Source organism: Microbulbifer variabilis (genome assembly GCF_052467165.1).
The window spans coordinates 579,216-694,558 of sequence record NZ_CP174301.1 but is presented as its reverse complement, the minus strand read 5'-3'; the positions used below and the strand labels follow the sequence as shown (position 1 = coordinate 694,558).

90 protein-coding genes, 4 tRNA genes, 1 other RNA gene and 1 pseudogene (1 of these 96 only partly in view) are annotated in these 115,343 nt (G+C 50.1%); 41 read left to right on the top strand and 55 right to left on the bottom strand.

Annotated features, from left to right (window positions below; all coding sequences use genetic code 11):
• From ACJJIP_RS03000 to ubiM, 14 genes are all read right to left on the bottom strand, one after another.
• On the bottom strand, positions 1 to 63 hold the 5' portion of the coding sequence (locus tag ACJJIP_RS03000; RefSeq protein WP_444946191.1) for a GFA family protein. The gene continues 348 nt to the left of window position 1, outside the view; only the first 63 of its 411 coding nucleotides appear in the window; it begins with the start codon at positions 61 to 63; the stop codon falls past the left edge of the window.
• Positions 56 to 706: a hypothetical protein gene (locus ACJJIP_RS02995; RefSeq protein ID WP_444946190.1), complete on the bottom strand. Its 651-nt coding sequence runs from the start codon at positions 704 to 706 to the stop codon at positions 56 to 58. The genes ACJJIP_RS03000 and ACJJIP_RS02995 overlap by 8 nt, the downstream gene beginning before the upstream one ends.
• Positions 707 to 836: 130 nt before the next feature.
• The gene (pnp, locus tag ACJJIP_RS02990; protein WP_020412407.1) at positions 837 to 2,960 is read right to left on the bottom strand and encodes a polyribonucleotide nucleotidyltransferase; all 2,124 of its coding nucleotides are present in this window, start codon (positions 2,958 to 2,960) and stop codon (positions 837 to 839) included.
• A 258-nt stretch (positions 2,961 to 3,218) separates the two neighbouring features.
• Complete coding sequence (gene rpsO, locus ACJJIP_RS02985) at positions 3,219 to 3,488, bottom strand: 30S ribosomal protein S15 (protein WP_444946189.1); 270 nt, start codon at positions 3,486 to 3,488, stop codon at positions 3,219 to 3,221.
• 146 nt (positions 3,489 to 3,634) lie between these two features.
• A complete protein-coding gene (gene truB / locus ACJJIP_RS02980) occupies positions 3,635 to 4,576 on the bottom strand; it encodes a tRNA pseudouridine(55) synthase TruB (RefSeq protein WP_020412405.1) in 942 nt (313 codons plus the stop codon).
• Between the two features lie 3 nt (positions 4,577 to 4,579).
• Positions 4,580 to 4,978 (bottom strand): 30S ribosome-binding factor RbfA, encoded by a 399-nt coding sequence (rbfA, locus tag ACJJIP_RS02975; protein ID WP_020412404.1) that lies wholly within the window; start codon positions 4,976 to 4,978, stop codon positions 4,580 to 4,582.
• 89 nt (positions 4,979 to 5,067) lie between these two features.
• On the bottom strand, positions 5,068 to 7,902 hold the full coding sequence (infB, locus tag ACJJIP_RS02970) for a translation initiation factor IF-2 (RefSeq protein ID WP_282952522.1): 2,835 nt from the start codon (positions 7,900 to 7,902) through the stop codon (positions 5,068 to 5,070).
• A 64-nt stretch (positions 7,903 to 7,966) separates the two neighbouring features.
• Positions 7,967 to 9,469 (bottom strand): transcription termination factor NusA, encoded by a 1,503-nt coding sequence (nusA, locus tag ACJJIP_RS02965; RefSeq protein ID WP_020412402.1) that lies wholly within the window; start codon positions 9,467 to 9,469, stop codon positions 7,967 to 7,969.
• Positions 9,470 to 9,511: 42 nt separating this feature from the next.
• Positions 9,512 to 9,976, bottom strand: a complete 465-nt coding sequence (gene rimP / locus ACJJIP_RS02960; protein WP_020412401.1) for a ribosome maturation factor RimP — start codon at positions 9,974 to 9,976, stop codon at positions 9,512 to 9,514.
• A 136-nt stretch (positions 9,977 to 10,112) separates the two neighbouring features.
• A tRNA-Met gene (locus ACJJIP_RS02955) sits at positions 10,113 to 10,189 on the bottom strand.
• A gap of 40 nt (positions 10,190 to 10,229) precedes the next feature.
• A tRNA-Met gene (locus ACJJIP_RS02950) sits at positions 10,230 to 10,306 on the bottom strand.
• Between the two features lie 42 nt (positions 10,307 to 10,348).
• A tRNA-Met gene (locus ACJJIP_RS02945) sits at positions 10,349 to 10,425 on the bottom strand.
• Positions 10,426 to 10,875: 450 nt separating this feature from the next.
• Positions 10,876 to 11,274, bottom strand: a complete 399-nt coding sequence (locus ACJJIP_RS02940) for a nuclear transport factor 2 family protein (RefSeq protein ID WP_020412399.1) — start codon at positions 11,272 to 11,274, stop codon at positions 10,876 to 10,878.
• 528 nt (positions 11,275 to 11,802) lie between these two features.
• Positions 11,803 to 12,972 carry a 5-demethoxyubiquinol-8 5-hydroxylase UbiM gene (gene ubiM, locus ACJJIP_RS02935; protein ID WP_020412397.1) on the bottom strand — a complete coding sequence of 390 codons (1,170 nt, stop codon included), beginning with the start codon at positions 12,970 to 12,972 and terminating at the stop codon, positions 11,803 to 11,805.
• A 274-nt stretch (positions 12,973 to 13,246) separates the two neighbouring features.
• On the opposite strand from ubiM, the gene ACJJIP_RS02930 reads away from it, so the two are divergent.
• Positions 13,247 to 14,038, top strand: coding sequence for a PhzF family protein (locus ACJJIP_RS02930; protein WP_444901014.1), 792 nt, complete (start codon positions 13,247 to 13,249; stop codon positions 14,036 to 14,038).
• 125 nt (positions 14,039 to 14,163) lie between these two features.
• The gene (locus tag ACJJIP_RS02925; protein ID WP_020412395.1) at positions 14,164 to 14,586 is read left to right on the top strand and encodes a GFA family protein; all 423 of its coding nucleotides are present in this window, start codon (positions 14,164 to 14,166) and stop codon (positions 14,584 to 14,586) included.
• A 70-nt stretch (positions 14,587 to 14,656) separates the two neighbouring features.
• Here ACJJIP_RS02925 and ACJJIP_RS02920 read toward each other — a convergent pair whose 3' ends face one another.
• From ACJJIP_RS02920 to ACJJIP_RS02900, 5 genes are all read right to left on the bottom strand, one after another.
• Positions 14,657 to 15,817, bottom strand: a complete 1,161-nt coding sequence (locus ACJJIP_RS02920; protein ID WP_282952518.1) for an NnrS family protein — start codon at positions 15,815 to 15,817, stop codon at positions 14,657 to 14,659.
• A 559-nt stretch (positions 15,818 to 16,376) separates the two neighbouring features.
• Complete coding sequence (locus ACJJIP_RS02915) at positions 16,377 to 17,774, bottom strand: MFS transporter (protein WP_020412393.1); 1,398 nt, start codon at positions 17,772 to 17,774, stop codon at positions 16,377 to 16,379.
• A 782-nt stretch (positions 17,775 to 18,556) separates the two neighbouring features.
• The gene (locus tag ACJJIP_RS02910; protein ID WP_020412392.1) at positions 18,557 to 20,911 is read right to left on the bottom strand and encodes a chitinase; all 2,355 of its coding nucleotides are present in this window, start codon (positions 20,909 to 20,911) and stop codon (positions 18,557 to 18,559) included.
• Between the two features lie 879 nt (positions 20,912 to 21,790).
• Positions 21,791 to 22,306 carry a cupin domain-containing protein gene (locus ACJJIP_RS02905; RefSeq protein ID WP_444946188.1) on the bottom strand — a complete coding sequence of 172 codons (516 nt, stop codon included), beginning with the start codon at positions 22,304 to 22,306 and terminating at the stop codon, positions 21,791 to 21,793.
• A 257-nt stretch (positions 22,307 to 22,563) separates the two neighbouring features.
• Entirely contained in the window at positions 22,564 to 23,988 is a 1,425-nt protein-coding gene (locus ACJJIP_RS02900; protein ID WP_444946187.1) for an MFS transporter, read from the bottom strand.
• Positions 23,989 to 24,243: 255 nt separating this feature from the next.
• On the opposite strand from ACJJIP_RS02900, the gene ACJJIP_RS02895 reads away from it, so the two are divergent.
• Positions 24,244 to 24,741, top strand: a complete 498-nt coding sequence (locus ACJJIP_RS02895; protein WP_245556666.1) for a helix-turn-helix domain-containing protein — start codon at positions 24,244 to 24,246, stop codon at positions 24,739 to 24,741.
• A 34-nt stretch (positions 24,742 to 24,775) separates the two neighbouring features.
• On the opposite strand, the gene cueO is transcribed toward ACJJIP_RS02895, so the two are convergent.
• Positions 24,776 to 26,353 carry a multicopper oxidase CueO gene (cueO, locus tag ACJJIP_RS02890; protein WP_282952513.1) on the bottom strand — a complete coding sequence of 526 codons (1,578 nt, stop codon included), beginning with the start codon at positions 26,351 to 26,353 and terminating at the stop codon, positions 24,776 to 24,778.
• A 448-nt stretch (positions 26,354 to 26,801) separates the two neighbouring features.
• On the opposite strand from cueO, the gene ACJJIP_RS02885 reads away from it, so the two are divergent.
• Entirely contained in the window at positions 26,802 to 27,443 is a 642-nt protein-coding gene (locus ACJJIP_RS02885) for a tetratricopeptide repeat protein (protein WP_169337098.1), read from the top strand.
• 1,185 nt (positions 27,444 to 28,628) lie between these two features.
• Here ACJJIP_RS02885 and cas6e read toward each other — a convergent pair.
• From cas6e to rlmE, 12 genes are all read right to left on the bottom strand, one after another.
• A complete protein-coding gene (cas6e, locus tag ACJJIP_RS02880) occupies positions 28,629 to 29,399 on the bottom strand; it encodes a type I-E CRISPR-associated protein Cas6/Cse3/CasE (RefSeq protein ID WP_282952511.1) in 771 nt (256 codons plus the stop codon).
• 10 nt (positions 29,400 to 29,409) lie between these two features.
• Positions 29,410 to 30,168 carry a type I-E CRISPR-associated protein Cas5/CasD gene (gene cas5e / locus ACJJIP_RS02875; RefSeq protein WP_353375944.1) on the bottom strand — a complete coding sequence of 253 codons (759 nt, stop codon included), beginning with the start codon at positions 30,166 to 30,168 and terminating at the stop codon, positions 29,410 to 29,412.
• Positions 30,169 to 30,176: 8 nt separating this feature from the next.
• A complete protein-coding gene (gene cas7e, locus ACJJIP_RS02870) occupies positions 30,177 to 31,253 on the bottom strand; it encodes a type I-E CRISPR-associated protein Cas7/Cse4/CasC (RefSeq protein WP_020412384.1) in 1,077 nt (358 codons plus the stop codon).
• Between the two features lie 134 nt (positions 31,254 to 31,387).
• Positions 31,388 to 33,538, bottom strand: coding sequence for a type I-E CRISPR-associated protein Cse1/CasA (casA, locus tag ACJJIP_RS02865; protein ID WP_444946186.1), 2,151 nt, complete (start codon positions 33,536 to 33,538; stop codon positions 31,388 to 31,390).
• 980 nt (positions 33,539 to 34,518) lie between these two features.
• A complete protein-coding gene (locus ACJJIP_RS02860) occupies positions 34,519 to 35,064 on the bottom strand; it encodes a hypothetical protein (protein ID WP_444946185.1) in 546 nt (181 codons plus the stop codon).
• A gap of 1,234 nt (positions 35,065 to 36,298) precedes the next feature.
• Positions 36,299 to 36,384: transfer RNA gene (locus ACJJIP_RS02855), tRNA-Leu, on the bottom strand.
• A gap of 7 nt (positions 36,385 to 36,391) precedes the next feature.
• Complete coding sequence (gene secG, locus ACJJIP_RS02850) at positions 36,392 to 36,823, bottom strand: preprotein translocase subunit SecG (protein WP_020412380.1); 432 nt, start codon at positions 36,821 to 36,823, stop codon at positions 36,392 to 36,394.
• A 68-nt stretch (positions 36,824 to 36,891) separates the two neighbouring features.
• Positions 36,892 to 37,626: a triose-phosphate isomerase gene (tpiA, locus tag ACJJIP_RS02845; RefSeq protein WP_020412379.1), complete on the bottom strand. Its 735-nt coding sequence runs from the start codon at positions 37,624 to 37,626 to the stop codon at positions 36,892 to 36,894.
• Positions 37,627 to 37,745: 119 nt separating this feature from the next.
• Positions 37,746 to 39,098, bottom strand: a complete 1,353-nt coding sequence (glmM, locus tag ACJJIP_RS02840; protein WP_020412378.1) for a phosphoglucosamine mutase — start codon at positions 39,096 to 39,098, stop codon at positions 37,746 to 37,748.
• Between the two features lie 94 nt (positions 39,099 to 39,192).
• Entirely contained in the window at positions 39,193 to 40,038 is an 846-nt protein-coding gene (gene folP, locus ACJJIP_RS02835; protein ID WP_020412377.1) for a dihydropteroate synthase, read from the bottom strand.
• Between the two features lie 99 nt (positions 40,039 to 40,137).
• Positions 40,138 to 42,063, bottom strand: a complete 1,926-nt coding sequence (gene ftsH / locus ACJJIP_RS02830; RefSeq protein ID WP_020412376.1) for an ATP-dependent zinc metalloprotease FtsH — start codon at positions 42,061 to 42,063, stop codon at positions 40,138 to 40,140.
• A gap of 175 nt (positions 42,064 to 42,238) precedes the next feature.
• A complete protein-coding gene (gene rlmE / locus ACJJIP_RS02825; protein WP_020412375.1) occupies positions 42,239 to 42,862 on the bottom strand; it encodes a 23S rRNA (uridine(2552)-2'-O)-methyltransferase RlmE in 624 nt (207 codons plus the stop codon).
• A gap of 139 nt (positions 42,863 to 43,001) precedes the next feature.
• Here rlmE and yhbY point away from each other — a divergent pair, with 139 nt between their 5' ends.
• On the top strand, positions 43,002 to 43,304 hold the full coding sequence (gene yhbY / locus ACJJIP_RS02820; RefSeq protein WP_020412374.1) for a ribosome assembly RNA-binding protein YhbY: 303 nt from the start codon (positions 43,002 to 43,004) through the stop codon (positions 43,302 to 43,304).
• Between the two features lie 113 nt (positions 43,305 to 43,417).
• Here yhbY and ACJJIP_RS02815 read toward each other — a convergent pair whose 3' ends face one another.
• The 5 genes from ACJJIP_RS02815 to ACJJIP_RS02795 form a co-directional block, all read right to left on the bottom strand.
• Positions 43,418 to 46,282: a hypothetical protein gene (locus ACJJIP_RS02815; protein WP_444946184.1), complete on the bottom strand. Its 2,865-nt coding sequence runs from the start codon at positions 46,280 to 46,282 to the stop codon at positions 43,418 to 43,420.
• Between the two features lie 391 nt (positions 46,283 to 46,673).
• On the bottom strand, positions 46,674 to 47,051 hold the full coding sequence (locus ACJJIP_RS02810) for a hypothetical protein (RefSeq protein WP_444946183.1): 378 nt from the start codon (positions 47,049 to 47,051) through the stop codon (positions 46,674 to 46,676).
• Positions 47,052 to 47,053: 2 nt separating this feature from the next.
• Positions 47,054 to 48,655: a S41 family peptidase gene (locus ACJJIP_RS02805; protein WP_444946182.1), complete on the bottom strand. Its 1,602-nt coding sequence runs from the start codon at positions 48,653 to 48,655 to the stop codon at positions 47,054 to 47,056.
• A gap of 213 nt (positions 48,656 to 48,868) precedes the next feature.
• Positions 48,869 to 50,260: a Re/Si-specific NAD(P)(+) transhydrogenase subunit beta gene (gene pntB, locus ACJJIP_RS02800; RefSeq protein WP_020414675.1), complete on the bottom strand. Its 1,392-nt coding sequence runs from the start codon at positions 50,258 to 50,260 to the stop codon at positions 48,869 to 48,871.
• Between the two features lie 15 nt (positions 50,261 to 50,275).
• Complete coding sequence (locus ACJJIP_RS02795) at positions 50,276 to 51,826, bottom strand: Re/Si-specific NAD(P)(+) transhydrogenase subunit alpha (protein WP_020414674.1); 1,551 nt, start codon at positions 51,824 to 51,826, stop codon at positions 50,276 to 50,278.
• A gap of 781 nt (positions 51,827 to 52,607) precedes the next feature.
• Here ACJJIP_RS02795 and ACJJIP_RS02790 point away from each other — a divergent pair.
• From ACJJIP_RS02790 to ACJJIP_RS02745, 10 genes are all read left to right on the top strand, one after another.
• Positions 52,608 to 53,195, top strand: a complete 588-nt coding sequence (locus tag ACJJIP_RS02790) for an ANTAR domain-containing response regulator (RefSeq protein ID WP_026305250.1) — start codon at positions 52,608 to 52,610, stop codon at positions 53,193 to 53,195.
• A 7-nt stretch (positions 53,196 to 53,202) separates the two neighbouring features.
• The gene (locus tag ACJJIP_RS02785; protein ID WP_020414671.1) at positions 53,203 to 54,267 is read left to right on the top strand and encodes a CmpA/NrtA family ABC transporter substrate-binding protein; all 1,065 of its coding nucleotides are present in this window, start codon (positions 53,203 to 53,205) and stop codon (positions 54,265 to 54,267) included.
• 181 nt (positions 54,268 to 54,448) lie between these two features.
• Positions 54,449 to 55,912: a NarK family nitrate/nitrite MFS transporter gene (locus ACJJIP_RS02780; RefSeq protein ID WP_020414670.1), complete on the top strand. Its 1,464-nt coding sequence runs from the start codon at positions 54,449 to 54,451 to the stop codon at positions 55,910 to 55,912.
• The gene (locus ACJJIP_RS02775; RefSeq protein WP_444901005.1) at positions 55,902 to 57,683 is read left to right on the top strand and encodes a bifunctional protein-serine/threonine kinase/phosphatase; all 1,782 of its coding nucleotides are present in this window, start codon (positions 55,902 to 55,904) and stop codon (positions 57,681 to 57,683) included. Before ACJJIP_RS02780 ends, ACJJIP_RS02775 begins: the two co-directional genes overlap by 11 nt.
• 268 nt (positions 57,684 to 57,951) lie before the next feature.
• A complete protein-coding gene (gene nirB, locus ACJJIP_RS02770) occupies positions 57,952 to 60,489 on the top strand; it encodes a nitrite reductase large subunit NirB (RefSeq protein WP_444946181.1) in 2,538 nt (845 codons plus the stop codon).
• An 85-nt stretch (positions 60,490 to 60,574) separates the two neighbouring features.
• Positions 60,575 to 61,021: a nitrite reductase small subunit NirD gene (nirD, locus tag ACJJIP_RS02765; RefSeq protein ID WP_020414666.1), complete on the top strand. Its 447-nt coding sequence runs from the start codon at positions 60,575 to 60,577 to the stop codon at positions 61,019 to 61,021.
• Complete coding sequence (locus tag ACJJIP_RS02760) at positions 61,021 to 63,789, top strand: nitrate reductase (RefSeq protein ID WP_444946180.1); 2,769 nt, start codon at positions 61,021 to 61,023, stop codon at positions 63,787 to 63,789. The genes nirD and ACJJIP_RS02760 overlap by 1 nt, the downstream gene beginning before the upstream one ends.
• A gap of 241 nt (positions 63,790 to 64,030) precedes the next feature.
• Positions 64,031 to 64,438: a VOC family protein gene (locus ACJJIP_RS02755; RefSeq protein ID WP_444946179.1), complete on the top strand. Its 408-nt coding sequence runs from the start codon at positions 64,031 to 64,033 to the stop codon at positions 64,436 to 64,438.
• 537 nt (positions 64,439 to 64,975) lie between these two features.
• A complete protein-coding gene (locus ACJJIP_RS02750; RefSeq protein ID WP_444946178.1) occupies positions 64,976 to 65,617 on the top strand; it encodes a LysE family translocator in 642 nt (213 codons plus the stop codon).
• A 764-nt stretch (positions 65,618 to 66,381) separates the two neighbouring features.
• Positions 66,382 to 67,107, top strand: coding sequence for a dienelactone hydrolase family protein (locus tag ACJJIP_RS02745; RefSeq protein WP_020414661.1), 726 nt, complete (start codon positions 66,382 to 66,384; stop codon positions 67,105 to 67,107).
• Between the two features lie 60 nt (positions 67,108 to 67,167).
• On the opposite strand, the gene soxR is transcribed toward ACJJIP_RS02745, so the two are convergent.
• The gene (gene soxR / locus ACJJIP_RS02740) at positions 67,168 to 67,653 is read right to left on the bottom strand and encodes a redox-sensitive transcriptional activator SoxR (protein ID WP_020414660.1); all 486 of its coding nucleotides are present in this window, start codon (positions 67,651 to 67,653) and stop codon (positions 67,168 to 67,170) included.
• Between the two features lie 87 nt (positions 67,654 to 67,740).
• On the opposite strand from soxR, the gene ACJJIP_RS02735 reads away from it, so the two are divergent.
• The 5 genes from ACJJIP_RS02735 to ACJJIP_RS02715 all read left to right on the top strand — a co-directional run bounded on the left by ACJJIP_RS02735 (position 67,741) and on the right by ACJJIP_RS02715 (position 71,382).
• Positions 67,741 to 67,929, top strand: coding sequence for a hypothetical protein (locus ACJJIP_RS02735; protein ID WP_020414659.1), 189 nt, complete (start codon positions 67,741 to 67,743; stop codon positions 67,927 to 67,929).
• Positions 67,926 to 69,149 carry an MFS transporter gene (locus ACJJIP_RS02730; RefSeq protein WP_353375714.1) on the top strand — a complete coding sequence of 408 codons (1,224 nt, stop codon included), beginning with the start codon at positions 67,926 to 67,928 and terminating at the stop codon, positions 69,147 to 69,149. Before ACJJIP_RS02735 ends, ACJJIP_RS02730 begins: the two co-directional genes overlap by 4 nt.
• Before the next feature lie 63 nt (positions 69,150 to 69,212).
• Positions 69,213 to 70,178 carry an ABC transporter ATP-binding protein gene (locus ACJJIP_RS02725; protein WP_282952492.1) on the top strand — a complete coding sequence of 322 codons (966 nt, stop codon included), beginning with the start codon at positions 69,213 to 69,215 and terminating at the stop codon, positions 70,176 to 70,178.
• A complete protein-coding gene (locus ACJJIP_RS02720; RefSeq protein WP_020414656.1) occupies positions 70,175 to 70,936 on the top strand; it encodes an ABC transporter permease in 762 nt (253 codons plus the stop codon). Before ACJJIP_RS02725 ends, ACJJIP_RS02720 begins: the two co-directional genes overlap by 4 nt.
• A 17-nt stretch (positions 70,937 to 70,953) precedes the next feature.
• A complete protein-coding gene (locus tag ACJJIP_RS02715) occupies positions 70,954 to 71,382 on the top strand; it encodes a GFA family protein (RefSeq protein WP_444946177.1) in 429 nt (142 codons plus the stop codon).
• Between the two features lie 3 nt (positions 71,383 to 71,385).
• On the opposite strand, the gene ACJJIP_RS02710 is transcribed toward ACJJIP_RS02715, so the two are convergent.
• A complete protein-coding gene (locus tag ACJJIP_RS02710; protein ID WP_020414654.1) occupies positions 71,386 to 72,018 on the bottom strand; it encodes a TetR/AcrR family transcriptional regulator in 633 nt (210 codons plus the stop codon).
• A gap of 134 nt (positions 72,019 to 72,152) precedes the next feature.
• Between ACJJIP_RS02710 and ACJJIP_RS02705 the strand changes: the two genes are divergently transcribed.
• Positions 72,153 to 73,271, top strand: a complete 1,119-nt coding sequence (locus ACJJIP_RS02705; protein WP_282952490.1) for an efflux RND transporter periplasmic adaptor subunit — start codon at positions 72,153 to 72,155, stop codon at positions 73,269 to 73,271.
• Between the two features lie 115 nt (positions 73,272 to 73,386).
• A complete protein-coding gene (locus ACJJIP_RS02700; RefSeq protein WP_020414652.1) occupies positions 73,387 to 76,497 on the top strand; it encodes an efflux RND transporter permease subunit in 3,111 nt (1,036 codons plus the stop codon).
• Positions 76,498 to 76,614: 117 nt separating this feature from the next.
• Here ACJJIP_RS02700 and ACJJIP_RS02695 read toward each other — a convergent pair whose 3' ends face one another.
• From ACJJIP_RS02695 to ACJJIP_RS02685, 3 genes are all read right to left on the bottom strand, one after another.
• A complete protein-coding gene (locus ACJJIP_RS02695) occupies positions 76,615 to 77,526 on the bottom strand; it encodes an MBL fold metallo-hydrolase (RefSeq protein ID WP_020414651.1) in 912 nt (303 codons plus the stop codon).
• A 50-nt stretch (positions 77,527 to 77,576) separates the two neighbouring features.
• Complete coding sequence (locus ACJJIP_RS02690) at positions 77,577 to 78,488, bottom strand: glycerophosphodiester phosphodiesterase family protein (protein ID WP_282952489.1); 912 nt, start codon at positions 78,486 to 78,488, stop codon at positions 77,577 to 77,579.
• 114 nt (positions 78,489 to 78,602) lie between these two features.
• On the bottom strand, positions 78,603 to 80,072 hold the full coding sequence (locus ACJJIP_RS02685; protein WP_444946176.1) for a hypothetical protein: 1,470 nt from the start codon (positions 80,070 to 80,072) through the stop codon (positions 78,603 to 78,605).
• A gap of 711 nt (positions 80,073 to 80,783) precedes the next feature.
• Between ACJJIP_RS02685 and ACJJIP_RS02680 the strand changes: the two genes are divergently transcribed.
• The 10 genes from ACJJIP_RS02680 to ACJJIP_RS02635 all read left to right on the top strand — a co-directional run bounded on the left by ACJJIP_RS02680 (position 80,784) and on the right by ACJJIP_RS02635 (position 91,376).
• On the top strand, positions 80,784 to 81,443 hold the full coding sequence (locus tag ACJJIP_RS02680) for a helix-turn-helix transcriptional regulator (RefSeq protein WP_245556716.1): 660 nt from the start codon (positions 80,784 to 80,786) through the stop codon (positions 81,441 to 81,443).
• Positions 81,440 to 81,868: a CsgE family curli-type amyloid fiber assembly protein gene (locus tag ACJJIP_RS02675; RefSeq protein ID WP_020414647.1), complete on the top strand. Its 429-nt coding sequence runs from the start codon at positions 81,440 to 81,442 to the stop codon at positions 81,866 to 81,868. Before ACJJIP_RS02680 ends, ACJJIP_RS02675 begins: the two co-directional genes overlap by 4 nt.
• Positions 81,868 to 82,287, top strand: coding sequence for a curli assembly protein CsgF (locus ACJJIP_RS02670; RefSeq protein WP_020414646.1), 420 nt, complete (start codon positions 81,868 to 81,870; stop codon positions 82,285 to 82,287). The genes ACJJIP_RS02675 and ACJJIP_RS02670 overlap by 1 nt, the downstream gene beginning before the upstream one ends.
• Positions 82,288 to 82,318: 31 nt before the next feature.
• On the top strand, positions 82,319 to 83,191 hold the full coding sequence (locus ACJJIP_RS02665; protein ID WP_020414645.1) for a CsgG/HfaB family protein: 873 nt from the start codon (positions 82,319 to 82,321) through the stop codon (positions 83,189 to 83,191).
• Between the two features lie 44 nt (positions 83,192 to 83,235).
• Complete coding sequence (locus ACJJIP_RS02660; RefSeq protein ID WP_020414644.1) at positions 83,236 to 83,778, top strand: hypothetical protein; 543 nt, start codon at positions 83,236 to 83,238, stop codon at positions 83,776 to 83,778.
• A gap of 678 nt (positions 83,779 to 84,456) precedes the next feature.
• Positions 84,457 to 85,338 carry a hypothetical protein gene (locus tag ACJJIP_RS02655; RefSeq protein ID WP_026305243.1) on the top strand — a complete coding sequence of 294 codons (882 nt, stop codon included), beginning with the start codon at positions 84,457 to 84,459 and terminating at the stop codon, positions 85,336 to 85,338.
• A 67-nt stretch (positions 85,339 to 85,405) separates the two neighbouring features.
• The gene (locus tag ACJJIP_RS02650; RefSeq protein ID WP_026305242.1) at positions 85,406 to 86,287 is read left to right on the top strand and encodes a hypothetical protein; all 882 of its coding nucleotides are present in this window, start codon (positions 85,406 to 85,408) and stop codon (positions 86,285 to 86,287) included.
• A gap of 525 nt (positions 86,288 to 86,812) precedes the next feature.
• Positions 86,813 to 88,042, top strand: coding sequence for a hypothetical protein (locus tag ACJJIP_RS02645; RefSeq protein WP_444946175.1), 1,230 nt, complete (start codon positions 86,813 to 86,815; stop codon positions 88,040 to 88,042).
• 532 nt (positions 88,043 to 88,574) lie between these two features.
• Entirely contained in the window at positions 88,575 to 89,465 is an 891-nt protein-coding gene (locus tag ACJJIP_RS02640) for a hypothetical protein (RefSeq protein WP_282952486.1), read from the top strand.
• 765 nt (positions 89,466 to 90,230) lie between these two features.
• Positions 90,231 to 91,376 carry a hypothetical protein gene (locus ACJJIP_RS02635; protein WP_020414640.1) on the top strand — a complete coding sequence of 382 codons (1,146 nt, stop codon included), beginning with the start codon at positions 90,231 to 90,233 and terminating at the stop codon, positions 91,374 to 91,376.
• A 61-nt stretch (positions 91,377 to 91,437) separates the two neighbouring features.
• Here the strand turns inward: ACJJIP_RS02635 and greA are convergent, their stop codons facing one another.
• The 7 genes and pseudogenes from greA to dapB all read right to left on the bottom strand — a co-directional run bounded on the left by greA (position 91,438) and on the right by dapB (position 100,227).
• Positions 91,438 to 91,914 carry a transcription elongation factor GreA gene (gene greA, locus ACJJIP_RS02630; RefSeq protein WP_026305241.1) on the bottom strand — a complete coding sequence of 159 codons (477 nt, stop codon included), beginning with the start codon at positions 91,912 to 91,914 and terminating at the stop codon, positions 91,438 to 91,440.
• 85 nt (positions 91,915 to 91,999) lie between these two features.
• Positions 92,000 to 95,227: a carbamoyl-phosphate synthase large subunit gene (gene carB, locus ACJJIP_RS02625; RefSeq protein WP_020414638.1), complete on the bottom strand. Its 3,228-nt coding sequence runs from the start codon at positions 95,225 to 95,227 to the stop codon at positions 92,000 to 92,002.
• A gap of 380 nt (positions 95,228 to 95,607) precedes the next feature.
• On the bottom strand, positions 95,608 to 96,756 hold the full coding sequence (carA, locus tag ACJJIP_RS02620; RefSeq protein ID WP_444946174.1) for a glutamine-hydrolyzing carbamoyl-phosphate synthase small subunit: 1,149 nt from the start codon (positions 96,754 to 96,756) through the stop codon (positions 95,608 to 95,610).
• 331 nt (positions 96,757 to 97,087) lie between these two features.
• Positions 97,088 to 97,651 (bottom strand): YfiR family protein, encoded by a 564-nt coding sequence (locus tag ACJJIP_RS02615; RefSeq protein ID WP_245556715.1) that lies wholly within the window; start codon positions 97,649 to 97,651, stop codon positions 97,088 to 97,090.
• A 193-nt stretch (positions 97,652 to 97,844) separates the two neighbouring features.
• On the bottom strand, positions 97,845 to 98,774 hold the full coding sequence (rimK, locus tag ACJJIP_RS02610; RefSeq protein WP_245556720.1) for a 30S ribosomal protein S6--L-glutamate ligase: 930 nt from the start codon (positions 98,772 to 98,774) through the stop codon (positions 97,845 to 97,847).
• An 84-nt stretch (positions 98,775 to 98,858) separates the two neighbouring features.
• Positions 98,859 to 99,260 (bottom strand): annotated as a pseudogene (locus tag ACJJIP_RS02605) (ATP-dependent zinc protease family protein); the annotation flags it as partial.
• A 154-nt stretch (positions 99,261 to 99,414) separates the two neighbouring features.
• Complete coding sequence (gene dapB / locus ACJJIP_RS02600) at positions 99,415 to 100,227, bottom strand: 4-hydroxy-tetrahydrodipicolinate reductase (protein ID WP_020414633.1); 813 nt, start codon at positions 100,225 to 100,227, stop codon at positions 99,415 to 99,417.
• Between the two features lie 240 nt (positions 100,228 to 100,467).
• Here dapB and ACJJIP_RS02595 point away from each other — a divergent pair, with 240 nt between their 5' ends.
• Positions 100,468 to 100,923 (top strand): hypothetical protein, encoded by a 456-nt coding sequence (locus ACJJIP_RS02595; RefSeq protein WP_020414632.1) that lies wholly within the window; start codon positions 100,468 to 100,470, stop codon positions 100,921 to 100,923.
• Positions 100,924 to 100,998: 75 nt separating this feature from the next.
• Here the strand turns inward: ACJJIP_RS02595 and dnaJ are convergent, their stop codons facing one another.
• The 3 genes from dnaJ to grpE form a co-directional block, all read right to left on the bottom strand.
• On the bottom strand, positions 100,999 to 102,123 hold the full coding sequence (dnaJ, locus tag ACJJIP_RS02590) for a molecular chaperone DnaJ (protein WP_020414631.1): 1,125 nt from the start codon (positions 102,121 to 102,123) through the stop codon (positions 100,999 to 101,001).
• A gap of 222 nt (positions 102,124 to 102,345) precedes the next feature.
• Positions 102,346 to 104,292 (bottom strand): molecular chaperone DnaK, encoded by a 1,947-nt coding sequence (gene dnaK / locus ACJJIP_RS02585; protein ID WP_026305240.1) that lies wholly within the window; start codon positions 104,290 to 104,292, stop codon positions 102,346 to 102,348.
• A gap of 123 nt (positions 104,293 to 104,415) precedes the next feature.
• Entirely contained in the window at positions 104,416 to 105,057 is a 642-nt protein-coding gene (gene grpE / locus ACJJIP_RS02580; protein ID WP_020414629.1) for a nucleotide exchange factor GrpE, read from the bottom strand.
• 232 nt (positions 105,058 to 105,289) lie between these two features.
• Between grpE and recN the strand changes: the two genes are divergently transcribed.
• Together recN and ACJJIP_RS02570 are read left to right on the top strand one after the other, a co-directional pair.
• Positions 105,290 to 106,960 carry a DNA repair protein RecN gene (gene recN, locus ACJJIP_RS02575; RefSeq protein WP_444946173.1) on the top strand — a complete coding sequence of 557 codons (1,671 nt, stop codon included), beginning with the start codon at positions 105,290 to 105,292 and terminating at the stop codon, positions 106,958 to 106,960.
• 278 nt (positions 106,961 to 107,238) lie between these two features.
• Positions 107,239 to 107,844, top strand: coding sequence for a 1-acyl-sn-glycerol-3-phosphate acyltransferase (locus ACJJIP_RS02570; RefSeq protein WP_020414627.1), 606 nt, complete (start codon positions 107,239 to 107,241; stop codon positions 107,842 to 107,844).
• A gap of 44 nt (positions 107,845 to 107,888) precedes the next feature.
• Here the strand turns inward: ACJJIP_RS02570 and fur are convergent, their stop codons facing one another.
• On the bottom strand, positions 107,889 to 108,299 hold the full coding sequence (fur, locus tag ACJJIP_RS02565) for a ferric iron uptake transcriptional regulator (RefSeq protein WP_020414626.1): 411 nt from the start codon (positions 108,297 to 108,299) through the stop codon (positions 107,889 to 107,891).
• 281 nt (positions 108,300 to 108,580) lie between these two features.
• On the opposite strand from fur, the gene ACJJIP_RS02560 reads away from it, so the two are divergent.
• On the top strand, positions 108,581 to 108,925 hold the full coding sequence (locus tag ACJJIP_RS02560) for an outer membrane protein assembly factor BamE (RefSeq protein ID WP_020414625.1): 345 nt from the start codon (positions 108,581 to 108,583) through the stop codon (positions 108,923 to 108,925).
• 2 nt (positions 108,926 to 108,927) lie between these two features.
• Here ACJJIP_RS02560 and ACJJIP_RS02555 read toward each other — a convergent pair whose 3' ends face one another.
• Positions 108,928 to 109,275 (bottom strand): RnfH family protein, encoded by a 348-nt coding sequence (locus tag ACJJIP_RS02555; protein WP_020414624.1) that lies wholly within the window; start codon positions 109,273 to 109,275, stop codon positions 108,928 to 108,930.
• On the bottom strand, positions 109,272 to 109,712 hold the full coding sequence (locus ACJJIP_RS02550) for a type II toxin-antitoxin system RatA family toxin (protein ID WP_020414623.1): 441 nt from the start codon (positions 109,710 to 109,712) through the stop codon (positions 109,272 to 109,274). Before ACJJIP_RS02550 ends, ACJJIP_RS02555 begins: the two co-directional genes overlap by 4 nt.
• 193 nt (positions 109,713 to 109,905) lie before the next feature.
• Between ACJJIP_RS02550 and ACJJIP_RS02545 the strand changes: the two genes are divergently transcribed.
• From ACJJIP_RS02545 to ACJJIP_RS02525, 5 genes are all read left to right on the top strand, one after another.
• Positions 109,906 to 111,324 carry a sodium-dependent transporter gene (locus ACJJIP_RS02545; RefSeq protein WP_020414622.1) on the top strand — a complete coding sequence of 473 codons (1,419 nt, stop codon included), beginning with the start codon at positions 109,906 to 109,908 and terminating at the stop codon, positions 111,322 to 111,324.
• 15 nt (positions 111,325 to 111,339) lie between these two features.
• Complete coding sequence (gene smpB / locus ACJJIP_RS02540) at positions 111,340 to 111,819, top strand: SsrA-binding protein SmpB (protein ID WP_020414621.1); 480 nt, start codon at positions 111,340 to 111,342, stop codon at positions 111,817 to 111,819.
• Positions 111,820 to 111,858: 39 nt separating this feature from the next.
• Positions 111,859 to 113,205, top strand: a complete 1,347-nt coding sequence (locus tag ACJJIP_RS02535; protein WP_282952477.1) for a sodium-dependent transporter — start codon at positions 111,859 to 111,861, stop codon at positions 113,203 to 113,205.
• A gap of 168 nt (positions 113,206 to 113,373) precedes the next feature.
• Positions 113,374 to 113,763, top strand: a transfer-messenger RNA (tmRNA) gene (ssrA, locus tag ACJJIP_RS02530).
• A gap of 271 nt (positions 113,764 to 114,034) precedes the next feature.
• The gene (locus ACJJIP_RS02525) at positions 114,035 to 114,226 is read left to right on the top strand and encodes an Arm DNA-binding domain-containing protein (protein WP_353375702.1); all 192 of its coding nucleotides are present in this window, start codon (positions 114,035 to 114,037) and stop codon (positions 114,224 to 114,226) included.
• Positions 114,227 to 115,343 lie beyond the last annotated feature (1,117 nt).

Here is a 115,343-nt window from a genome sequence, read left to right as displayed (position 1 = left end):
AGCAGTAAAACGCACGGCTCCACAGTGGCAGCCCCCTTGCAGTTTGGTAGTTATTTCATTCATCAGCAGATTTATCTCGGATAAACAACGGCCGCGCACATAGCAGGGAAAAAACAGAAACGGCTAAAAGGAGGTGGAACCAATTCGTGCGCGCCAGGCCCAGCAGCTTCGAAGAACCAGTACCGATCAAAAGCCCGTTTATTACCGCCAGCAAGGCACCACCACCCAGTAATAGAGCATGGTTTCGTGGAAGTCTGCCAGATCCAACTAGTTCCAATAGGGCCACCAATAACCAGAGCAGCAAACCCAGGGCTGAGTAGAGATCCACTACCGTCGAAGGCATCAAGATCCCACTCTCGCTGAAGCCAATTGCGCTGGCGAGGACCAGCACCATTACCACATAGGCTGGAGCCCGGTTATCCGAACCCCATGTTAGCTCTAGCCGAGCCCAAAGGAGGCCGATGCCAATTAGTATAAAAGAAGTAAAGCCGGAAAGTCGTGAGAGTGCCCGATGTAGCTCGGTTATACCGGGGTCTATTCCGTAGCGGTAAGCACCGACCAAAGCTGCGAGGGCCATGCACAACAATGCAGCGACAATAATCAAAGCCGCAGATTGGAAACGCTCTCGTGTGAGGTACCAGTATTGATTGGCCATCAACAGGCAGGTGAGCCCAAGTATTAGGTCGAGAAGCCAGAAATTAAGCAAGGTTTTCCCCTTTTTTCTTTGGATTCTAACCTAAAAATATCTTTACTAAATGCCATAAAGGCTCTGCCCCCCTTAAAAAATCCATAAAAAAACCCGGCTCAAGGCCGGGTTTTTTCAGGTCTTTTAAGGCTTACGCCTCTTCGGAACCCTGCTTCTCCTCTGCAGAAGCAGCCTGATCGGCTTTGGCTTCTTTGATAGAGAGCTTGATACGTCCACGCTGGTCCACGTCCAGTACCTTTACGAATACCTTCTGGCCTTCACTCAGGTAATCAGTTACAGCGTTAACACGCTCCTCAGCAATCTGGGAGATGTGTACCAGGCCGTCTTTACCCGGCAGGAAGTTAACGAATGCACCGAAGTCCACGATACGCACCACAGTGCCCTCGTAGATAGCGCCGATCTCAGCTTCCGCAGTGATTTCCTCGATGCGGGTTACCGCCGCTTCCAGGCTCTCACCGTCTTCACCGAAGACCTTGATAGTGCCGTCATCTTCGATATCGATGGAGGCGCCGGTCTCTTCAGTGATGGAGCGGATAGTCGCACCGCCCTTACCGATCACGTCGCGGATCTTGTCCGGATGAATCTTCAGGGTCGCGTAGCGCGGTGCGTTCTCATTCACGGTGGTACGGGAAGAGTCGATCACCTTGTTCATTTCCGCGAGGATGTGCAGACGCGCTTGCAGGGCCTGCTCCAGAGCGGTTTCCATAATCTCTTCGGTAATACCTTCGATCTTAATGTCCATCTGCAGCGCGGTCACACCAGAGGCGGTACCCGCTACTTTGAAGTCCATATCGCCGAGGTGGTCTTCGTCACCGAGGATATCGGTCAGAACCGCATAGCCTTCGTCTTCCTTCACCAGGCCCATAGCGATACCGGCTACCGGTGCCTTCAGCGGAACACCCGCATCCATCAGCGCCAGGCTGGAACCACAAACGGAAGCCATGGAACTGGAACCGTTGGATTCAGTGATTTCGGAAACCACACGCACGGTGTAGGGGAAGCTGTCCGGGCTCGGCAGAACTGCAGCGATACCGCGACGAGCGAGGCGGCCGTGACCGATTTCGCGACGACCGGTAGCACCGACACGACCCGCTTCACCTACAGAGTAGGGAGGGAAGTTGTAGTGCAGCATAAAGTAGTCTTTGCGCTCACCTTCCAGGGCGTCGATGATCTGTGCATCGCCAGTGGAACCGAGGGTAGCCACTACCAGAGCCTGGGTCTCACCACGGGTGAACAGCGCAGAGCCGTGGGACTTGGGCAGAGCGCCAACTTCCACAGCGATCGAACGTACAGTCTTGCTGTCGCGACCGTCGATACGGGGCTCGCCACGCACTACAGCGCCGCGCACCAACTTCTTCTCCAGCTTGCCGAAGTAGCTTTTTACCAGATCGGCGCTAATTTCTTCGGTAGCCAGGGCTTCAGCGGCTTCGCCGCGCAGTTCCGCCAGGCGGGTGCTGCGCTCTTGCTTGTTGGTGATGCGGTAGGCTTCGGCAACCTTCTCGCCAAACTGAGCGTCCAGGGCAGCTTTCAGCTCGGTGTTTTCCGCCGGAGCCTGCCAGTCCCATTGGGGCTTGCCCGCTTCCGCTTTCAGCTCTTCACAAACCTTGATAATGGCCTGCATTTCCTGGTGTGCGTAGAGTACGGCACCCAGCATGATGTCTTCCGGCAGCTCCTGGGCTTCGGACTCCACCATCAGTACGGCGTCTTTGGTACCGGCAACGACCATGTCCAGCTCGGAGGTCTTCAGAGCTTCGTAGCCCGGGTTCAGCAGGTAGCCGTCTTGCTGGGTGTAACCCACACGCGCAGCACCGATGGGGCCAGCGAAGGGAATACCGGAAACAGACAGCGCTGCGGAAGTGCCGATCATGGCAGCGATATCCGGATCCATGTCCTTCTCCGCGGAGAGGACAGTACACATCACCTGAACTTCATTCATAAAGCCGTTCGGGAACAGCGGGCGGATCGGGCGATCGATCAGACGGGAAGTCAGGGTTTCTTTTTCAGACGGGCGGCCTTCACGCTTGAAGAAACCACCGGGAATTTTGCCAGCCGCGTAGGCTTTTTCTTGATAGTGCACGGACAACGGGAAGAAGCCCTGATCTGGCTTGGCTTCTTTAGCGCCGACAACAGTACACAGGACGACAGTCTCTCCCATGCTAACCAGGGCAGCACCGGTAGCCTGGCGCGCGATACGGCCGGTCTCGATGGTGACTTGGTGTTGTCCGTATTGGAAAGTTTTGCTTACTGGATTCACTAGTTTTTCCTATTTCCTTACGGTTACTGGCCCATTCCAGTAACCCCTACATATTTGCCGGGGCCGGGGCTCCAAACCTCCTGCCCAGGGCGGTACGGGGATGTACCGCCACCGACCAGGGTGGCCGGTGCAAGCGCAGCACTTTCATTTGGGTTTATCCCTTAAGGCCATGCTGCGTGTCTGCCAAAAGTGACAACTAAGCCACTTTTTAGCAAGCATTAAAAAAGAATGCCCGCCAAAGGCGGGCATTCCAGGGTCTTAGCGACGCAGGCCGAGCTTGGCGATCAGCTGTGCGTAACGGTTCAGATCCTTGCGCTTCAGGTAATCCAGCAGCTTGCGACGCTGGTTTACCATGCGGATCAGACCACGGCGAGAGTGGTGATCCTGCTTGTGCGCAGAGAAGTGACCCTGCAGTTTGTTGATATTGGCGGTCAGCAGGGCTACCTGGACTTCCGGGGAACCGGTATCGCCTTCGGATTGGCCGTGCTCTTTCAGGATGGCTGATTTTTCAACTGCAGTCAGTGCCATAACGAATTACCTCGTCGTAATATGCTTTAAAAGATCCGGCTGGCCCGTGCATATTTACAGACCAGCTAATCGCTATTGTGGGCGCAACCGCCCGGCACTTTCACTCACACCGCTTAATTAGTTATCACCAATATAGCGGCTTGTGCTCAGGTGCCACTTACCAGACGCCGAGGCGCTACGCACCCGTCGTCAGTAATTTCTCCCACACCCAGAAAATCACCATTTTCCAGGAAGAGGCGCACCATATCACCTTCCGCACCGATACGATAGACCTGTAAATCCATTACTGGCTGCCCTTGTCGCACATAGTAACCAGAGTCATCTGGCAGTATGAGTTTGGCCAATGAGGAGGCAGGGGAGTCCACTGGTAACAGATGGTGGTCCAGCTCTTCCGCCCGACCCTCACCACGCTCTTCGGTGAGTTCATCCAGGGTCACTGAATCCGCTTCGTCGTAGGGGCCGGCGGCGCTGCGATGCAACTCTTCCACATAGGCACCGACACCCAGGGCCTGGCCCAGGTCTTCGGCAATACTGCGAATGTAAGTGCCCTTGGAGCAGTGCACCTCAACTTCCGCACGGGGCTGGGCGCCCGCTGTAAAGCTCAGCAGTTCAAATTCAAAAATCTCCACTTCCCGCGCCTCGCGCTCCACTTCCAAACCCTGGCGAGCCAACTTATACAGCGGCTGCCCCTTGTGCTTGAGGGCCGAGTACATGGACGGCACCTGCTTGATGCGACCGCGGAAAGCCTCCATCGCTTTCAGCACGGCTTCTTCGGTCAAACCGGAAGCATCTTTGGTTTCCAGTACATCGCCATCAGCATCGCCACTGGCAGTGGTCATGCCGAAAACAAAAGTACTGCGATAACGCTTGTCCGCATCGAGCAGGTACTGGGAGAACTTGGTCGCCTCGCCGAAACAGATCGGCAATACACCGGTTGCCAGGGGGTCCAGCGCTCCAGTATGACCGGCGCGATTGGCGAAAAAGAGTCGTTTGGCTTTTTGCAGGGCGTCGTTGGCGGTAATCCCGGCGGGCTTGTTCAATAACAGCACGCCGTGAACCGGCCGGCCCCATTTTGGTCTGCGGCCCATGGATCAATCTTCGTTAGAGTCGCTATCGTCGTCTTGGTGCTTGCGATCTTCTTTAACCGCCTTGTCGATCAGGGCAGACAGCGCCTGGCCACGCACCGAGGTTTCGTCGTAGCGGAAGTGCAAACGGGGAATAGTGCGAATCTGGATCGCGCGCGCGAGCTGCGTACGCAGAAAGCCTGCGGCTTTGTTCAGCACTTCCACGGAAGTATTAATTTTGCTGCGGTCGTCCTCACCCACAAAGGTGACAAATACTTTAGCAACGGTCAGATCGCGGCTGACTTCAACATCGTTGACGTTGACCATACCCAGGCGGGGGTCACGTATCTCGTGCTGAATCAACTGGGCCAGCTCGCGGCGCATGGCATCGGCAACGCGATCTGCGCGGTGGAATTCTCTTGCCATTGTTTACCTATTGAGAATGGCGGTTTAAAGACAGGAAAACCCGCACGGCCAAGCCGCGCGGGTTTCTCTTTCATCCGGTCCGGAACGCTTTACAGTTCGCGGGCTACCTTGACGATATCGTAAACTTCGATCTGGTCGCCAGGTTTCACATCGTTGTAGTCCTTCACCCCGATACCACACTCCATACCGTTGCGCACTTCTTGCACATCGTCCTTGAAACGACGCAGGGATTCCAACTCACCCTGATAGATTACAACGTTGTCACGCAGTACGCGGATCGGCTTGTTACGGTAGACGGTACCCTCGGTCACCATACACCCGGCAATCGCACCAAACTTCGGCGAGCGGAATACGTCGCGCACCTCGGCAATACCAACAATCTCTTCGCGAACTTCCGGGTCCAGCATGCCGGACAGGGCCTGCTTCACTTCATCGAGCAGGTTGTAGATTACGCTGTAGTAGCGAACCTCAACCCCTTCGGTTTCGGCAGTCTTGCGTGCGGCTGCATCGGCACGGGTATTGAAGCCCAATACAATAGCGCCGGAGGTCAGGGCCAGGTTGATATCATTTTCGGCAATACCACCTACACCGCTGGATACAACGTTTACGGAAACTTCTTCGTTGCCGATATCCGCCAGGGCACCCAGGATGGCTTCCAGGGAGCCGCGCACGTCAGCCTTGATAACAACCGGCAGAACCTTGCGCTCGCCAGCTTCCATATCTGCAAACATGTTTTCCAGCTTCGCAGCCTGCTGACGTTGCATACGCTCACTGCGCTCTTTTTCAGCGCGCTGCTCGGCAACTTCACGGGCCTTACGCTCATCCGCGACAACCATGAATTCATCACCGGCATTTGGAGTGGAGTCCAGACCCAGTAGCTCTACCGGGGTAGACGGGCCAGCTTCCTTAACCTGCTTGCCGTGTTCGTTAGTCATGGCGCGCACGCGGCCATAGCTCTGGCCGGCCAGAATAATATCGCCGCGCTTCAGCTCACCATTCTGTACTAACAGGGTGGCAACCACACCGCGACCTTTTTCCAGGCGGGATTCAATTACAACACCGGTGGCCGGCACATTTACCTTGGCCTTCAGCTCGAGCATTTCCGCCTGTAGGGAAACTGCCTCCAGCAAGTCATCAATACCCTGGCCAGTATGCGCGGATACGTTGATGAACTGGGTATCGCCGCCCCAGTCTTCCGGGATTACGTCTTTCGCAGCCAGCTCATTTTTCACACGATCGGGGTCGGCGGCTTCTTTATCGCACTTGTTCACGGCGACAACCAGCGGTACACCAGCAGCACGAGCGTGGTTTACAGCCTCTTCAGTCTGCGGCATTACACCATCATCGGCAGCGACCACCAGGATTACCACATCGGTAGCCTGGGCTCCACGAGCACGCATTGCAGTAAAGGCGGCATGTCCCGGGGTATCCAGGAAGGCGACCTCGCCCTGGCTGGTTTTCACTCGATAGGCACCAATATGCTGGGTAATACCGCCAGCCTCACCGGAAGCCACTTTGGTTTTGCGGATATAGTCGAGCAGAGAAGTTTTGCCGTGGTCAACGTGGCCCATAACAGTCACTACCGGCGCGCGGGTAACCTCTGTGCCCTCCTGAGCCTGGGCTTGCGCTACCAGGCTATCTTCCAGCTCAGTCTCGGAGCGGTATACCACCTTGTGCCCCATCTCTTCAGCGATCAACTGAGCAGTTTCACGGTCCAGGCTCTGGTTGATAGTGACCATCTCACCCATTTTCATCAGGCGCTTGATCAATTCACCGGCCTTCACATTCATCTGCTTGGCGAGTTCGCCAACAGTAATCGTTTCGCCCAACTGAACTTCGTACACCTGCTTCTCCGTAGGCCGTTTAAAGCCGTGAGTTGGCTTCATTTTCACGCTCGCACGGGACAGGGAGCGCGTACTGCGCTTACTGGCTTCGTCTTCTTCAAATACTTCCAAGGCCTGCTCGTACAGCGCTGTTTTGCTGGACTTCTTCGGCCCGGACTTGGAGCGACGCCCGCGGCGTTTACGCGGCTCATCCTCGGATCGATCGGCCTCAGCCGGAGCAGCAGCCTCGAGCTTGCGACGTAAAGAAGGCTTAACTTCTTCAGTTTTCTCAGCTGCTTTCGCGGGCTTCACCTTGGCGGCCTGTGCAGCTTTTTCCTTCTTCTCTTGGGCCGCACGTCGGTCGGCCTCTACCTTGGCTTTTTTCTCTTCGAGTTCGCGCTTCTCCTGCTCCGCCTGCTGCTTGCGACGTTCCATCGCGGCAATACGCATAGCCTCGATATCGTCTACATAGCTTGAACGGATTGGAGCTGCGGGCTCCGCTTTCTGCGCGGGCTTGCTCTCAGCTTTCTGGGTCACATCTGCCTCTTTTGCAGCCTTCTCTTCGGCTGCGGCCTTCGCTTCTGCCTCTGCGGCAGCCTTGGCTTCCGCTTCGGCTTTCAAGCGAGCTTCTTCTTCCTCAGCGGCGCGACGAGCGGCCTCTGCTGCTTCTGCTGCGGCCTTGGCTTCCGCCTCGGCAGCTGCTCTGGCTTCCGCCTCGGCTTGCAGTCGAGCCTCTTCGGCCTCTGCAGCTGAAACGCTTTCCACGGTTTCCGCGGTGTTTGCTCCCGCTTCAAGTTCAGCCTGCGGGCGCTTTACATAAGTACGCTTCTTGCGAACTTCCACGTTCACAGTCTTGCGGCCTGTGCCAGAGCCGGTTTTCAGTGTGGTCGTGGTCTTGCGCTTTAAGGTGATCTTGCGCGGGCTCGCGCCCTGCTCCCCGTGACTACTTTTCAGGAAACTGAGCAGGACCTGCTTCTCCTCATCTGACACCACCGCAGTCGCAGAGGTGTGAGGCAAACCCGCTTCTTTCATCTGCTTGAGCAGACGGTCTTCGGTGGCACCAACCGATTTGGCGAGTTCGCTAACTGTTACTTCGGCCATTCTCTCTCCTAAAAGTCACTTGGTCGGAGGGGGTTATTTATACGTATGTCTTGTGTCGTTATGTTTAAGCCTGTTCGCCGCTGTCATCAGCGAACCAGGGCTCACGCGCCTTCATAATCAGCGCTGCGGCACGTTCTTGGTCGAGACCTTCGATATCGAGTAGGTCATCAACCGCCTGCTCTGCCAGATCCTCCATGGTAGCGATACCACGACTGGCAAGCTGGAAGGCCAGGTGACGCTCCATACCTTCCATGTTGAGCAGATCTTCCTGCGGCTCCGAGGCATCCAGCTTCTCTTCAGAGGCCAGTGCCTGTGTCAGCAGGGAGTCTTTGGCCCGGGCACGCAGCTCTTCGGCGATATCTTCGTCGAAGCCCTCGATCGCGAGCATTTCCTCAATGGGGACATAGGCCACCTCCTCGAGAGAGGTGAAGCCTTCGTCAACCAATACAGCAGCCACATCTTCATCGATATCCAGGCGGTCAATAAACACCTGCATAATGGAGCTGGACTCTGCTTCCTGTTTATTTTGCCACTCGTCTGTGCTCATGACATTGATCTGCCACTGGGTAAGCTCAGAAGCGAGACGAACATTCTGTCCACTGCGACCAATAGCCATAGCGAGGTTTTCCTCGGCCACAGCCACATCCATGGACCCGGTATCTTCATCCACAACAATGGATTCAATTTCCGCAGGCGCCATAGCGTTGATTACGAACTGAGCGGGGTTCTCGTCCCACAGTACGATATCGACACGCTCACCAGACAGCTCGTTGGAAACCGCCTGCACACGCGCACCGCGCATGCCCACACAAGCTCCAACTGGATCGATACGGCCATCATTGGTGTTCACGGCGATCTTGGCGCGCAGGCCGGGATCGCGGGCGGCACCTTTAATTTCAATAACCTGTTCAGAGATTTCCGGTACCTCGATACGGAACAGCTCAATAATCATTTCCGGGCAGGAACGGCTCAACATCAATTGAGGGCCGCGGGCTTCCGGTTGGATCTCCAGCAGGATTGCGCGCACACGATCACCTAGGCGGAAAATCTCGCGTCCAACCAGCTGATCACGAGGCAGGCGCGCTTCAGCGTTATTACCCAAGTCCACAGCAATAAAATCGCGGGTCACTTTTTTAACTGTACCGCTGACCATTTCGCCAACCCGATCGCGGTATTCGTCTACGACCTTGGCACGCTCGGCTTCACGCACCTTCTGCACGATTACCTGCTTGGCAGTCTGCGCGGCGATGCGGCCGAATTCAACATTCTCTACTTGCTCGCGGTAGATATCACCTGCTTTCAGCTCAGTATCTTTCTCGTGAGCTTCTTCCAGGGTGAACTGGGTGCCCAGTTCCGCCAGAGTTTCATCATCAACCACTTCCCAACTGCGGAAAGTTTCATAGTCGCCACTACGGCGATCAATGATAACCTCAATGGTTGAATCCTCGTCGTAGCGTTTCTTCGTGGCCGTTGCCAATGCCGCTTCGATGGCCTGGAAAATAATCTCCTGGTCAACGCCCTTCTCGTTGGATACCGCCTCGGCTACCAGCAAGATCTCTTTGTTCATGCAACTGTGCCTCAAAATCGCCTGAGCTCAGGCTCCTACAGGTTATTTGGTAAATTGGGGAATAATGCTTGCCTTCTCGATGCTGTCGATTGGCAACAGGTATTCATTTTCGCTGTCCACGCGCAAAACTACTTCATCGCCCTCTACGCCGGCCAGCAGGCCTCGCCATTTACGCTGCCCATCCAGCGGCATGCGCAGGCGAACTTCAATCTGGGCACCGGTAAAGCGCTCGTACTGCTCCAGTTTATAAAGAGGACGATCGAGCCCCGGGGAAGAGACCTCCAGTGTGTACTTACCACTGATTGGGTCTTCCACATCCAGTACTGCACTGGACTGACGACTCACTTTCTCGCAATCCTCAACCGAAATACCGTTTTCAGAATCGATATAGATGCGCAGCAGCGCGTTACGACCGTGAGTTTGATATTCAATACCCCACAGTTCGCATCCCAGCGATGCCACCACCGGCGCCAGAAGCTCTTCCAGCAATTCGCGTTTGCTCGCCATTTACGTCACCACATACAAAAAATGGGCCTGCGGCCCACTTCGAAAAATATCCGCAACTTTTCTTGCAGATACGAAAAAGCCCCTGACGGGGCTTTGACCGCACATTTACGCAGCCAGTATGCGTAAATGCAAAATTTGGTAGCGGGGGCAGGATTTGAACCTACGACCTTCGGGTTATGAGCCCGACGAGCTACCAGGCTGCTCCACCCCGCAACAACGAAAGCGCATCAAAGCCTTTAGATAAAGGCGAGATTGGTAGCGGGGGCAGGATTTGAACCTACGACCTTCGGGTTATGAGCCCGACGAGCTACCAGGCTGCTCCACCCCGCAACAACAAATGCGCAATCAAAAGTATTTGCTTAAAAGCAAATTTGGTAGCGGGGGCAGGATTTGAACCTACGACCTTCGGGTTATGAGCCCGACGAGCTACCAGGCTGCTCCACCCCGCAACAACTCCAAGAAACAAAGCCTGGTTGACCTTCGTTTCCCTGCGGCGGGACTAACCCAACCACTCAAGAGGCTGCGCATTCTATGTATACAGCCCTGGTGAGTCAAGCTGTAATTGGCATTTGTTTTCGCCTAACGCGTAAAACCCCCTACCTTTTTCTGGCCCAAGCGCCTCCCGAAGATACTTTTATGCTCCGGGTATGCTCCGGGCTTTACTGGCCGCATAGAGATCACTGTAAAACTCCCCTGCGTAGAATCACCTAAAGGGCCACTTAGGGCCATTCGTTGCATATGACAGACAACCCTAAAGGAGGGCATAGTACGAACGACTATTGCGGCTTTGGGAACAAGTGCGAGTTGAACATCGAGCACTACTTCTTTATCCCTGCAATCTCCACTGTCGTCATTCCCACACCCAAAGCGAAAAGCGAAAAGCGACAGCTTCACAACAACTAGGTAAACACTCGGGCCAGCAGGTCGGTATCCAGGTACGCAGTGATCTCTACGATTTTCGCATCGCGCATCACCATCGCCCAACAGTAAACCTGCTTGTATTCTACGCCATTTAATGCATGGCCGGTGCTTTCAAAGCGCAAAAATACCTTCTCTCCCTCTGCTGCAAGGTCGACAAAAGTTGTCTTGAGACCATCCTCCAGGTGATCTAATAGCGGGCCGAAAGCATCATCAATTAAAGCCTGCTTGGAGTGAAAGATCCCCGAAGCGCATGTAGTGCCTATCACTGTCCACAACACGTCCTCAGCGATCAGGTCAAAAAGGGGGCCACTGTCACCCGCCTCCCACGGGCGGAACGCTTCGCGAACCAAGTGCTTGTTGGCTTCAGGGATGTTCATGCGCACAGCCCACTCTTTACCAAACGCTAGCCGGAATATAGCTCACTTCGGAAGCTGCAAATCAGACAAAGCCCGGGAAATGGAAATATCTGCCGTGAGCATACGGCTGGGCCGACCATATAGGAGTAATTGCCACTGACATTATTGTCTGGCGTACCTCTATGCCTTACCCCATGCCAGTCGCTCTGTAATTGGTTGCCTTATCAGGCTTTTTGGCGATGAAAATACCGTTTTTTAACTAGCCGAAAGAGTACTAATCGCAAATGATACTTTTTGCTCCCCACAACCACCTGCAAATACATTCGTCTCAACCAACAGGTTGTCGATATCACTTTCGATTACAGTCAACGCGGTGGTGTTCAGATTACCAAGTGCCTCCCAAAGTACCTCCACCGCAAGCTCTGCAGATTAAACCGCATAGAAATAGGCTACCTGCCTGGCCGAGAATCGGCTTCCATGCCCTATTCCTTTCTCGCTCGCAACCTACTCCCGTAGGCACGTATTTCACTATTTCGCACAGGCCTTCGGTCAGTGACGGGTAAGCTGGTGCACTATGGCTCGCCGCACCGGCGGAAAATGTTCGCTAACACGCAATACCGCCTTGCGCAGTAGTTTGGCCGGCAAGTGATCATTGGTGAACAGATCAACCACCCGATTTGTACCCGAGTAAATAGGCTGAGATTCAAGGCGATGTTGAATCTGGTAACGAGACAGCGCTCGAGCTAACTTCGCAGGCTGATACAAACGAGCCACAGTTTCTAATTGGCGACTCAGCGAGTCCGTGCCAGCAAGTCCCAGGTTAAAACCATGTGCTGTCACCGGATGCATCCCCACAGCTGCATCCCCGACCAAAGCAAAGCGCTCCGCATAGAATTGATGCGCATAAACCCCCACCAGCGGATACTTGTGGCGCTTACCACAAGGCTCCACTGAGCCAAGTATTGCAGTGCTCTCACGCTGCACATGAGCAGCAAACTCAGCATCACTTAGCTGCATAATTTCTTCGGCCCGGCTGGCCGAAATTGTCACAACTGCAGAGGAAGTCTTGGGCTCAGATAATGGCAGAAGCGCTAGCGTGGAACCGTAACGAAAACATTCCCGTGCAATCCCCTGATGAACGCGCTCCGTCCGTACCCGGCCTACAACTGCCACACGGCCAAAATCCCGCATGTCAGCACCAATCCCAGCCATGCGCCGTACCTCAGAGAAACGACTATCAGCCGCTATTAATAACGCAACAGCCAGATCGTCAGCCCCCTCAATATTCAAGACTCGGCAGTTATCTTCCAAGTGCATACCGGTAACGGCACTGTTGCAACGCAACTGAATATTCGCTTCCTCGCCAGCAACCTCATACAGCGTGCGGCGTATTGCTGAATTGGGTACAATAAACCCTAAGGGACCTCGCCCACGGCTATCAAAATTCAGGCTGGAAGTCGAGTTGCCATCTACCACCGTTGCTGCTTGTAAGACACCGACTTCATCATCCCGCAGGCGTTGCCAGACCCCGAGGCTCTCTAAAATTCTGACCGACTTATGGGTTAGGGCTATTTCTCGTCCATCATCATCAGGATTCCCCAAGGTCTCCTCGCCCTGGCGCTCCAAAAGCGTTACCCTAATGTCGCGCCGGGCCAACATCACAGCCAGGGCGAGTCCTGCGGGACCAGCCCCTACGATAGCAATATCTGTTTGCAACATTCCAACCCCCTAGAGCAAGCCCTTTTCCACAACAATTTTGATATCCGGCAACACTGAAAAGAAGTACCGATTTTACTTCTGGCGAAATGCCCAGCACCGGCCAAAGTGACGCAGACTGTAAAGTGGAAATACCGTTGAAATACTGATACAGATCAGGATCAAGGGGCTATTTAGGGGGTGATTGAAAAATCATTAGTGGTATCGGGCATCCCGCCCATCTTTATCATAGCTGTTTCTTCAGCTGAGCATTTCAATTATTGAAGGGAACTCTAGAATGGAACTAGAAATTAATATAGTCGACGCCTTCACCGAAACTCAATTTGGCGGCAATGCTGCAGCAGTCATAATTACAAAAAGCTGGCTTAGCGAAATGCAAATGCAAGCTATTGCGGCAGAAAATAACCTTTCTGAAACCGCATTCCTGCTCAAACAATCTGAAAGTGAATACCAGATTCGCTGGTTCTCCCCAATAACCGAAGTGGATTTCTGTGGTCATGCAACCCTGGCCTCCGCCTTTGTGGTCTTCTCAAAACACCCCCAACTGGATACCCTAAATTTTTCTGCGCAAGCAGTAGGGAAAATGCAAATTACCCAAAATAGGGAGGGCGAAATCTTTATGGACTTCCCCAACAGAAATCCGGAACGTGTAGAGCATACCCCAGAAGATTTGATCGATGGATTATCCAGCCCTCCCAAACAAGTTCTGCGTAACCAGCAAGCCTACTTTGCCATCTATGACAGCGAAGATACTATTTATCAACTGGAACAAGATGCAGAAAAATTAAAAAAGCTTGCACCTTATGATGTAGTAGTTACGGCTCGATCGAAGGAATTTGATTTTATTTCAAGATACTTCTGGCCATCCAATGGCGGGGCTGAAGATCCGGTAACTGGCTCTATTCACGCGGGGCTTGCTCCCTACTGGGCCGCTAAGCTGGATAAATCGCGACTCACAGCCTTCCAAGCCTCAAAAAGAGGGGGGGTGCTCAACTGCCAAATCAAGGGGGACAGGGTTATTGTCTCCGGCAAGGCGATTCAGTACCTAAAGGGAGTTATTCAAATTTAATATATTTATTTCACTTCTAAATATTTTGAAAATATAGGTATACCCTCAATAGGACTAAAAGATAATAAACCCAATCTATCTACTTATAGAAATAACGGTTCACAATCAACTGTTAAGGAGCAGCTATGAATAAATCAGGATCCTGCCTCTGCGGAGATATCCATTTCGAAGTCGACGGTGACTTTGAAAATTTTTTTCTTTGCCACTGCAACCACTGTCGTAAGGACACGGGCTCTGCCCACGCAGCCAGCCTGTTTTCAACATCGGCTAAATTAAACTGGATCTCTGGGAAACAACAGGTAAAAGTATTCAAGCTGCCAGCCACACGCCATGTAAAAAGTTTCTGTAATAATTGTGGCTCGGCACTACCTTTTGAAGATAAAGAAGGTGGTTACCTGGCAGTGCCTGCTGGCAGCCTGGACTGTGAGGTTTCCATGGAACCCACCGCACATATTTTTATGGCCAGTAAAGCGGACTGGGACCAGAATCTGGACAAGGCGCTCAAGTTCGACGCCTTCCCCCAAATGGATAATATTGAGAATAATTAGTGACAGCTGTCTGACAGGAGCGGCGCTCGCTAGTCGCTAGCCAGCGTCGCTATACTGAATATCCAGGTGCTTACCCCGGATGCCCATCTACACGAGGCTGAAAAAGAACCGGGGTGTAATACAGTAAGAAGAGAGAATAGCCTACAATCCAAGCAATAATCGCTGCAAGAAAACCGCTGGGAGCTGGGGCCCAGAAGATACGAGCCAACGCGGACAATGCCAGTGCAGCAAATGCCAAGGGCATCAAGCGCGGTGCTTTCAACATACGCCCTGTGTGACCAAGGCTGACTCGACTGGTCATAGCCAGAATCAAACCGCCAATACCACCTACAGCAAATGCATGTAATGCGGGACTCTGCCAACCGGGCGCTAAACCGCTCCAGGAAAGCGCTGCAAGAAAGCACCCCAATACCACCAGCCAGTAACTCAAATGTAGTGACCAAACCATAGGCTCACTCCAAATCTTAGTCGGGTGCCAGCGCAGTACGCGCACCAGTTGTAACACACCAAGCACCAGTGCTAACAAGGCCCAAACCATACGGGGTAGATCAATCACTACACTCAACAGAAGCAGCACAGCAGCTATGTGGGTACCCCACTCGATAACCGGTAGCTTATCGCGCTGACTTAGCTGAAAGCGCCTTGCAGTAAAGAAGGGAATCACCCTGCCACCAATCACCAGAATAATTGCTGTAACCAGCAACAGAGCCACGAGAGCTACCCTGCTCTGCGCGCTGGGCAGCAACCAATGACAGGCTGAAAGCCCGGCAAAAGCCAACATAGCAGGCAATACAAACAGATTGCGCCATTGCCGGGTGCGTAATACCCGTGCACCGAGTAAAAAGGCTGCCAATAGGAAAAATGTCACTTCAGCACAAACCGGCATCCACAGTGGTACTGCCGCTATGAGATAGCCCAAGCGAGCTAATAGCCACAGCCCCGCCAGGCCCATTAACTGCCCCCCTTTAGGTGAGGGAATTCCGGTCCATGTCTGCATGGCTGTGCCGAGGAAGCCAACTATCACCGCCGCAGCAAATCCAAATAACATCTCATGGGAATGCCAGGCTACGCCGGCACGTAAAGCTGGAAGCTGCCAGCCAGAAAGCTGCATTTGCCAGATTAGCAGGGCAATCATGCTCCAGAGTGCCCCACCCCAGAAAAATGGGCGGAACGGCATCCGCCAGAAGGGCGCTATGGATTCCGCGCTAACGCGGTCAACGATGGGTATCACAATCTGTTCTCCTTACCTAAAGGGAGGCTATTTCTCCCGAGACAATTAACCCAGCGATCGCAAGGGCTATCCAACCTAAAGGGCTCTCTCGGAGTGATTCACCTTGCTGTTGGCCAGGAACCAAATTCCTGATTTCGCTTTTTCCCATAAAAGCTATGGGGAATAAGCCACCGCAAGACAAATTAACACCTGAGATTCCATTCCGAGGATTAAATGAGAGGATTATTTTTACCTAATTAACAGGATTAGTTAATAGGAAAATGCCGGGGATTTTCAGCCTATAACCACACAAAAAAATAGGTTTTTCATCAAACCGAATAGTCACAAAAAAAATGAAGTGAGTAAAACCACATAAAATACAGCATTAAATAAAACTTAGCGCCTCAAATAAGTTGAAGTTGCACTTTAACCTATTTGGGGTTCTCCCGAAGCTAAAAAAAAAGCAAGCCTCTTTCATTATTAGCGTTCAGCCAGAGAAAAACCTCAGTGAAGAAAGAGTCATCGAAGATATGCGGGACAAAGCCTGGTATCTGTCCAGCCTTGTGCCCACACAGACAGATCAGCCTGAGGCGACAGGCCCTCTTTTTGCAGGCTTGCCTTTTACGAACAAAATGCAGACAAGAAGTGCAGCCAAGGCAAGGTATGCATTGACACTGAAGGCCCGGTCAATACCTTCTGCAAGACTTGGAGCCAGGGCCACAATTGTTGTGTTCATCGCCAACCCGATAGCACCGCCAATAATTTGGAACATAAATATGAGCGCTGCAGCAAGGCTGGAACGGCTAGACCCTACAGCGGTGACTGCCGCCGTGGTAATTGTGGGGAAAAATAAGCCTAACCCCATTCCGAGGAAAATCATACCGGGCACCAGATGCAAATATCGACTTTGCTCGAGTAAGCCGGACAATAGAAACATTCCCAAGCCCAGAAAAATAGCGGCTGCAGACAGAATTACTTTGGCTCCCATAATCTCAAATAATCTGCCAGCGATATAGGAAACAATTCCGTAAGTCACCATCACCGGTAACAGGCCAACCCCGGACCAGACTGCGGAGAAACCAAGCTCTTTAATTAAAAACTGGGGAATATACAACAACATAGAAACAAAAATTACGGAAAGCAGTAGAGTAGTCATTCCCACTGTAAAAAATCGCCAGCTAGTCGCTACATCCGCTGGTATTAGCGGATCGCTCCTGGTGTTTGATTCAATCCAGGCAAAAGTTGTAAAGAGCAAAACTGAGACCACAAATAGGCCAATTATCAACGGGTTTCTAATACCAGCATCAGTAACAAAATCTAGTGCCAATAACAAAGTCAATAAACATAGCGATAGGGAAACTATACCCCCATAATCCACCCTGCCTTCAATACCCTCTGGCCGATCATCTTCTATTACCCGCCAACTGACAAGCATTGCAATCAGTGCAATCGGGAAGTTGATAAAGAAGATCCAACGCCAACTGAGAAAGTCAGTAAAGAACCCGCCAAGTAGAGGCCCAACTGAATTAGCAAACCCACATACGGTCATAATCAGGCCACCTGCCTGCCCCGCCCGATCCTCCGGCATCAATTGATAAGTCATACCCAGGATTGCCGGCCACATCAAAGCACCTCCCACCCCCATTAAGGCTCGGCTTCCCAGCAACATCCAGTCATCGACTGCCAGCCCACCCAAAACAGAGAAAAATATAAAAATGCTGGTACCGATAAAGAAGAGCCTGCGACGGCCAAACATATCCGCTAATCGTCCACCAGTGACAATTAGCACTCCAAAAACTAATGCATAGCCGTTTATCACCCACTGGACAGTAGAAATATCGGAATTGAAATGCTTCTCTATAGCGGGAATTGCCACAGAGAAGGCAGTAAAGTCATTGGCGATCAGGAAAATAGCAAAAGTTAGCGCCGTAAGGCCAATAATTTGTTGTCGGGATAACGGTGTTTTAGGGACAGACATCAGTTATTCATCTTACAGCGCACTTTTTGCATTGGATATTAACCCTTTTAGTCTGGACCAAAAAGAAAAGCACTGCTTAACATTACCTAAGCTTCTTCCCCCCTCTGTTTCAGCAAATGTTTCTGTCATCTAATAGGTCAACTAAAATCCTACTATTAACAATGCACCCTAAAAATTAAACATATTAAAAACAATCGTTTTTCACCTACGATTATTGGAAGGGAACGCCAGTTCTCTTTAGTTAAGGAAGTAGTGGGCATGCTTAAACGTAAATTTGTATAAGAGGTATTTAATTCTTTACGTACTGATCCAAAACCATTCCTGGAATACATTACCAATAATGTGCACTGGATTATTAGAGGCGCCCACGATATGGCCAGGAAGTACACATCCAAGAGACAACAGAGCATTTAAAGAGATTGGCGAGGTACTTCAGGAGGAAAGGCGACGATGAAGGTAAAACGGACACTAATTGATGGACGTTACGCTGCAACTGAAATGAAGAACACCTGCACCACTTTAAATGGCAGGCGCTACAATAATACCTACTGCTGAATTGTAAAAGTTAAAAATAATCTTATTACCGAAGGTACTGTTTATGTTGACTCGGCACTATTATAGAAAATTTGAGTGAAAATTTATAACTGGCAGCATTTTTACTGCTGAACTTACTTCCCAGCGTATCCCAAATGAAGCCGATGACCCTTCCAAAAAGCCCGGCAATAAAACTATTGCCGGGCTCGCTGATTGAGTAAAGCCGCTATTTAAACTGCCTCTTATTGTTAGTTCTGGTAGTCAATCGTCATATCAAAGTTGCCTTCCACACACTTTGCATAGTCGCCTTCATTGAGCGCAGAATAGGCTGTTTGATAGTTCACTAATTGACAGGCGAAGCTCTCATTACTGGGGTTATCCGCTGACCATCCCCAATTTTTATCCCAGTAGATATTCAGGGATGCCGCACCACCAGTCTGGAACTGGCCCATATTGGCACATCCTAGCTCTTCATCCGCCGGAATATCCACTCCCAAGTACTCGGTAAAGCTCCGGTAATAATCCATACGGTATTGCGAGCGGTAGTCTTCACTGCCTTTACTACATTCGATAGCGCCATTAACGATATTAGTCGTAACTCCAAAACCTGGAGTTAGATTATTGGCCAGATCAATACTGTTTGGCTTCCAGGTGCCATCAACAACATGCAACATGCTCGGTTTGGGTGGCTGCGGGTATACGAAGAAGAATATGGCACTCGCCAAGTTCAGCCAGGTATCTGCTACCAGTTCTGGGTTCTCCAGCAAAGTGTAAATGTCGCCATACATTGCCTGAGAGAACGGGCCATAATTATAGTTCCAGCTCAGCTGTTTGGCGCCTCGGCCAAAGTAACTCTTGTACCCACCATCGGCATTGATTGCACAGGGCCATACCTCTGCAGCCCAGCTACTACCAGAATCACAGGCACCGTACCCTCCGGAAGTTTCCTCTGTCCAACCAATTTCTCGAATCCAGTACAAGCCCTGACGCCATTCCGGTTCATCCCAGGCAGCCGCATGCGCACCGGTTTCCTGGCCAAAATGAGCAAACATAACTGACAGTACCTTGCGGCAAATGGCATCTGAATCGCGGCCATCGGTATATTCCCCACAAAACGCTGGGAACTTAGCCACCGCTCGCAGAAAGTTGGTATAGGTATACTCATCGGCCCGAACAGGGAATAGGTAATCCCAGGTATCCTCGGAAATAATACTCTCTACGCGCAGCACATTTTCAGGATTGGTATTACGACCTGGTTGAACCGCTTCTACAATCGCGTTATTACGGGTTTCAACTGTATCTTTCACTTCTTGCAGGAGTGAATTATTGGCAAGGGTATTTTCTGCCGCTTCCAATTCATTCTGGCCCATCACATGGCCCGCTGCAGGTGCACAACCCGCCTGGCTGATGGTAACCTCATCAACATCACTAGCAGCAGAGGTGTCGGTTGCGGTCAACTGGAAAGTATAGGTTGTATCACTGTAAACCTCAGATAGCACAGCCTGGGTAGAACTACCTACATAGCTGGACAGTTTTACAGAGGGGCCACTGGTCTGGCTCCAGATATAGCTCATACTGCCGCCGCCAGTGGATTGAGAACCATCCAGAGTGATGGTTCCGCTACAACCAATGCTATTTTCAGAAGTAGAGATAATTGCTGTTACTGAACCATCGGAACCGTCATTCTCTTCGGGCCCACCAGTGTCATCCCCAGCCGCTAAATTCTGTATCGTTAGCTGCGCTTCTTCAGTGCTTTCTCCATCGCTGACAATCAGGCTAAAGACATAACTGATATCATAAGCCGCGGCCGGTAAAGTCACTGAAGTTACAGCGCCGGTGGCGGTAGAAATACTTGCCTCTGGCGAACTGGGGGAAAGCTGGGCCCAGCTATAGCTCAGTGTGTCGTCTCCTCCAGAAGCAGTTGCACTAAGCTGGACTGTGCCACCACCAATGATCTGGGACTGGGAGGATGAAACACTCAGGGAAATAGGAGTGGAGTCAGTGCCCTCACTATTATCGCTACCGGTATCACCACCATTGCCGTTGCTGCCAGTACAGCCATCAGTTTCTTTTAAAATCCAAGGGGAGTCCCAGGTGTTTTGCGCGATCAGAGCATCAGAGGGAAGCTGATCTCCATTTGCCCACCATTGGGCAACAAAAATATCACCGGCATAGCAAACCTCACTTCCCTTTCGGTAATTCTGTCCGGGCTGATAAGTCGCTATTGAGCTGGAGCCATCGCCGGAATCCGGGTTGCCACCATCTGTACCATCGTTATCCGAGGCATCGTCACTATTGGAATCATCACTTTCACCACCGGTATCATTATCATCGCTGTTACTGCCCGAGCTATTACAGGCTCCCGCCCCCTCCAGAATCCAGGGAGAATCCCAGGTATTTTGCGCTGTCAGGGCATCGGAGGGTTTCTGATCAGGTGTAGCCCACCACTGCGCTTTAAACAGGTCTCCGGCATAACAAACCTGGCTACCACCGCGATAATGCTCACCGGCAACATAGTCATCGGCTGGCTGAGAGGCCGCCGCACCCTGAGCGCCAATCATCAGTGCCGAAGCTATAGCTGTGCGAATAAAAAGAGGGGTCATAGAGTCTCCGGTTATCTTTTTTAGGGCTTTATTACAAACACCGCAGTACTCGATAGGGACACCCAGCAGAGATCATATGTTATTGCAGTAAAAAATCTTATAAGAGTTTTCGTGAATAATGTGTAACGGCAAATGGATTTGGATAGCTAAAAGTGTGAAACCGCCTTGTTCTTTCCTAGAGAGGCTAAATACAGTGAAGCAACACCTAAATTACCAGTATTAGATTTTTATACATCACTGAGAGTGAGGACACCCTACCCCATTTTACTCTTACCCGTTCTACTCTTATTAGTTCAGAAAATTGAACTCTTAATATTTTCACAAAAACTTAAAATTTTTCTGCGCTCTGCCGATAACACCCCACACAAGCACAGCTGATTCGATAAGGAAGGCAAGAATTGGTTCCCGATTCGCAATACAGCTTTACCTGAAGCAACCACCAGCAAAAAACAATGTTCTACTATAAGCACTTTAAATAAAACATAAACCCAGAGAGGGCAGATTCAGCAGAGTCACATCAATCATCAAAAGACATTAAAATGAAATTACATTTTTTATTTATTTTTTCTTTTGAAAAAAGAGAACAGCAAAATCCAACCTGGAAAAGTCAAAAATAAAAACTTACACATTTCTTCCTTATTTATAAATCGTGATCAAAAAACCATAAGACATAACCCAAGCACGATATACTTTTTTCTATACAAGAAAATGCACCACTTTACAGATGAAAACCCGCTCTTCATATCCAAACACTATCGGCCCACATTAACACCTGTCTAAGTCAAGCTTTCTATCTAATAAACCCATACTTACATAAGAGAAGGAGAGCCTAGCACGGCCCTCATCATGTGAGCTTGTCCAATAAATAACTGCCACCAACTATAATTCTGCAAATTGTTGTAGCCTGCCTTGCCGCTTTTCCTCAGAGAAATCACAACTGGTTAAACGAAACATCAGGGAATAATCAGATAAGCAACGAGTATCATGAATATCGCCTGGGAGGAATGCACTACAATCACCTGGATGCATAGTATAAGAACCCCGACTTACAAGCTGCTCTTCGCCTTTTACAGTTCTCACCAGTCCATAAGTGGACATTTCAACCTCTCCATGCTGAAGTGCATAAAAAACCCAGCCATCGCCATGATTATGTGGATTACGATATAAACCTTGAGTCTCCACATGTGCCAATAATATAAAGCCAAGTTCTGAGTCCCTATATAGCTCAGTCGTTGCCTCTCGATTTTGGTGTAACTTTGCAAGCCACCCCTCGGAATTTGAGGAGCTTGCCAACTTAGCCAGTACTGCTCGACAGTGAACCACGGTATCCGAGTTCAAACCCATCCAGTATTTACGTAATTCTGCAATATGGCGCTCCAAAGAATTACTTACCATAACTTATCTCCAGTCAAATTTAGGTTTAGCTGGTGAGATCTATCGGAAAATAGATTCCGGTAACGTAAATCTGCAATCGATATTTTGTATATTGCGTACTCTCACCAAACAGGGATAAGTTACAACTTCAAGCTCACTTTAGGTCAATAGGTAAATTACTCATAATTCTGCCAGAAGCCTTAACCCAAAAAACAACCCAACAGGTACTCTATTAGCTGTTGAGAGGGCAAATATAAAGTAATGACTAATCCACAGATTCATAATTTACGACTGACCAGGATAGATACCGTCTGAGCAATAAAGGCTATGACAAGAAACAGTAAAGCCAGCAGGTACACTTGATTAAGGCCGGAAACTACCAGCCCTGAATCAAAAGAACTCAAATATGACAAGTGTGAGGTTTTTGCAAAAACCACACTCATCAACGACGCCCCTGTAAGTAGCCCTAGATTTCTCGATAGATTTAGGAGGCCTGAAATACTGCCTTTTACTTTTCTACTAGCACCGTTCATTGTAAAAGTATTGTTAGAAGACAAGTAGATCCCGTACCCTATGGCCATTGCTATTGAGCAGACTAAATAGCCAGCTACACCATAGACCTGTTGCAAATTAGCCATCCCCAAAGAACCCAGTACCAGGAAGAACAAACCAATAATCACTATGCTTCGCGATCTGAATCGGTCAACCAAACGTCCAGCAATATTTGAACAAACGGCAACGACGAAAGACCCCGTAGACATCACCAGGCCTGTCTGAGAGAAACTCAATCCTAATGCCAAAGTCAGATAAAATGGCCCAACAACCAGAGAACTCATTACCGAAGCAGCTACCAAAAGATTAGTAGCTAGGTTCGTATACAAAACATAACCGCCCAGCGCGGGCCCAGGATCGATGCCTCTGCTCAGGTATAAACCCAGTACACCGATGGCAGACAATAAAAAAGTCAATATATTGATAATTCCATAATTATCATTCAGGGGCTTTATCGACAGGGTATAAAAAAGAATTGCTGAAAAGATACAGAATGCGGCAAGAATATTACGTGGATGACGAGCTTGTTCGAGAGCTATGTACCTGGCATCCTCGGGAAGATATTTCTGAGCCAGCCAGTATACGATTACACCCAGGGGCACTTTGACCAGAAAGATTGCTTGCCAGCTGGAAACTTCCAGTAGTAGTCCACCCAATACGGGCCCCGAGCCAGTGCCCACCGCCGAGATACTTCCCAGGAGACCCACTACCGTGCCCACCCGAGCTCTGGAATAGACGTCACTGGCAATTGCCATAGAAACAGCGGTAAACATTGCCGCTCCGATACCTTGCAATGCTCGGAAGAGAACCAATACCCAGATATTTGGCGATAGAGCACAGAGTAAAGTCGATACACTAAAAAGCAGCATGCCGTGAACAAAAATTTTCTTGCGCCCCACTTTGTCGCTGGCGCGTCCGGCAATTGCCAGAGCCGCAGTTAGAAAAATCATAAAAGCGACAATGATCCACTGCGTCCGCGCGTAGGTGGTTCCAAGGTCTGCAACTAACTCCGGAAGCGCAATATTAACACTGCTAACCGCCAATGCATTGAGCAGGGTTGCCAGGCATAAAGCGGTCAGGATTCCCCGACTGGAGAGGTTGCTGGTGGCACCTTTGCTGAATGGTTTCAGAAGTCTTTTAACTGCAAGCATAAAATCCCAAGTGTGGTTAGCCAGACACCGATAAAAAATTAGTGTGCTCAGAAAATACGGAGAATCATGAAAAAAATACTATTTGCTCACCTCGTTAACGGATATACCACTTTTTGCTCCGATATAACTGTGGATAAGCTAAGTGTATATAGCGAGTAACTGGTATACATTCCATCCTTCCCTGCACACTCCTTAGCCCCTGACTCCCTGAGTTATTTGTCTTTCTTTTTGATTTAAGACTTGCCAGGGACCACAGTGAAAACTAGGATACAACTTCAAGTCAGCTTGAGGTCAATAGAGATGGATGATCATCGGGAAATAGATATTCGGGAAGTCTCCAAACGTACGGGACTACCCTCCTCAACACTGCGATATTATGAGGAGAAAGGCCTAATTAAGTCTATCAGCAGGCGTGGTATCACCAGGGTGTTTCCCGGCAGCGTAGTGGAACAACTGTCATTGATATCCTTAGCGCGCTATGCCGGGTTTTCTCTCAATGAAATCGCCTCTTTGTTCACCTATGGCAGCAAACCCAATATCGACCGTGAACAATTACTTGATAAAGCTGATGAATTGGACAAAAACATTCGCCGGCTCAAGGCTATGCGCGATGGTTTGCGACATGTGGCTAATTGTCCAGAGGAGAACCAGCTGGAATGCCCCAATTTCCAGGGGCTGATCAAGAAGGCGATGAAACTGCAGCACAAGGAAGACCGTAAAGTAAAATCCACCAAACCTAGTAGACGAAATTAGCTACAGAGAATATCTAAAGGTATAGTGCTTGTACTCAAGAAACACTGAATTCCGTCATCATGCCTGAATCTTCATGTTCCAATACATGGCAGTGGACCATATAAGGCATATCTGGCATCGCTTCCCGTGGAAAACGTACATATATCTCTGCACTGCCGCCACCTGAGATAGGTACCGTATCCTTCCATCCACACATATATGCTGGCGGTAACGTCCCATTAAATTTAACGACTCGGAACTGACAGCCGTGAATATGTACTGGGTGCAGCATCAAATCACTGCCTTCTGAAATACGCCAGTGAAGATCTCTATTGATTGGCACCTTGAATCCTGGCTCGGTAAATGCAAAGGAGACCCCATTGACTGCATTGGCGGTGAGCTGTGCCTTTAACGGCATTGCCGGAGCCTGGGTAACTAATTGCAATACCTTGTCTACTACTGCTGGATCTGTCCGCCCTGTGGCGATCATCTGTGGCAAACCTGTAGCGTTAATCAGTTTATTGGCCTGAGCCTGCCGGTTCATTTGCATCACCAGACGCTGAGAGATAGGCGGCAATGTTTGTGGTATTTGAGGCAGCGGTACCAACTGTTCTGGTAAGGTGCCCCTTCCCTCTGCTCCTGTAGGTATCACTCGCAGAAATGCCACAGGGCCATCAAACGGGGGTAAACGCATTACCGGCTGCGGCACAGGCAGGGTGATCAAATCAAAAGGCTTACCATCGCGCGCATCGATCATCAGCTCATAACGTTCGCCCGCCGCAATAGGCAGAATATCCACCTGTACCGGTTCGTGTAGGAAGCCTCCATCACTGGCAATCACATACATTGGGCGTTTATCACTAGTACTCAAGCGATAATTGCGCCCATTTGATCCATCCAGAATACGAAAGCGCAGCCAACCCCGGGGAGTTTTCACCTCTGGATTAACGGCCCCGTTAGTCAAGAGGCAATCACCACAATAACCTGCAGCTACGGTTATCTCATTGAAGCGATGAAAGAAACTACCATCTTTGTTAAAGCGGCGATCCTGAATAATCACTGGAATATCATCAACGCCCCATTCTTTTGGCAGAGGCAAAGTATCACTATTTTCATCATCAATAATAATCAGGCCGGCCAATCCCTTAAGCACCAGCTCGGCTGTAGTAGGGTAGAGGTGAGGATGAAACCAGAGCGTAGCTGCCGGCTGGATAATCGGCAGCCTTGCATGCCAGGTCTGCCCAGGCACGATCGGCATATAGGGGCCGCCATCCTCATAGCCTGGGACAATCAGGCCATGCCAGTGGGCTGTCACATTCTGCGTCAACTGATTATTGACACTCACTGTAACTGTCTGCCCTTTGCGTAAGCGTATGGCTGGGCCGAGGAAAGGCCCGTTAAATCCATAGGTAGGTGTGGTTAAACCCTGAATAAAACTCTGTTGATCCGGTTTTACCACTAGATGTATATTCCCCGCTGAATCAGCTCTCAACTCCTTTGGGATAGGCAGTGCCAAACGTTTGCCCCCATTAGGAAGAGAAGACTCCTGAGCCCTTACTTCTGTACCAGTGAATAGCGATGCCGCCATAGCACCAGTACCAAGACAAAACTTCCGACGCGTTAGACGAGACATCCTCCCTCCTTTGGAACCAAGCACATAGATAGCTCTATCCACAAATAGTAGAAAAGCAGGTGCTGTTGGGTATTGAATTGCAGGATAAACTGCCAAGCGTCATTTCAGATTAGAACAAGTAAAAGTATGCCAATTTAAGCGCCCCAGTAAGAACGTATACAAATACAGACAAGAGCAAATCAGTCTTAGAACTTCCATGATTCTGATTGTGGAACAATGACACCTGTCAGACAGCCGGCATACTTAGTCTTGGCTTAGCGAAGCCGCTCGTTTACCCTCCCCCCCTTTTGTGCAGTTCCTGGCAAAAGCAGTAGCTGTGTAGTCCTCTAAGCCGGATAAATGTCTTCCCAATATGCCGTTTTTAGTTCTCTCCATCCTGATACAAGTCGCTTTTGTTATTCACGTACTGAAGACCGGGCGCAATACCACCTGGATATGGATCCTGGTCATGCTGCCTTTGGCGGGACTTATTGCCTATCTGATTTTAGAAATATTGCCAGAAATGAATAATTCCCGAAACGGACAAAAAGCTCGTAGAAAAGTCCAGAAACTGATGAATCCAAATCAAGATATCAATCAGGCAGCACAAAATCTGGCCAAATCCAGTAGCATAAAAAACTATATAAAAATGGCGGAGGAGTGCCTTGAGAAGGGGCTGAACCAGGAAGCCAAGGACTTATATCAAAAGAGCTTGCAAGGCCCCTTTAAGGATGACCCTCAGATTTTGTTCGGATTAGCTCGATGTCTATTTTTGCTCAAAGAATTTAACAACTGTAAGGAAACCCTGGATTTTTTGATAGACAAGAGTCCAGAGTTTAAAGATCAGGATGCCCATCTACTCTATGCTCGCACCCTGGATGCCTTACAGATGATTGCCGAGGCTGAACATGAATACGAGACACTGTACAGCTATTATAGTGGGCCCGCCGCAGGTCTTTACTATGCAATCTTTTTAAAAAGGCTTCAACAAGGAGATAAAGCTATGAATATACTGCAAAGAATCCTAAAAAATGCAGATGAAACAAACAGTTTTTACCGCAGCATCCATAAGGATATTCTTAAGCAGGCTAAAGCAGAACTGTCAGGATAAGGCATAAAGCAGGAAATATTCTTACTCCTAAATACTTTGTTCTAAAGAAAGTAACTCTTTTCTAATACTGGAGCTTGGTAAGTGATCCCGGCTGTTGATGTAAACTATCTGGAGCAGCTACCCCGTAAAGAACAGACACGAAAATAAAAAAACAACCAAGCACAAACGAGGACTACTTTGCATTTTAGCTCTAATCAAGGAAAACCAACTACAATCGCAATTTATTGTGATTGATAACTATGTCACACTGGGTTCAGAGCTGCAGCCCGACCTAAGGACCTATCTATACCAAGTGCTAACATATAAAGTCCCAATTATCGGATCCGCCAAAAAACGATATAAAGGGACTCCAGGCAAAGCTGACACTCTACGAGGTAATAGCATCAAGCCATTATATATAAGTAGTTTTGGTGTTGGCCTTACAACCTAAAAACCTCATATCCTACAAGGTATGGCCAATACAGAATACCCTCACTTTTGAAACTGGTAGATAGAGAATGCAAGCACTATCCGGTTAGCTGGTCCAAGGAAAGGATGCCCTAAAAAGTAGTGGCCAGCAGCCGAACATCGACTGCTGGCCATTGCACTCGTACAGCACAAACCCCATCCCCGGCAAACACTCTAGCAGATAACATCATTCCCCAGAGTTTGTTCAACCCTGCACAGGCAGGGAAACATCCACACTCCGACTAACGATTTCTCCATCGTCGGTTCATCCCCGTGGGCACAGGGAAAGTTCAAACTTTGAAGATTTAGTAATCAGCTAATTATTTACGTCGCCAGAAATAGGCGCGATAACTTACCACTAGAATTATGAAAGTGCATTACCCCTAAATAGGTAATTCAACACAAGGAGGGAAATTATTAAAGCCTTAGTCGAGTTTTATCAACTGCCTCCAGACCATTGAGAAGCTCACGCCTTAGGCTAAGCTATTGCTCCCACAGTAAACTGACCCCGCATAGCGGGGAACATATTGGCCTTCATCTGTATTTTAAAAATACTACCGGCTAAACCCCACCCATGTGGGGAACACACCTGGAGAAAATCAATCGGGATTGATTTTATCGGTAAAGCCCTGCCTGAGCTGGGAAATTGACAATACTTGTTTCATACTCGAGAAAGTGTCTAATATATACGCCCTCATCAAAAAAACTCAGCCTGCAAATACTCCACTCTTCTAAAAGTCAAATGCGGCGTATCAGCATCAAACCACAACCAAATGCCTTGGCCGGACCAATACCCGTACAAATCTTCTGTAAGAATAACTCTGGATCAGTCACCAGCAGTTCTCCACGATAATCTACTGAGCAGAAACCAGCACCGCGTCCTTTTTTCGGCAGAAGGTTCCAGCGATAGCCATTACTGTGAAGTTTTGGAGGGTAAATATCAAAACCCATGCGCGAGCCCCTATCAATCAGCCAGTGACGAGAAGCTACCACGGATACCTCCTGGAGCCGGGATTCTATTTGCCCACCTGCATAGAAACCTGGTTTTGCATCCAGTAGGCGCTGTTTCAACTCTCCCTTTCTTCCGCTTTGCAAAAGTGAATGAGTTTTACATTGATCACGTAACCAATGATATTGGGCATCCATCAAAATATCATGACGCTTACCTCGGCCAGCCACAGCCGACTTTCGTGAAATAGTAGGGTTGGCTCGCAGGCGAAACGCCAGCCGATCCCCGGCCTGTAACCGAGGTATAAAAGCTTTACTCTCTACACTAAACAGCGACCCATCTCTAATCGGCTTCTTCCGAGAAAGCAGGTAAAATACTGGCAGACTTCGCTCACTCAGGAGCTGCTCACAGGCTGATTCCTCACGAAACAGAAAACGCTCGCTACCATTGAATAACTCCCATAACATCTGATGGATACCGTAGCTGTTATTTTTCAACAGGGTCGCCAATTGCGCTTGTATGGCTAAACTGGAGGACACTTGAATTCTGGATAAGTACATAGCCACTTCCTTATGAACGCCAGTGATATTCCATACGCGGCTGGAACTGCCAGCGCTTGCGAGATAGAGGTTCGTCCAGGCGACTCAATTGCTGCACAGCTCCCAAGGAAAACTGTTCATCTTCCTGTGAAAAATCCTCTATATCACCCTCCCAGTAGTATTGGCTAGGCAAATCATCAGGTCGCCAGCGCTCCTGCCTTGCCCATGTAAGTTGATACTGCAAGACGTCAGTCAATGGGTACAGATCAAGTGCATGCCGAAAATTCTCAGCCTCTATTAAATGAGCAGCAGTGGGTACCGACAAAGGAAAAGCCTTACGCCCCAGATACAGATGAAACTTGGGGCGAGCCAGTGCCCCAGCCAGATCTTTCAGCGACCAATGCGCGCTCTCTGTTGCTTTAAGAGCGACCAATACTTGAGCATCGGCTAAGTATTCGCGTTGAGACAAGATAGTGCCCAGCCGGCTGCAGCCCACTACCAATTCGTCCCTACGTGTGCGATAACGGAATTTACCGGCACTGTCTGGAGCTTGTATTGTATGAAAGTCTCTTTGCAGAACTCCCGAGTTAACTATTTTTATTGCCTGACAATACCCTCTCGCCAACTCCAACTGCTGTGTTTCCTCTGATCTCTTAATACCCAATGCTGCACCAAGCAAACCTGCAATAGCTGACTTGCTGGGATAACAAGCACTGTGCCTGATTCCACCAACTGCAACCTCTCCCCAGGATGCCATGGCGCCATAAAGGCGAAATACCAAGTGTTCCATAAAGCCACCTATTCGCTAACGAATGCCAGCAACTCTCGCAGGCTACCCTGCCCATTTACGGCATTGAGAATATAGCGGCTGTCAGCACACTGGCCATATACCTTGTCGAAATTATGCAGTTGTCCTTGCAGCGCATCAATCGCCTCCTGAGCGTAATCCTCGCTATAGCGATCCACGGGTTTTAAATAGGCTACGGAAAGTGATCGCGGCTGCTGATCGCCGACTTCAGCGAGCACATAAGAGGCATATGCACGGCTGGCATAACTGTTTTGTTTTCCGGCAGGAGCAATTTTGAGAATTGTTTCAGTCAAGGCTGCAAGTGTACGATCGGCAAGTGATTTATCTTCACCAAGGTTATCAATCAGCTGCTCTTTGTTGATACAAATATAAGAGTAGAAAAGTCCTGCGGCAAAACCGGCTTCTCCGAGGTGAGCTGCACCATTATCCTTACCATGATTATTGAGGTCGTCCACTGCGGTAAAATAATCATCCTCAATGACTACAGAATGTACTGATAGTGCATGAGCCACTTGACAAGCGGCTTCGATATTATAAGCAGGCTTGGAGGCGAGCATTCTACCAAACAGGGCGATATCTACCGCCATATTTTCTCTACGCAGTAAGTCCAGCTCAGATTTTTCCGGCTCACGACCTTCTGCTGCAAGTTTGTGTAACAGATCCTCAATACCCTTTTGCTCAGCCAAACTCAGGTGCACCAGCTGCTCAATTTCGAGATCCGCACTTGGATTATCTTTTTCCGACTTTTTTAGTTTGCCAAATTGTTCCGCTATCCTCTGAGCCCATAGTTTTGCTTTCTTCTCTGCTACTCCCAGCCTAAGTAACTTTTCAAAAACCAAAACACCTTGTCGCTTACTGCGCGTTCCAACTAAGCCATTTTCTGCCTCTCTCCCTAAGGCACGCTGGAATAAATCTGAAGTGCGCCAGTGACGTTTTAGACTCTGTGAGGATATGCGAAGTCGATCATACCCCCCCATTTTGGCAGTTTTTGGTCTCCCTAAATCATCCCGGTTCAGATTAGCTGGTGGATAGGCAGTCAAAACATGTAATTGGATAAACCGACTCACTACTCTCTCCTTGTTTTGAGACGATTGTTCGCTCAAAAGCACTCACGCCAGCTTTGATACCGATAAGAACTCTAAAGGAAGTTCATAATTTGAAAATCAACTCGCTGACTAAAAAATATTAAACTTGAGACTAACTAATAATCTAACAGCCTTGCGTAATAGTCCGTTGCCCAACGAACAGCCAATCGCTCCCTTACATTTCGCACCGGTGCCACTCGCCTTTCATGCTGCCAATGCAACAAATCATTAGCTAGACTGGCGATATCTGCTTTTCCACTAAGTAATCTTAGAGCCCTGACCAGACGTCGATAAAATTCAGGAGTGTCTCTACTCCGTTGCAGTTGGGAAAAGCGCATCTCACTCATCACCGGCCGTCCATTTCCTTCATCAACAGTAGCTAGAGAATGAGCAATTGTTTTCGCCACATCTCTAGGAGTATCACTGCTAACGTGAGCAGCCAAAGTCGCTACAAGTGCAGCATCCTCCAGACGAATATCTTCGTTGTTTTGCCAACGGTCGGGCATTGCCTTCAAAAAACGAATGAATGCTGAAGTAACCAAAGCGTCCATTGGTTCTACAGCACGCCGTAGCCGCGCACGGTCTGCGCGTCCCTCTAACGTATTGAGCCAGGTATGCCATGCACGCAGTTTCGAAACATCTTCACTTTTGAGAAATTGATAACTCGCCATCACGCTCTCTCCTTGCTCAAATTCAGCGTCACTATCCAGTAAATTCACTCTGGCCATACGACTTAACTTGGCTTGTAGACCCTCCCTAGCTCCAAAAACTCTTTTCTGATTTAAATCTTCTACAAAATTGTCAAGTATCCACCGATCAAAACTTTCTTCTGCAACAGTTTTAAGAGTTCTGTACCAGCTTGCTATCATATTTTGTGACACAGATTTTAGTTCTTGAGAGTGTGTGGAGAGGATGCTCAGCATTTTGTAAAATTCCGGCTCAGTAATTCTCCAGAAATTTCGATCAATAAATAAAAGATTGCCTTTAGCTTCTTTATATTGAGGAAACCACACAGATTTGATATAAAAGCGCAGTGCCTTTAACACATCTCTTGCCATCTTTATTAGCAAACTTACTTGCTCAACAAAATGCACTTGTTCGTGCTGCTTTACTAAAATTACAGGCATTTGGTATTCGGACCAATAGCGGGCCTTCATGTTGTCCATGTCATATCCAAAGCACCACAAACTCAGATGATTACCACCAGTCTTTTCATTAATTAATTCACCATACTCCTTATTAAAATAATGCACAGTTGCACTGGCACGATCACCTAGAGTATCGTCATGCCATAACAGGCCAAGCCAGCGTTGATAACCGATTGCATCCCGCTGCCCCTTTAAACTGATTGGTGGGCTCTTTTTCTTTGGATTAAATCGATAGGGTGTTAACGGATGAAGCCAAGCACCATCGTAATTGACACCATAGTTCTTGGATATAAAATGACTAAGTAAAGAAGAAGAGTGCTCGCCGCATAAGTCGCATGAGCCAATATGTAATGTCGCCAGATCCAGGCGAATCCTTCGAGGCATGGACCAGTACATTTGCAAAGGGTGTGTATCTTCGGGGTAAGTAGGCATCCCGTTGGTGTTGGAAAGTCGTGTAGGAGCCAGCCAAGGAAAAACACTGGTATCCTTATTACTCGGCCTAGTGGGTATTTCCTCCATTGGTAATACATTCAGCCAGAGCTTTTGCCAGAGACTACTTTCATCTGAAGACGACATTAGCAGCGTGGTTAAAGGGCCCCCGCCACGCAGGCTGGTTCTATGCCCCAGCCCACCTGAAGGGGCATTAATCTGCAAGGTTAAAAGAGCAGTGGCAACACAGCTAGGACACATACCTTGAACCTGGTTACACTTAATAAAGTGATCCAAATTTGCCTTACAGGTTTTATTACCGGGCGCTTCAATCAATAAGGAGACAACCGGCTTGGACTCACCAGTAACCAAACCCAGATCCTGCATAAAAGCTGGCTCGGTCCAAGCCATTAACTCAAACACCTTTTCATAGTATGAAAAAACAGCTTTGAGTGACTCTGGTGAAGGGGATTCCTGATATAGCCTCCCCCAAGAATTCACATTTCTCGGTGCAAAAGTAGTCTGTAGCAGGCCAATCAGAAACTGATACAAAGCCCCGCGAAAATCTGCACGTACTGTCACAATATCAAGGATCGCATTATCCCGATCCGTAATCTGCCAAGGGGTGACTTTAACTCTTGCTCCATCCTGACGAATTACCGGTATCCATGAGTCACTAATAAGATTCACTTTGATCCTCCCTGATCAAATACTATCCAGTTTTATTGCAGCAATATTACCAATCCTTTTCATAAGGACCAGAAATTACATTCACCTTGATACTTGGAGGTCTCGCTATAAATATTTGATGGCCTATCGGCTCTCACTAATAGACATTCTAAATTTAATTGATTCTTCTCCCAATAAAATGATCTATCTCAATTAATAGGTATTTTTTTCGTTTATTGACCAGGGCTCTTCATTAATTTAGCAGTAGAGTAACTGTCCAGTTCATTAATATTGCCCTCCTATAGAGACCGAAGTCATTATGGTTATTGGATATTGAACTCACGCCCCTTAAAGTGATGCTATTATTTTCACTAGCTCATCGAGGATTTTGGCTGGTTGGATTTATAAGGCTTATATTAAAAGTTTTAAGCTTCTATCAACGGCCAATGTAAACACCCCTTAAATCTTAAAGAATCTCATTAATCATGGCTTCAACAAACAGGCTTAATAAAAATAAATAATTCCAAAACAGGACCAAGTGGCAACCTTAAGAGATTTTTGAAAACGCTCTTAACTTTTATAAACTACGATATACAGACGATCTATCTAAGACATGTGGTTAAGACATTGCCCCCCAGCAAGCAACACCACAAAATTAAGAAAAATAAAATTTATTCATATAATTGCATTATGCAACTATCAGGGAGTAGTGGCGCTCGAGCGCATTGAAAATAGCAGCTTTATTAAGCTCATGTTCTTATTAAGTGCCAAGCTAATTTGAGATACAACTAAAACCCAAGCTCTACAACTCCATACCAAATATTAAGTAATTACTCAAAGATAGGGGGTCTCATCCTTTTCTCAATACAAGGTAATTTTAGATCCTCAAAGGGTTTAACTTGGGTCTTATAATAAGTCCACAATCAGTAACGGATATTACATTGAAACAGAGTCCGACTATAGGATAGCCGGTATTTCTACCGGCACTATTAATCTACGAACTAAAATACCTCGTAAATATAAATTTCTAAATCTACATCTTGGATCACGTCCATATCACCCCGAATATCGACTGTTAAATTATCGCACTTGCCTTCTGTAATTAAGGTATTATCGATAGTTAAGATTACCTCTTTGCGCAAATCTGAAATAGGTACGTTGGTGTAGATATTCTTGTTGTCCCTATCAGCTCCTATTGCAATTTTGCTACCATCCTCAGCAATACAGCTAGCTGTCATCCTGATGTCATAAACAAAATCATAGATCTTGGGACGATCCATGGTATAACAATTTTCTCTGGCGTATGAAGAGCGACAAATGACGTCTGGTTTAATTTCTCCTAGACCTGATACGACTGCAGTAATATCAAAGGTAATTTCCTGTCCACTATCACCGAAGATTTCAATATTTGCAATGCGCCGGGTATCTGAACTATGGGAAAAATCTGTAACACTATGCTTAACACCAGCAATTGCAACCACTTCCGCAAACAATGGGCTGGAGAGCAAAAAAGCCAACACCAATAACATAACTTTAAAACACTTCATTTTTTATCCTTAAAAAATTAACATACGCAGCGGCAGTATAAATACCCTTTTATTTACTAACAAGTAAATATCGAACTCAGTCAGCTCAATTACATTGACGCACTATAAATCAAAGGATTTCAGCTCAATTATCATTTATGGCGCTGGCAATTAAACGCTGAACTTCACCCCTACTTTACTCTTAATAGAATGTACCGCGGTGCCATTTAGAAATAATCAGACTGGGGAGCTAATTTTACTTAGCTAAACAGAAGAGTTCGGGTTGCTCTCACTCCGAAGAGCACATTAAAGTTTGATTCTATCTGCTGACTTGTAAGAAGCCCCAAGTGCGAACCCTGCAAGTCCCTGGCATAGCTACATAATGAATAATGGCCTCACTTCTTGCAGGGAAAATTTACCTATCTATCATTGGGTGCTAGATAGCCAAATACTGTTCGCTGAAGCCTGCCGTCAAACTAAATTATTGACTTACGGATTCTTGAAGTGAAAGTACAGTAACTAGTTTCCCAGCTATATTTTGCTCCGCCAAGACAATTGTGGAACTATGAGCAAGTTTGCCAAACTGAACGGCATAGCAACAAATTCAGCGAATATCCCGCAAAACCCGTAGAGCAACATGCATTACATCCCGCTCCTCAATATGACGGACAACAGAAATTTCATCTTGGGAATGCAGGTAGGTGTTAGGCCTTTGCCCAATTTGAAAGAAGGTATTATTTCTTAACCTGGCTCGCACATGATCGGCGATCCCTTCTGCCTAAATCCCTTTTTGATAATTTCATCACTCTTCCACAGCTGCAGAAAAATTTCAGTCTATTCGAATCTCACCTGGTGTTTTTCAATGTGCTTTCTACCAAAAGAGGCACGCCTCCTACGAATAGCAAATTTATTCCCGCAACTTTTACTACTTCTGCTATAGGCAATCCCGGAGCCAGCGTTCATTGCTTTGCCTGGAATCGGCATCCATGCGGCCAATACTTTACTCCAGTAGATTTGAGCACAAGCACAACCCCTGGCCATCTGTTAGCCACTGGTCCTTGTCGCTTGGTTTGACCTGCTTGGTTTGGGCATTCAGAGCCATAGTGGTGTTACCAGTTTCTAAATTGAACCAGGTAGCACAAATATAGCACCGGATGACAACGAACAAGAGCGGGGGGGCTGTACCCTCCAGATAGCAAAAAGCCCGGATTTACCGGGCTTTCTGGATGATTCCGAACTTCTTCGGATCTTGATGTGGTGCCCAGGGCGGGACTTGAACCCGCACGAGCATAGCTCACTACCCCCTCAAGATAGCGTGTCTACCAATTCCACCACCTGGGCTTAAAATTTACTGCTGTTCCTCATTTTCCTGATCAGCTTCAGACTCTGTGGAGTCACTGTCAGTGGGAGCCTGGGGAACATCACCAGATTCCAAATCTGCTTCGAGTTGCGGGATATCACTTTCGATTTCGGGCAACTCTGTAGCAGGGGCGCCCTGCTCTATTACAGCAGGTATTTGCGGCAGGTCTGCATCGACATTAGCATCGGCGTTCTGACGAGCCAAAAAGGCCAGCCCCAAACTGGTGACGAAGAATACCGTCGCAAAAATTGCTGTCAAGCGAGAAAAGAAATTTCCGCTACCCTGACTACCAAAAACTGTCTGTGATGCACCCGCACCAAAAGAGGCACCTGCTTCCGCGCCTTTACCTTGTTGCAGCAAAATCAAACCGATAATGCTCAACGCTGTCAGAACGTGTACGACTAATACCAATTTTTCCATTTTCTGGAAACTCTCTGCCGGGGTTGAACCAACCCGTTTTCAGTATTCCCTAATCCACCCGCTGTAATCTAGATTGCAGCGTGGCAAATTGCAGCGAACTCTTTCGCATCAAGCGAGGCTCCACCAACAAGGGCACCGTCAATATCAGCCTGCGCAAACAGCGCGCCGGCATTAGCGGATTTTACACTACCGCCATATAAAATCTGCACTTCAGCACCAATATTACCGAGCTGAGCACGGATAAACTGATGCACACTCTGTGCTTCCTCTGGAGTCGCAGTTTTTCCTGTGCCTATGGCCCAAATTGGCTCATAAGCAACAACAGCGTCTTTCCAGGCGTTTGTATCAATAAGATCACTTATCGCCGCAATTTGTGCAGTAACAACCTCTAGAGTACGCCCCTCTTCCCTCTCTTCAAGGGTTTCTCCCACACACAAAATGGGAATCAGACCAGCCCGCTGAGCAGCAACAAATTTCTTCGCTACCAGCTCATTGGTTTCTGCGTAGAGGCTACGGCGCTCAGAATGACCGACAATTACATATCGGGCATTCCAGTCGAGCAACATGTTTGCAGAAACTTCACCAGTAAAAGCCCCTACGGGCTCCTGGCTCATATTCTGCCCGCCGACCCAAATGCTGCCTTTATCCTTCGCTACCTGAGCAACCAAGGGGAGGTAAGGGAATGGCGGACATACAACAACGTCGGAAGTCACTCCCTCCAGATCGAGGTCTGCAAAAAAATGCTCGGCAAACTCTCGGCTGCCATTCATTTTCCAGTTAGCTGCTACCAGCGGTGTTCGCATGTGTGCTCCTTCAAGGGGCGCAAATCTTAGCGACATTGCCGCCAACATACAACCAAAAATATACGACTTTACCGTATACCCGGCTCAGTCCAGCTTACCAAGCTTTCTTCAATTCGGAATCAGCTATTCCCTATCCGCTCAACCACGGAGGAAATCTGTTTTGCCAATTGTTCAACCAGTGCACTGTCGCGTCCTTCTACCATTACCCGAATCAGTGGCTCAGTGCCTGATGGGCGCAAGAGTACACGTCCACTATCGGCAAGCTGGCCCTCTGCATCGCTAACGGCCGCTCTCACGTCCCGGTGCTCAATTACACCATCTCTATGCCCCAGTCGCACATTAATCATGTGCTGGGGTAGCATTCTCATACGCGATTTGAGCTGATGCAAGGGCTCATTAAATTCACGCAAAGCACGAAGTACCTGAAGTGCAGCAACAATACCATCACCGGTGGTGGAGGCATCAGCACAGATAATATGGCCCGAAGATTCACCACCCAGCATCCAACCATTTGCAGACATTTTCTCCAGGACATAACGATCCCCGACTTTTGCCCGCTCAAATGGGATATTGCGCTCTCGCAAGGCCAGCTCGAACCCATAGTTACTCATTAGGGTGCCGACCACCCCTTTACACCCACCAAGGAACTCTTGCTGGTGCAAGCCGATAATAAAAAGCAACTGGTCGCCATCGACGAGTTCACCGTTACGATCCACAAATAGTACTCGGTCACCATCGCCATCGAATGCAATTCCCAAATCCGCTCCCTGTTCCAGCACTGCCTTCTGGAGCTGCTGGGGTTGGGTCGAGCCGCACTCAAGGTTGATATTCATTCCATCAGGACTGACACCCAAGGCTGTGACCTCGGCTCCAAGCTCACGGAATACTTTCGGGGCAATATGGTATGTCGCTCCATTGGCGCAATCCAATACGATCTTGAGCCCATCGAGGGAGAAGTTCCAGGGAGTAGATGCCTTGCTGAACTCGATATAGCGAGCAGCAGCATCATCAATTCGGTGGGCCTTGCCGAGATCCTTTGCGGTCTCCATAGGCAGGCTCAGCGCCGCCTCAATTTCCATCTCTATCTGATCTGGTAACTTGCTACCCTCAGCACTAAAGAACTTAATACCGTTATCATGGTAAGGGTTGTGAGAGGCACTGATCACAATACCTGCGCGCGCATGGAAAGTCCGGGTTAAGTAGGCGATTGCAGGCGTTGGCATTGGCCCAAGCAATCCCACATCCACGCCGGCATTTATCAAACCAGCCTCCAGTGCGGCCTCAAACATATAACCGGAAACCCGTGTATCCTTGCCAATCAAAATACAGGGTCTGCCCGGACGCTTCTCGCCAGCCATTTTTCCCAGCACCTTACCGGCAGCATATCCCAATCGCAGCATAAAATCCGGGGTAATCGCGCCTTCGCCCACTCGCCCACGGATACCATCAGTGCCAAAAAATTTTCTTTCCATAACTCTTCTCAGTAACGTCAAATACCGCTTTTTTATCTTGCGGAAAATACAGAAATTTCCCAGCGGCTCGGTTTAACTTCGTCAGTGGAACGGGTTAGCCTTCGCGGTCAACCATTTGTTGTAAGCGCAACACATCCACGGTCTCTGCGACGTCATGGACCCGCAGGATCTTAGCTCCTCGCTGCGCAGCCATCATGGCGAGAGCCAGACTTCCAGGCAGCCTTTCATCCACTTCACGTTTTAGCAGCCGCCCGATCATTGACTTGCGAGATAACCCGGCAAGGATAGGAATATTGGAGGGGGCCAGCTGAGATAAACCACGTAATAGTGCTAGGTTATGCGCATCAGTTTTTCCAAAGCCGAAACCCGGATCAATGATAAGCCGCTCGCGTACTATTCCCCGGCTTTCACATATCGCGATTCTCTGCTCCAGATAAGCGGCAACTTCCTCCACTACATTTCCATAGGAAGGCGCCGCCTGCATGCTACCTGGCTGTCCCTGCATATGCATCAGGCAAATTGGTAATCCAGTTTGCGCCGCAGCTTCTAAGGCCCCAGGCCGCTCCAAAGCACGAACATCATTAATTAAGCCTGCCCCAACTTCGGCAGCGGCCTGCATCACCGCAGGAGTACTGCTATCGACAGAAATTACAATTTCAAAGTTCGAGCTAATAGCCTCAACAACTGGAATAACCCGATCTAACTCCTCTTGTTCCGAAACCGGGCTTGCTCCTGGGCGGGTGGACTCACCACCCACATCCAGGATGGCAGCTCCTGCCATCAGCATCTGTTCAGCTCGACACAGAACCAGAGACAGGTCCAGGCTTCCGCCAGCATAGTAGCTGCCGCCGTCAGAGAAAGAGTCCGGTGTTGTATTCAGGACCCCCATAACAACAGGCTGGGATAAGTCCAGCGCATGTTTTCCACAAATAATTTTCATGTCAAAGATAAAAAAACGGAATGCCAGAGCGGAATAGGCATACGCCTTATCTCCGATCGGGCATTCCGTTAGTTATGTCCTTGTAATTCTGTTTGGAGCTCAATGCTCGTTCAGCGGGCCGCCCACGGTATTACTTTTATCGGCTTCGGTAGAAGCTTCATGAGTCTCAGTATCCGCTTCGCCGGTAGAGCTGTTACCGCCAGAACCAAAATTATTGTCCTGCCAGTCCCGCGGCTGGCGTACCTTACGGCGAGCCATCAAATCATCAACTTGCTCTGCATCCAGGGTTTCATATTCCATCAACGCATCTTTCATCGCTTCAAGAATATCCCTGTTTTCCTCGAGCAGTTTACTCGCTCGTTCGTAGCAGCTATCAATAATACGGCGTACTTCCTCATCAATTTCATTGGAGGTCTTACCGGAAACAGGGTTGCCCTGCCCTGGCTGTCCACTGTCATCCTCACCGTAGTGCAGCGGACCCAGTTTCTCGGAAAGCCCCCACTTGGTCACCATATTGCGCGCCAAATCAGTGGCTCGCTCGATATCGTTGGAGGCCCCAGTCGTTACGCCATCGATACCCAAAGTCATTTCCTCAGCGATACGCCCACCAAACAGAGAGCACAACTGCGATTCAATCGCACGCTTGGAAAGGCTGTACTTATCTTCTTCCGGTAGGAACTGGGTGACTCCAAGCGCGCGGCCACGAGGAATAATGGTTACCTTATGTACAGGGTCATGCTCCGGCACCAGGCGGCCAATAATAGCGTGACCAGCTTCATGGTAAGCAGTATTCACTTTTTCCTTTTCATTCATAACCATGGACTTACGCTCGGCACCCATCATGATCTTGTCACGGGCACGTTCGAACTCTTCCATAGTCACAGTGCGCTTGTTTGCACGAGCAGCAAACAAGGCTGCCTCATTTACCAGGTTGGCCAAATCAGCACCGGAAAAGCCGGGAGTCCCACGAGCAATAGTCTGGGCATTGACCTTGTCATCCAGAGGCACCTTGCGCATGTGCACTTTAAGGATCTGCTCACGTCCACGGATATCAGGCAGACCCACAAATACTTGACGATCAAAACGGCCGGGGCGCAAAAGGGCATGGTCAAGCACATCAGGGCGGTTAGTTGCGGCAATAACAATCACCCCTTCACTACCCTCAAAACCATCCATCTCCACTAGCAACTGGTTCAGTGTCTGCTCGCGCTCATCGTGGCCACCGCCCACACCGGCACCACGGTGGCGACCAACAGCATCAATCTCATCGATAAAGATGATACAGGGAGCCTGCTTCTTGGCCTGTTCAAACATATCGCGTACGCGGGAAGCACCCACACCGACAAACATCTCTACAAAGTCGGAACCTGAAATAGAGAAAAATGGTACTTTGGCCTCACCGGCAATAGCCTTAGCCAGCAGAGTCTTACCAGTACCAGGAGGACCGCACATCAAGACCCCACGTGGAATGTTGCCGCCCAAGCGCTGGAACTTGGTCGGGTCACGCAGGAACTCAACTAACTCCTGCACTTCCTCTTTTGCTTCATCCACACCCGCAACGTCGGCAAAGGTGGTTTTGATTTGATCTTCGCCCAACAAACGCGCCTTGCTCTTGCCAAAGGCCATTGGGCCAGAGCGCCCACCGGCACCGCCCTGCATCTGGCGCATAAAGAACATAAATACAGCGATGATGATTAGAATCGGGAAACTGGCAACCAACAGCTGCTGCCAGATACTGGGGGACTCCGGCTCACGACCGACGAACTGCACATTGCTGCGGACTAGCTCATTAGTGAGTTCATCATCAATGATTTGTGGCTGGATAGTCTTAAAGCGGTTGCCATCCGCCTTCTCCCCGGTGATCACCAGGCCATCTACAACCACACTTTTTATCTGGCCCGACTGCACATCCTGAACAAAGTCGGAATAGCTGAGAGCCTCATCCCGTGACTGCGGTTTAAAGTTCTGAAATACCATCAGCAGCACCGCCGCGATGATCAACCACAGTACAAGGTTCTTTGCCATATCATTCAAAGGGATAGCCCTCTCGCTTTCGCACTCAAAATCCGTTCATCCGGCAACGCCGGTCACATCGACACTGATTCAAACCAGTATAGGTGCGGGGGTCAACAGCTCTGCCCCCGATCTTGGTATCGCTTATACCATATCGGGCGCCCAGACCAGAAATACACCGCTCGCCTCAACCGCCCTTAAAACCACGCGCTACCAAGTAGACTTCGCGGGAGCGGGGCCTGGAAGCACCGGGCTTACGGGTCACAACACTGTTGTAGCTGCCGCGTAGATCGCGAATCAGCTCGTCAAAACCCTCGCCCTGGAACACCTTGGCAACGAAGGCCCCGCCGGGTTTCAGAACCTGGCGAGCCATATCCACAGCCAATTCCACCAAATACATGGAGGCGGGCTGATCCACGTCGCGTATCCCACTCATATTGGGGGCCATATCGGAAATCACAAGGTCTGCCAGATCATCACCTAAGTGTTGCAGCAGCTCATTGAGCACTGACTCCTCGGTAAAGTCGCCTTGTACAAAGTCCACGCCCGCCAGAGGGTCCATAGGCAATATGTCAGACGCCAAAACCCGGCCTTTGTGCCCCACCAGCTCCATTGCGACCTGGGACCAGCCACCCGGCGCCGCTCCCAGGTCGACAACCGTCATGCCCGGTTTGAACAAGCGGTCCTTATTGTGCAGCTCCTGCAGCTTGTAGCTGGCACGGGAGCGGTAGCCCTCTTTTTGGGACTGCTTGACGTACTGGTCATTAAAATGTTCACGCAACCAACGGTGGCTGCTCTTAGATCGGCCCATCAGGTACAATGCCTACAATCACTACAGCTTAATTATAAGAGCGGCCACAGACCGCGCATGTCCCAAACGTCTGCTGGTGACAATCGAGGTCTGTGGCTGCTTCCACATCGATATCCACAAAGTGGTAATGGAGTATTGTATGCCTTTAACCGCCGACCGCAAAAAAGCTCTTCGCTCTCTCGGTCACAACCTGAAACCCGTGGTGACTGTAGCCGGCAATGGGCTCAGCGATGGCGTGATGGAAGAACTGGAGCGTGCGCTTGAAGATCACGAGCTGATCAAGGTCAAATTAATGATTGCCGACCGTGAAGTTCGCCACCAGATCGTGGGCGACCTCTGTGCGAAATCCTCCTCGGAACTGGTGCAAGAGATTGGCAAGATTGCATTGATTTACCGTGCGGCGCAGAAGCCGGATGTTAAGAAATCCAACTTATTGCGTTAATTTTTTGGAGCGGCAAATGCCGCTCCAAAAAATCACCTCGAAGCTATCAATACCCTGCTAAACCAGCGAAATTATTGCCTTTCCCTTCCAGGCTCCAGAACTCAACTAATATCCTACTCTGCCGGTGAAGGATCTGTATTATCAGGGATATTATCCCCATCAGTGTCAGGATTAATGGGGTTTGTACCCAGCTCAAATTCCAGGGCATTCGTCAGGCCATCACCATCGGGGTCTTCACCACGATCCTCTGGGCGACTGACATCCAGGCCGTATTGGTTCTCCCAAAATGTAGGAAGGCCATCTCCATCAAAATCATGGCGATACTGCGAGTTGGTTGGGAAGCGATCTTCGCCATCCTCTACCCAGTCACCATCGCTATCACGCTCTTGCGGGTTAGTGCCCAGCTGGTATTCCTGCAGGTTGCTGAGACCATCGTAATCTTCATCAAAAATAGCATCAGTGGGATCATCGCTACGGAGGCCATGTTCCTGTTCCCATTCGTCCGCCATGCCATCGCCGTCTTCATCACGACTGTAGCGGGCATCGGTTGGCAATAAGTCCTGGCCATCTGCAACACCATCATGATCGCTGTCTGGATCACGCGGGTCGGTGCCGGCTTGGTACTCTTGTAAATTCGTCAGGCCGTCACTGTCGGTATCTTCCGCTGCATCACCGGCATCGCCATCATTAAAGTGATGCTCCTGTTCCCACAATTCCGGCAGGCCATCGCCGTCATGATCAAAACGATAAGCGGCATTTAGCGGTGCGATATCTTCGCCATCTTTAATACCGTCAAAGTCACTGTCACTAAGATCTATTCGGGTGCCTGCTTGGTATTCCTGCAAATTGGTGAGACCATCAAAATCATTATCCTGAGTTGCATCTTGAGCATCGTCATCATTCAAACCACGGCTGACTTCCCAGGAGGCGGGGATGCCGTCACCGTCATGATCCCAGTTCTTATTTGGGTCTAGTGGCCACCAGTCTTCACTATCACGGGCGCTGTCCCCATCAGTGTCAGGATTAATGGGGTTTGTACCCAGCTCAAATTCCAGGGCATTCGTCAGGCCATCACCATCGGGGTCTTCACCACGATCCTCTGGGCGACTGACATCCAGGCCGTATTGGTTCTCCCAAAATGTAGGAAGGCCATCTCCATCAAAGTCATGGCGATACTGCGAGTTGGTTGGGAAGCGATCTTCGCCATCCTCTACCCAGTCACCATCGCTATCACGCTCTTGCGGGTTAGTGCCCAGCTGGTATTCCTGCAGGTTGCTGAGACCATCGTAATCTTCATCAAAAATAGCATCAGTGGGATCATCGCTACGGAGGCCATGTTCCTGTTCCCATTCGTCCGCCATGCCATCGCCGTCTTCATCACGACTGTAGCGAGCATCGGTTGGCAATAAGTCCTGGCCATCTGCAACACCATCATGATCGCTGTCTGGATCACGCGGGTCGGTGCCGGCTTGGTACTCTTGTAAATTCGTCAGGCCGTCACTGTCGGTATCTTCCGCTGCATCACCGGCATCGCCATCATTAAAGTGATGCTCCTGTTCCCACAATTCCGGCAGGCCATCGCCGTCATGATCAAAACGATAAGCGGCATTTAGCGGTGCGATATCTTCGCCATCTTTAATACCGTCAAAGTCACTGTCACTAAGATCTATTCGGGTGCCTGCTTGGTATTCCTGCAAATTGGTGAGACCATCAAAATCATTATCCTGAGTTGCATCTTGAGCATCGTCATCATTCAAACCACGGCTGACTTCCCAGGAGGCGGGGATGCCGTCACCGTCATGATCCCAGTTCTTATTTGGGTCTAGTGGCCACCAGTCTTCACTATCACGGGCGCTGTCCCCATCAGTGTCAGGATTAATGGGGTTTGTACCCAGCTCAAATTCCAGGGCATTCGTCAGGCCATCACCATCGGGGTCTTCACCACGATCCTCTGGGCGACTGACATCCAGGCCGTATTGGTTCTCCCAAAATGTAGGAAGGCCATCTCCATCAAAGTCATGGCGATACTGCGAGTTGGTTGGGAAGCGATCTTCGCCATCCTCTACCCAGTCACCATCGCTATCACGCTCTTGCGGGTTAGTGCCCAGCTGGTATTCCTGCAGGTTGCTGAGACCATCGTAATCTTCATCAAAAATAGCATCAGTGGGATCATCGCTACGGAGGCCATGTTCCTGTTCCCATTCGTCCGCCATGCCATCGCCGTCTTCATCACGACTGTAGCGAGCATCGGTTGGCAATAAGTCCTGGCCATCTGCAACACCATCATGATCGCTGTCTGGATCACGCGGGTCGGTGCCGGCTTGGTACTCTTGTAAATTCGTCAGGCCGTCACTGTCGGTATCTTCCGCTGCATCACCGGCATCGCCATCATTAAAGTGATGCTCCTGTTCCCACAATTCCGGCAGGCCATCGCCGTCATGATCAAAACGATAAGCGGCATTTAGCGGTGCGATATCTTCGCCATCTTTAATACCGTCAAAGTCACTGTCACTAAGATCTATTCGGGTGCCTGCTTGGTATTCCTGCAAATTGGTGAGACCATCAAAATCATTATCCTGAGTTGCATCTTGAGCATCGTCATCATTCAAACCACGGCTGACTTCCCAGGAGGCGGGGATGCCGTCACCGTCATGATCCCAGTTCTTATTTGGGTCTAGTGGCCATAAATCCAAACCATCTGGCACACCATCAAAATCGGTGTCTTCTTTTCTTGGGTTGGTCCTAAGTTGGAACTCAGCCAAATTGGAGAGCGTATCCATATCCAAACTAGTAAGGGCATCATCTGCTGAGTAAATATTCAACCCATAAGCGCTCTCCCAGTAATCAGGCATGCCATCCATATCAGAGTCAAAACTATCGGCATAAGACCAACTACTGAAGACTGACGCAGTGAAAAGTAAAGAAAAGGAACAAGATACAGAGAATGGTACAAAACGATTCAGATCGCGACGGCGCATGGCTTCCAGCCCCCGATTATTTAAGCCTTATTTCACCTAGCAATTCCCAACAGGTGAACATCCAGATTGAAGTTTGGCGCCAATATATCTCAATCCAAAATATAAAAATACCATTTAGCTTGCACAAAATAAAATCAAATTAATAGATTTATACCAATTTGAAAGAAAAATCCTAGAATTTCAATAACTGCAGGGCAGAAAATAAGAGGCAAATTGTTAAGCGCCCCAAGAATTCAAACCAGTTGCTTTCTTATAAAAATAGCGAAAGAAAGGAAAACGGAAAACGGAAAAGAAAATATATTTTCAGAGGAGTAGAAAAGCACTATTGATTACTGGGTGCACAATATAGAAAAATGAGAAGGCTATACCTCATTGCCTTCTTCATTTACAGCTATTGAATATTACTTTTTAACTTACAAGAAACTTGTAATTCCCATAGTTTTCCATCAGTAAGACGCTCCAGCAAGCATCTATCTCCATCAGAAACAAGCTGAAATTTAGTTGGCCGGCTATACTCACGACCAATACTTCTCATTTGCTTACGGCCAAGCTCAACAACCAGCAAGCTTTCATAAGTAAGCGCCTCAACTCCAACAGTTACCTGTATACCTCCCATAGCCTGAGAAACAACTCGCTGTAGTTCACTGTGCGCTTGTGGACTCATCTCATCAATCAGAGCGGGTTGAAGGCTTTCAGATACCCGCTGAACTCCACAAGCTAAGCATACTAGAGCGATTAATAGTAACTTTGTTGTAATCAAGGCTTTCACTTTTACCTCACCATAATACGGTTACTGCGAGAAATCTCTTTTGGTACACTTACATTTGATTCAAGTAATCGATTGCTTGTACCAAATTCAGAGAACGCTTTCACCGCAACATCACCGCAGTCACCGCCCTCAATATAACTAAGCGCTGCAGCAAATCGCGCCTCATTCACATCCCCCAATAAATGATCAAAATCGTCGTCCACCTCACAACCTGGTAAATCTGCTTCAGTACCAAATGGGCCATTAGGAACAAATCCATCCGAATATTCACCAAATCCCTTGGCATTGGCACCAGAAAACTGGATTGTGAAATAAGTAGTGCCACAATTATCTAGGGGATAAAAACCGTAAGGCTTACCACAGGTGGTCTCACCGATCTGGATTACTTCCACATCCACTCCCCGCAATCCATTAATAATGGCTTCACTGGCTGAACATGTATTACCACTAGTCAAAACAAATAATCGCGGGAGATTCAGGGTCGGGAGCGGATATCCTTTTAAGGAATCATCAGCAAGTCCCAAAGCAGAAGTATGAAATGGAGTTGGATCAAGAGGTGCCCCAGTAACTGGGTTTATTTCTGGGTGTTGATCATTGAACTGCATATGTTCAAATGATTGCCCAACACTATTATCGCCAGCAATCATATAGGCTAATTCAGCCGCAATATCCAGGTAGCCTCCACCGTTGTAGCGAAGATCCAAAATCAGATCATCAATACCTTCAGATTCAAGCTCAGTAATCGCATCAATCAATTCTCCCTCTGCCTTGGCAATATGGTCATTAAACAGCATATAACCCACTTTACGATCAGAGTCAGTGGTTTCCACCTTCACATGCTGCACGGGATCTGACTCAACCTCGGCCGATACTAAAGTAACTGTCACAGGGTCAGAGGCACCCAAAGGTAGTATTTTAAACTCGTGAGACTCACCTGATTTAGCGGGCCACATGCCTTCATTCAATGTATCGACATCGCTACCATTAGCCAGGTCAACGCCGTCAACACTAATAACTTCAGCGCCGCGAGTAATGGCATCCGGCAGGCTGCTATCTTCCTGATCAAGGTAAGCAACTAGCGCTTTGCGTGGCGGTTCGCTCGATATCAATGCCCATTGCACACCATAGCCAATATATATCCCGGACTCGCTTTGAGATAGCCATTCATTCGTCGGCTCAGTGAAGTGAAAACGATCTTTTTCTCGGCCAGAGGGGGTTAAAGCGAATGTTCGCAACTCCTCAAAATAAGTCAGAGAGCTATCAAATCTCGCAGGATCCTTATCTTCGATTTCGTCATACCAAAGATAGAGTTCATTACTCATTGAACGCAGCCAGTTATTTTCATCCTGGCGTGTGCCCAATACATCAGCATAAGCAGATCCGGTTATAGGATCAGTGCCACTACGCGGTGAAACACAACGGTCGGTGAAAGTTGAGACTGGCAGAAAATTACCCTTTTCCCATGAGCCACCAACAGGAGTAGGGTTCTCCACGCCAGTAGCCCCCCCTTCCGAGTCACTACTCCCACTTCCACAAGCCGCAAGCCCAAAGGCTCCAAGGGCAATAGCTCCCACCAAGGCCAATTTATGCAAATGGATTCCCATCCCCAGACTCCCACTTATTATTTTTCGTGAAGATATGCAAAGGACTGGAGGTTATCATTAATCAGTAAGCCGAGCGATAGCCTAATTATTACTGAAAATAAATAGCTTTCCGTGAGAAAAGAGGCTTGGAGGTACTGTAGTCCCTGGACACCAGTCCTCCAAGCCGGAGGGATTTTTTACGCTTTCCTAAAGCCGGCCAACAACGAATCAGGATTAGTCACTGACCCTGCCTAGCACGCCTTGAAGACTGTCTTTCGCATCCCCAAAAAGCATTCGTGCGTTTTCTTTATAAAAGAGTGGATTGGCAACCCCCGCATACCCCGATGCCATAGAGCGTTTTAGTACAACAACTCTGTGAGCTTTCCATACTTCTAGCACCGGCATACCGGCTATGGGAGAACCCGGCTTTTCTACCGCATCTGGGTTTACGGTGTCGTTAGCACCTATAACCAGTACCAGATCAGTACTGGGGAAATCCGGATTGATCTCATCCATTTCCAGCACTATGTCATAGGGCACATTGGCCTCAGCGAGAAGAACATTCATATGGCCAGGCAGGCGTCCCGCGACAGGGTGAATACCAAAGCGTACCATTTTACCCATGCCGCGCAGGCGATCGGTCAAGTCACTGACTGCTTGTTGCGCATGGGCAACAGCCATTCCGAACCCAGGCACGATGATAATACTATCAGCGGCCTTGAGTTCCTCGGCAAGCTCTTGCTGGTCAATCGCAATAACCTCACCATCAACCTCCTCATCGGAAACTTCACCACCATCTGAACCAAATCCACCGAGAATCACACTGATAAAGGAGCGGTTCATACCACGACACATAATATAGCTGAGTATCGCACCGGAAGAGCCAACCAGAGCCCCCACTACAATCAGCAGGTCATTGCCCAACATGAACCCGGTCGCAGCTGCGGCCCACCCTGAGTAGCTGTTCAGCATGGAAATAACCACTGGCATGTCGGCACCGCCAATCGCCGCCACAAGGTGAATGCCCAATAGCAACGCAATAGCAGTCATCAGGAGGAGATTTATAACCGTCCCCGCATGTACATCTGCAGGTACAAATAAAATCCCCAATACAATACAGGCCAGGATTGCAATTAAGTTCAACCAGTGACGAGCTGGCAGCATTAATGGCTTGCCGGAAACTAATCCCTGCAACTTACAGAAGGCAACCAAAGAACCAGTGAGAGTTATCGCACCGATAAAAACACCGAGATAAATTTCAGTGCTGTGTACAACATGAGCAGCACCGTGCAGAGTAATTCGAGGATCAAGGAAGCCCCCCCAACCAATCAACACTGCAGCGAGGCCAACAAAGCTATGCAGCAATGCCACCATTTGCGGCATTTGAGTCATGGCGACACGCCTGGCCAGGGAGAGCCCTATCACAGCTCCTACAACCATTGCGATAGCCACCATCCAATAAGCTCCGGTAGCCACGCCTGAGATTGTGGCAATTATGGCAACTGCCATGCCCACCATGCCATAAATATTTCCGCGACGAGCTGTCTCATGGCTTGACAAGCCTCCGAGACTTAAAATAAACATCACCGCAGAGAAGAGATAAGCCATTGCAATCATACCGTTCATTACACTCTCCCTCCCTTACCGGCGAAACATTTTCAGCATACGGTAGGTCACAAAGAATCCACCGAATATATTAATACTGGCAACCAGTACACCAATAAATGCGAGCAAAGTTACCAAACCAGAACCAGTAACTCCGAGCTGTACCAGCGCCCCGACAATTACGATTCCAGAAATTGCATTGGTCACACTCATCAGAGGCGTATGTAATGCATGAGTGACATTCCAGATTACTTGCCAACCGACAAAAACTGCCAGTACAAAAACAGTAAAGTGGGAAACAAAATCAGGTGGAGCAACCCGCCCCAACCAAAGGAGTAAAACAGCGGCAACGGCCCAAAAAATAAAGATAGACAGAGGCGACCTTCGTTTTTCAGCCTTCTCCTCAGTAATCACCTTCACTTGTTCAGCAGCTTTACTGGCTGCTTTTGGCTGTGCAGAAATTTTAGGTGCAGGAGGTGGCCAGGTAATTTCTCCAGACTTAACCACTGTTGCACCACGGATAACTTCATCATCAAAATTTAGGTTTATGGTCCCGTCTTTCTCTGGAGTCAATTCTCCAATCAGGTGAGCAAGGTTGGTTGAATACAATCTGGAGGACTGAGCTGCGGCACGACTAGGCAAATTGGTATACCCAATAATAGTGACACCACTCCTCTCAATCTTTTCATGCGGCACTGTATAATCACAATTTCCACCCATTTCCGCTGCCAAATCCACTACCACCGATCCTTTCGACATGCTGTCAACCATATCGGCAAGCCATAGTTTCGGCGCTGGCTTACCAGGTATCAAAGCAGTGGTAATAACAATGTCCACATCCTTGGCCTGCTCCCGAAATAGAGCCATTTCAGCCTCGATAAACTCCTTGGACATTTCCTTGGCATATCCGCCAGAGCCAGAACCTTCCTCCTCTATTTCAACAGTCAGGAACTCCGCTCCCATAGACTCAACCTGCTCACGCACTTCTGCACGGGTATCGAAAGCACGCACTATCGCTCCCATACTTTTTGCTGTTCCAATAGCAGAGAGACCAGCAACTCCGGCTCCAATAACGAGTACTTTTGCAGGGGGGATTTTTCCCGCAGCGGTAATCTGCCCGGTAAAGAAGCGTCCGAAGTTATGTGCGGCTTCGATGACCGCTCGATAACCGGCAATATTGGCCATGGAGCTAAGAGCATCCATCTTTTGTGCGCGGGAGATTCTTGGGACTGATTCAATGGCCAGGGCGTTAATATTTCGTTCAGAAAGTTTCTGCAGAAGCTCAGCATTTTGCGCTGGCTTCAGAAAGGCAATCAATGTAGCCCCCTCGGGAATAAGAGCCAGCTCAGCATCACTAGGTGCTTGTACCTTTAAAACTACTCCGGCACCTGCCAGACACTGTTGCATATCCTCGCGAATTTCTGCACCGGCTTCAGCATAAGCTTCATCAGTAAAGCTGGCCTTTTCGCCGGCCCCCTTCTCCACCGCTATAGAAAATCCCATATCGCGCAAACGCTTTACGCTATCAGGAGTTGCCGCAACACGAGTTTCCCCCTCTGCGGTCTCTCTAGGTATGGCTATTATCACCGCCGTGCCCCTCTTAGTTAGTATTATGAACTTACAGCTACATCTACCTCAAAAAGTATTGGACTGCCCAATTTATAAACAACTCGAGTGTAAACCTCGCAACAAGGGATGAAAAGAGGAATAGTCTGATAGCGGTAATTGGCGAAATTTATAAGACTATTAATTGGAATGGCCGTGTGAAAGAGATAACCACTAAACAATAAACCGTCTCAACTGAAACTGTATTTAATCAACGGCAACTCCCAGGCTCCCCTTGGGACAATCTACTTAGTTTTGTGTGGATAAAAAATAACCCATATGCACATCAAAATTTCCTTCCCTTATTCAGATCCTGGCTATGAAGCCCTAAGATGGCTTTTGCAATGACCGTCCTTAAGACAAATTAGACTTTAGCGACTATTTAAAATAGAAAAATTTACAATTCAAAACTATAAGAATTAGCCGATTTTTATCTGTATGCCATCTAATACTGGGACGGATATCCTTGTAAATATGCATGGAGGTTACAGAAAACCAATAATAAGAAAATTTTAGAATATAACTTTCAGCCATCGAAACTAATCACGGTTTTATGCAGGCTATTTCGAATAAAGCCCCCCACTTGTGCAAGAAATGCAATATACGCAGAATATCGCACCAGGAACTAGCAGTAACAGCCACTCTAACTTCATGGAAATAGAAGAAGATATTTTGTTTATCCCCCCTTGCACGCTTGGCATAACTATTGATTGACACTTGGATAAGTGTATAGAAATCATTTAACGAGTGCCGCAGTAATACAGTGACTAACGCAAGCCCCGCCATCATGCTGGTCGATGACCATTCCGAGCGTGCTCACCTTGTTTGTGAGCGATTACGCGCAGCCGGGTACACTGTTGTTGCCCAGATTAATAGTGCTGAGGGATTACTTTTCCAGGTAGAGAAATATCGCCCCGATGTAGTGCTGATCGATATTGAATCCCCAGACAGGGACATTCTTGAAAGCCTGGCAATTGTCAATCGTGAAGCGCCGACCCCCGTAGCCATGTTCTCCAGTAGTGGCAATGCCGAGTTCATCAGTCGTGCCGTCGAGTCCGGAGTGAGCGCCTATATGGCCGAGGGCATTACGGCAGAGAAGGTAACACCAGCCATAGAAATAGCCATGGCGCAATTTAGAAATTTCCAGCAACTGCGCCAATCCCTGGAACGAACCCAACAACAGCTAACAGAGAGAAAAGCCATAGAGCGGGCCAAGGGATTATTGATGGCCAAGAAAAAACTCAGCGAGGAAGACGCACATAAAACGCTGCGCAATCTTGCTATGAGCAGTAACTCCACCATGCGTGCAGTTGCCGAACAAATTATCCACTATTTCCAGAGCGAGCATTAACTTACCGATGTCACTATCTCTGCGCCCGGAAAAGACTTCAATAAAATTGTTATACCTGCGCCTGACCGACAGTGCGCCCTTAATTATCGCCAAGGAGAAGGGCTACTTTCATCAGCTTGGCCTGGATGTGCAGCTACACAGGGAAACCTCCTGGGCAACCCTGCGTGACAAGCTGATCGGACGTAAAGCAGACGCTGCTGCTATGCTAGCGCCGATGCCGCTGGCACTGAAGCAGGCTCTGCCAAACTGTCGGGAACAGCTCTTAAGCGGGCTTATCCTTAGCTGTAACGGCAATGCCATTACCTTATCGGAAGACCTTTTCCATCGCTTGCAAAACTATATCAGCGGCAGTTCACAAGCTGATATCGCCGCGGCACTCAAGCGGTACCTACTGAATAATGCAGGCTCCACCCCGGTGAGGCTCGCTACGGTATACCCTTTTTCCAGTCACAGTTTACAGTTGCGACACTGGCTGCGCTCAGCAAATATTGACCCAGACAGGGAAATACAGTTGGTAGTGCTGCCCCCGGAGCAGATGCTGCAGAACCTTCATAGTGGTGTTATCGATGGCTATTGTGTGGGTGAGCCCTGGAATACCCTCGCCGCTCACAAAGGAGCCGGTGCAATCATCACAGCCTGTAACAGCCTACTGCCAGCTATGCCGGAAAAAGTCCTGGCAGTTACTAAAAGCTGGCATGAAGCTCATCCCGCCACACACCTGGCTTTACGCGCTGCATTACTTCAAGCCTGCACTTGGCTTGCCGCACGGGGAAACCGTCGTATAGCTGCAGGTCTGCTATCACAGAAACAGTATCTTGACTTACCCGAAACACTAATTCAGCTCTCACTCAGTGATCAAATCCTGTTCCGCAGGGATGCAGCGATCATTGCCAATCCAGGCTGGCACCTCTTCGCCCACAAGGACAATGTTAGTGGCCGACCTTGCGCAGACAAGGCAAGTCAGCTGTTGGAGATGTGCAAGGGCTTTAGTGAAGTATCCCCCCAGGCAGAGAAGGCCTTTAGAGCCGACCTCTACCGGCAAACCGTGGACTTTCTCCTCTCAAAAAAATAGTGGCACATTAATTGAATGGAAATATTTCGATGATGCAATTGCCTTCCCTCTGGCGCATCAGCACGGTGAAGTGGTTATTCGCCGAAAATCACGGGCAACGAAGTCCATCGACTACAGTCTACCGGCTGTGGCTATGGGCTTTTTTTTGTGCCTGCGGAATTAGCAAATAAAGGAAATGCGCATGTCCAGTGATACACTCAATCTATTCTCGTTCCGCGGGAAGATAAAAATCCTTCACCTTACCTGGGTGGCTTTTTTTATCACCTTCTTTGCCTGGTTTAACCATGCTCCCCTATTAATGGCAATTGCCAAGAGCTTATCGCTTAGTCCGGATCAAGTTAAAACCCTACTGATCCTAAATGTGGCTCTGACTATTCCTGCTCGCATCGTAATAGGAATGCTGACAGATAAATATGGTCCACGGCTCACCTACTCTCTCCTGCTGGCGATTGGTAGCGTGCCTTGTTTTATTTTTGCCCTGGCAGACAATTTTGTGCAGGCGGCAATAGGCCGCTTCCTGCTCGGGTTTATTGGTGCGGGATTCGTGGTCGGCATTCGCATGGTATCGGAGTGGTTCCCAGCCCGCCAACTGGGAACTGCCGAAGGCATTTATGGGGGCTGGGGTAACTTTGGCTCCGCTGCCGCAGCTATGTCCCTACCAACCATTGCACTGTTTTTTGGAGGCGATGATGGTTGGCGCTACGCCATTGGCCTTACAGGAGTGATTGCGCTTGTATACAGCGTGATTTACTACTTCTCGGTTACCGACACCCCCAAGGGGTCTACCTATTTTAAACCAAAGAAAATTGGTGCAATGGAAGTTACCAGCACTGGGGATTTTGTCCTCTTGTTGGTGATGAAAGTACCTATGTATGCAGCTCTGGCACTGCTCACCTGGAAACTATCCAGCGGAGTCAACTTAATATCCAGCCTCACTGCAAATCTGATTTATTGCGGACTGGTAGTACTTTATCTATTGGACGCACGAAAAACCTACAGTATTAATCGGGAGGTACTCAGTAACCCTCCTGCACCTGTGCACCGTTATAAATTCAAGCAGGTCGCTGTTTTGAACCTACTCTACTTTGCAACATTCGGTTCTGAGCTGGCCGTGGTCTCCATGTTACCCCTGTTCTTCTCCGAGACTTTTACCCTGGATCCGGTAAAGGCTGGCTTATTGGCTTCCGCCTACGCTTTTATGAACCTGATGTCGCGCCCAGCGGGAGGACTGATCAGTGATCGCTGGGGACGTAAGCCCACTCTGCTGATACTGACTGCAGGCCTCGCTTTGGGTTACTTCGCCATGAGTTTGATCGATGCAGAATGGCCACTGTACCTGGCCGTTGCGGCTGCTATGGCCTGTTCCTTCTTCGTACAGGCTGGTGAAGGGGCCGTATTCGCTGTTGTTCCTCTAATCAAGCGTCGACTTACCGGGCAGATCGCCGGAATGACAGGGGCTTATGGCAATGTGGGAGCAGTGTTCTACCTTACAGTGCTAAGCATGGTGTCCTACCAGACTTTCTTCCTGGTCATCTGCGCCACGGCAGTACTCGGTTTTACTGCCCTGTTAATGCTGGAAGAACCAGAAGGGCAAATGGCGGAAGTACTTCCCGATGGCAGCGTATCCATGATCGATGTCGCATGACAGCGGTATAAAAATAACTGCGGGACTAAAAGGTGACAGTCCCGCTACCACAAACTGTGGGCAGGGCAATTACTATGGTGCCTTGCAGCTGTTTAGTGCCTCCTGTGCCGGTCTTCGGCAGCATAATGATGACGCCTGCGCGGTCAGGCTTCCGGAAGGAGCCGAGCTACAGCGCCACGGCAGCCTCGCAGCGCTCGCTGATGGAGTTGCCAATGCAGAGGCTGGCGGCGAGGCAGCTCGAGCCGCTATCAATGGTTTTTTTTCTGACTACTACAGTACTCCGGAAACCTGGTCGACCAAACACGCCGTCGCACGTGTATTACATTCCCTCAACAGCTGGCTTTTCCGTCAGAGTGGCGGCAGCACTGAAATCCAGCGAGGATGGCTGACTACTTTCTCCGCCGTTATATTCAAAGGTACCAGCGCTCACCTGGTACATATTGGAGACTCTAGAATTTATCGTCTGAGAAATAGCAGACTGGAATATCTTAGCCGTGATCACAGCCATACCCTTGGCCCGGGGCGTACCTTTCTAAGTCGCGCATTGGGTATGGATGCGCATATTGACGTGGACTACCGCTGTGAAGCTTTACAAGCAGGTGATGTTTTCCTGCTCAGTAGTGATGGTATCCACGATTTCCTACAGGAAGATACTATTAAGGCGCTGCTGCAGAATTTCTGTGCCTACACTCCGCAACAGCTAATTGATACAGCCTTACAAGCAGGATCCACAGACAACTTAAGCGCAATAGTTTGCAGGGTAAACTCCGTTGGCCTACCCGAGTGTGATGAATTGGCAATGCGCAATCGAGAATTGCCATTTGCGCCGGACCTGCGCCCGGGACAGAAACTCGATAACTTTCAAATTCTACAGGAACTGCACGCCAGCAATCGCAGCCACCTGTATTTGGCACGAGACCAGGACACAGACAAACTCCGAGTAATTAAAACCCCTTCGGTCAATTTTTGTGATGATCCCCTATATATCGAGCGTTTTGTTGCCGAGGAATGGACCGGACGACGAATAACTCACCCTGGAATTATTAAAGTTTTCGCTCCCAACAAAGAGCGGCGTTGCCTTTACCATATTCTCGAATATATTGAAGGCCAGACTTTGCGGCAGTGGATGCAATTAAACCCACAACCACAAATCCCCCAGGTACGGGATATCCTCGGGCAACTGGTCAGTGCTCTGCGAAGCCTGCAGCGCATGGAAATCGTTCACGGCGATCTCAAACCAGAAAATATTATGATGCGCAATGACGGGCGCCTCGTAATTATTGATCTGGGTGGTGCTGATGGTCCCGGACTCAGAGAACAATTACACTTATCCGGCGAATGTGCCCCCGGTAGCAAGAATTACACAGCACCGGAGTTCTTTTTTGGTGATAGCGCCAGTCACCGCTCAGATATATTTTCCCTCGGAGTAATCACCTATGAACTTCTCACCGGTAAATATCCCTATCCAGAGCGTCTCGGCAATTATCACTACCATCTGAAAAGTTACAGCCAGATGCAATTTACCAGGGCTTCCCGGTATCGGGACGATATTCCGCACTGGATAGATGGAGCTTTACACAAAGCCTGTGCGGCAGATCCAAAGAAACGCTACATCGCACTATCGGAATTTATCCAGGATTTGCAGGTTCCAAATCCAGAATTCAAGTTGCCAAATAAGCGCCCACTCCTGGAACGCAATCCTCTGCTGTGTTGGCAGTTACTGGCTCTATTATTACTGCTCTCACATCTGCTCTATTTCTTCTGGCTCTAGCTCACAGGATTTGAATAAGCACTTTCAATGCGCAAGAAAATTCCCGCATGCACTAATTTGTCGCAGATATCGTAGACAATCGAGCCAAAACGCCACCATTTCTATAAATAAAGTTGGCATGGAGATTGAATGTATTTAATTACCAACAAAATACTCCCCTATTTCGAGGCAACGGCGCCTGTACTCTTCGGCAGAAGAGGAGGCGCCCTTGCTGCTTTTCCTGGGCCTGCCCCTGCCGAACAAACAAATTGAGACGGCAGGAATGTAAATGAGAGTAAATACAGAGAAACAAAAGCTGATCGTGATTGGCAACGGTATGGTAGGACACCATTTCCTTGAACAGCTGGCCAATCATCAAAAATCCACAAGTTTTGAAATTTCCATTTTCTGTGCAGAACCAAGGCCAGCCTATGATCGGGTTCATCTGTCTGAATATTTTTCTGGTCTCAGTACAGAAGACCTGGCTATGGGTAAAACTGAGCAATACCAGCAATGGGGATTTGAGCTTCTGCTCAACGACCGGGTTGAGGAGATTGATAGAAAAAATAAAATGGTCACCGCTGCCAGCGGCATCACTCGTTCCTACGATCAGCTAATACTCGCCACCGGCTCCTATCCATTTGTGCCGCCAATTCCGGGCCATCAGCACGAGCGCTGTTTCGTCTACCGGACCATCGAAGACTTGGATGCAATCCGCTCTGCTGCCGTGAATGCCAAAACAGGTGTTGTAGTTGGCGGCGGCCTGCTCGGCCTTGAGGCTGCCAATGCATTAAAGACTCTGGGGCTCGAAGCTCATGTAGTGGAGTTTGCACCGGGGTTAATGGCCACCCAGCTCGATGACGGCGGTTCAACACTGTTACGCAATAAAATTGAAGACCTGGGGGTCCAGGTGCATACCAGTACAGCCACCGAACTCATTGAAGAAGTGGATGGTCGCCTATGTATGCAATTTAAAGGGGATAGGAAACTTATCACCGATATGATTGTATTCTCCGCCGGTATTCGCCCCCAAGACTCACTCGCAAAATCTTCGGGCCTACAAACCGGAGAGCGAGGCGGCATAGTTATTGACAGCAGTTGCCGAACCTCGGACCCGGATATTTTTGCTATCGGTGAATGCGCCCTGTACGAAAATCAAATATTTGGTCTAGTCGCGCCGGGATATAGTATGGCGCGTACAGCTGTTGCCCAGCTGGTTGGAGAAGAGGAAAATTTCACCGGCGCCGATATGAGTACCAAACTCAAGCTTCTCGGGGTTCAGGTAGGTTCTATTGGTGACGCCCATGGACGCAGTGACGGTGCTGCCGCTATCACTTTCGTCGATGAGCAGAGCGGCATCTATAAACGCATGATTACCGATAGCACCGGGAAACAATTACTCGGCGCCGTAATGGTTGGCGATACCAGTGAATATGATAGCCTGCTGCAATATCACCTGAATAATATCGAGTTGCCCGAACACCCGGAGCAACTAATTTTACCTGCAGCAGAAGGTGCAACTCCTACCCTGGGTGCAGCAGCCCTTCCAGCAACCGCTACAGTGTGTTCCTGTCATAATGTGAGTAAGGGCCAGATCGTCGATGTTATTGCCGGAGGTTGCCACTCCCTAGCTGAAGTCAAGGAAGTAACCAAGGCTTCCACTGGTTGTGGTGGCTGCACCGCCTTGCTGAAGGATATTGTTGACGACGAGCTGGCCGCACTGGGCATGGAAGTAAACAATCATCTCTGCGCTCACTTCCCCTTCTCACGCCAGGAGTTATTTCACATTATTCAGGTGGAGGAAATTAAAACCTTTGCCGGACTGCTGGAAAGACATGGCAACGGTCATGGCTGTGAGGTCTGTAAACCCACCGTAGCCTCCATACTCGCCTCTTTATGGAATGAGCATATTCTCGAGCAGTCCCATGTCGGACTGCAGGATACCAATGACACTTTTATGGCGAATATGCAGAAAAATGGCAGCTACTCAGTAGTGCCTCGTATTCCCGGTGGTGAAATTACGCCGGAAAAGTTGATTGTTATTGGTGAAGTCGCTAAACGCTATAACCTCTATACAAAAATTACCGGTGGTCAGCGTATCGATCTATTTGGTGCGAGGCTGGAGCAACTACCGGAAATCTGGAGCGAACTGATTGACGCAGGCTTTGAAACCGGCCATGCCTACGGAAAGTCTCTGCGTACAGTCAAATCCTGTGTCGGCAGTACCTGGTGTCGCTTCGGAGTGCAAGACAGTGTTTCCATGGCTCTGCTTGTGGAAAATCGCTATAAGGGCCTTCGCTCACCACACAAAATTAAAATGGCGGTATCGGGTTGCACCCGTGAATGTGCTGAAGCGCAGAGCAAAGATGTGGGAGTAATCGCCACCGAAAAAGGTTGGAACCTTTTTGTCTGCGGGAATGGAGGCATGCGCCCTCGCCATGCAGATTTATTTGCCACCGATCTGGATAGCGAAACCCTGATCCGTTATATCGACCGATTTTTAATGTTTTACGTACGTACTGCCGATAAATTACAGCGCACATCAGTATGGCTCGAAAATCTCGACGGCGGTCTCGATTACCTGCGTGAAGTCATTATTGATGACAAACTGGATATCTGTGTGGAGCTGGAGGCGCAGATGAAACGTGTAGTCAATACCTACCAGTGTGAATGGAAAACTGCGGTCAACGATCCCGAAAAGCTCAAACGTTTTCGCCAGTTTGTCAATAGTGACCAATCAGATGAAAAAATAATTTTTGTCAAAGAGCGTGGTCAGCCACGACCGGCAACTGTGGAAGAAATTGTGGAAACCTCAGAGTCCGCATGACACCAACCCGGCAGCTTAACCCACCGGCCCGCAAATGATGAAGACTTCACTTTTTAACCTCTTAAAGTCTTTAAAGGAAATTATTATGAGCTTAGCCGCACTGCAACAAAGCAACACAAATTCAATTGCCATAACCCACCCCCAATGGTTACCAATCTGTCAGCGATCAGATCTGGTGAATAACTCAGGGGTGTGTGCCCTTTGGGGTGATACCTCTGTATATCCTACGGAGATGTTCAGTAGAGCCAATAAAATTATTGAACAGAGAAGTATCGCCCTATTTTTTTTACCCGATCAGGAGCAACAGCTTTATGCCGTTGACAACTGGGACCCGATCGCACAAGCTGGCGTAATTGCAAGAGGAATTATTGCGGAAATGGAGGGGGAATTGACTGTTGCTTCCCCACTTTATAAACACCACTTCCGCCTAAGCGATGGAGTCTGCATGGAAGATAGCAATATCAGGCTTGCCACCTACCCACTGGCACTTTATGAGGATAAGGTTTACATCGGCTGCAATAAGATACAGTAATGGCAGTAACGGAATTTTTGAGCGCGCGCCGCTCCTGCACTACCTGCCCCTATTGCGGCGTAGGCTGTGGAGTAACGGTCGACAAGGAAGAGCGCGCGGACACTACGGCTATAAAAGTCAGTGGCGATACCCAACATCCCGCTAATTTTGGCAAACTTTGTGTCAAAGGCGCCGCGCTTGGGGAAACCCTCGGTGAACGTGATAGGCTGCTACGTCCTCGCTTGCACGGAAAGGAGTGTGACTGGGATAGTGCCATGTCCTATGTGGCCGATAGCTTTGCGCAAAATATCCGTGAATATGGTCCAGACTCCGTAGCCTTTTATCTCTCTGGGCAGCTACTTACCGAAGATTACTATGTTGCCAATAAACTGATGAAGGGATTTATTGGCAGCGCTAATATCGATACCAATTCACGTCTGTGCATGTCCTCAGCAGTTGTCGGGTATAAACGTGCATTTGGAGCAGACGCCGTACCTTGCTGCTACGGTGACCTGGAACACACAGACCTTATTATATTAATTGGCTCCAATGCCGCCTGGACCCATCCAATCCTTTTCCAGCGCATGCAGGCAGGCAGTGCAAAACTGGTCGTCATAGACCCTCGTGCGAGTGCTACCAGTGAAATGGCCGACCTACACCTCGCTATTATTCCAGGCAGTGATGCATCCCTGTTTAACGGCTTGCTTAATTTCCTCGCACAGCACAATCAACTTGATCATCAATATATTCAGCAACACACTCAGGGCTTTGAGGATACCCTCGTCGCAGCTCAGCACTGGTCTCTTCAACAAACCGCGCTGGCCTGTGGAATATCTACAGAAAAATTACAGGCATTCTTTCAGCTGTTTGCCGAAACAGAAAAAACAATCAGCTTTTATTCCCAGGGTATCAACCAATCCAGCAGTGGTAGCGATAAAAACAACGCTATCATCAATTGTCACCTGGCTACAGGGCGCATTGGAAAAACGGGAACGGGCCCTTTCTCAATCACGGGACAACCCAATGCCATGGGGGGGCGTGAAGTGGGTGGCCTTGCAAATATGCTCGCTGCCCATATGGAATTCGATATGGATGCCATTGATCGGGTAGGCCGTTTCTGGTGCGCTCCGCAGGTCGCACTGACTCCCGGATTAAAAGCAGTAGATATGTTCCGCGCAGTGGAAAGTGGGCAGATTAAGGCCATCTGGATTATGGCCACCAATCCTGCAGTGAGCATGCCAGAGGCAGACCGAGTGGCAGAAGCGCTGCGCAAGTGTCCGCTGGTAGTTGTTTCCGATTGTATTGCCGATACAGACACCGCACGGTGTGCCGATGTACTGTTACCAGCTACTAGCTGGGGAGAGAAAAATGGCACAGTTACCAATGCAGAACGGCGTATCTCCCGGCAAAGGCCCTTCCAGGAACCAAGCGGAGAGGCTCGGCATGACTGGCAGGCCATTTGTGACTTGGCAGGTCGTCTGGGATTCGAGGATCAATTCAGCTATTCACATCCCGCAGATATTTTCCGCGAGCACGCTCAATTATCCGGCTTTGAAAATAACGGTAGCCGAGCCTTTGATATTTCCCTCTTTGGGAATATCCAACGCAGTGACTACGACAAGCTACAACCGGTGCAGTGGCCGGTCAATACTGCAAACCCCAACGGCAGTGCACGCTTGTTTGAAGATGGAAGATTTTTTACCGAAAGCGGACGCGCTAATTTTATTCCTATCACACCCCGCTCTCCCCAGCAGCAAATTAATAAGGCCTACCCATTGTGGCTCAATAGCGGACGCATGCGTGACCAGTGGCATACCATGACCCGCACCGGCCGCTCACGCAAGCTGCTCGACCACAGCGAAATTGCTGAGGTTCAGATCAATCCGAGAGATGCCAGGGAATACGGTGTTGACGAGGGAGCCCTGGTAGAGCTGCGCAGTGCGCAGGGCAGAATGTGCGGACGCGCAGCGCTAAATGCCGCACAAAAACATGGAGAGTTATTTGCGCCCATCCACTGGAGCCAAACTCTTGCGCAGGAGTCCAAAGTCAGCGCCCTTACCGAAGCAGTTGTTGATCCCCTATCAGGCCAACCCGAGTTCAAACAGGTACCAGTTCAACTACAGCCCCTCGAATGCCACAGTTATGCCACCCTGATCTGCCCTGATCCAGTAGCCAAAAGCCTATGGCAGTGGTTACAAACACATAACGACAGCAACCTCCTGCACTGGTACAGAGTGCCTTGTGATGGTGGTTATCGCTTTGAGCTGGCTCTGTGCCATCCCCTGGATGGCCGCAAGTTAGGTGCAATGCTATTGCAGGATATCCCCGATATTCACTGGCAACAGGTCGAGACGTTAAAGAGTCAGCGCTGGCTGGCCTATAGCGATGAATTCCAACTACTGATTATTGCTAATAACGACTGGCACAACCTACCGGATCGACGGACTCTAGAGCGCTATTTGCAATTCGATATGCCCCAAATTCCAGCTCAACTGCTACACCCTATCCCAGCCGGTGCGCGTATGGTCTGCACCTGTATGCAGATTTCCCGGCCGCAGATCGAGCAAGCAATTGGAAATGGCATCCACTCCGTAGAAGCGCTAGGTCATGCACTCGGGTGTGGAACCCGCTGCGGTTCTTGTAAACCGGAAATATCTGCCCTGATCCGCACAGCGCGGGAAAGTGGTGTTTCCGGACAGGCAGTAGCCGCTACGATGGAGACCGAAGTGGTTAAGTCTGCCAAAAATAAGCACAAAGAACTTAAAGAAAACTACGCAGCTGGCGCCTAGGAAGTCCTTTTGAATTAACAGAAGGGTCCAATTCATCCCCGCAATATCCCCAAGACAATAACTATCTGTGGATGAAATTATTTCTTTTAGAGGCTGACCTGCCGATTTAGAGCAGAAAGGCCTCTATTATGGCGTTGCAAGGGCCCTCTCAAGTTAATATCAACTTTATTCCCTCTACAATTAAGGCCGATATATCTAGCGCGTCATAGCGAAGCTTTTCAATCAAGCACACGGGGTTTCCATGTTCAAAATCGACCATATTGATCACGTGGTTTTAAGCGTAAAATCACTAAGCGCTATGCGCGATTTTTATGAAGGAATCCTCGGCTGCAAGATGGAGCGGGAAAATGAAGACCTCGGGCTTTACCAGATGCGAGCCGGCAACTGCCTGATTGACCTGGTTCCGGTAGACCACTCCATTGGTTTAGCGGGAGGCTCAGCCCCAGGAAAAGAGGGACGTAATATGCATCACTTCTGCTTGCGTGTTGATCCTTTTAACCCAAGGGAAATTCACAAATACATGAGTGAAAATAATGTCGAAGCCTCCCCAGTAGAGCAGCGCTACGGAGCCGAAGGCATGGGGCCATCAATCTATATTTCAGATCCCGAGCACAATGTTATAGAGCTTAAGGGCCCGCCAACCACTTAGGGAACCCCGAAACAGCTTGATAATTTTCCAGTCCCGAAGAACAGAAATGTAAAAAACCTGAGATGGCTGATTACTCAGCCAATGAAGATTTTTTAGCAGCTTTCACGGATGGAATAGCAGCATTAAAGAAAAGCCCCTTGAGTATCCCGACATTTTAATCACAAACCACCTATCAAGCTCATTAAAAGCAGTATAACTACATTTTTTTGAAAAAAAGTCATTTAGGGAGCGGCAATTATTCTAGCCAGCTATTGATATACCAAAATCCTGAGTTAGTATCGCAACACAAAATATGATTATCACACAAAAACCACATACAATAGTGCACGCTGGCGAATGGAAATATTGAGCCTCCTATTCAATAATTGATGGCGCCCTGAGCATTAATAAGAGTGTTCACATCTATGGCTTAATATACTTGGGACGATTAGAGGATTATATCTTTATTACGCATCCCGAAAGGCCAAATTAAAGCCCACCATTTCAATATGGAATTCTTTCCTATAGAAAAAATGATTTAACTCACTTTGACCATTTATGAAAAAGCTGTTTTCAATCAACTTGCATGCAGCCCCAAAAAGGCTTTTACTGACGTATATCAATAATTATCAACAGGAAAGCTATATGTCTTTACTTTTAGCTATGTTCGGATTTTCTCTGGCCATGTCGATCACGCCGGGGCCAGTCAACATGGTAATTATTTCTTCCGGCGTCAATTATGGTTTTGGCCGGACAATGCCATTTGTTTCAGGAGCAACAATAGGATTTACCCTCTTATTGGCAGCCATTGGCTTCGGTTTTTATCAATTACTGGCTGTTTATCCCCAGTTTTTACAATATCTGGCCATACTGGGTTCGGCTTATGTGATATATATCGGTTATAAGATAGCAACGGCTTCTGATGCAACTATTGATATTGCAGAGCAGACTAAACCGAGATTCCATGAAGGATTTTTGTTGCAATGGCTTAACCCTAAAGCGTGGGTAGCCTGCATATCTGGAGTTGCACTATTCTCGAGTGCAGAAAGCCACTCCAGTTTAATGACCTTTGTACTAATCTGCTTCCTCGTATGCTATACATCATTGGCAATCTGGGCTCTGGCAGGAGATAGAGCTCGATTACTACTAGGCACCGAACACCGGGTAAAAGTATTTAACGGTATTATGGGGGGCTTCTGATCCTTTGTGCGCTCTATCTCTTGTATACACAGCTCCTAACTGGACAATCCGGGCTCACCAATTTATAGAGCTCTTCTATTTTTGCCTTTAACCCCACTAATTTAGTGCAGGGTTATTTAAAAAAATTTTGGCCGACCAAAACTATGCAAATCAAGAAATGCTTTCATTATATATCGCCATTGACACCCTTATATAATTTAGTTAGCACTTCTAGCAATTTTTCTTGCTTAATTTCTGCTAGAAGCCCGTCTCTGAACTCACTATTTAAGAATAGCATCCAAATTCAGTATTAAATGAAATGACTTTATTGCTTTGCAGATGACGTAACTAAATATAATGTTTAAGTTCAACAAACGATAGGACTGTGCAATTGGACGCCAAGTAGATAATTTTGGCCTCTATCAGCTCTACACTTGTGTATGTCTGATTGATTTTGTGCCAGTGAATCAACCACTTGGCCTAAAAAGTGCGGCTACTCTGGGTGCTGGAATATGCAATTTACCTTCTTGCAGATCCTTTTTATCCTGGTACCACTCAACAATTTTTGCAATAAAATAACATTCAATCCTCATCTGTAGAGAAAAACTATGATACCGAGGATATGGGTTTTTCAGTATATTTTAATAATCTTGAAGTCAACATTACTAAATTGAAGGCGTTGATTGGCAAAATTATTTAATCAATTATCTCCTATAGAAACTTTGAGATTCAGACATTTTTATCAAGTAAGCTTACAATTTTCTCACAATTCAGGCCCTGAGATTATGGAAAATGAAGTCATAGATTATACGGTAAATGGTGATTCCTTTACCGGTTACCTCGCGTGGGACAGCGGTATTAACGAAAAGCGCCCCGGAGTCATTCTGGTACATGAGTGGTGGGGACATAATGCCTTTGTGAGGGAACAGGCAGACCGGCTGGCCGAACTTGGATACTACGCTTTTGCAGTGGACATGTTCGGTACCGGCAAACAAACCGATGACCCTGCCGAGGCGCAGAAATTCCACGATGAGGCCCTCAAAAGCCCCGTGGTTCTGGAAGCGCGTTTTCGTACAGCACTTTCGCTATTACAACAACACGCCGGTGTTGATCCCAATCGCATTGCTGCACAGGGATATTGTTTTGGTGGCGGCGTGGTATTAGCTATGGCACGCCTCGGCCTCGAGTTGCGTGGTGCCGTCAGCTTTCACGGTGCTCTGACCAGCGATGTTGTCGCGAAAAAAGGCAAGATCCAGGCCGAAATACAGGTCTATACCGGCGGTGCCGATGCCATGATTCCGCCCCAACAGGTCGGTGCTTTTGTTGAAGAGATGCAAGAAGCGGGAGCCAAGCTCACACTGGTGAGTTATCCAGGTGTACTGCACGGATTTACCAATCCCGCCGCAACTGAGCGAGGCGAGAAGTTCGGCCTACCACTCGCATATAACCAGGAAGCGGCAATGGATTCCTGGCAGGGCGCCCTGGATTTCTACCAAAAAATCTTCAACTGACAATGTTTGTGCCCGGTAAATTTACTACCGGGCACAAATCGCCTTTTAAATTTCAGAACTCTAATCTTCACTCAGATAGAGAGCACCTCTACCCTGCTCTGCCGCCTGGTCCCCTGGGTTGCGTAACGGGCAGTTATCCATAGAAAGGCACCCACAGCCTATACAACCTTCCAACCGATCGCGCAGCTGGGTCAGCTGGCGAATACGCTGGTCGAGGTCCTCACGCCAGCCTGCCGAGAGCTTGGCCCAATCTTTAGCTGTCGGCGTGCGTCCATTCGGAAGGGTTGCCAACGCCTGACGGATTTCGGCCAGTGGGATACCGGTACTCTGTGCCACCTTGATAATGGCCACACGCCGCAATACATCGCGGGAGTAGCGCCGTTGGTTACCACTGGTGCGCCAACTGCTAATCAGCCCCTTACTCTCATAAAAGTGCAGAGCGCTTACCGCTACATCACAGCGCTCTGCCACCTCTCCAACAGTCAACTCACGCCGGATACTTTGCCCCGGTTGGATAGCAGCTTTGTCATTTTTCGCCTTAGTCACCTAAAGGCCTCCCAAAACCATTGACCTCAATATTACTTGAGGTTTTACACTGCGCCGCGATCCAATGCAAGTAAAGGAAGGAAAGTGATGAACTGGAATCGTAAACAACCGAATCCGACTCTCCAGACACAGTCAGCACCGGGCTTCTTTCAACTGATGGTGGCAGCACAGAGCCTGAGCATCAGCCTGGTCAAAGAAACCAAGCAGCAAGAAAGTCCATCGGCTGCCAATACCGGGATCGGGTTGAATGCCTGCAAGGTCGGGGGCCAGTCATGAAAACTGTTGCTGCGATTGCAGTACCTGGTAATTTTACGGTTCCCACACCCCAGCGGCTGACGTTATTGTGCCTCGCAGCACTCACAATTATGTCCGGCGCTACTGTGGCGCCATCCCTGCCGGCCCTGGAAAACTATTTTTCCCAACACCCAGATAGTGCACTGCTGAGCCGGCTGGTTTTGAGTTTGCCCGCCCTGATGATCGCCATATTTGCACCTCTGGCCGGGATTATCTCAGACCGCTACGGAAGGCGCAGACTACTGCTATTGGCGGTAGGTCTGTATGGCTTTGCCGGGACTTCCGCTTTATTGCAAAACAGTCTGGAAGGAATTCTCGCCAGCCGCATTCTTCTGGGGGTGGCCGTAGCCGGCACAATGACCTCTGTCACTGCCTTGGTAGGAGATTATTTCACCCCCAGAGAGAGGCAGGTTTACATGGGGCAGCAAGGCGCTTTTATCAGCCTCGGGGGAGTTGTCTGTCTACTGGCCGGGGGATTACTGGCAGACCTGCATTGGCGTGGCCCTTTTGCCATTTACGGGGTTGCGCTGCTGTTGATTCCCGCGGTGCTGATCTACCTTCCTGAACCCAAACGCAGCTATACACTCAAAAAATCAAAAAGCATTGCAGAAAAAAAAATCTACTGGCTGGGATTCTCCGCCTTGCTCGGTGCTGCCATGCTGAACAGCCTGGCTTTTTTCCTGATCCCAACACAGCTGCCTTTCCTGCTGCAAGAGATCGGTGCCAGCTCTCCCAGTCAAGCCGGAGTAGCCATTGCTGCGGGTAATCTAATGGGCGCTCTCGCTTCGCTGACTCTGTTCCCACGTGCACACAAAATTTTTGGCAAATTTGGAATTTTCGCCTTCAGTTTTACCGTTATGGCCACCGGCATGGGGTTGATTTCCATAGCAGAATCTTTCTCTGGAATCATTATCGCCATGGCAATCTACGGTAGTGGTATGGGAACACTCATACCACATATTTTTTCTACAGGGTTGGAGTCAGCTACAGAAAATATGCGCGGGCGCATTTCGGGAGCGCTGACCGCCAGTGTATTTATTGGGCAATTTTTATCTCCTTTTCTCAGTCAGCCATGGGTTAATCACTTTGGTCTTGCAAGTGCCTTCTCTACAGTGGCTCTAGGGCTATTGTTACTGGCAGTTATAGCCCTGATAACCCACTGGCTTAAAACAAAAACATCCACTGAAATTAAATTGCGGTAGGATGTAGACCCGCCCGACAACGCAACGCCAAAGAAGTAACCGTAACTTTGGCAAGGAGAGAAAGTGAAACCTATTATTTCGATCCAGGGCCTCGGCAAAACCTATGCTGGAGGATTTACCGCCCTAAATAATGTCGACCTGGAAATTCAGCGTGGGGAAATCTTTGCCTTGCTTGGCCCCAATGGAGCTGGCAAAACCACCCTGATCAGCATTGTGTGTGGCATCGTCAACGCCAGTCAAGGCAGTATTCGCGTCAACGGGTTTGACATTCAGTCAGACTACCGCAAGGCCCGCAATGAGATCGGTTTGGTGCCGCAGGAAATTTCCACCGATGCCTTTGAAACCGTATGGGCTGCTGTGAAATTCAGTCGTGGCCTGTTCGGAAAATCCCCGAATCCCGCCTATCTGGAAAAGATTCTGCGGCAATTGTCTTTATGGGAAAAAAAGGACAATAAAATTATTACCCTGTCTGGTGGCATGAAGCGCCGCCTGATGATTGCTAAAGCGCTTTCCCATGAGCCGAATGTCTTATTCCTGGATGAACCCACCGCAGGTGTAGACGTAGAGTTGCGCCAGGATATGTGGGAGATGGTACGCGGACTAAAGGATTCAGGCGTCACCATTATCCTGACTACACACTATATCGAGGAGGCCGAGGAGATGGCCGATCGCGTCGGCGTCATCAATCATGGTGAACTGGTATTAGTGGAGGAGAAAAAAACCCTGATGCAGAAAATGGGTGAGAAGGAACTCAGCCTCAACCTGCCCGAGCCATTACAGAGAATTCCCGATGCCCTTGCCGACTTGCCTCTAAGCCTAAGCGGAGATGGCAGCCAACTGGTATACCGTTTCGATGTCAAAAGCGAAGACACTGGCATTGCGGAGTTTTTGCGCCGCCTCAATGCAGCCAGTATCGATTTTCGCGATCTACATACCAGAGAGAGTTCCCTGGAGGAAATCTTTGTCAACCTGGTGCACGGTGCGCGCAGGGAACGAGAGGAACAGCTAAGCAAGGAGACCCAGGAATGAACTGGTACGGAATCGCGGCGATTTACAAGTTTGAAATGGCGCGCACATGGCGTACTCTGATGCAGAGTATCGCCTCGCCGGTACTCTCCACCTCCCTCTATTTTATTGTGTTTGGCGCGGCCATCGGCTCGCGTATGGGGGACATTGACGGTGTTAGCTATGGAGCCTTTATTATCCCTGGCCTGATTATGCTGGCACTGTTAAGCGAGAGTATTTCCAATGCCTCTTTTGGTATTTTCTTTCCGAAGTTCTCAGGCACCATTTACGAAGTGCTATCCGCACCAGTATCGGCTTTCGAGGTTGTAGCCGGCTATGTGGGAGCTGCAGCATCCAAATCAATTATTCTCGGGCTCTTGATCCTGCTCACTGCACGCTTTTTTGTGGACTACGAAATTGTCCACCCCTTCTGGATGATCGTATTCCTGGTGCTGACTGCGGTCACTTTCAGCCTGTTTGGTTTTATCATCGGTATCTGGGCGGATGATTTCCAGAAACTGCAAATTATTCCGCTAATGATTATTACCCCCCTGACTTTTCTGGGTGGAGCTTTTTACTCCATTAGTATGCTGCCGGAAATCTGGCAGAAAATTACCCTGTTTAACCCGGTGGTCTACCTGATCAGCAGTTTCCGCTGGGCGTTTTATGGGGTTGCCGATGTAAACCTGGGCCTCAGCGTGGGAATGATCCTTCTTTTTCTTCTCCTTTGCCTGACAACTATCTGGTGGATTTTCCGCACCGGCTACCGGATTAAAACCTGATCAGTGAGATTTTAGGGATGGGGGAAATTCACGAGGGTGGCTGTGCCTGTGACGCCGTGCATTTTCGCGCCGCTGGCACTCCTCACCGAGTGAGCCTCTGTTCCTGTAGCTGGTGCCGAAAACGTACCGGCAGTCTAATCGGCGTGTCGGTGTATTTTGACAAGGCCAACGTAGAGTTCATCCGAGGCAAGTTGAAAAGTCACCAGTTAATATCCGATGCGAATCGCTGGATAGAGTGCCAGTTCTGCATCAGCTGTGGCAGTGCCGTTACCTGGACCCTGGAATTTCTGCCTAGGTATCGCGGTATTGCCGGAGGCGCCTTCGACGACCCGGCATTTATTCAGCCAGAACGCTACGTCTACTACCAAAATAAACCGGACTGGCTGGAAATAAATAGAAATATCAGCCGCTGCCCGATGATGGCGGGCCGCACCGACCAATATTAGAAATCAACGGTAACCGCGCATAAACAGTGCCACCGCCTTGCGCACCCGCTCGCGTCGCTCCTCCTCTGCCTGCACCTCACAGCAGCCGATCAATACACGCATATGCCGGCAACCCAGCAATATACCCATAAAGTCCTCAGCAGCCTCGGCCGGGTCCTCCACCCTCAACTTACCCATCTCGGTAGCACGGCGCAGCAACTGCTCAATATCCTTCAGAATTCGCTGAGGACCCGCATCGAAAAACAGCTGTGCCAGTTTTGATTCCTGCGCGGCCAGTGCGCACAAAAGCCGTAACAAGCGAATGCTATCTTCGCTGTCCACCATGCTCAGGAAGGCTTGGCCAATGCGCTCCAGTACTTCTGCCACCGAATCCCCCTCCTCCAGGTCGAAAATAGGCAGGGGCATCATCATCTCGCAGCGGGAAGTGATCGCAGCACTGAACAGCGTCTCTTTATCAGAGAAGTGGCTGTACACCGTCAGTTTCGATACACCCGCAGCAGAGGCCACCGCATCCACACTGGTTGCGGCAAAACCTTTGGTCAGAAACAGCTCCTTGGCTGCATCGAGAATTGCCTGGCGTTTGGCCAGATCCTTGGGACGCCCGCGCTGGGCAGCCGCCTGAGACTGTTCAGACATAGCACTCCATATACTGGACTCACCAGTTTAATAAATTTACTATACTCGCCAGTATAACATTACCGGCCGCCCGGCCATGACTCGTCCACTTCTGGACTTACCTTGTCGCCTCGCCGCCGAGGAAGGGAGCCCCTATGTACCGACCGCTACTCTTCACCGCGCTGTCGTTCAGCCTGCTGTTGTCCGCCTGCGCGCCATCGGAGCCCACCGAACAGCAAGAAAAACCCCGCCCAGCAGTAATGGTCCAACCCCAGGTGGCCAGCGCACAGATGGATGTATATCCCGGCGAGGTACGCGCCCGCTTCGAACCCGCCTTAGCCTTCCGCATCAGTGGCAAATTGCAGCGGCGCCTGGTTAATGTGGGCGACCGCGTTGAGCAGGGGCAGGCATTGGCCGAACTGGATACCGAGGACCTGCTCCTGCAGCTGGATTCTGCGCGCGCACACCTCACCTCTGCCGAAGCCGACCAGCGCTTGGCGAGCAGCGAGTTAGAGCGTCACCGTAAACTATTGGAACGCCAGCTGGTCAGCCACTCACAGTTCGATGCGGTGGAAACCCGCTTCGAAGCCAGCGATGCGCGTCTGCAACAGGCCAGGGCGCAACTGGATGTAGCGCGCAACCAGGCCACTTACGCAGAACTGAAGGCGCCTGAGAGCGGAGTGATCGCCCGCCGTATGGCTGAAGCAGGCCAGGTTGTCGCCGCTGGCCAGGGGGTTTTCGAGCTGGCCGCCGACGGTGAACGCGAGGTGCGCATCGATTTGCCGGAGCAGGCAATTGGTCATTTCCGCGTCGGCCAGCCACTGACCGTGGAACTTTGGTCGCAACCAGGTAAATCCTTTCCCGCCCTGGTGCGTGAGCTATCCCCCGCCGCAGATCCAGTATCCCGCACCTTTGAAGCACGCGTGGCTTTTACCGATAAAACCACCGGCATTGAAATAGGCCAGAGCGCCAGGGTCTTCGTTCCCAAAGCAGCAGCTACCGATGTTTTACAGGTCCCCATGTCAGCAGTGAGCGCCGATGAAGGCAAAGCCTTCGTATGGGTACTGAACCGCGAGCAGCAAATCCTGCATAAAACCGAAATCACTGTGGGGCCCTATGGCCAGGAGTTTGTACCAGTTTTCTCCGGCCTGCGCGTCGATGATTGGGTCGTTGCCGCCGGCACTCACCTTCTACTGGAAGGACAACAGGTTCGCCCAGTGGATCGCATGAACCGCCCAATCGAACCAGACCGGGCCCTCGCGCGCCAGGACTGAGTGGCGGCCGCACTCAGAAAAGAATCTGACCGGGCGCGCAGTAAAAGGCGCTGCTACGAATTTGCCGAAATACGGCTTGCTCGATAGGGCCGTACTTCAACACAGAGAAATTGCCATGGGTTTTAACCTTTCCGAATGGGCACTGAAAAATCGCCCGCTGGTACTCTACGCCATGATCGTACTGGGGCTGCTTGGCGCGGCCTCTTACACGCAACTTGGGCAAAGTGAAGACCCGCCCTTCACCTTCAAGGTAATGGTGATCAATACCCTTTGGCCCGGCGCCAGTGCCGAAGAGGTATCCCGCCAAATTACCGAGCGGGTAGAGAAAAAACTACTGGAGACTGGCGACTACCAACGCATCTCCTCTTTCTCCCGCCCCGGCCAATCCCAGGTGCTGTTTGTCGCCCGCGACGATATGCATTCGCGGGATATTCCTGATCTCTGGTACCAGGTACGCAAAAAGGTCAGTGATATCCGCCACACCCTGCCACCGGATATCCAGGGCCCATTTTTTAACGACGAATTCGGCACCACTTTCGGCAATATCTACGCACTGACCGGCAGCGGCTTCGATTACGCCCTGATGAAAGACTATGCCGAGCGCCTGCAGTTGGCACTGCAGCGGGTCAAGAATGTGGGCAAGGTGGAATTACTGGGTCTGCAGGACGAAAAAATCTGGGTGGAAATTTCCAACACCAAGCTCGCCTCCCTGGGTATTCCCCTCACCGCAGTGCAAAGCGCACTGCAATCGCAAAACCAGGTCGCTGATGCCGGCTTTGTAGATACAGTGAGCGACCGTGTGCGTATTCGCGTGAGCGGCCAGTTTCACTCGGTCGATGAAATTCGCCGCTTCCCCATCACCGCCGGTGGGCGCACCCAGAGGCTGGGTGATATTGCCGAAGTACACCGCGGTTTCAGCGATCCTGCACAACCGCGCATGCGCTTTATGGGCGAAGACGCCATCGGCTTGGCCGTATCCATGAAAGAAGGCGGTGATATCCTCAAGCTGGGCAAACAGTTGGACACTACTTTTGCCGAGCTGCAGGAAGACCTGCCGATCGGCATGCAATTGCGTAAGGTGTCCGACCAGCCTGCGGCTGTAAAACGCGGTGTGGGTGAGTTCCTGCAGGTATTGGCAGAGGCGCTGGGCATCGTCCTATTAGTGAGCTTCTTCTCCCTCGGTACCCGCCCCGGCTTGATAGTAGCGCTATCGATACCATTGGTGCTGGCCATGACTTTCGCATTAATGAATTACTTCAATATTGGCCTGCACAAGATTTCCCTGGGCGCCCTGGTACTCGCCCTTGGCCTGATGGTGGACGATGCCATTATCGCCGTGGAAATGATGGCCATCAAAATGGAACAGGGGCTCAGCCGACTAAAAGCGGCCGGCTTCGCCTGGACCAGTACCGCCTTCCCCATGCTCACCGGTACCTTAATCACCGCCGCCGGTTTCCTACCCATCGCCACGGCCGAATCCGGCACTGGGGAATACACCCGCTCGATCTTCCAGGTAGTCACGCTTTCCCTGGTTGTTTCCTGGATTGCCGCAGTAGTATTCGTGCCTTACCTGGGACATTACCTGCTGCCCAATTTAGCTCGCCATGATCACAGCGGTGAGGTTCAGGACCCCTACCAGAAGCCCTTCTATCAGCGCTTCCGCCGCCTGATCACTTGGTGCCTGCGCCACCGCAAAACTGTCATAGTGGCAACCCTGGCGATCTTTATCGGTTCCCTGGCCTTGTTCCGCCTGGTGCCACAACAGTTCTTCCCCTCTTCCGGGCGCTTGGAACTGTTAGTAGATCTCAAGCTGGCCGAAGGTGCCTCACTGAAATCCACCGAGTTCCAGGCCAAGCGGCTGGAAACCCTGCTGGATAAAAACGACCTGGTGGAAAACTATGTGGTGTATGTGGGCACCGGTTCGCCGCGTTTCTACCTGCCACTGAACCAGCAACTTCCTGCAGCCAGCTTTGCCCAGTTTGTAGTGATGACCCGCAGTGTTGAGGAGCGCGAGCAGGTTCGCAGCTGGCTGATCGAAACCATGGCGGAGGAATTCCCCACCCTGCGCAGCCGGGTATCCCGCCTGGAAAATGGACCACCGGTTGGCTATCCGGTGCAGTTTCGTATCTCCGGTGAACATATTGGTGAAGTGCGCAGCCTGGCCCGCCAGGTTGCCGAGCGTGTGCGGGAAAATTCCAAGGTTACCAACGTACATCTGGACTGGGAGGAGCCCAGTAAAACCGTCAATCTGAATATCGATCAGGACCGCGCACGCACCATGGGTGTGAACAGCGCCTCGCTTTCCCGTGCCCTGCAAAGCTCACTCACCGGTATTACCGTTAGCCAATACCGCGAAGACAACGAGCTGATTGACGTACGAGTGCGCGGCGATGAGCAAGAACGCTACGCTCTCAGCCAACTGGGCAATCTGGCGGTGCAAACCGACAGCGGCCGCAGTGTCCCCCTCAACCAGATTGCCACCCTGGAGTACGGCTTCGAGGAAGGGATTATCTGGCACCGCGATCGCCTGCCCACGGTCACAGTGCGCGCAGACATTTATGGTGAAGAACTGCCCGCTAATGTTGTAAATGAAGTATGGCCGCGCCTGCAGAATATTCGTGAGCAATTGCCACCGGGCTACCTGCTGGAAATTGGTGGCAGTGTGGAGGAATCCGAGCGCGGACAAAAATCAGTGAATGCCGGTATGCCGCTGTTTGTGTTGGTGGTATTTACCCTGCTGATGCTGCAGCTGCGCAGCATGTCCCTGTCTACGATGGTCTTCCTCACCGCGCCTTTGGGACTGATCGGGGTTACCTTGTTCCTGCTGCTGTTCGGCAAACCCTTCGGTTTTGTCGCCATGCTAGGCACCATTGCCCTGGCCGGTATGATTATGCGCAACTCCGTCATTCTGGTGGATCAGATACAGCAGGATATCAGCCAGGGCTTGAGTGCCTGGGAGGCAATTATTGAGTCCACTGTGCGGCGTTTCCGCCCAATCGTTTTAACCGCCCTGACTGCGGTATTAGCGATGATCCCACTGTCGCGCAGTGACTTCTTCGGCCCCATGGCTGTTGCCATTATGGGGGGATTGATCGTAGCTACCGCCTTGACCCTGATCTTCCTGCCAGCCCTGTATGCCGCCTGGTTCCGGGTGCGAGAGGAGAAAACAGAGACTGAGGTAGAAATTCCAACGGAGTTAAATGGTGCTGAGCCGCAGGTATCCTGATAATCGCTGACACCCTAATAAAAAGACTCAAGTAAAAACCAAAAGAAAAAAGGCCCGGATATTTACATCCAGGCCTTTTTCATTCAGCAGCTTTTAATCGCCACCATCAACATACGATTAAGACTTCTTGGATTTTGCAGCCAGAGAGTCATACACAATACCGGTCCAAATATCCGGGGTCATAAAACCCTGTCCATACTGATCATCGAAATCCTTGGTGGGCTTGGCAGCAATGACTTGATCACGACTTTGACCACTATCGACCAATTTCTGAATGCGATCCCTCAGGGTCTCCAGCATATCCCGTTGCACTTTTAACTCCGCAGGATTACTCAGAGGACCATGTCCGGGAATGATTTTTGTGTTTTTACCAGAAAGCGCCAATGCGGTGTCCATAGCTTCAATCATGCCATTCACCGAACCACCAGAAGAAAGATCGATAAATGGATAAGTGCCATTGAAATAGATATCGCCCATATGAATCACATCGGCTTTGGCGAAATGCACAATAGAATCACCATCGGTATGGGCTGGGCCGACATGCTGTACCTTAACCTCATCACCATTCCAGTGAAAAGTGGTGGCATCGGTAAAGGTGATTACCGGTAGTGCTGCTGGCGGTGAGGGCTCAACCTTACGCTTAAAAGCCTCTATAAACTGTTCGGTACTCACACGTTTGCGCACATTCTCATGGGCAACGATCAGGGCACCACTTTTACCCAGGTTTTCATTGCCGCCGGTATGATCGCCGTGCCAATGGGTATTGATCACAAAGCGCAGCGGCTGATCTGCCAAACCCGCCACCGCTTTCTGTATTTTTGCAGTGAGTGGTGCATATTGGTCATCCACCATAAAGGTGCCGTCCTCTCCGACCAGTACTGCGATATTGCCACCAGCCCCCTGGAGCATATATACATTACCTGCCACCGGCTCACTGCTAATTTCGATCTTGGCAAATCGGTCTTCGGCCAATAGCGGGGTGCTGATTAGAGACGCTAACAGCACCGCAATAGCTGCAATCTGCTTCATGAATATTTCTCTGTTTTTATTGTCATATTGCTACAGTGATATTACTCAATTCAGGACGCCTGCTCTAGCTGCTTAGGCTCGCCCTTTGCTTCCTGACCGGACACCATGGCCATTAATATATCAGGGCGGTCGGTAACAATACCATCCACGCCCAGGTCGATGTAGCGTTGTAGATCGGCCCGCCCGTTTGCTGTCCACACAGAAACATGCAGGTTGAGTTTGTGTGCCGCACGCATAGTACCCGCAGTTACCACATCCAATCCAAAGTGGAACATTGGCAACTGCATTGTCTGATAGTGAGGGGCCAGCAGGCCTTCCGCTCGAATCAATTGAGCAAAATACAATAGTGCCGCTTCCCAGGTCACTGCGCCTGTAGCAACATCCGGACTGAGACGCCTGAACGCACGAACAACTCCATGATGAAAGGAAGAAACAATCACCTGCCCATGCTTTTCCTTCGTCTGTAATACCTCGCTCAAAACCTCTGCGGCAGCGTATTTAGCGCTTTTTAACTCCAGAATCAGAGGAGTATCACCCACTTCCTCCAATGCCTCTTCAATAGTAATAATTGTCAGAGGATTCTCACGATAGGGATAGTTCTCTCCATCGGGGCTCCAATGATAAGCAATATTTAACTCGCGCAACTGGGCAAGGGTCATATCCTCAACAGAACCACTGCCATCTGAAGAGTCTTTCAACTCAGGATCATGTAATAAAACCAGATGGCCATCGGCGGTAAGCCAGAGGTCCACTTCGATACCATCGACACCCAGCTCCACCATTTTTTGTAAATACAACGAGGTATTACCGGGATACAGACCGTTGCTGCAATCATTACCATGGGAAATCACCATAGGGTTACGTGTATGTGTAAGCCGCAATGCCGATTTTTTCGCAGGTCTTGATCTGGCGTAAATCAACAGCACGATCAACAGACCAGCAAAGATCAACAACATAGACATGAATCAATACCATTTATACGCGACAAAGAAACAGTTGCCCTGGCATACCAAACACCGCTTGCAGACACAGTCAATACACAAAATCCTATAAAAGTCCTTATACCACGTAGAATTTCAACCATTGACAGCTGGCTCGGCCATTAGCTCTTCTCCAGCTCTCTCATTATTTTCCGTAGTATTCTCTCTCCCGCCACTGCCCTTATTAGCTCTCTCTTTCCAGTAGTGAAGCAATACATCCTGTAACCACAAAGGAAAAAAGATCACCAAATCATAAAAACGATTTAACAGTATGCCAGTATGCATTACTGAAGTGGCCAAAAGGCGCAGCCCACCACAAAGCAGACGTAAACTGAGCACCAGGCAGGTGCCTATTACAGTACGCGCAGAGGAGATAAATTGCTCCAATGGAATTGCAGTAAAAGCCAGAATTAAAGGAAGGATAAAACCAAGCCCCATCTGCGTCAGAGAAACAGGCCAATAAGTCCCCATTCCCGCCATCATCGGCAAAGCCTCACCTGCACTGGCAGCCAGCAGCTGGTCATACTGTAAAAGTAATTCACGCGTAAATGCCAAGCAGGCCTCTACCATAGAAAAAAGTAGCAACAGTGCCAAAGCAGCCCAGTTCAAACGACGCCGGATATTATCTGACAAGGTATTGATCGCCGGAAACATCCGTGTGATTTGCAAGCATTCCATCACCATGATTCCAAGGCTCACCTGTAAAAAGATAAGTACGTAGGCGACAATATCTGTAACAACAAAACTACCGAGAAAACTATTACCACCCAATATTTCTGCTACCGGGCGCGCGATTAACTGAAAATTAACAGAAATACCAGCCACCGCCACCATTAAAGCCATGGAAGCAATTAAAAATCGGCCCATGGAAGAGGCTGACAGAAAGCGCACACTACGATCACTTTCCTGCAATATTTCCTCATAGCGCTCCATATGTAAGTCCAGGGCTTTAGCACGCCGAATGACCGACTCTACATTTTTATTGATTCTCCCCAGTGTAATTAGCATTGCACGCCAACTGGGCATCATTCGTTTCAGTAACTGATGTCGCTCACGAGTAGATTCCCGATAAGACTCCAGAGCCTTGGATTCCGCCTTTCGCATGGAGTGATTAATCGTTTCCAGCACGTCTGCCACAACAGAATCATCCTGGGCGGGAATTTCTGATACGGAGCGAATAGCGCGAGCCCAGTTGGAGGGTTCAGGAGGCACTTCAGCACTGCGTACATAGTCTTCATCGATAGATGTCAGCTGCTCGCACAAACGACGGTGAAGTGTTGGATATTGCGCCAACTCTCTCTTCATTGCCCCTTCTATACGCTCAAATTCCCTTTCGATATGACGCTCTGCCGTCGCCCTGCCAGCTGCCAGCAAAACTTCTCGATTGCGCTCAAGGAGAGTCTGCTCTGCGGTGCCCAATGCACCAGCCGCAAGGCGCAGGGAACGATAACTAAAGCGCGCCAGAGCATATATAGCCCTATGTACCGGCCTCCTGGCAAGGAACATTGCGAAAAGGCCGAATAGGAGCCAAAGCCACAGCGGCAAACTATTGATTAATGGACTCACGATGTTAGCTCCCTAGCGACAATTCAATTGCCCATCCTATCAGCTAGCAGTCACACAATCGCCCAAAATGTCACAGTTTATATTGCTATAAGACGACATCACCCTATCAGAGATAAATCCAGACAAAATGGTACCAGGGTATCTATTTCAACAAGATAAACCGGCATCGAAATAGCATTTGCAGCATTAATGTATTGAATTACCCAATAGTGTTTATTCGCACGCCACACCTTCTCAAATTACAATGCCGACAAATTCTCGGGAAAGAGTCCTCCTCAAATATTCACTAACCAGGCAGTATTCCCAGATAAAAAATGACTCAGGAAATTCTCCAAATATTAAGCACCAATAAAGCGAAGCATTCAGAATAAAAAGAGGTAGGACTGAGAAGCTAAAGACGCAAATGACACAGCAAAAAATCACGACCAGGGAGAAGTGTTTTTGGGAAAATGACACTCAGGGATACATGAGAACAATTTTCACAGATAGTTCCACCAATAAAAAATAACTGCGACATTTTCTTAATGTGGTTTTTTTATAACTGAAAATAAGGCATCTATTTTTCCAAGCCGTCCCACCCCACGTCTACACTCCAAACTAAATTCTCACTGGGTGAGTCATTTTCCCTAAGTACAAAAAGGGAATATGCGTAAGCAGGGATGCCTTCAAAAGAGGCATCAAAAGCCAATCAGGAAACTTATGTAACAGGAGTTGATAGAGGATCTCAAACTCAAATTTGGGAAAGATCTATCTGTATCAAGGAGAGGTACGAGGTATATGCCGGTTCTTTTTTTCAGCAATTCCGGCCTTCAGGGCGATCTTTTATTTTCACTTTTTTCTCAGTCTATTCCGCTCCCATGGGAAAAGGCGAGCATAGGAAAACAGCGCCATTGCCTGCAGCACTATGAGGCAATAATTGTTGACTGTTGGCAAATAGGTATTGCCGCCACATCCAAAGAATTTCTTTCCGACCTGAAAAAGATCAGTCATCCAAAAGCTATCCTTATTAACTTTCCAGTGGACTTACCTTTACATATCTTGGAAAAACTGCGCCAAAGTGGTTTCTACCTCCTCTGTGACAGTAATACCAGCCAGGAAAATTTAATTCAGAGATTAAGTACTGCTATTCACAGCTGTGAAAGCAGGCAGCATGGCAGTACCCCAAATCCTCTTCCTCTAACACGCAGAGAACAGGAAATTCTAGGACAACTGACTACGGGTGAACCCAACAGTGTGATTGCCACCAAACTTCACTTGAGTGAACACACTGTAAAAAACCACATGTATAACATATTCCGAAAAATCGGCGTAAAGAATCGCCTGCAAGCCAGTAATTGGGCAAAACTCAATCTCCAGGAAGAGAAAATATGAGGCTAAGCCTGCTGATATTTTTTCTCTGTATGTCAATTGCCTATGCTCAGGATGACACAACCGTCCCTCCTGCAGACACCGACTCAGGCAAACTAGAGGATGAAATCAGCGGGTTTAATATTGATCGAACAATAACGCGAACCGGGCATGATTTTGCGCGTTATCTGAGTGAATACAGAAATCTGAACTATCCAGATTCAACTTACAACTTAACAGTTTACGAGCGCCCCTCCGCACGGTGGGGCAACCTGATTTGGGTAACCTATAACGACAAAATAGTTTTTCGGCGCTTTATCACCCCAAGCACCAACAATATACACCGGCTGGCCGATGAGGCAGCACAGTATATTCACCAAGCGGTACTACAAGATCGCGTAAGCAGTGCGTTCACAGATAATTTTGATTTGGGAAAGGATGAATTCTAATGCAAATCAGATATTTGATAGTTCCTGCTGCCCTGCCTGTGATTATGTTCCTGTCCAGCAGTGGCTATGCCACAGAATTAATTTACGAACCAGTAAACCCCAACTTTGGTGGCAACCCATTAAATGGCACCTACCTGCTACAAAATGCGCAAGCACAGGACAGCCATGATGACCCCGACAAGCCAGACAGTCTGTATGAGCAGCCCAGCGCTCTGGATCGTTTTACTGACTCCCTCGAAACACGGCTTTTAAACCAGTTGCTTACTGATGTGGGCGATGGCAATAGCGGTGAACTAATAACTGATGACTTTATCGTGCAGATCGTTGACAACGACGGTGTACTGACCGTGTTGATCACTGACCGGAGTACTGGAGATAAAAGCGAAATCGTTGTAAGCGGGCTCAACCCGACTAATTAGCATAGTACCCAACTCCGAAGGAAAACTGGCAATGCGTAATGCAATAAAAAAAGCCATAGTTTTGCCCGCCCTGGCGTTCATATTAACACTAAGCGGCTGCTCCGCATTTAAAAGTCTTGGTGATGCCATTTTTGGCCCAGGTCGTACTGAGGCCATGCTCACACCGCGTATGAACACCTACAGGGATTTACTTAACCTGCCAGAACCAAAGGGTAAAATTCTGGCAGCGGTATACAGTTTTCGGGACCAAACGGGACAATACAAGCCTGCCCCAAACAGCAGCTTCTCTACCGCTGTCACCCAGGGCGGTGCCGCCATGTTGATGGATGTGCTGAATGAATCAGGATGGTTTATTGCGCTTGAACGCGAGGGATTGCAAAACCTACTCACTGAAAGAAAAATTATTCGCGCTGGTCTCAGCAAGCCGGATGCCCCTGCAAACAACAGTGTCCCTCTACCTACCTTAATTGCCGCCAATGTCTTATTGGAAGGGGGAATTGTCGCCTACGACCAGAATATTCAAACTGGTGGCGCAGGAGCCCGCTACTTTGGTATCGGAGCTGATGAGCAATACCGTATTGATCAGGTCTCCGTGAATCTGCGTGCTATCGATATCCGCTCAGGCCGAATATTGCATTCGGTATTGACCTCGAAAACCGTTTACTCAAAAGCAATCAGTGCCGATGTATTTCGCTTTGTAAGATTCCGGCGCCTACTGGAAATGGAAGCCGGAGTGACATACAACGAACCCGCGCAACTTGCTATGCTTTCAGCAATGGAATCTGCGGTAATTCATCTGATCAGTGAGGGAATTATTCACAATTCATGGGCACTGGCGAACCCCGATGATATCAACAACCCCGTACTGCAATATTACCTGAATGACAGCACGGTGATTATGTGATGAATCCACTTGAGACAGGACGAGCTTAAAAGGCTGAAGCAACCATGCCAAGTATTAACAAGCACCACCTCCCCCTGAGCCTTACCGCTGCCCTCTTTCTCTTTTCAGGGGTTTGCAGCGCCACAGACCTGGATTCCAGCAATGAGCTGGCGATCTCCAGTGAACTGAGCGCCGCCAACCTTATTTCTGTTTCCAATCTCACCGTCATTAACCAGGAAGGCGGTGTAAACCATATCAACGTACGACAGTCAGGGCGAACCAACTACACATCTGCTCATCAGGATGGCAATCGAAATAATCTCTCTGTCACCCAGGCTGGCGAAGACAATGTTATTCTATCAAGACAGATAGGAGATCAAAACTTAAGTGGCCTGATCCAGGTAGGCTACGAGAACCTAATTGATATCGAGCAGTACGGCATGGGAAATTCTGCCGGGATTTCCCAATTCGGTACGCAAAACAGTGCCCATGTACAAGAAATTGGCATCTTGCATAAGGTCAATATCTACCAAAGTGGCCATGGATTACACACGTCTGTCACAGTAACAGGCACTGCGACGACCACCTATATCAGCCAATACGATTAAAACTGGTATTTGATCAATTCTCTACTGGCACTATTTTTTATTGGTTTTCTATCACCACCAAGGTCTGTCTCTCATTAAAAATTGCTTTCGGCGCATTTCACCTAAGTTAATAATGATTAATCCTGCACTGATTTCAACTCTGCTATCGATATAGTACATTCAACTCAACAAACCCTGTATATCTGGCCAGTCGCATATTTTGCCGAAATAGAAAGTTCCATAAATTTACCATCTAACGATTCGAACTATTTTCCTAGTTTTTAGAGAGTTACCTCCTATAGCCGTCTCGCAGGATTAGGGCAAAACTCTAAACATATCCGATCACTTGTTGTTTACACCTCTCGGACATTACGTCATGCAGGCATTAGGTTGTTATATAGAGATCATCTTCTCTGGGCCAAACCGGCCCTTCTTTACCAAGGTCCCGAATGTTGTACCTGGGAGTCACTTGAATTTTCAACCTGGCATTAGAGCAGTACCGCCATCTTAATGAAATTTATCTAGCGACAGGGAACGATCAGTCGCTGGTAGCAGTATTCAGTCACGGATCAATAGTGTTTTAAATTCCCCTGCGGGATAAAAACGTATTGCCGTAATTACCCTTACCTGAAAAGGTACGGAAGTAATTCAGCGTAAATTTCGCTGGTTTATATAGCGTCGGAAGAAAAGGAGTATCTCATGAAGACGTTAACCCCTATCGCAGCAGTGGTCGCCATTGCCATAAGCAGTGGCGCACTTGCAGCAAGTAACACCACAATCCAGAATCAGGGAGGCGTTGGCAATATCGCGACTTCCACTCAAGTCGGCCCAGGTGTTGACAATAACCTGGTAATTCAGACTCAAGCTGGCACTGTCAATACATCAACTGCTCTACAAACTCTTGGCAGTGACCTCAATACTATCAACCATCTCCAAACTGGCGCCCTGAACACTGCTACATCCACTCAATCTGGCGGACTCCTGAACACCGCTTCTATTACCCAGGTTGGTAGCGGTAACAGTGGTATAACCACACAAGCCGCCTCGTCATTTGCATCTACAGCACTTATTAACCAGGTCGGTGATTTTAACACTGGCGTGGTTACTCAAACTGCCAGTTCACTGGATCTTGCTTCAATTAATCAAGCTGGCGACTTTAATGTTGCGACTGTTACCCAAACACTCAGCAGCTTAAATACTGCCATTGCCAATCAAGTGGGTGATGTTAACATCGCCACACACATTCAAACAGGTGCACTCCACACATCAACATCCACACAAGTGGGCACCCTCAATGTTGCTACCGTTTTCCAGGCTGGCTTGGGCAGTGATTCTTTCACACTACAGACTGGTTTCGGCAACGTATCCCTTCATGCCCAAACTGGCTTTTTTAACGATGCATTCACCAATCAGCTAGGCACTATCAACATTTCCACCATCACCCAAGCCGGGTTTGGGCACGATGCAATTGTCAATCAGGTTGGCACCGCCAACTTGCATACCATCACTCAATTTGGACTTAACGAAACCGCTGTTGCCACTCAGGTCGGTACTGGTAACGTCGGCATAATAGTGCAGTAGGAATACCGACCAAACCTTTTGAAAATGGATGTCAAATCACTCGTACTAGGAAGTTAGAGGTTTTACCATGAAGAAGTTAGCCCCAATCGCCGCAGCAATTGCCCTCACCGCAACTGCCGGTGCTTTCGCAGCGAACAACACAGCTGTTCAAAGCCAGTTTGGAGTTGGAAACCTGGCCACTGCAACTCAGGTTGGCCCAGGGGTAGATAACAATACCATTACCCAGACCCAGGTTGGCCTGCTTAATCTATCCACTGCATTACAATCTGCGGGAAATAGTTTGAGCACCATCAATCATACCCAGGCTGGTGCCTTTAATGCGGCCACCTCCTTCCAAATTGGTTCCACACTAACTACTGCAAATATTACCCAAGTAGGTGCTGCAAACGTTGGTACAACCACACAGACGGCCCCTTCCATCGGCAGTGTGGCAAATATCAACCAAAATGGATTTGTAAACTTTGCCAGCACTTTGCAAACTATCAGCTTCTTTGATGTTGCCACCGTAACTCAAAACGGTCTGCTCAACCTGGCTCTGGTAGTACAACCACTGGGTGCCTTCAATACTGCTGCAGTTACTCAAACCGGTGTCCTGAACAGCGCATTCCATTCCCAGGTTGGTGCCTTTAACACCACTACCTCAAACCAGCTCGGCGCATTAAACAGCGCTACAGCTATCCAAACCGGTTTCTTCAATGATTCTGGCATCCTGCAAGCTGGTGCCCTGAATTTTGCTCTACATACTCAATTGGGCGCATTCAATGACGCACAGTCAAACCAAGTGGGCCTCTTGAATATTGCCACCAAAACTCAGATAGGTTTGGGCCATGATGCAGTAACAACTCAAGTGGGACTGCTCAATAGCCACTTCACCACTCAGATCGGATTTAACGAAACTGCATTCGCCACCCAGGTTGGCATTGGTAATGTCGGTGTAATTACACAGTAGTTCCTTAGAGAGAGAGAAGCTTGTGGCGGTCATTAAATGACCGCCTTTTTTTAAACCCTGATTTCACTTTGCTTTTATAACCTCGAGGTACGATTACTTTTTTCTCAACGAAATTTGCGAAGCTAAAAGCTCCTGGAAATAGTAGAGGAGGCTGAAAAACCTTAATATCTAATCCCATGGTGTCACAGATTTATTTACTGTATGGCATAAGTATCGTTAACTTATAAAAAAGCCCACTTTATTCCCAGGTTTTCAAGACTTCTGTCCTATAGCCGTAGAACCGCTCCTCATCAAAACTCTACTCAGCATCAAGATGCTGTTCATGAGGTATCGCAAGGTTGATTTCCTGAATGTCAAAAATTGAAGTTCTGTCTTCAAATATTGATTGCAAAACTGCCACCTGGAAATACCCAGAATTTTTTTACAGTGTGAAAGTACTTTGCAGTACCGGATGATGCTGTTTTATCAATTTTTCCGCATTAAAAAGCTTCTCAAGCTGATCAAGATATCTCTCTAGGAGTACCGATGAACAAGTACACACCCTTAGCGGCAAGTATTTTTCTTGCAATCGCCAGTACCGGAGCCGTCGCTGCAAACAACACTGCCGTACTTTTCCAGAATGGGGCAGGAAACTCAGCTACTGCCGATCAAAGTGATCCAACCGTTAGCAATAACTTTATTTTCCAGACCCAAGTGGGAAATAACAATACAGTTTATGCAGAGCAAACAAACGGCAATGGCTTAGGGGTGATTACACAAACCCAAACCGGGGATAATAATAACGCCGAATCTTACCAGGAAGGTAATACACTGGGCACCACGGCCACCATTACCCAGATTCTGAATAATCACAATGCGGTAACCGATCAGGATTTCAATACTGGCGGTGCCGCGGTTATTATCCAGTCTGGAGATATGCAGACAGCCCAGATTGATCAAGTTTCTAACGCACTAACTGTTGGCGTAGCAACACAGAGTGGCTTTAATAATAATGCTTTTGTATTCCAAATCATGAACCTGGCTGACGTGGCTACTGTTGTGCAAGATGGCACCACAAACCAAGCCAATGTTTTCCAGGTAATGGGTACCGGAGATGCGGCTACTGTCGCCCAATTTGGAGTAACCAATATTGCCACAGTTGCTCAAACATCGGGCACCGGTAACGTGGCCACTGCTACCCAGATTGGCACAATTAACGTTGCCAATATCACACAAACTGGTGGCTTTGCGAATACTGCCACTCTCACACAAAATGGCACCAACAGTGGCACTCTATTACAGAGTAACAGTAGCTTAAGCTCTATTAGTGCAATCCAATCTGGCACATCCAATGGTGTAGTACACAACCAGGTATTAGCAACAAACGCTACATCACTATCAACCCAGGTTGGCACCTTCAACCAGTTTAATATCACTCAACAGGGAGGTGACAACTACAGTGAGCTTTGGCAAGTTGGTGATAACCAAGTTGCTATACACAGTCAAACTGGTGACGATAACTGGGCACTAACCGAGCAATTTAGTAGCTTTAACTTTGCAACAGTCATTCAGCCTGGCAGCTCAAACGACTCCTTCATTTTGCAAGGTGTAGGAACAGGAAATGTCACAAATGTATCGCAGATTGGTAGCTTCAATAGCTCTATTGCAACTCAGGTCGGCAATGCAAATATGATCTCTGTTACCCAGCTAAGTGATGGTAATGTTTCCATAGAAAACCAAATTGGGGATGGCAATATGGCCGTTGTTGTTCAGTAGTTCAAACTTGGGAAGGCCGACCTGACAACAGGTTAGCTTTCCCAGCACTTCAATTCCGATCTCTGGAAACACTAGACACTTGAATCTTTACTACCCCTCCACGCCACAAAATTAGATTCTTTTATGTATTACGGTTTCATAGCTGCATCTTCCAAGTAATATTGAAATCCAGCATCTCTGGATATGTAGATGCACAATCAAAGGTAAATACCATACCAACAACTACCATCAACTGGTTTAAGTATAAGAAAAAAGCATCAGCTGGCACTATTAAAATCCAATACATCACCCAAGCAAACTAAACGACAATACGATAATTCGCATTTAATTAGGTGCCAAGAAAAATAGATTTAGAAATACACATCAATTGAAAAGACATATCTGCCAAAGCATTTTTTTTACGCTCACTTCAGCTAAAGTTTCCTGTAAGGAAATTTTGTAGGCCCTGGCGATGGCTTCACTTGGAAGAGGCCATCCTCGTGTAAATGGATATGAATGGACTCGAGTACACGGTAATACGCAGGAGTACACAGTGAGGAAGGTTACCGTTCTGCCCCTGGCAATTTTGTTGTCAGCCAGTGGTATCGTAAGCGCTTCAGATAACACCTCAACAATTGAACAGAGTGGCAATAACAATTCCGCCACGGCCGACCAGACGGACATAGGCGCTATCGACAACCATATTGAAGTTAATCAAAGTGGCAACCATCATAGCACTGAAGCCATACAGACCAATGAGGCTGACAGCACCATTTACCAAATTCAGGAAGGTACCCTGAATGACATGTACAGCCTGCAGATGGGTGGCATCGGAAACAATGTACTGATCTATCAATCAGGAATGGACAATCGAGCCAGTACTTACCAGATTTCGGCACAAAATAATGAGGCTATGATTCGCCAGAATGGAATGGGCAATGAGGCGGAAATCCACCAGCACCTTGGTAGTGATAATGTTTCAGTTATTGAGCAAATTGGCGATATTCATGGCGCTCTGATTGGCCAATATGCAAGCTTTAACTCCGAGGCTTATATACTGCAGGAAGGTTCCTATCACGAAGCCTTAATCAGCCAGGAAGGCAGTGGTCACTACGCCAATATTCATCAAGCGGGTATGTCCCACACTGCTGAAATTGAACAGGCTGATATGTATAACGAAGCTGATATAGTTCAAAATGGTGAAAGCAACCTGACTACGATTGTCCAGGTTTCCTGGTACAACAGCGCTTATGTTAATCAGGATGGATTTATGAACCATGCCACTATTATGCAGTCAGGTGGTGGCGGACTTGGTGGCGGACATATGGTGATAGTGAACCAGTCCGGTGGATTGAATAACGCAACGGTGATCCAGTCTGGGTTTTCTGAGTCAGCAAATATTACCCAGGTGGGCACAGGTAATACCGCCATAGTGCATCAGTAATCCAGATATTTCATGCTGAGGAGATTAATTAGCTCCTCAGCCATTCTTATTTTTTGGAGTTAATTTCCGGGCAATAATTTAATTTCCCTTACCATTTAACTCCCAGCTATTTTTTTGGGGAGCTACCCCCATATAGCCACACTTAATTTCCATTATCCCAGACCTACTAAACCGTAGAATAACTGCAAACGTCATCGAAATTGGATACAAGTAATCACAAGCAGGTCACATAGTAAAAATTTTTTATCCGAAAACTAAATCATCCTTGCCATTCACTCAGTAAACTTTAATTTTTCGATAGCTATCTGTCGCACTTTGACTCCATTACGCCTCCCCTTATCTGCGCAGATTTTAGGTAGCCATATTGAATCACCTGACAGCGTCGCCAAAATCACTATTTTTCCTCTCTCTATTTCTACAAATAAAACTTTATTCCTAGAGAATTAGAACTTCTCTCCTATAGCCGCATCTCACTGCAGCTACAAGACTGAAGAGGACGGAACGAACATTTGGACTCCTAAGCAGTATCAAGGATGCCAATTATCATGTATTTGTTTTCCCCTCACCTCGATTTTCCATCGATACGCTATTTCATGCGGCCACCTCCTATTGCTGGCCGTATTCCCGATTTACAGTTGCGCTGACTCTGCCGGGCTAGTGCTTTCGCTGTAAAAACCTCGGCACAGGATGACGTGCCATCCCTATCAGCACTTGAACGCTGACCCCAATCGTGATGCTCATTTTTATGTAGTAATGGAGACACTCATGAAATCTTTGACCCCTATCGCTGCCGCAATTACTCTCGCTATCAGCGGTACCGCTTTTGCGGCAGATAATGTTACCGAGCAACTGCAATATGGAAACGGTAACACGGTAAATTCTTTTCAGGTTGGCGCTGGAAGCCATGACAATTACGTAAAACAAGTACAATATGGTGATCACAATGCCGCTGTCGCTTCACAAGGCGAAGAGCATGACAGCGAAGCCATACAATACCAATATGGTGACGGTAACTTCTCCAACATAACCCAAATTTTTGGGCACGATAACCATGCCACTTCCAAGCAGGTAGGGGACCACAATACTTCAGTAACCCTGCAGGTTAACGAGCACCATAGTAAGTCTTACCATTACCAGGAAGGTAACGGTAATGACGCTAAAACGCTTCAAACTTTTGGTGGGTACAATGTTGCCAAAATTAAGCAGAGTGGCGACTATGGCAAGGCATCCATAACCCAGCTGGGTAGCTACAATGGCGAGGTAATTATCAAACAAAAAGGCGACCATGCTGACACCGATGTTATACAAACCGGCGAAGGGAACTACGTCCATATCTATCAGGGTCATGGTGGTATGAACGATGCCGACGTACACCAGAGCGGTAATCACAACGATGCTCATGTTAAGCAAAAAGGCTGGATGAACGACGCACATATCAACCAGCCGGGTGATTATAACTACGCAAGCATCAAGCAGCGTGGCTATAAAAATGATGCCGAAATTGATCAACATGGCGATCATAATGATGCCAAAACTCGTCAAAAAGGCTGGAGGAATGACGCGGACGTCGATCAATACGCTGATAAAAGCTATGCAAATATAGAGCAGTACGGATATAAAAATGATGCCGATATTCGCCAAGCTTATGGGGAGCATAACGATGCCTCCATTGATCAGAAAGGCTTCTACAACGAGGCGGATATCTCCCAGGCCGGTTACTATAACTACGCCAATGCCAAGCAGATTGGATATGGCAACGACGTCTATCTAGGCCAGATCGGTAGTAAGCATAAGGCGTTAGCAGTCCAGGTCGGCGGATACAATGAAAGCTTGGTCGGCCAGCTTGGCCACTGTGAAACTGCACTGGTTCTTCAGGTAGGCCATGCAAACAAGAGCGTTGTTTTACAATAGGAAACTATCAGAAAGAAAAAGGGCGGCCTATGGCCGCCCTTTTTTGTGGTGAGGGACCTTATTACAGGTGCTCTACCGTATCAATCTCATACTCCACTGCGCCAGAGGGAGTATGCACCACAACCACGTCTCCCACTTCCTTGCCAATCAGGGCACGGGCAATCGGTGAATTTACTGAGATTTTGTGTTTCTTCACATCAGCCTCATCGTCACCAACAATCTTGTAGGTTACTTCCTGATCATTATCCAGGTGAATAATCGTTACTGTAGTACCGAAAATTACCTTGTCGCTGGGCTCAATCGACTTTACATCGATCACTTGTGCATGGGAGAGCTTGGCTTCAATTTCCTGGATACGCCCTTCAACAAAGCCCTGCTTCTCCCTCGCCGCGTGGTACTCGGCATTTTCCTTCAAATCACCGTGTTCTCGCGCCTCGGCAATAGCCTGTACAACAGCGGGGCGTTCGACTTTTTTCAGATTATCCAATTCTGAACGCAGCGCATCTGCGCCTTCAACGGTCATTGGTACCCGGTTCAATGTGGGACCTCCATTATAGTTACTACGAAACCGGGCCCTGTGTTACCACAAGGCCCGGTCGGAACTTACGAATTGTTGTGAATGCTTAGGACAGCTTTACCACACGCTGGTGCAAATCCTGCAGGCGGCGAACCTGCAACGGCTGCTCCTGGCGCATGGCCATCGCCATGGCCTGAGCGGCCGCCAGGGTGGTGGTGTAACACACCTGATGGTTCTCGGCACTGCGACGGATATCCGCAGAGTCGCGAATCGCCTGGCGACCTTCGGTGGTGTTTACCACCAGTGCAATCTCGTCGTTTTTAATCATATCGACGATATGCGGGCGACCTTCACTCATCTTGTTGACGGTTGTAACGGGAATATCGTTTTCTTGCAAGACCTTGGCGGTGCCACGGCTGGCAATCACCTCGAAGCCCAGCTCCACCAGATCGCGGGCAACGCCCACTGCATCGGCCTTGTCGAAGTCACGCACAGAGATAAATACGCGGCCGGACTCCGGCAGGCGATCGCCAGCGGCAACCAGGCCCTTGTCGAAGGCTTCCGCGAAGGTGGCGCCTACGCCCATCACTTCGCCGGTAGACTTCATCTCTGGGCCAAGAATCGGGTCCACTTTGGGGAACTTATTGAAGGGGAATACAGACTCTTTGACGGAGTAGTAGTCCGGAACGATCTCTTCAGTAAAGCCCTGCTCTTTCAGGCTGATACCCGCCTGACAGCGCGCGGCCACTTTCGCCAGTGAAGTGCCGATGCACTTGGAAACGAAAGGCACAGTTCGGGAAGCGCGCGGGTTCACCTCGATCACGTAGATCTCGCCGTCCTGGTAGGCCAGCTGGGTGTTCATCAGGCCAACTACGCCCAGTTCGCGAGCCATGGCTTTCACTTCCTCGCGCATACGGTCCTGCACATCCGACGGCAGGCTGTAAGGTGGCAGGGAGCAGGCGGAATCACCGGAGTGAACGCCACACTGTTCGATGTGCTGCATGATGGCGCCGATTACAACATCCTGGCCATCGGATACCGCATCGATATCCACCTCAATGGCGGCGTTGAGGAAGTGGTCCAGCAGTACCGGCGCTTCGTCGGAAACCTGTACCGCTTCTTTCATGTAAGTGAGCAGCTCGTCTTCTTTGTAGACGATCTCCATGGCGCGGCCGCCCAGTACGTAAGACGGGCGCACAACCAGCGGGTAGCCCACGTCTTTCGCGGCCTGGATGGCTTCGGAGACAGAGCGCACGATAGCGTTCTTTGGCTGTTTGAGGCCGAGACGCATAATCATCTGCTGGAAACGCTCGCGGTCTTCGGCGCGATCGATCTGCTCTGGAGTGGTACCAATAATCGGCACACCTTCGTTGGCCAGGTAGCGCGCCAGGTTCAGCGGAGTCTGACCGCCGAACTGTACGATTACGCCTTCCGGCTTTTCTTTGGCAACGATTTCCAGCACGTCTTCCAGGGTTACCGGCTCGAAGTAGAGGCGGTCGGAAGTGTCGTAGTCAGTGGAAACGGTCTCCGGGTTACAGTTGACCATGATGGTCTCGTAACCGTCTTCGCGCATCGCCAGAGCGGCGTGTACACAGCAGTAGTCGAACTCGATACCCTGACCAATACGGTTGGGGCCACCGCCGAGTACCATAATTTTCTTCTTGTCGGACGGCTCTGCTTCACACTCCTCATCGTAGGTGGAGTACATATAAGCAGTGGAAGTACTGAACTCAGCTGCACAGGTGTCCACACGCTTATAAGACGGGAATACGCCCAACTTGTGGCGGAATTCGCGCACACTCTTTTGGCTCACCCCCAGTAAGTCGGCGAGGCGGCGATCGGAGAAACCCTTACGCTTGAGGAAACGCATATGCTCAGCAGTCAACGCTGAGGTAGGCAGTGACTTGAGCGGCTCTTCAATTTTGATCAGCTCTTCGATCTGCACCAGGAACCAGGGATCGATACCGGACAGATCGTAAACTTCGCCGACGCTCATGCCCATGCGGAAGGCATCGCCCACATACCAGATACGCTCGGCACCGGGTACGGAAAGTTCGCTGCGCAGACGGCTCTCAGCGCCGTCTTTGCCCGGGTCAATCTTGCTTTCCAGACCGAAGCTGCCCACTTCCAGGCCGCGCAGGGCTTTCTGCATGGACTCCTGGAAAGTGCGACCGATCGCCATTACTTCACCCACAGACTTCATCTGGGTGGTCAGGCGCGCATCGGCCTCACCAAATTTCTCAAAAGTGAAACGCGGAATCTTGGTGACAACGTAGTCGATGGACGGCTCGAAGGACGCCGGGGTAGCACCGCCGGTGATATCGTTTTGCAGTTCATCCAGGGTGTAACCCACTGCCAGCTTGGCCGCGACCTTGGCGATCGGGAAGCCGGTGGCCTTGGAGGCCAGTGCGGAGGAGCGGGAAACGCGGGGGTTCATCTCGATCACCACCACGCGGCCAGTCTTCGGGCAGACGCCGAACTGTACGTTGGAGCCGCCGGTCTCAACACCGATCTCGCGCAGTACCGCGATGGAGGCGTTGCGCATCAGCTGGTATTCCTTGTCGGTCAGCGTCTGCGCCGGGGCAACAGTGATGGAATCACCGGTATGTACACCCATCGGATCGAAGTTCTCGATGGAACATACGATGATGCAATTGTCGTTCTTATCGCGAACCACTTCCATCTCGTACTCTTTCCAGCCGAGCAGGGATTCGTCGATCAGCAGTTCATTGGTGGGGGAGAGGTCGAGACCGCGCTTACAGATCTCTTCAAACTCCGGCCAGTTGTAGGCCACACCGCCACCGGAGCCCCCCATGGTGAAGGACGGACGGATAATCACCGGGAAGCCGAACTCTTCCGGTACCTTCTTCGCCTCTTCCATGGAGTGGACGATCTTGGCGCGCGGAGTTTCCAGGCCGATCGCCTTCATCGCCTTGTCGAACAGGTCGCGGTCTTCCGCTTTCTCGATAGCGTCTTTGTCCGCACCAATCAGCTCGACATTGAATTCCTTCAGGACACCGTGCTTGTCCAGGTCCAGTGCGCAGTTCAATGCTGTCTGGCCGCCCATAGTGGGCAGGATGGCGTCGGGGCGTTCCTGCTCGATAATCTTGGCTACGGTGCGCCATTCCACCGGCTCGATGTAGGTGGCATCGGCCATGGCCGGGTCGGTCATGATGGTGGCCGGGTTGGAGTTCACCAGGATCACCCGGTAACCCTCTTCGCGCAGCGCCTTACAGGCCTGGGCACCGGAGTAGTCAAATTCGCACGCCTGGCCGATCACGATGGGGCCTGCGCCGATAATCAGAATGCTTTGGATATCTGTGCGTTTTGGCATCTTTCTTCCGTTCTACTACCGGCTAAGGCCGGCTGCGCTAAATTTCATTCGTGTCTTGTAAGGAGACTCTAAACAACTCCGTGATGCCTCTGGCTTGCAGAGCGGTTCACAATCAAGGCGCGGCTTCGCAGGAATGTCTAGACCTTTCAAGAAGTCGCAACGCGGAGTGTGAATCGCTATGCAAGCCCCGAAGGGCGGGCCTTGAAGGCCACAGCTGCTGCGTTGCAGCTCTTGCAAAGGGCTACGGCCATTCGCGGCGAGCTGCGCCTAACATCTGCAGCCTTCAAGGACCCGCAGAGGTATTACTGCGTTATTCAGAGTCTCCTTATAACCGCCGCAAAAGCGGCGGTTGTTTGCCCTACCCTGGGCGGGCTGCACCCTTAGGCGCGCTCTTTCATCAAATCGATAAAGTGGTCGAACAACGGTGCCACATCGTGAGGGCCCGGGCTCGCTTCCGGGTGGCCCTGGAAGCTGAAGGCCGGCTTGTCCTTCAGGTGAATACCCTGCAAGGTGCCATCGAACAGGGACTTGTGGGTAACTTCCACATTGTCCGGCAGGCTGTCGGCGTCCACTTCGAAACCGTGGTTCTGTGCAGTGATCATCACCTTGGTGCTGTTCAGGTCCTGTACCGGATGGTTGCCGCCATGGTGACCGAACTTCATCTTGGCCGTTTTACCGCCCACCGCCAGGCCCAGCAGCTGGTGGCCCAGGCAGATACCGTAAGTGGGAATGCCCGCGTCGAGGATTTCGCGGATAGCGGTAATCGCGTATTCACAGGGCTCGGGGTCACCGGGGCCATTGGACAGGAATACACCGCTGGGATTCATCGCTAGCACTTCAGAGGCCGGGGTCTCCGCCGGTACTACGGTGATATCGCAGCCGCGATCCACCAGCATGCGCAGGATATTGCGCTTCACACCAAAGTCGTAAGCCACCACTTTGAAGGGCTGTTCCGGCGCGGCCTTGTGGCCTTCGCCCAGCTCCCAGGTGCCTTCATTGAAGGGGTAGGCTTCCTTGGTGCTCACTACCTTGGCCAGGTCCATCCCTTTCAGACCTGCAAATTCCTCGGCCTTGGCCAGGGCTTCTTCGCGGTCGATATTATCACCGGCAACGATGCAACCGCTCTGTGCACCCTTGTCGCGCAGCAGGCGGGTCAGGCGACGGGTGTCGATATCGGCGATACCAACGATATTGCGCTCGCGCAGGTAGTCTTCCAGGGACTGCTCGTTGCGGAAGCTGCTGGCCAGCAGCGGCAGGTCGCGGATTACCAGGCCGGCAGCCCAGATATCAGCGCACTCTTCGTCTTCCTGGTTGGTGCCAGTGTTGCCGATGTGTGGGTAGGTCAGAGTCACAATCTGGCGGGCGTAGGAAGGATCGGTGAGGATCTCCTGATAACCGGTCATGGATGTGTTGAACACGACCTCGCCAACAGAACTGCCGTGGGCACCGATTGCGCGTCCTTCGAAGACACTACCATCAGCGAGCATCAGCAGCGCGGGAGTTGTACTCTGCATAAAGTTGTGGGGCATGAAGGCCTCCGACGTAGGGACAGCTTTAGTCAAGTTGAACTCCAATCTTCAGAACTGCTTCCGGGCGGGGTTTGTGGGCTTTGGAGCACGCGGCTCCTGACTGGCACGCGCATAAAAAAGCGAGATGAAACATCGCAGCTTCATCTCGCTTTAAAAATCTTTTCACGCGCGGCTCTCACAAATTGGCCGATGCTTGCCACCGGCTTTTTAGTGGGCTCGCGCTGCGCGATCAAGCTTCGCGGCACCGGCCCAAATTCGGGCGCAGATTCTACGCGAATTTACCTCTGGACGCTAGTGCAAAAATACGCCAAGCCTGGCGGGGCGCTCTTCTTTACTCTGGTTTCTGCCCCAGGCGGAACAAGCTGTTTCCCATTTTCAGCTCAGCCTTTTCCAGCATGGTCTTGTTCATGCGCAGGGCTACTTCACCACCGCTATCGGCAAACTCAATCATACCGCCAGTTGCAGCAAAGCGCTGGGCATCACTGATAGTGAGAACCGGGAAGTACTCTACAGCCACCAGGGCCTTGAGTAAGCTGGCACGCTCCATGGCACCGAGTACTACGATCTGGCACTTGCGCGCCTGCAGCATCTCTTTCAGGTCAATCTTTTCCAGCTCCACCCGACGACCGTCGATACGCTGGTTCTTAAAACGCTCCGCCAGGGGTTCACCTAAAGAATCGCCTCCCATCAAGCATACCCTGAAAGGCGCGCGCTGATTGGCAAAAGCGTTGACCGGCCACTGCAGGTTGTAAGCGAAGTGCAGAATGTAATCCACCATCACCCTTCTCCCCAAAGGGGTATCGGAAAGGTTCACTGCCGCCTGCACTACTGGCGCAGCAAGTAAGATTAGAAGTAGAGAAAGACAGGAGAGGGTGCGACAGCTGGGAATTTTCACGATCGTTAAAGCCCTGGGGTTGCGCCGTCCGGGGCCATACAATTATCGCCCCAAAACGGTTTTAATCGGCGGAGGCCCACGGTTTGGGACCTACACCGGGGCTCTGGTTGCGCGCCTGCAAAAAGCCCGGCCACCCCTGAAGGTTAGTCTACCGGGCCTGCCAGTGTCGGCGCCATTCCCGCTCCAGCGACAACTACACCACCTGCGGACTGCCTCCACTGCCATCGCCTGTTACCGCCGGGCGCCATTTGAGCGCCTTCTCAATAGACATAATCATGGCGCCAGCCACATCCTTACGCGTGGCACTCTCAATCCCTTCAAGACCAGGAGAGGAGTTCACTTCCAGCAACAACGGCCCCTTACTCGAGCGAATAATATCCACCCCGGCCACCTTGAGCCCCAATACTTTGGCAGCCTTAATCGCCAGGCGCTTCTCCTCCTGGGTGACTTTCACTACCGAAGCAGTCCCACCCTGATGAATATTGGCACGAAACTCCCCAGGTGCCGCCTCCCGCTGAATTGAAGCCACCACGCGACCATCAATGACAAATAAGCGCAGATCCTTACCTTGCGCTTCGCGGATAAACTCCTGCACCAATAAATTCGCCTTCAGGGACTTGAACGCGTTGATCACCGACTCCCCCGCTTTGCGGGTTTCTGCCAGCACCACGCCGCGCCCCTGGGTACCCTCCAGCAGCTTCACAACCAAAGGTGCGCCACCCACCATTTCAATCAGCTCATTGGTATCCACCGGGGAGTTGGCAAAACCGGAGGTAGGAATACTCAGACCGCTCTGCTGTAACAGCTGAAGGGAAAATAGCTTATCCCTAGACTGGCTGATCGCTGCAGAGCCATTCAGGGCAAACACATCCAGGCTTTCAAAATGACGCGTCAGGGCGCAACCATAGAACGTCTGGCTTGGGCGGATACGCGGAATCACGGCATCCAGGTTATTGAGAATTCGCCCGTCCCGATAGTGCACCTCCGGCTCACTCGGGTCGAGCTTCATGTAGCACTGGCGGATATCGAGAAAGCTCATGCGATGCCCCCGCTCGGCACCGGCTTCCATAATGCGTCGGTTACTGTAGAGATCCGGATTGGATGCCAGTACACCGATACGCAGGCCAGTACCCGCAATATGGTGTTCATCCCGGTAGAATTCATCCAACTGGCTTTGGGGAATCTCACCCAGGCAAAAACTCTCTGAGGGGTCCACCAACATACGCCCCAGCATGGCCTCCCGACCAAGCAACATGCGATACCCCATACTGTCGCGATTAGTCAAGGTCAACTCGATATCCCAGACACTGCCCCCCACAGACATGGATGTGCGAATGACCGGGCGCTTCTCGCTTTCACCTGAGGAGCTCCGCACCAGGCGTTTATCCAGCAGGCGAGCCTCGCAACGCACAGAGGGGCGACGCTGGTGCTGCAATGGATGAGCCTCAAAACTTACCCAGGGTTCACCGTCGCGCTTAAAGGTATGGATGTTGTAAGCGTGCAGACAGGAAGTTTTCGCTCCAGAATCCACTCGCGCCTTAATCGCCGGAATGCCAAGTGCAGGAAATCCGCACCACTCCTCACTGCCGACAATCAGCTTCTTTTCCAATAGCAGTTCCTCAAAAGGGATTACAGGGTGGTCGACAGGGTGAAAACCCAACGGCCTTTAATAGCTTCGCCCACAAAAATGGCGGGCAAATGAAAATTACAAAATCATCTCGCGGCACCCCTGCAGGCACCAAAAATATCGGTTCAGGGTGAGATTAGTTCAGCCCCAACACATCGCGCATATCATAGTGTCCAGGTGCGCGCACACTGCCATCACCAGCCAGCCACAAAGCAGCCCGAACCGCGCCACGGGCAAAAGAGAGTCGGCTGCTTGCGCGGTGACTGATCTCAACCCGCTCCCCTTCAGCCAGGAACATCACAGAGTGCTCCCCAACTACGTCACCACCACGCACGGTGGCGAAGCCGATCGTATCGCGCTCACGGGCGCCAGTCTGGCCCTCGCGCCCATAGATCGCCACTTTTTCCAGGTCGCGGCCCAGGGTCTCGGCGACTACCTCTCCCATACTCAACGCAGTGCCCGAGGGCGCATCCACTTTGTGGCGGTGATGCGCTTCAACAATTTCTATGTCCGCATCCTCCCCCATTACCCGCGCAGCGGTCTCCAACAACTTGAAACACAGATTTACACCGGTGGAAAAGTTACTGGCCAGGCATAGAGGCACCTTCTCCGTATTGGCCAGCACCTGTTTTTTCTGCTCCGCATCAAAACCGGTAGTGCCAATGACAATGGGACGCCCATGGGCAGCACAATAGGCAGAGTTATCCACAGTTGCCTGCGGCGCAGTAAAGTCAATCAACACATCGAAGCCAGCCTTTTCCAGGCTATCCACAACGGCGATACCATTACGCCCGAGCCCTGCGACTTCGCCGGCATCAGCTCCCACCAGGCTGGAACCCGGGCGTACAATTGCGGCGCTTAATTCGGCATTATTCGCAAGCTGTAGCGCCTCTGCCAGCGCCCGCCCCATACGTCCGCCAAATCCTGTAACCGCTATCTTTACTGCCATTCCCACCGCTCCTGTGTGCACCCTTAAGGCCTGGGATTCTACCCTGCACCCTCAGTGGCGCATAGCGAAATAGACCCCCTTTAAATGAAGAAGAGTGCAGACAATAAAAGCTGCTACCAGGCAGCTAACACACCATGGAAATATCAATGGTAATCTTTATTCCCAAGAGAGAGTTTGCTGCCAAAACGCTCTTGACCACCGCTGCTAGTCTTTATGTGATGGGATAAATGGAGCGCCAATATGCGACTTATGATCCGATCTAACCACCTGCCGCATCTACTTGTGGTGGTTATTTCCCTGACCCTGGCTTTTGGCAGCATGCCGGGCTCAGCCCAGCAACAAGGTGCCAATGCGGATTTTTGGGAGAAATACGATGACATAACAGATTGGGTGACGCTGCGTCTGCAGCTCACCCCTGAACAGGAAAAAGTCGTCTTGCCCATCCTGCAGGAGAGTTTTGCGGAAAAAAAGGCAGTATTGGAAGCCTATAGCTTGTTGAGCGACAAAAAAATTGATTTAACCCCCAAACAACGTGGAGAGATCGGCGCACAAATGGCTGCCATCAGCGCTCAAACGCTGAAGGAATTAAAGGGAAAATTAAATCAGAAACAACTAAAGGAGGCGGGCAGAATTCAGCACGAATTCCTGCGTGAATTTGCTAACAGGTTACGGGTCCGGGCAGCCCAGGAGCGCTGACCCAGTAAAGATATTACTGGGTCATTCCAGTGCTCACTCAGCCAGCTCTAGCAACTGAGGGAGCCAAGTGGAAGATTAAAGCTTCATATCCCCAAAGAAGTTCTTCACACCTTCAAACCAACCGGTCTGACGCGGTGCATTTTTCTTTTCGCTCAGGGTATTGGCAAATTCCTGCAGCAATTCTTTCTGTTTGCCGGATAGGTTAACTGGAGTTTCCACTACAACCCGACACAGCAAATCACCGGTAGCGCCGCCGCGTACTGGAGTAACGCCTTTGCCACGCAGGCGGAACAGTTTGCCTGTCTGGCTCTCTGCCGGGATCTTCAGCTTCACCTTGCCATCCAGGGTTGGTACCTCCAGCTCACCGCCCAATGCAGCGGCGGCAAAACTGATCGGCACTTCGCAGTAGAGGTTCTTGCCATCACGCTGGAACAGTTCGTGCTCTTTTACCACCACTTGTACATAGAGATCACCGGAGGGACCACCATCGGGGCCTGCTTCACCCTCTCCGGACAGGCGGATACGATCACCGGTATCCACACCGGGGGGAACCTTCACAGATAGGGTTTTGGTTTCTTCTACGCGGCCACGACCGTGGCAGCTGCCACAGGGATCGGAAATGATAGTGCCACGACCGCGACAATTGGGGCAGGTTTGCTGTACAGAGAAGAAACCCTGCTGCATCCGCACCTGGCCAGCACCACCACAGGTGCCACAGGTTTGCGGCGAAGAGCCAGGCTTGGCACCAGAGCCGTGGCAGGTATCACAGGAAGCCAGGGTCGGCACCCGAATCTTGACTGTGGTGCCGCGCACCGCGTCCTCGAGGTCCAGCTCAAGATCGTAGCGCAAGTCGGAACCCCGCGCCGGGCCACCGCGACGGCCACCGCCGCCACCACCGAAAATATCGCCGAACACGTCGCCGAAGATATCGGAGAAGCCACCGAAACCGCCGGCGCCACCACCACCCATCTGGCCCTCTACACCAGCGTGGCCAAATTGGTCATAGGCAGCGCGCTTCTCTGAGTCCGACAGGATCTCGTAAGCTTCATTAGCTTCCTTGAATTTGTTTTCCGATTCCTTGTCATCAGGATTGCGGTCCGGGTGGAACTTCATCGCCACCCGGCGGTAAGCTTTCTTCAGCTCTGCATCTGAAGCGCCGCGCTCGACGCCCAGGACTTCGTAATAATCGCGTTTCGACATAAAACTATGTTCTCTGGTCCGGCATCAAGAACGGCCAAACTCTTTCTACTTCTCTGTCCCTAACCAAGCTCCGCGTTGCGGAGCACTGCCAAAATTAAGAAACATCACTTTTGGCAGTTATCTGAAACAACACAGGGCGCGGGGCCTATTAAGAAGGCGCCGCGCCCCTGAAGTTTTCCGGCAGCCACTGTATAAGCTGGTGCCGGAAATGCAAGCGAACGCTTACTTACCTTCTTTTTTGTCGTCCTTTACTTCTTCGAACTCGGCGTCAACAGCATCGTCGCCAGCGGAAGATTGCTGCTGCTCACCCTGCTGAGCGTCTGCACCAGCGGCACCTTCAGCGGCCTGGGCCTGCTCAGCGTACATCTTCTGTGCAACCGGACCAGAAGCTTCGGTCAGCTTGGTGGTGGCAGCTTCCATAGCAGCCTTGTCATTGCCTTTCACCGCCTCTTCCGCTTCAGTGATAGCTGCTTCGATTGCAGACTTCTCTTCAGCGGTGGCTTTGTCACCGGCTTCTTCCAGGGTCTTCTTGGTAGCAGAGATCAGACCGTCGAGGGTATTGCGGGTTTGCACCAGCTCCTCAAACTGCTTGTCCGCTTCGGCATTCGCCTCAGCGTCCTGAACCATCTTATCGATCTCGTCCTCGGAGAGACCGGAGGAAGCCTTGATCACGATGGACTGCTCTTTACCAGTCGCCTTGTCTTTCGCGTGTACGTGCAGGATACCGTTGGCATCGATATCGAAGGTCACTTCGATCTGGGGTACACCGCGGGGGGACGGCGGAATATCAGCCAGGTCAAAACGACCCAGGGATTTGTTCTGGGAAGCCTGCTTGCGCTCACCCTGTACCACGTGAATGGTTACCGCAGTCTGGTTGTCTTCCGCAGTGGAGAAAACCTGGGACTTCTTGGTGGGGATAGTGGTGTTTTTGTCGATCAGCGGAGTTGCAACGCCACCCATGGTTTCGATACCCAGGGTCAGTGGCGTTACGTCCAGCAGCAGTACGTCCTTTACGTCTCCAGACAGTACGGCGCCCTGGATGGCAGCACCCATAGCAACAGCTTCGTCAGGGTTAACGTCTTTACGCGGCTCTTTGCCGAAGAAATCGGTGACTTTCTGCTGTACCAGCGGCATGCGGGTCTGGCCACCAACCAGGATCACTTCGTCTACGCCTGAAGCGGACAGGTCCGCATCTTGCAGAGCGATTTTTACCGGCTCCAGGGAACGGGCTACCAGGTCTTCTACCAGGCTTTCCAGCTTGGCGCGAGTCAGCTTAACCACCAGGTGCTTGGGACCGGTGGCATCTGCAGTGATGTACGGCAGGTTCACTTCGGTCTGCTGGCTGGAGGACAGCTCAATCTTGGCTTTTTCCGCAGCTTCTTTCAGACGCTGCATGGCCAGGGGGTCGCCTTTCAGGTCGATACCCTGGTCTTTCTTGAACTCTTCCGCGAGGTAGTCGATCAGGCGCAGGTCAAAGTCTTCACCGCCGAGGAAGGTGTCACCGTTGGTGGACAGTACTTCGAACTGCTTCTCACCGTCGACGTCTGCAATTTCGATAATGGAGATATCGAAGGTACCACCACCCAGGTCGTATACCGCTACAGTGCGATCGCCACCCTGCTTGTCCAAGCCATAGGCCAGGGCTGCCGCAGTCGGCTCGTTAATGATGCGCTTAACGTCCAGGCCCGCGATACGGCCGGCATCTTTGGTTGCCTGGCGCTGGGAGTCATTAAAGTAAGCAGGTACGGTAATTACCGCAGCTTCTACTTTTTCGCCGAGGAAATCTTCCGCGGTTTTTTTCATTTTCTTCAGGACTTCGGCAGAAATCTGCGGCGGAGCTTTTTTATCGCCTTTCACTTCTACCCAAGCGTCGCCATTGTCAGCTTCGGTGATGGTATAGGGGACCATCTTGATATCTTTCTGTACAACGTCGTCTTTAAACTTGCGGCCGATCAGACGCTTAACCGCAAACAGAGTATTCTGGGGATTGGTCACCGCCTGACGCTTGGCGGACTGGCCCACCAGAATTTCGTTGTCGTCAGTGAAGGCAACAATAGAAGGCGTAGTACGATCGCCTTCGGCGTTCTCGATTACACGCGCCTTGTCACCATCCAGTACCGCTACACAGCTGTTAGTGGTACCCAGGTCGATGCCGATAATTTTTCCCATCTGTAAAATCCTCATTTGATGCGCGCCGCCAGCTCTGTTCTGTATGCAACGCGCGAATAATTCCTGATGTCAGCTATATTGGTGCCGGCCAGCGAAATTCAAGGCCGTTCCACTCATTTGCCGTTACGGGGCCTTACTAACCACAACCATGGCCGGGCGAACCAAACGACCGTTGAGGCGATAGCCTTTTTGAAACACCTCTAGAACCGTATTCGGCTCCACCTCCCCGTTGGGTACCTGGGTCATTGCCTGGTGCAACTCCGGGTCAAACGGCTCGCCAGCCGGATCAACTACTTCCACAGAATTTTTCGTCAGGGTATCGACGAAAGACTTGTGGGTAAGCTCAATACCTTCCACCAATGCCTTATTGGATTCATCAGCGTTATCGATGGTGGAAAGTGCCCGTTCCAGGTTGTCCACAACCGGTAACAAATCCTGCAACAATTTCTCTACAGCAAACTTGCGTGCACGATCGATATCCTGCTGGGCGCGGCGGCGGGCATTCTGCTCCTCCGCCTGGGCGCGCAGGGCGATATCCTTCTGCACAACCAGCTGTTCCTGCAGCTTGATAATTTCATCGTGCAGCGCATCGGCACTTTCGGCTTCTTCGTGCAAAGCCTCTTCAGCCTGCTGGCGCTCCGCTGTCGAGGGGTCTTCTATCTCCGCGGAAACCGCCTCGTCTGTAGCTGTTCTGTGCTCGTCCGCCAGCGCTTCCGGCTGCACTCCCTCTGTGATCTGATCTTCTTCGCTGCGCTCTCTGGCCACTGCTTTCTCCGTCGCGTCGACTCTGTCAGTAATGAGTTGGGGCCCGTCCCGCGGGCTCTGGTGGCTATATGGGGCCATCCCCGTACAGTTCAAGTGGTTTTTTACGCTAGCGCACAGTGACAGGGGAATCTGCGCTTGACGCTATAGCTAACCCAAGGTGAATACTGTATAAATAACCACTAATTGGGCATTCATACCCATCCATATAAAAGGATACAGAAGCGATCTCTATATGTTGCTGCACTTGTCTATCAGCCAATTCACCCTGGTGGACCAACTGGAGTTGGAGTTCGGTCCCGGTACCAGCACCCTCACTGGCGAGACCGGCGCGGGCAAATCCATCACTCTGGACGCATTAGGGCTCGCCCTGGGTGGTCGCGGCAGTGCCGAACTGGTGCGCACTGGGGCCAATCGCGCCGATATTAGTGCCACTTTTGATATCTCCGAGCACCCAGCAGCGGGCCCATGGCTCAAATCCCAGGAGTTGGATGCAGGACAGGAAGTTATCCTGCGCCGCACTATCGGCGCAGACGGACGCTCGCGGGCCTATATCAATGGCCAACCGGTTACCCTACTGCAATTGCGCGCCCTGGGTGAGCAGCTGATCGACATTCACAGCCAGCACGAACATCAATCTTTACTGAAAAAGGACACTCACCGTCGCCTGCTGGACGAGTTTGCCCAAGCCCAGGAGCTGGCTGCTGAAACCCGCAGCCGCTACAAGACCTGGCAAGATCAATACCGCCGCTACCGCACCCTGGCCAACAGTGTTGAAGAGGCCGAGGCACGGCGCCACCTGTTGCAGTACCAGCTCAAAGAGATTGAGCAACTGGACTTGAGTGAGGGAGAAGTGGAAGCCCTGGAGAGTGAGCAGCGCCAGTTGGCCAATGCCGGTGAAATCCTAAGCGGCAGCTACCAGCTGGCCGCCCTTCTGTCCGGCGGCGAAGGCGATATCGCCGAGCAAATTCACCGCGCCCTGCAGCTGCTATCGGCCATGCCCGAGCAGGCACCGGCACTGGTGGAAGTGGCGCAAATGCTCGACAGCGCTCGCATCCAGGTGGATGAGGCTGCCGGCACCCTGTCTCGGCATATCGACCGCTTTGAAATGGACCCCGAGCGCCTGTCAGAAGTGGAGGAACGCCTCAGCGCTATTTACCAGGCAGCGCGCAAACACCGTGTACAACCCAAAGAACTGCCATCCCTGCAGCAACAGCTGCAAGAAGAACTGGACGATATAGGCTCCGCAGACGCCCTGGAGCGACTCGCAGCGGAATGTGAAAAACTGGAGCAGCAATTCCGCAAAACTGCAGGCAAGTTGAGCAAACTGCGGGCAAAGGCTGCCACAGCGCTTGCCCACGCAGTGAATCAACAACTGGGCGATCTGGCCATGCCCCATGCAAAGGTCGAACTGGCCCTGCAAACCCTGGACAAGCCCTGCAGCCATGGGCTCGAGGAGGTGGAAATCCTGATCTCCACCAATCCCGGCCAGCCCCCTCGGGCACTGGGTAAAATTGCCTCCGGCGGTGAACTTTCGCGAGTCAGCCTCGCGATCCAAGTGGTAACAGCACAGACTTCACGCACCCCCACACTGGTCTTCGATGAAGTGGATGTGGGCATCGGCGGTGCCACAGGTGATGTTGTGGGGCGCCTGCTACGCCAGCTGGGTGAGACCCGCAATGGCCGCACAGGCCAGGTAATCTGCGTTACCCACCTGGCACAGGTGGCAGCCAGGGCCCATCGCCAGTACCTGGTGGAAAAACACAGTGATGGTGAGCGGGCCTTTGTGGCTCTGCGCGAACTGCTAAACGGCGAGCGCCGCGAGGAAATCGCACGAATGCTCGGCGGTGCTCCCAGCACCCAATCCCTGGCCCACGCAGAAGAGATGCTCTCCAGGACCCACTAATGCAAGGCTGAGCCAAGCAGGTTCTACTTACCTGTTTGGCTGCCACCCCAGAACAGCCTGACCGCACAGACAGATAGGGGCATCCAAAATCCGACTGTTGAGCAATGAAATCCCGCAGATCAATAAATAACCGCCATACAATCGGGCAAAATAGCCTGCTTGCCGGTGAGATATGCCGTTTTAGGACAAATTGACCAAATATGACTGGGTATGGCGGCAGAAGTCACCATATACTCAGCCGCTTGTTTAACTTTGTTTGAGTAGTATCGGCCGAGTTTATGCAGAGAACGATTTTTAACACCCCCATTGTCACGCCCCTGCTGCGCCAGGTAGCCAAACTGCTCCTGAAATTGCACGGCTGGCGCGTTAATGGCGACCAGCAGTCACTTAAGCTGAAAAAGTACGTATTGATTGGGGCTCCCCACACCACCAACTGGGACGGCTACTACTTTATTCTCGCCGCGCTCAAACTGAAGATGACCCCGCAGTGGATGGGCAAGGACAAACTGTTCAAGTTTCCCCTCGGCGGACCTATGCGCTGGTTTGGCGGTATCGCCGTAGATCGCAGCAAAGCCAATAACCTGGTGGATGCCACTGTTCGCCAGTTCAAACTGCGCAAAGAACTGGTCATCGCTATCCCACCCGAAGGGACACGCGCCGTAGCCGAGCGCTGGAAGTCTGGCTTTTACCATATTGCGCGCAGCGCCAAGGTGCCACTGGTATTGGGCTTTATCAATTTCTCTAAGAAAGAAGTGGGTATTGGCCCGATTGCCCAATTAGGGGAAAACCTGGAAGCCGAATTGGCCAAGTTGAGGGAGTTTTATGCGGACAAGATCGGCAAATTCCCGGAACTCTACACGCCGCCCTGCCAGCCACAGCAATAAGCAGGCAAGGGAATGGGTGCGGCGAAGGCCGCACCTGAAATAACCTACTTTTCTTTCGCTTTCACATAAAGCACCAGACTGTGGCCTGTTAGCTCATAGCCGTGCTCTTCGGCGATCTGGCGCTGCAGCTCTTCGATTTCCTCATTGTGGAATTCGATTACCTTACCGGTATCGGTACACACCATATGATCGTGGTGATCACCGCGATCCAGCTCAAATACAGAGTGGCCGCCATCAAAATTGTGGCGCACAACCAGGCCAGCGCTCTCAAACTGGGTCAAAACCCGGTAAACAGTAGCCAGGCCGACATCCTCACCCGCTTCCAACAGTAGCTTGTAGACATCTTCTGCACTCAGATGCTGCTCACTGGTGCTCTCCAGCAACTGTAGAATCTTAACCCGCGGCAGAGTGACCTTGAGGCCCGCTTTGCGCAATTCCTGGTTTTCGTTCGACATGAATAAATTTTTCCCGACAGGATTTTATGGATTGTCTTTACTTGTAACAGCCCGCTGCAGAGATCTATACCCGTATAAGACCTCAGAGTTCCGTCTGTCAGCGAACCAACTCTTCGGGTATTATCCCATGCCCTACGGAGTTAGCGGAACCCCGATCACTTCGACAGGGGCAAATCGCGCAAGCGGGGGAACTTTCCTCCTCTCACGGAGCCTATTTCGGTTAACCGTATAAAATTTGTGCGAGAGGTGCCGTGTGAAAGAACATCATAATGGAGCAATGAATGCCGTCTAGCCTGAGATTTATCGCCATCGCCAGTCTATGCGCCTTATTAGGTGCCTGCACACTGGTTAAGTTTCCCGGCGTACACCGCATCGAAATTCAACAGGGTAATATCATCACCCAGGAAATGGTGGACCAACTCAAGCCGGGCATGACCCGCCGCCAAGTGCAGTTTGTTCTGGGCACACCGCTTCTGGAGGACACCTACAACCCCAACCGCTGGGACTACGTCAATCGCATACGCGATAAGAAGGGCCAGTATACCCAGAAGCGCTTTAGCGTTTATTTTGATGAGGACTCACTGGTTTCTACCAGCGGCGACTGGAAGCCGGCGGGCTGGCCCTGAGTTCAGGACCCCTCCGCATCCTTCTTTTTCTCAGCCAGACGCTTGGCCTTCTCGGCGCGCTGTTTGCGCGCCTCTTTCGGATCTGCAATGAGCGGCCGATATACCTCTACCCTGTCCCCTGGCTGCAATTCATAGCTTTCCGCAGGCGGTAGCCCCTTACTGCCGAGGGGCTGGGCAAATATCCCCATCTTGGCGCTGTCCGGATCTACCTCCGGATACTCATCTGGAATTCCCGAGCGAATCAAAGCTTCCCGCGCGGTAGTTCCCTGCTTTACCAATAGGCGCATCAGGCGTTGCTCGTGAGGCAGTGCATAAACCACCTCCACCGAAATCATCTTTTCTTCTGTCATTGGGGTTTCCCGTAAATCACTTCGGCACGCTCACACATTACTGCCACCATCTGGTTGGCCAGATCACTGAAAAGCTTGCCGGCAGCGGCGGCGATCAAACGGCTTTTCAGGGAAAATGCCAGGGTGAAAGTCACCTTGCAGGCATTTTCAGAAAGCGGGGAAAATTGCCACTGGCCGGTAAATGATTCAAAGGGACCATCCACCAGTGTCAGGGTCATACTTTGGGGTCGATCCAGTTTATTGCGGGTAACAAAGCTCTGGCGTATACCCGCGCGCGACAATTCCAGCCGCGCCTCCAATGTCTGTTCATCGCTATGCAAAACCTCCGCCCCGCGACACCCCGGTAAAAACTGCGGGTAACTGGCCACATCATTGACCAGGTCAAACATTTGTTCTGCGCTGTACATCACCAACGCGCTGCGTTCAATTTCAGTCATTCCTGCTGCCTAAGCCAGTCCTTCGGGCACAATCGCCCAGGATCGTCGTCTGGCCGCTAATTTTGCCAGCCAGCGCTACTCAAGCAAGACAATTCCTGTAACAATCGCGTTTTTTGCCATCGGGACACCCCCAGTCTCGCTGGAATAACAAAAACGAAAGCTGTATCCGATAAAAAATAATAGCGAGAGTACTATGACCGCCGTGAGAGAGCATTTTGGGTCAAGGCTGGGCTTTATCCTGGCCGCTGCGGGTTCCGCAGTTGGAATTGGTAATTTGGTGGCATTTCCAGTGGCGGCCACCAAGAGCGGGGGTGGTGCCTTCCTGCTGGTTTACGCTCTCTTCGTTTTCCTGATCTGCCTGCCGGTTATGATGGCTGAACTTGCTATAGGGCGCCGCTCCGACAAAGACCCTGTCGGCGCCTACCGTCAACTCTCCAATGGCTCAAATCTGTGGCGTATTCCCGGATGGCTGGCCCTCGCTACACCTTTTATGATCGCGGTTTTCTATTTAGTGGTTACCGTGTGGGTACTCGGTTACTTAATTGAAACCGTCACCGGCAACCTGGCCACACTGGCAACACCAGATTTCTTTATTCACTTTATTAACACCCCTCAGGTATTTATTTACCTGGTGGTACTGATGCTGATCATCAATGCCATTCTCGCTATGGGGGTTAAAGACGGTATTGAACGCGCAGCAAAAACCCTGATGCCGATGCTGTTCGTTATGCTGCTGGGCCTGGTAATTTTTGTATTGACCCTGGATAACGCCATCCTTGGAGTGAAGTACTACCTGGTACCGGATTTCAGCAAGATCGACGGCAACGTGGTGAGTAAAGCCATGGCCCAGGCTTTCTTCTCGCTGTCCCTGGGTATGGGCATCATGATTACCTACGGCTCTTATATGAAAAAGCGGGACTCCATCCCCGGCTCTTCCCGTGCGGTAGCCATTACTGACACCCTGGTTGCATTTACTGCAGGCCTGCTGATCCTGCCGAGCATCTTCCACTTTAACCCGCAGATTGATCCCTCTGAATTGAGCGAGTCTTCCGCAGGCATGATCTTCCTGTTCCTGCCGAAGATCTTCCTCGCACTGCAGGACAGCATCGGCTATTTCGGCGCAAGTGCCGTAGCTGCGATCTTCTTCTTCCTGGTTCTGGTAGCGGCAATCACTTCCCTGGTTTCCATTATTGAAGTACCCATTGCCACCCTGCGCGACGAGCGCAATATGGAGCGTCAAAAGGCCATTTACGTTGTCGCCGGAATACAGTTTGTACTGGCCATCGCTTGCGCCGTTTCCTTTGGCATGGTCAACTGGCTCACTGAATTTGTACAGTTGGCCGGCGTCAACAAGTCCTTCTTCGATTTAGTGGAGATCATTTTCTACGACACCATCCTGCCCCTGAACGGCCTGCTGGTATGTCTGTTCGTGATCTACAAGTGGAAGAAAGCCAACTTTGACAAGGAGCTTCAGGAAGGCGATGCGGCCTTCGCCGGCTCCTTCTCACAAAAATACATAAACTTCTCCCTGGGCACCTTTATCCCACTGATACTGCTGTTGATCTTTATCAACACCGTGGCCCTGAAGTTTTTTGGACACAGTTTTATCTAGTCATTAGAAGTTTTCATGGCCAAGAAAAAGAAAGCGCAAACATCCAATACCATCGCCCTCAACAAGAAGGCCCGTCACGACTACTTCATTGAAGAGAAGTTTGAGGCGGGCGTTGAGATGCAGGGCTGGGAAGTGAAAAGCTGTCGTGAGGGCAAGGCCCAGCTCACCGACAGCTATGTCATTTTCAAAAATGGCGAAGCCTGGCTGCTGGGTTCCAATATCCAGCCGCTGCCCAGTGCCTCCACCCACTATGTCACCGAGCCCGACCGCACCCGTCGCCTGCTGCTCACCAAACGCGAGCTATCCAAGCTGATTGCCGCTGTGGAGCAAAAGGGACACACCGTGGTGGCCACCGCCCTGTATTGGAAAGGTCATCTGGTCAAATGCGAAGTTTGCCTGGCCAAAGGTAAGGCTATGCATGACAAACGCGAAACCGAGAAAAAGCGCGATTGGAACCGCGAAAAGCAACGCCTGATGCGCGCGACGCACAAGTAGTGCACAGAGACAAATAAAAGAATAATTACGGGATTTATCATGAGTGCACCGCGAGGACAGTTCAGCTCGAATATTGGCTTTTTGATGGCCGCGGCGGGGTCCGCCGTGGGCCTCGGCAATATTTGGGGCTTCCCCACCAAAGCCGCCAGTAACGGCGGCGCCGCCTTTGTGGTGGCCTACCTGTTTTTGGCCTTTGCCCTCGCCTACCCGGCACTGATGGCCGAACTCACCATTGGCCGTTACGCACGGCGCAATATGGTACAGGCACTACGCGCTATCTCCACTGGTCCTGTGAGCCGCTTTTTCGGCAGCCTTACCGGCTTTGGCGGTATCCTGGTGGCCTCCCTGATTCTTAGCTTCTACGCCATTGTGGCCGGCTGGATGGTGGCACATCTGGCCGAGCCTTTTGCAGCCCTGTTTGGTGCCCAGGAAGCCGCACAGTGGCTCACTGAAAACAGTACCCAGCGCAATCTGATCTTTACCGCAATTTTCAGTGGCCTCACCATGTTGATTATTGCCAGCGGTGTTGAGAAAGGTATCGAGCGCTGGTCCACCCTGCTGATGCCCTCCCTGATCATCCTGTTGCTACTTTTGATCGCCTATGTACTCACCCAGCCCGGCGCCTTTACCGGCCTGGAGGTGTACCTGATGCCGGACTTCAGTCACTTCACCCCGAAGCTGCTGATTTCCGCCATGGGCCAGGCTTTCTTCTCTCTGTCTCTGGGTGTAGGCACCATGCTGATCTATGGCTCTTACCTGAGCCAGCAGGAGAGCCTGCCGCGCCTCGGTGCCCTGGTCACCCTGATTGATGTTGGTATCGCCTTCACCGCCGGCCTGCTGATCCTGCCCGCCATGTATGTAGCCCAGGAAGCCGGCACCCAGATCTTCGCCGCTGACGGCGCCCTGATTGCCGGGCCCAACCTGATCCTGCAGGTACTGCCAGCACTGTTCGATACCATGGGCGAAGCAGGTGTATTCGTAGCCATTGCCTTCTTTGCCCTGATGGTGATTGCCTCCCTCACCTCCTCCATCTCTATGCTGGAAGTGCCGGTGGCTTTCTCGATTGAGAACCTGGGGATTCCACGCCGTATCGCCACTCCAGCGGTAGGCCTGGTCATATTCGCCATCAGCAGCACCATTATTTACAACTTCGACACCCTGTTTGGACTGGCAGTCAGTATCAGTACTGAATACGGACAGCCCCTGCTTGGTATCGCCCTGTGTATCTTTGCAGGCTGGATCTGGCGCCGTGACCAGCTACTGGGTGAGCTGAAAAAAGGCCATGAGGATATTGAACACACCCTGTTCTGGAAGATCTGGCCCTGGTATGTGCGCATCGTATGCCCACTGTTGATCCTGGTAGCCTTCGCCCAGTCAATTATGTAATCACTCCGCATACCTGCCCCGGCCGCAGCCAGCCGGGGCTACCCTCCACTTTCCTAACACCGCACCAAAACACACCCAAACAGCCAGCAAAACATCTAGCACGTAAAAACTTATTGCTGAGGCCAAGTTTGAGGTATACTTAGATGACACACGAGAGTGTTTCTTATCGGGGATGACTTGGATTCGACGCCGGTTACGAAACCTTGGGTGCATGCCGAGATGGCAGCGAATCTCGTAAATCCAAAGCTGTATTTTATTAGTTGCCAACGACGACAACTACGGTGCCCAACTCGCTGCGTAAGCAGCTTGTGAAGCGCTAACTAAGGGTTCGTCCCTTAGCAGTCTTCAGCAAGGTTCCAGTATCGCGCTGTAGACTGTTATACAGAACTGGATCGCCGCAAGCCATACCCGTGGGTAAGCGGTTAAACAACTTTCGGGATCGCCCTATACGTCCTGACCGCCGGGCTGTAATGGGTTAAATCAATAGACGGAGCTAAGCATGTAGAGCCTCTGGCAGAGTGCTGACGGACGCGGGTTCGACTCCCGCCATCTCCACCAAATCGCTGTCTCAGACAGCCCACGAAAGCCCCGCAAACCTAGAGTTTCCGGGGTTTTTGCTTATCTGGACCATCCCAGTTAATCTAAGCTAACCCGTCCAAATCCAGCCTCAAGTGGACGGGTTATTGGACGGGTTGATAGCAGTGCCACCGTCCAACCCGTCCAAAATCCATGGAAGGTGAGCTATGCCGCTGTCTGACACCAAAGTCCGCGCCCTCAAGCCACGCGAGAAGAAGTACATCGAGTCCGATGAAAAAGGACTGGCTGAGAAGTGACCCCGACCGGGGCCAAGCGCTGGGTATTCCGTTTCCGCCTTCACGGCAAACGCCCGGAGACGGCACTAGGGTTCTCCCCAGATATGAGCCCAAAATATGCCCGCGAATTTCGCGATGAAGCCCGACAGCGTGTTGCCGAAGGTATCGACCCTCGCGATATAAAACATGCCCGTAAGAAATCCGCCTAGAAAACCAGCCGCAACATCCTCACACTATAGCGAGACTTAAAACCCTATCTGAGTTAATGCCCCATTTCCGAGATAAGCCCACCTGAAGTTTGCCATCTGCTAACTGCCATAGACGAATACCATGGCACCCCCGTAGTAAAAGCAGCCCTAAAACTATCTTCCCCTCCTATTCTGACAAGAAGCCATCATTATCTTTCACGCCTAATGTGGGTACAAAAAGCTTCATCCCGGCGATTCCTTACCCAGTTTTTTTTAGGGAGTATTATGACAAGTGATTAGCCAAACGCTTCGAAAGGTAATGCGGATATAATCCAGTATCGATTTATCTATCTACCAGAGGCAAATAGAGGAAAATGATTATGTGATTTTATAGTGTGCAATCAAGATAATTGACACCAAGGTACCGTTCATAAACTCAAATACTTAAGCTTTGTATGTGGCTATAGACAATAAATCCAGCCCTTTTTATGGACTCAAAAACTACTCCCATGCAAAGAAGTACTTTCCTGACTTACCATTACGATAAAAATTAACTAGTCGGCCCTAAAAAATGCCGTGAAGTCTTGTAACACTATGGTGATGTAGATATACCATATGGTACTGACCTCCTTGACCAACTTGATCCGTCAGATCCACTACTATTACTCTCAAAAGTAATCCCCTGAATAGATTTTGATCGCACTTTTGGACACTTTTATTCTGACAAAAAAGGACACCCGAGCATTCCCATTCACCTCCTCATCAGTCTACTTATACTCAAGCATTGGAACATTTGAGTGACGGGAATGCTGTACTTCAATGGTAACGAACCCGCCACTATCAGTCCTTCTGTAGTTTAATATCTTTCCAGAATAAAGCCCCCTGCCCCATAGAATGGGTGCATTTTCGCAGCCGCATTGGCGAGTTCATTGTTGAAAAAAATTTCAAGATGTCGGTGCAACTCCATGCCAATCTTATTGAAGATAAAACCGTAAATATCGATACTAAAGTACAAGAGAAATTTATTTATTACTTACCCATCGGATGGTAAGCTCGCGATCAAATTTATTAACCGCCTTAATAAACTTGCTAAACACAACGGTACTCAGCAGCACCTAGCCTATGCCAAGGAAGAAAA

Excerpts from the sequence above, each read along its gene's own strand:
- rpsO (WP_444946189.1), bottom strand. The coding sequence starts at position 3,488 with ATGGCACTGACTGCAGTTGAAAAATCAGCCATCCTGAAAGAGCACGGC.
- truB (WP_020412405.1), bottom strand. The coding sequence starts at position 4,576 with ATGGGCCGCAGACCAAAATGGGGCCGGCCGGTTCACGGCGTGCTGTTA.
- rbfA (WP_020412404.1), bottom strand. The coding sequence starts at position 4,978 with ATGGCAAGAGAATTCCACCGCGCAGATCGCGTTGCCGATGCCATGCGC.
- infB (WP_282952522.1), bottom strand. The coding sequence starts at position 7,902 with ATGGCCGAAGTAACAGTTAGCGAACTCGCCAAATCGGTTGGTGCCACC.
- nusA (WP_020412402.1), bottom strand. The coding sequence starts at position 9,469 with ATGAACAAAGAGATCTTGCTGGTAGCCGAGGCGGTATCCAACGAGAAG.
- rimP (WP_020412401.1), bottom strand. The coding sequence starts at position 9,976 with ATGGCGAGCAAACGCGAATTGCTGGAAGAGCTTCTGGCGCCGGTGGTG.
- ACJJIP_RS02940 (WP_020412399.1), bottom strand. The coding sequence starts at position 11,274 with ATGAACATCCCTGAAGCCAACAAGCACTTGGTTCGCGAAGCGTTCCGC.
- ubiM (WP_020412397.1), bottom strand. The coding sequence starts at position 12,972 with ATGTTGCAAACAGATATTGCTATCGTAGGGGCTGGTCCCGCAGGACTC.
- ACJJIP_RS02930 (WP_444901014.1), top strand. The coding sequence starts at position 13,247 with ATGGAACTAGAAATTAATATAGTCGACGCCTTCACCGAAACTCAATTT.
- ACJJIP_RS02925 (WP_020412395.1), top strand. The coding sequence starts at position 14,164 with ATGAATAAATCAGGATCCTGCCTCTGCGGAGATATCCATTTCGAAGTC.
- ACJJIP_RS02915 (WP_020412393.1), bottom strand. The coding sequence starts at position 17,774 with ATGTCTGTCCCTAAAACACCGTTATCCCGACAACAAATTATTGGCCTT.
- ACJJIP_RS02910 (WP_020412392.1), bottom strand. The coding sequence starts at position 20,911 with ATGACCCCTCTTTTTATTCGCACAGCTATAGCTTCGGCACTGATGATT.
- ACJJIP_RS02905 (WP_444946188.1), bottom strand. The coding sequence starts at position 22,306 with ATGGTAAGTAATTCTTTGGAGCGCCATATTGCAGAATTACGTAAATAC.
- ACJJIP_RS02900 (WP_444946187.1), bottom strand. The coding sequence starts at position 23,988 with ATGCTTGCAGTTAAAAGACTTCTGAAACCATTCAGCAAAGGTGCCACC.
- cueO (WP_282952513.1), bottom strand. The coding sequence starts at position 26,353 with ATGTCTCGTCTAACGCGTCGGAAGTTTTGTCTTGGTACTGGTGCTATG.
- ACJJIP_RS02885 (WP_169337098.1), top strand. The coding sequence starts at position 26,802 with ATGCTGCCTTTGGCGGGACTTATTGCCTATCTGATTTTAGAAATATTG.
- cas6e (WP_282952511.1), bottom strand. The coding sequence starts at position 29,399 with ATGTACTTATCCAGAATTCAAGTGTCCTCCAGTTTAGCCATACAAGCG.
- cas5e (WP_353375944.1), bottom strand. The coding sequence starts at position 30,168 with ATGGAACACTTGGTATTTCGCCTTTATGGCGCCATGGCATCCTGGGGA.
- ACJJIP_RS02860 (WP_444946185.1), bottom strand. The coding sequence starts at position 35,064 with ATGAAGTGTTTTAAAGTTATGTTATTGGTGTTGGCTTTTTTGCTCTCC.
- secG (WP_020412380.1), bottom strand. The coding sequence starts at position 36,823 with ATGGAAAAATTGGTATTAGTCGTACACGTTCTGACAGCGTTGAGCATT.
- tpiA (WP_020412379.1), bottom strand. The coding sequence starts at position 37,626 with ATGCGAACACCGCTGGTAGCAGCTAACTGGAAAATGAATGGCAGCCGA.
- glmM (WP_020412378.1), bottom strand. The coding sequence starts at position 39,098 with ATGGAAAGAAAATTTTTTGGCACTGATGGTATCCGTGGGCGAGTGGGC.
- folP (WP_020412377.1), bottom strand. The coding sequence starts at position 40,038 with ATGAAAATTATTTGTGGAAAACATGCGCTGGACTTATCCCAGCCTGTT.
- ftsH (WP_020412376.1), bottom strand. The coding sequence starts at position 42,063 with ATGGCAAAGAACCTTGTACTGTGGTTGATCATCGCGGCGGTGCTGCTG.
- rlmE (WP_020412375.1), bottom strand. The coding sequence starts at position 42,862 with ATGGGCCGATCTAAGAGCAGCCACCGTTGGTTGCGTGAACATTTTAAT.
- yhbY (WP_020412374.1), top strand. The coding sequence starts at position 43,002 with ATGCCTTTAACCGCCGACCGCAAAAAAGCTCTTCGCTCTCTCGGTCAC.
- ACJJIP_RS02815 (WP_444946184.1), bottom strand. The coding sequence starts at position 46,282 with ATGCGCCGTCGCGATCTGAATCGTTTTGTACCATTCTCTGTATCTTGT.
- ACJJIP_RS02805 (WP_444946182.1), bottom strand. The coding sequence starts at position 48,655 with ATGGGAATCCATTTGCATAAATTGGCCTTGGTGGGAGCTATTGCCCTT.
- pntB (WP_020414675.1), bottom strand. The coding sequence starts at position 50,260 with ATGAACGGTATGATTGCAATGGCTTATCTCTTCTCTGCGGTGATGTTT.
- ACJJIP_RS02785 (WP_020414671.1), top strand. The coding sequence starts at position 53,203 with ATGTCACTATCTCTGCGCCCGGAAAAGACTTCAATAAAATTGTTATAC.
- ACJJIP_RS02780 (WP_020414670.1), top strand. The coding sequence starts at position 54,449 with ATGTCCAGTGATACACTCAATCTATTCTCGTTCCGCGGGAAGATAAAA.
- ACJJIP_RS02775 (WP_444901005.1), top strand. The coding sequence starts at position 55,902 with ATGTCGCATGACAGCGGTATAAAAATAACTGCGGGACTAAAAGGTGAC.
- nirB (WP_444946181.1), top strand. The coding sequence starts at position 57,952 with ATGAGAGTAAATACAGAGAAACAAAAGCTGATCGTGATTGGCAACGGT.
- nirD (WP_020414666.1), top strand. The coding sequence starts at position 60,575 with ATGAGCTTAGCCGCACTGCAACAAAGCAACACAAATTCAATTGCCATA.
- ACJJIP_RS02760 (WP_444946180.1), top strand. The coding sequence starts at position 61,021 with ATGGCAGTAACGGAATTTTTGAGCGCGCGCCGCTCCTGCACTACCTGC.
- ACJJIP_RS02755 (WP_444946179.1), top strand. The coding sequence starts at position 64,031 with ATGTTCAAAATCGACCATATTGATCACGTGGTTTTAAGCGTAAAATCA.
- ACJJIP_RS02750 (WP_444946178.1), top strand. The coding sequence starts at position 64,976 with ATGAAAAAGCTGTTTTCAATCAACTTGCATGCAGCCCCAAAAAGGCTT.
- ACJJIP_RS02745 (WP_020414661.1), top strand. The coding sequence starts at position 66,382 with ATGGAAAATGAAGTCATAGATTATACGGTAAATGGTGATTCCTTTACC.
- ACJJIP_RS02735 (WP_020414659.1), top strand. The coding sequence starts at position 67,741 with ATGAACTGGAATCGTAAACAACCGAATCCGACTCTCCAGACACAGTCA.
- ACJJIP_RS02730 (WP_353375714.1), top strand. The coding sequence starts at position 67,926 with ATGAAAACTGTTGCTGCGATTGCAGTACCTGGTAATTTTACGGTTCCC.
- ACJJIP_RS02720 (WP_020414656.1), top strand. The coding sequence starts at position 70,175 with ATGAACTGGTACGGAATCGCGGCGATTTACAAGTTTGAAATGGCGCGC.
- ACJJIP_RS02715 (WP_444946177.1), top strand. The coding sequence starts at position 70,954 with ATGGGGGAAATTCACGAGGGTGGCTGTGCCTGTGACGCCGTGCATTTT.
- ACJJIP_RS02710 (WP_020414654.1), bottom strand. The coding sequence starts at position 72,018 with ATGTCTGAACAGTCTCAGGCGGCTGCCCAGCGCGGGCGTCCCAAGGAT.
- ACJJIP_RS02705 (WP_282952490.1), top strand. The coding sequence starts at position 72,153 with ATGTACCGACCGCTACTCTTCACCGCGCTGTCGTTCAGCCTGCTGTTG.
- ACJJIP_RS02700 (WP_020414652.1), top strand. The coding sequence starts at position 73,387 with ATGGGTTTTAACCTTTCCGAATGGGCACTGAAAAATCGCCCGCTGGTA.
- ACJJIP_RS02695 (WP_020414651.1), bottom strand. The coding sequence starts at position 77,526 with ATGAAGCAGATTGCAGCTATTGCGGTGCTGTTAGCGTCTCTAATCAGC.
- ACJJIP_RS02690 (WP_282952489.1), bottom strand. The coding sequence starts at position 78,488 with ATGTCTATGTTGTTGATCTTTGCTGGTCTGTTGATCGTGCTGTTGATT.
- ACJJIP_RS02675 (WP_020414647.1), top strand. The coding sequence starts at position 81,440 with ATGAGGCTAAGCCTGCTGATATTTTTTCTCTGTATGTCAATTGCCTAT.
- ACJJIP_RS02670 (WP_020414646.1), top strand. The coding sequence starts at position 81,868 with ATGCAAATCAGATATTTGATAGTTCCTGCTGCCCTGCCTGTGATTATG.
- ACJJIP_RS02665 (WP_020414645.1), top strand. The coding sequence starts at position 82,319 with ATGCGTAATGCAATAAAAAAAGCCATAGTTTTGCCCGCCCTGGCGTTC.
- ACJJIP_RS02660 (WP_020414644.1), top strand. The coding sequence starts at position 83,236 with ATGCCAAGTATTAACAAGCACCACCTCCCCCTGAGCCTTACCGCTGCC.
- ACJJIP_RS02655 (WP_026305243.1), top strand. The coding sequence starts at position 84,457 with ATGAAGACGTTAACCCCTATCGCAGCAGTGGTCGCCATTGCCATAAGC.
- ACJJIP_RS02650 (WP_026305242.1), top strand. The coding sequence starts at position 85,406 with ATGAAGAAGTTAGCCCCAATCGCCGCAGCAATTGCCCTCACCGCAACT.
- ACJJIP_RS02645 (WP_444946175.1), top strand. The coding sequence starts at position 86,813 with ATGAACAAGTACACACCCTTAGCGGCAAGTATTTTTCTTGCAATCGCC.
- ACJJIP_RS02635 (WP_020414640.1), top strand. The coding sequence starts at position 90,231 with ATGAAATCTTTGACCCCTATCGCTGCCGCAATTACTCTCGCTATCAGC.
- carB (WP_020414638.1), bottom strand. The coding sequence starts at position 95,227 with ATGCCAAAACGCACAGATATCCAAAGCATTCTGATTATCGGCGCAGGC.
- carA (WP_444946174.1), bottom strand. The coding sequence starts at position 96,756 with ATGCCCCACAACTTTATGCAGAGTACAACTCCCGCGCTGCTGATGCTC.
- dapB (WP_020414633.1), bottom strand. The coding sequence starts at position 100,227 with ATGGCAGTAAAGATAGCGGTTACAGGATTTGGCGGACGTATGGGGCGG.
- ACJJIP_RS02595 (WP_020414632.1), top strand. The coding sequence starts at position 100,468 with ATGCGACTTATGATCCGATCTAACCACCTGCCGCATCTACTTGTGGTG.
- dnaJ (WP_020414631.1), bottom strand. The coding sequence starts at position 102,123 with ATGTCGAAACGCGATTATTACGAAGTCCTGGGCGTCGAGCGCGGCGCT.
- dnaK (WP_026305240.1), bottom strand. The coding sequence starts at position 104,292 with ATGGGAAAAATTATCGGCATCGACCTGGGTACCACTAACAGCTGTGTA.
- recN (WP_444946173.1), top strand. The coding sequence starts at position 105,290 with ATGTTGCTGCACTTGTCTATCAGCCAATTCACCCTGGTGGACCAACTG.
- ACJJIP_RS02570 (WP_020414627.1), top strand. The coding sequence starts at position 107,239 with ATGCAGAGAACGATTTTTAACACCCCCATTGTCACGCCCCTGCTGCGC.
- fur (WP_020414626.1), bottom strand. The coding sequence starts at position 108,299 with ATGTCGAACGAAAACCAGGAATTGCGCAAAGCGGGCCTCAAGGTCACT.
- ACJJIP_RS02560 (WP_020414625.1), top strand. The coding sequence starts at position 108,581 with ATGCCGTCTAGCCTGAGATTTATCGCCATCGCCAGTCTATGCGCCTTA.
- ACJJIP_RS02555 (WP_020414624.1), bottom strand. The coding sequence starts at position 109,275 with ATGACAGAAGAAAAGATGATTTCGGTGGAGGTGGTTTATGCACTGCCT.
- ACJJIP_RS02550 (WP_020414623.1), bottom strand. The coding sequence starts at position 109,712 with ATGACTGAAATTGAACGCAGCGCGTTGGTGATGTACAGCGCAGAACAA.
- ACJJIP_RS02545 (WP_020414622.1), top strand. The coding sequence starts at position 109,906 with ATGACCGCCGTGAGAGAGCATTTTGGGTCAAGGCTGGGCTTTATCCTG.
- smpB (WP_020414621.1), top strand. The coding sequence starts at position 111,340 with ATGGCCAAGAAAAAGAAAGCGCAAACATCCAATACCATCGCCCTCAAC.
- ACJJIP_RS02535 (WP_282952477.1), top strand. The coding sequence starts at position 111,859 with ATGAGTGCACCGCGAGGACAGTTCAGCTCGAATATTGGCTTTTTGATG.